We start from the raw sequence: 112,622 nt of genomic DNA on the forward strand, positions 1-112,622 counted from the left end.
GTGGCGTGGCGCGGAGGCAGAGCGGGACCGTCGGGGGGGCCCGGGGCCTCGGAGGGGGGCCCGCCGTGTTGTGCCGCCGGTGGGAACTCAGGACGGTGCTGCGGACAGGTGGAGGTGTGGAGCTGTCACAGCGGGGACGGATACGGAACGGGGACCAATGGGCGTTCGGGGAGCTGTTCGATCAGGCGGCAGACGACCTGTACCGGTACGCGGTGCGGGTCTCGGGGGACTGGGCGGTCGCGGAGGACATCGTCCAACTGACCTTCCTGGAGGCGTGGCGGCTGCGCCACAAGCTGCGCGAGAGCGACGAGCCGGTCCGCCCCTGGCTGTTCGGGGTCGCCGCCAACGTGCTGCGGAACACGACCCGGGCGGCCCGGCGGCACCGCGCCGCGATGGAGCGGCTGCCACCCAGGGACGTGGTGCCTGACTTCGCCGACGAACTCGTCGGGCGGCTGGACGACAGCGTCCAGCTGGCCGCCGCGCGGCGGGCGCTGGAGCGGCTGCGGAAGGCGGAGCGGGAGGTGTTCGGCCTCTGCGTCTGGGCCGGGCTCGACTACGCCAGTGCCGCCGAGGCGCTCGGGGTGCCGGTCGGAACGGTGCGTTCGCGGCTCTCGCGCGCCCGCACCAAGCTCCGGGCGCTGGCCGAGGAGGAATTGAGAAACGGGCGGGAACTCCGCACCGGGGTCGGACAGGTACGGGTTGGCCGCACCGATGCGGCCCGGTCGACACGGGAGACGAACCGATGAACGAGCACGAGCGTGCCGAGCTGGCCCGGCTGCTGCCGGCGCCGGCGCGGCCCGAACTCTCCTCAGACCGCCACCGGCTGTTGAGGGGACATCTGATGAGTGAGATCCGGGACACGAAGCCCGCGCGGGTCCGGCGGGGGAAGCTCGGGTGGGTGGCGATTCCGGCCCTGGCCGGCGGTCTGGCCCTGGCGATGGTCCTGCCGGGGGGCGGTGACGGCGCGGCCTCCAAGGCCCCGCTGGCCCAGCAGCAGAACGGGCAGCAGGTCCAGGGCGGGCAGTCGGCCGAGAGCGGCAGCACCACGCTGAACGTCGCCCCGGTCGCCGCCGTCCAGCTGCTGACCCAGGCCGCCGACACCGCGGCCGGCAAGCCCGACCCGAAGCCCGGCAAGAACCAGTTCGTCTACGTGGACAGCCTGGTGTCCTTCGTGGGCATGAGCGCGGACGGTGAGACGCACGTCGACAAGGCGCACCGCCGTCAGATCTGGCTGTCGGTGGACGGCAGCCAGTGGGGCGTCCTGAAGGAGGAGGGCAAGTTCGGCAAGGGCGAGGCCGCCGCGAAGGAAGGGGACAAGCGCCCCGCGCCGCGCACCGACGGCGGCATGTGGATCGACCCGACCAAGAAGCCGAGCATCGGCGCGCCCACCTACAACTACCTGGCCGGACTGCCGACCGACCCGGACGCGCTGCTGAAGAAGATCTACGCCGAGACCAAGGGCCAGGGCCGCACCCCTGACCAGGAGGCGTTCGCGACCATCGGGGACCTGCTGCGCGAGCAGATCGCCCCGCCGGCCGTCAGCGCCGCCCTCTACCGCGCCGCCGCCAAGATCCCCGGCGTCACCGCGGTCGAGGACTCGGCGGACGCCTCGGGCCGCCACGGTGTCGCCGTGGCGCACGTGGACAGCGGCGTCCGCACCGAGTGGATCTTCGAGCCGAAGACCCACGAATTCCTCGGCGAGCGCGAGGTCGTCGTCGCCGAGAGCGACTTCGGCAAGCCGGGCACGGTGATCGGCCACTCGGCGGTGCTGGGCCGCACCATCACCGACAAGCCGGGCGAGGAGTCCGCGCAGCAGAACGCCTGATCACAGCACGATGAAAGCCGTGGGGCCCGGTGCAAGCGGGCCCCACGGCCGTTTCGGGGCAGTGCTGCCGTCGCGGGGCCGATGAAGTCCGGCTCCGTCGCCCCCTCCTGCCGTTTTCACCCTCGCCGAGGGCAAATGGCCCGTCAAGGGGGCGCCGTGGCAGAGCTGTCCTCCTCGGTGGAGGGCGGCGCGGGCGAGGGCGGCGCCGGTGGCGGTGGAGTCGGCGGTGACCGGGGCTCTCGGGACGGTTTCTGAGCAGGAGCGGCAGGGCCCGGGGCGGCGGACCGGGTCGTGGCAGAGGGGGCACTCGGAGTACGTGGCAGGCGCGGCCCCGGCGCGCGGGGGCGGGAGTTTGCGCCGGAGCCGGTCGCGGAGAAGCGCGACGGGCGAGTGCAGCTGGGTGGGCAGGCCGGGCAGCAGGGCGTGGGCCAGGTCGGTAGCGGTACTGCCGTGTTCGAGCCACTGGCCGACGAGAGGTGCGAGCGCCTGCGCCTCGGCGAGCCCGAGGCGCAGGCGCGGTTCGGGTCGGAGGGCGCGGAACAGCGTGGCCACGGCTGCGCGGGTCTGCTCGTCGACCTCGGGGAGGGTGGGTACTTCTTCCAGGTCCTTTACGGGAGGGGTGACAGCGCGCCCGGACTCCCGTTCACCGGCGACCGGGTGGGGGACACCCGGTCGCTGGGGGAGGTCGTAGACGTGGGCCTCGGAGCGGATCGTCCCGTCCGGGCGCCGGACGCGGACGACCCGGTAGTACCCGGCATCGGTGAGTTCCTTGAGCGCCCGTCGGACGGCGCCGCGCCCCTGCGGGCTGGTGTCCGCCATGTGTCGGCCGTCCTCGCGCCACCCGTCGGGGCGCGAGAGGAGGTCGGCGAGGAGTCCGCGGGCGGTGTAGCTGAGCCGCCGGTCCTGCAACAGGCCGTTGGGAAGCACGGTGAATGAGCGCGCGTGGGCGCTACGATGAATCTGCATCTGGAGTTGTCGCTCCTGGTGCCGGACCCCGGGGTGTTCCACCACCGCCGGGGTCTTCTATGTTCTGTTGATAATGCGGAACGTAGCATATCCGCCACGGAGCGTGCGAAGTGTTCGGGATTGCGAAGGGTGGGGCCGAGGGTCCTTCCTCGGCCCCACCCTTGGGTATCGGGGTCATGTGGCAGCCCCGATCGGGTAGGGCCCGCACTCGCACCAGACGACCTTGCCCGGCCCCTCGGTGCGGGCGGAGTGTCCCCACTTGAGGGCGAGGGCCTCGACGAGGAGCAGGCCGCGCCCGCACCCGTCGGTCGCGGCCGGCTGGCGGGGGAGAGGTGGGTGTTCGCTCGCGTCGTGCACCTCGATGCGGAGGCGGGTGTCGTCGACGTCGAAGAAGACCCGGATCAGCCGCCCGGGCATCCCCGAGTGCAGCACGGCATTGCCGACCAGCTCCGAGGTGAGCAACTCGCCGACCTCCAGGAAGTCCTGGCCGCCCGGCACGGTGTCGAGCAGCTCGCGCAGCATCCGCCGCGCGAGCTGCGGCGATCTGCGGGAGCGGGGGAACCAGGCGTTGCGCGCGGAATTCGGGTCGGTGGGCCTGTCGGTTCCGGGCATGGGGGAGCCACCTCCGGTGGGTTGGGGGGTGTCCGGGCGAACTGGCAGCCCGGTGGAAGGTGATGGGCACAGGAATGCCCGAGCGGTCATCACTCAGCGTGGATGAGTGAGGCACATTGGGTAGCATGCGCCCGGAGTCGGAATTTTCGCAACTGTTCTTTGAAGAACAATTTCCGATCTTGGTAAATGGGTACTCTGGGGCCAGTCCACTTGTGGAGTCGGGGAGTTGATCACTTGTCCCAGTCCCGCCCGTCAGTTCGACGCCGTCGCGTGGCGAGCCTGCTCATCCGTCATCGGGAAGCGGCCGACAGAACGCCCGACGAGGCGGCGAAGCGGATCGACTGCCATCGTTCGAAGATCAGCCGTATGGAGAATGCCTGGCTGCCGATCTCCAGCAGCGAGTTGCGTGATCTGCTGATGTTCTACGGTGTGGACGACCCGGTGTACGTGGAGGAGGTCGTCGCGCTCAACCGGAAGAGTGCGGAGCGAGGTTGGGCGCAGCAGTTCGACATCTCCCCGCCCTCGTATGTCGACTACATCGACTACGAGGAGAGCGCCAGCCACATCCGCTCGTTCCAGCCGATGATGGTGGCGGGCCTGTTGCAGACGGCGGACTATGCGAGAGCGATCTACCAGGCCTCACCTTTCGACATCCCACCGCAGCGGATCGACGAGCTTGTGGCGGTGCGCCTGCAACGGCAGAGGTTTCTGGATCACGCTGAGTCGTCCAGGCTCAGCGTGATCCTGGGGGAGGCCGCACTTCGTGGGCAAGTGGGCGGAGTGGAGGTCATGCGCTCGCAGTTGAACCACCTGAGGCAGGTGAGTGACCGCCCGAACATCGAGTTGCAGGTGCTTCCGTTCAGCGCGGGTGCCCACGCGGGAATCATGGGCTCGTTCGTGCTCTTCAGCTTCCCGACTTCGGCCTTCTCCGATGTTGTGTGCCTGGAGCATCGGGCAGGCATGCTCTATCTGGAGGCGCAGGAGGAGACGTCTGCCTATACGCTCACGTTCGACTCGCTGCGGTCGAGTGCGTTGAGCGTCTCCGAGAGCCTCGACCTACTGGCCCGGGTCGAAGGAGAGTTGTAGCGCGGTATCAAGCGGAGGTGCTGAAGGTGTCTGTTCCCGATCTCAGTCGCGTGAACTGGAGGAAGAGCACGTTCAGTGGGGAGACCGGGGACTGCATCGAGGTGGCTGACGGGGTTCCCGGGGTGCTGCCCGTGCGTGACTCGAAGGATCCGTCGGGCCCCTCTCTTCTGTTCACCTCTGAGGCGTGGGCGGCCTTCGTCGCCGGTGTGCGCGCGGGGGAGTTCGGCATCGGCGGCTGAACATGCCTTTCGGCGGGCCCGCGTCCTCGGACGTGGGCCCGCCGAAGAGGAATGGGGTCCTGGGTAAAGGAGTTCGGATGGCCGCTGAGGACGTCATCGAGCCCGACGAGACGGAGTACCTGCTGAACTCGTCGGTGAACGCTCGGCGTCTGCTTGCGTCGCGGAGGGCCGCTGCTGAGGGCCGGTTCGAGGAGCGTGACCTGGTGGACGTTCCTGGTCGGCCCGTGTCCTAGGACGCGGGCCGACCTCCTTCGACTTCGTCCAGGGTCAGCGCGCCGCGGCCCGCTGCAGGGCGCTGGCGAGGAGGGCGAGGTCGGTGGGGCCGTTGCCCAGCTCGCGGACGGGCCGCCGGGCCGGTGGGGCGCCCAACTGGAGCGGGTCTATGGCGACCACGGTGGGCCGCAGGGTCGCCGTGCGCGGGATGCGGCCGCTGATGCGGGCGGTCTGGAACGCGGTGACGCCGCCGTCCGGCAGCCGCAGGTAGCCGCGGCCCGGAGTCGTATCCGGCAGGGCCGCGGCGTCGCCGAGGTGGATCAGCAGATCGGAGTCGGCCGGGTCGTCGGTCCGCAGCGCGATCCGCAGCAGGGCGGCGTCGTCGACCTCGGTGCCGGTGGTCTCCTCCGGGTGCCCGGTGGTCACCGCGAGGTGGATGCCGAGCGGTCCGCCGCGGCGGGCGACGGCGGCCAGGGCCCGGGCGAGCGGCCGCCCGGCCGGGGACGTCGGCGCGAGGAGGGCGTCGTAGTCGTCGACGACGACGACCAGCCGGGCCGGGCAGGGCCCGGTGGCCGCCGCAGGGCCGACGGCGGCCTCGGCGCTGCGCGGCCGGATAATGCGCGGGGTGCTCGCCGTCGCGGGGGCGCCGACGGTGGCGGGGACCGGGACGGCCTCCCCATCGAGGATGCGGGCCGCGTGCCAGGAGGCGAAGTCCAGGCCGTCGAACAGCCGCTCCCGCATCGCCAGTTCGTCCTCCAGCGCCTCGGCGGCGAGCAGCGCGGCGCGCGGGTCGGCGTCGGCGTTCACCAGGCCGGTGACGTGCGGGAGTTCGGTGCAGCCGGCGAGTCCGTCCTCGGTGGCCCGGCCCTCGACGACGGTGACGGCGAGGCGTTCGGGCCGCTCGGAGACGGCGAGCGAGGCGATCAGGGTGCGCAGCAGCTCGGTCTTGCCGGAGCCGCGCGCGCCGCCGATCAGCAGGTGCGGGCCGCCCGGGTCGGGGGAGGGGAGGGTGAGTTCGGGGTCCGCGAGGTCGAGGACGCACAGTTCGTCGCGGGTGGTGCCGAGCAGGGCGGTGGCGGCGCCGATACCGCCGGCGTGGGCGTCCCAACGGGCGGAGAGCTTGGCCGGGGTGACGGTGTCCAACTGGAGCAGGTCGAGCAGGCGCAGCGCGTCCGGCAACGGCCCCCGGTTGGCCGGGGTGGCCTCGCGCAGCGGGGCGAGGACCCGGGCGAGGCGCTCGGCCCAGGCGTCGGAGACGGCGTCCAGGGAGATCTCGTGCAGGGTCTCGCGACCGCGGGCGACCGGACCGGGGCGGTCGAGCGACAGCTGGGTGCCGACCTCGCCGGTGATCAGCGCGGTGGCGCCGAGGCCGCGGGGCAGCAGCTCGGGCTGCTCGGCGAGGCAGATCGGGAAGATGCCGACCGCCGGGCCCTGGCGCAGCAGCAGGTCGAGGGCCTGCCGGGCGGCCTCGGTGGCGGGGCGGCCGTCGACCACGACCACGGTGGCGGGGTGGCCGCCGAGGCCGACCGGGCCGCTGAGCCGGGTGGTGAGCTCGGTGAGCCGGGCGGTTGCCTGCTCGTCGTCGAGGCCGAGCAGCAGCCGGCAGTCCTGGCCCTCGGCGGGCCGCAGGTGGGGCAGCCACAGGGCCCAGGCCCAGGTGTCGACGCGGTCCTGCGGGGTGCGCGCCGGGTCGGCCTCGACCACCACCAGGCTGAGCCCGGTCGGCGGGTGCAGGGCGGCGAGCTGGGCGACGACGGCGCGGGTCAGCGCGTCCAGCCGCTCGCGCGGGCCGCTGAGGCCGAGGCTGCCGGCGGTCTGCAGGTCGAGGGTGACCGGGACGGCGGGGAGCACGGTGCCGGGCGAGGTGCCGGGGCCGCCGGGCCGGTCGGCGGTGCCGAGCCGCAGGGTGAGCGCGTCGGGGTGGCCGGGGCCGCGCTCCCAGAGCCGGGGGCCGCGGCCGAGCGCGTTGAGCAGGAGGGTGGCGAGGTCGGGCCAGCGCTCGCGCTGGGCGGCGGCCTGCCGGGTGCGGACGGCGGCGTGGTGGCGCTCGGCGCTCTCCTCGGGCGGTTCGGCGGCGGAGCGGCCGAGCCGGAGCGAGAGCAGGCCCCGGCCGCGCCCGGTGGGCGGTTCGGGTGCGCTGGGCGGCTCGGTGGCCGGCGGGGCGGGCCGGGCCGGGGCGGGGGCGGCGAGCTGGAGGTGGCCGTGGCCGTCGGGGAGCGCGGCGCGGGCCGCCGGCCCGGAGCCGTCCCGGGTGTCCGGGAGGGTGACCCGCAGGGTGGTCTCGCCGAGCCGCAGCAGGCCGGTGCCGTCGAGCGGGACGGCTTCCTCCGGCGGTCCCGGCGGGACGATCCGCCCGTCCACGGTGGTGCCGTTGGTGGAGCCGAGGTCGCGGACGGTGACCGTGCCGTCCTCGGCGAGGTGCAGGGCGAGGTGCAGCCGCGAGACGTCGGGGTCGTCGACCGGGACGTCGGCCTCGCCGGAGCGGCCGACCCGGATCTCCCGGCCGTGCAGCCGGTGCACGCCGCCGGCGTCGGGGCCGCCGACGACGCGGAGTTCGGCGGCGGCGGGGGCGTCGTCCGGGTCGTCGGCGGTCGGGTCCGGCTCGTTGAGGGAGAGGACGGCGCCGTCGAGCAGCGGGGGGTGGCCGAGCAGGGTGTGCTCGTCCACCCGGCGCGCCCCGGCGTAGAGGTGCACATGGGTGGCGGCCCGGGGTCCGCGCACGCCCACGGCGCCCGCGAGCGCCCCGGCGAGGGAGCCGAGCGCGGTGCCCACGGGTGCGGTGACCAGCACGTCCACGTAGGGGATGGCGGTGCCGGCGACTGCCGGGCCGCTGCGCGGTCGGAGGACGGTCAGCCGGATCTGCATCTCGCCCGCGATCCCTTCTGCTGGTGTGACGCCGTTGTGCCGCCGCCCGTTGCCGCCGCGGGGCGGCGGGGGTGGCCGCGACACCGGTTGGGCCACAGGAGTGGCGAGTGTCATCCTGCCATCCGTCACGGACAGTCCGCGCACGGTACCGGATTTGACGATCTTGCGATGATCGCCATGTTTGCTGGCGACGGAGAGTCAGGTCAACCGGTGCCCGGGAAGGCAGGCCCGGCGGCCCCGGTGGAACCGCCGGCGGGCCCTGCGGGTCTTCCCGTAGGGGATGTCCCCCAACCCGGGCGAACGCCCTGCCGGTCGCCCCGAAAACGTCAACGAGCCCCGTTAGAGTGGCCGGAAACACGGGCCCGGCAGGCTCACCGCACCGGCGGAGGAGCCGCCCGCGCGGGCGGCACGGCGAGGAGTGCGACAGGTGCGGCCAGTCGGGAGCAAGTATCTGCTGGAGGAGACCCTCGGACGAGGGGCCACCGGCACCGTCTGGCGCGGCCGGGTCCGCGCCGACGTCGAAGTCCCCGGCACCGCGCCCGGGCAGCAGGTGGCGATCAAGATCCTGCGCGAGGAGCTCGCGGCCGACCCCGACGTCGTGATGCGGTTCCTGCGCGAGCGCTCGGTACTGCTGCGGCTCACCCACCCGAACATCGTCAAGGTCCGCGACCTGGTCGTCGAGGGCGAGCTGCTGGCCCTGGTGATGGACCTCGTCGACGGCCCCGACCTGGCCCGCTACCTGCGCCAGAACGGTCCGTTCAGCCCGATCGCGGGCGCCCTGCTGATGGCCCAGGTCGCCGACGCGCTGGCCGCCAGCCACGTCGACGGCATCGTCCACCGCGACCTCAAGCCGGCCAATGTGCTGCTCGCCACCGCCGTCGTCGAGGGCACCGAGCAGATGCACCCGATGCTGACCGACTTCGGCATCGCCCGGCTCGCCGACTCCCCGGGCATCACCCGCAGCCACGAGTTCGTCGGCACCCCCGCCTATGTGGCGCCGGAGTCCGCCGAGGGCCGCCCGCAGACCTCCGCGGTGGACGTCTACGGCGCCGGGATCATGCTGTACGAGCTGGTCACCGGACGCCAGCCGTTCCAGGGCGACAACCCGCTGGCGATCCTCCAGGCGCACCTCGCCCAGGAGCCGCAGCGGCCGTCCACCATGCCCGAGCCGCTCTGGACGGTGATCGAGCGCTGCCTGCGCAAGGACCCGGCGCAGCGGCCCGGCGCGGTCTCGCTCTCCCGCGCGCTGCGGGTGGTCGCGGCGGGGGTCGGCGTGCACGCCTCCCCGGCGGCGGTGGACGCGGCGCTGGCCGTGGGCGCGCTGCTCGTGCCCGATCCGCAGCCGACCGCGGTGCCCGGCAGCGCGGACGCCGCGGGCCAGGGCCCGCTGGGCGGTCCGGGCGTGGCCGGGCTGTCGTTCGGCGCCGAGGACCGCACCCAGGTGCTCCCGGCCGGCCAGGCCGCCCCCGGTCAGCCGGGCCAGGGGTACGACCCGGCGGCGGCCACCCGGGTGATGGGTACCCAGCCGCCCCCGTACGACCCCGCGGCCGCCACCCGGGTGATGCCGCCCGCCGCGGTGCCGCCGCCCCCGCCCGGCCCGCCGCAGGCGGACGCGCCGCACCCGTGGCAGTCCCAGCTGCGGGCCGCCCGGGACCGCAACCAGCAGACCGAGATCGGCTACTTCGAGCCCGAGGACTTCGAGGCCCCGCCGGTCGCCCCGCCGCCGTTCCAGGCCGGGCAGGGGCGCCAGCAGCAGGGTCACCAGCAGCAGGGCCACCAGGGCTACCAGCAGCAGCCCGGCCACCCCCAGCAGCCGGGCCACCGCCCGCCGGAGGGCTACCAGCAGGGCTACCAGCAGCCGGGCCGGCCGCCCCAGGGCGGCGGGCAGCACCAGGCCCCGCCCGGCTACGCCCAGCGCCCGCCGGTCGCCCCGCCGCCGTACCGGACCGGCCCGGGCGGGCAGCCGCCCGGCGGTGGCCGTCCGCAGCCGCCCGCCGACTACGGCCGGCCGTCGCAGCAGGGCCGGCCGTACGGTCAGCATCCGCCGCCGGCCCCCGCGCCGTCGCCGCCGGCCCCGGGCCGGGCGGGCGCGGCTCCTGCCGCTCCGCCGCGCCGGGCCGAGCCGCCCGCGCCGCAGCACCGGGAGCCCCCGCAGCGCCGCACCGAGCCGCCGCGCGAGGCGCCCCGCGAGACGCCGCGCCGCGAGCCGCGCCCGCGCAGCCGCAACCGGATGTACATCCCGGGCCTGGGCTGTCTCAAGGGCTGTCTGATGGTGCTGCTGGTGCTGGCCGTGGCCGCGGTGGCGCTGTGGAACTTCACCCCGCTCCCCGAGTACTGGGCCGACGTCCAGGACTGGTTCACCAGTGCGAAGGACTGGGTGACCGACATCTTCGACTCGAAGAAATGACGGTGGCGCGGTGACGGCGGGGCGGCGCCGGGGCCCGCCACCGGCTCCGGCCGGTGGAATTGACGTTTTGTCGACAGTTCTCGGGAATTCTTGCGGTTTCCCGCCCGTCGAGCGGCCCCGGGCGGCCCGCGGAGGGCGTCCGGGCGCGTAGGTTGGTCGCTGTTGTCCCGCCCCACCGAGCGCACCGGACCCTCCCGGGGCGCTCCCGCCGCCCACGGAGCTGCATTGGCACGCAAGATCGGCAGCCGCTACACCGTCCACCAGGTGATCGGCCGGGGCTCGGCCGGGACGGTCTGGCTCGGCGAGGGCCCGGACGGCCCGGTCGCGGTCAAGCTGCTCCGCGAGGACCTGGCCGCCGACCAGGTGCTGGTCGGGCGCTTCGTCCAGGAACGAGCCGCGCTGACCAGCCTCGACCACCCCCGGGTGGTCGGCGTGCGCGACATGGTGGTGGACGGCAGCGACCTCGCCCTGGTGATGGAACTGGTCCAGGGCACCGACCTCCGCTCCCGGCTGGAGCGCGACGGCGCGGTGCCCCCGCAGGCCGCCGCCTCGATCATCACGGACGTCGCCGACGGTCTGGCCGCCGCCCACGCGGCCGGAATCGTGCACCGCGACGTCAAGCCGGAGAACGTCCTGCTCGACCTGGCCGCCGCCCCGGGGCCCGGCGGCGCCCCGCGCGCCAAGCTGACCGACTTCGGGGTGGCCCGGCTGGTCGACGCCCCCCGCCGGACCCGGGCGACCAGGATCATCGGCACCCCCGACTACCTCGCCCCCGAGATCATCGAGGGTCTGGAGCCGCGCGCCGCCGTCGACATCTACGCCCTCGCCACCGTGCTCTACGAACTGCTGGCCGGCTTCACCCCCTTCGGCGGCGGCCACACCGGGGCGGTGCTGCGCCGGCACGTCACCGAGCAGGTGCCGCCGATCCCCGGACTGCCCGACGGCCTGTGGCGGATCATCGCCGAGTGCCTGGCCAAGGCCCCGGCCTCGCGGCTGCGCGCCGCCGAGCTGGCGACCCGGCTGCGCGAGCAACTGCCCGCCCTGGCCGGACTGCCGGTGCTGGCCGTCCCGCAGCAGGGCCGGGCGCCGGCCGAGGAGCAGCTGACCCCGGGCGAGGCGGTCTACGCCGAGGTGGACGCCGCCCCCGGCACCCACAAGCGCCGCCGCGGTCCGGCCGTCCCGCTGGTGCCGGGCGCCGCCCCGGACTCCACCCGGGACACCCACACCAGCCTGCGCCGCCCCTCCGCGCACGAGCTGGCCTCCTACGCGGCCGAGTCGCGTGCCCAGCGCACGGCGCCGGCCACGGCCCACCGCCGCGACCGCCAGGCGCTGCTGCGCCGCCGCCGGATGCTGGCCGTGCTGCTGGCCACGATCCTGCTGCTGGCCGGGGCCGCGGCGGCCTGGACCGCGTTCGCCGCGACCGTCCCGGACACCGGTCCCGGCCCGCGCCCGGCCACCTCCGCGACGGCTCCGCGGGCTCCCTGACCGGCGCCGTCCGCGCCCCGGGCGGCTGTCCCGACGGCGCGTTCCGGGCCTCGAAGGCCCCCGGGGTCGTCACGTGCACCCCGGGAACCATTACCCTGGGGGCGTGGCAGCCGTCGATCCTTCCGAAGAGCTCAAGAACCTCGATACGACCATGGGGTCGATCGAGGCCGTCCTCGACCTGGACAAGATCCGGGCCGACATCGCGGTCCTGGAGGAGGAGGCAGCCGCCCCCACCCTGTGGGACGACGTCGCGAACGCACAGAAGGTGACCAGCAGGCTCTCCTTCCTCCAGGGCGAACTGCGCCGGGTCGAGGGGCTGCGCAGCCGCATCGGCGACCTGGGCGTGATGTTCGAGCTGGCCGAGTCCGAGGACGACGCGGACACCCGCACCGAGGCCGAGTCCGAGCTCGTCTCGCTCCAGAAGGCCGTCGAGGAGCTGGAGGTCCGCACCCTCCTCTCCGGCGAGTACGACGCCCGCGAGGCCCTGATCAACATCCGCGCCGAGGCCGGTGGCGTGGACGCCGCCGACTTCGCCGAGCAGCTGATGCGCATGTACCTGCGCTGGGCCGAGCGGCACGGGTACCCCACCGAGGTGTACGACACCTCGTACGCGGAGGAGGCCGGCATCAAGTCCGCGACCTTCAGCGTGAAGGTGCCGTACGCCTACGGCACCCTCTCGGTCGAGCAGGGCACCCACCGCCTGGTCCGCATCTCGCCGTTCGACAACCAGGGCCGTCGGCAGACCTCCTTCGCCGGCGTCGAGGTCCTGCCGGTCGTCGAGCAGTCCGACCACGTCGACATCGACGAGGGCGAGCTGCGCATCGACGTCTACCGCGCCTCCGGCCCCGGCGGCCAGGGCGTCAACACCACCGACTCGGCGGTGCGCATCACGCACCTCCCGACCGGCGTGGTGGTCTCCTGCCAGAACGAGCGCTCGCAGATCCAGAACAAGGCGTCCGCGATGAACGTCCTCCAGGCGAAGCTGCTGGAGCGGCGCCGCCAGGAGGAGCGCGCCGCGATGGACGCGCTCAAGGACAGCGGCAGCTCCTGGGGCAACCAGATGCGCTCCTACGTGCTGCACCCGTACCAGATGGTCAAGGACGTCCGTACCGCGTTCGAGGCCGGCAACCCGCAGGCCGTGCTGGACGGCGACATCGACGGCTTCATCGAGGCCGGCATCCGCTGGCGCAAGCAGCGCGAGACCGCCGCGCAGTAGTCGACACGGGAAGGGCCCGACCGGAACTCCGGTCGGGCCCTTCCCGTATGTACGTGTACCGCCGGTGCCTTCCTCAGGCCAGTGCCTGCCGCGCGAGCAGCACCACCGCGAGCAGCCCGGCCAGTACGGCCAGCAGCATCGCGGGGGAGAGCGCGGCGAACGGGCCCTGCTGCTCCTGCAGCCTGGCCCGGGTGGCCCGGCAGGCGGGGCAGCGGCCCTCGCTGACGCGGCCGTTGCAGTTGGCGCACACCAGATGGTCGCAGGTCATGCGATCTCCTCCTCGCTGCTACTGCCAACGCACCGGACCGGGCCTTGGTTCCTACTTGTGCCCTGTGCGGCGGAGCGGTCGGGCCCGACCGCAACCTCCACTCTGCCAGGTTCCGGCGGTTCCGGCCCCCGGGCTGTGAGATGGCTCCCAATATTCGGGGCATAACCGGGCATTCTCTCCCAGTTTTCTGCCGCTGTCACGCCCTGAACCTGCGAGCCGGGCGAGCCTTCGCGTATGGTCCCAAGCCGGGAGCGGCCGTTCCGCTCCCCTCGCCCGCCCCGGGCCGGGCATGCCGGGGGGCGGACCGACCGAGGACTGGCGCCGCCTAGGATGGCCTCCGTGATGCAGCCGTGATCAGATTCGACAACGTCTCCAAGACCTATCCCAAGCAGAATCGTCCCGCCCTGGACAACGTCTCGCTGGAGATCGAGAAGGGCGAGTTCGTCTTCCTGGTCGGCTCGTCCGGCTCGGGGAAGTCCACCTTCCTGCGGCTGTGCCTGCGCGAGGAGCGGCCCAGCACCGGCGAGGTGCACGTTCTGGGCAAGGACCTGGGCAAGCTGTCCAACTGGAAGGTGCCGCACATGCGCCGCCAGCTGGGCACCGTCTTCCAGGACTTCCGGCTGCTGCCGAACAAGACGGTCGCGCAGAACGTCGCGTTCGCGCTGGAGGTCATCGGGAAGCCGAAGAGCGCCATCGGCAAGGTGGTGCCCGAGGTGCTCGACCTGGTCGGCCTCGGCGGCAAGGAGGACCGGATGCCCGGCGAGCTGTCCGGTGGTGAGCAGCAGCGCGTCGCGATCGCCCGGGCGTTCGTGAACCGCCCGATGCTGCTGATCGCGGACGAGCCCACCGGCAACCTCGACCCGCAGAACTCGGTCGGCATCATGAAGCTGCTCGACCGCATCAACCGCACCGGCACCACGGTGCTGATGGCCACCCACGACCAGGCCATCGTCGACCAGATGCGCAAGCGCGTCATCGAGCTCGACAAGGGGCTGCTGGTCCGCGACCAGGCCCGCGGCGTCTACGGGTACCAGCACTGACCGTTCGGCGCTGAACCCGTGGGCCGTCCGCCCGCCTCCTCCGACCAGCAGTACCGACCCTGGAGTTGTTGAACGCATGCGCGCCCAGTTCGTCCTGTCGGAGATCGGTGTGGGTCTCCGCCGCAACCTGACGATGACCATCGCGGTCGTCGTCAGTGTCGCGCTCTCCCTCGCCCTCGCCGGTGCCTCCCTCCTGGTCCGCGACCAGGTCAACTCGATGAAGGGGTACTGGTACGACAAGGTCGAGGTGAGCATCTACTTCTGCACCAAGGCCGACGCCCGGAACTCGCCGCAGTGCGACAAGGGCGCGGCCACGGACCAGCAGGTCGCCGACATCAAGACCCAGCTGGACAAGATGGACTCGGTGGTCCAGACCTCGACCTTCGAGAACTCCACCGAGGCGTACAAGCACTGGAAGGAGATGAACCCGGACAACCCGCTCATCTCCGTCCTCGGCCCGGACGCCATCCCGCAGTCCTGGCGGGTCAAGCTGAAGGACCCGACCAAGTACGACGTCATCCAGAGCGCCTTCGCCGGCAAGCCCGGCGTCAAGTCGGTCGAGGACCAGCGGAAGATCCTGGAGAACCTCTTCGGCCTGCTGAACGGCCTCCAGACGGCGGCCTTCGTGATCATGGTGCTGATGCTCTTCGTCGCCCTGCTGCTGATCGTCAACACCGTCCGGGTGTCGGCGTTCAGCAGGCGGCGCGAGACCGGCATCATGCGCCTGGTCGGCGCCTCCAACTTCTATGTGCAGATGCCGTTCATCGCGGAGGCCGCGTTCTCCGCGCTGCTCGGCGCGGTGATGGCCTCGGGCCTGCTGCTCGGCGGGCACTTCTTCGTCCAGAACTGGCTGGCCGAGCGGGTGCAGTTCATCCACTTCATCGGCCTCTCCTCGGTGCTCGCGGTGATACCGCTGCTGGTCGTGGTGGGTATGGGCATGGCCGGCATCGCGGCCTTCTTCACCCTCCGCAAGTACCTGAAGGTCTGACCGGACAGCGCTCCGGACGACCGGGCGGCCCCGGACGGCACTGCGCCGTCCGGGGCCGTCGGCGTTCCGCCGCGGTCCGTTCCGCCCCTGCCGGTTCCGGGCTGCGCCTAGACTCCGGTGCCATGTCCGTCTCTCTCCGTGCGACCCGTCAGGCGGCCACCCTCAGCCTGGTGTTCGGCGCGGTCCTGCTGGCCGGGGCCGCCACCGGCGCCTGGGGCGAGCCGGGCGCGGCGGCCCGCCCGCCGTCGGCGGACACCGTCCGGGCCGTCGCCGCGCCCCTCGGGGCCGGCCAGGACCCGGCCGGCGCGGACCTCTCCGAGCAGCAGGCCGAGCATCTGATCGGCGCCGCGGGGGACCGCTGGGGCGCGTACTACAGCGCCCAGGAGTACGCCGAGTTCAGCCAGGGCCTGGACGGCCGGTACCTGGGTGTGGGCCTGTCGGTCGGCCGGGGCGAGGACGGCGTCACCACGGTCTCCCAGGTGCTGCCCGCCGGTCCGGCGGCCGCCGCCGGGATCGCGGTCGGCGACCGGCTGCTGCGGATCGGCGAGGACGAGGCCGACCGGCTGCCGGTCACCGAGGTGGTCGCCCGGCTGCGCGGACGCGAGGGCGCCGAGCGGCAGGCGGGTTCGGAGGTGGTGCTGGAGCTCCGGCGGGACGAGGGCGAGGGCGGGGGCGGGGTCCGGGAGGTCCGGTTGCGCCGGGCGCTGCTGGACAGCCAGCAGGTAACCGTCGAGCACCTGGCCGGCGGCGTGGTGCGGATCGCCGTCCGGGCCTTCACCTCCGGCGTGGCCGAGCAGGTGCGCGCCGCCGTGCGCGGCGCGCGCGCCGGGGTGGTGCTCGATCTGCGCGGCAACTCCGGCGGGCTGGTCGAGGAGGCCGTCGGCACCGCCGGGGTCTTCCTGGACGGCGGCCCGGTCGGCTCCTACCAGGACCGCGGCGGCACCCGCGAGCTCACCGCCCCGCCCGGCGGCGACCAGCGCACCCCGCTGGTGGTGCTGGTGGACGGCGGCACCATGAGCGCCGCCGAGCTGCTCACCGGCGCCCTCCAGGACCGGGGCCGGGCGGTGGTGGCCGGCAGCAGGACCTTCGGCAAGGGCACCGTGCAGCAGCCCAGCCGGCTCGCCGACGGCGCCGTGCTGGAACTCACCGTCGGCCGCTACTACACCCCGGCCGGCCGCTCCCCGGAGGGCGCCGGGCTGGCCCCGGACGTCCCGGCGGGCGCCGCGGAGGACGCGGACGCGCTCGCCCTGAGGGTGCTCGCCGGTCTCGGCAGCCGCGCGTAAAGGGGCTGCTGGATGACGGCCCGAGGTGCGAGAATGACGGCGCTATGGCAAAGGAAACCGGACACAAGCTGATCGCGCAGAACAAGAAGGCGCGACACGAGTACACCATCCTCGACACCTACGAGTGCGGCCTCGTGCTCACCGGGACCGAGGTCAAGTCGCTGCGGGAAGGGCGGGCCAACCTGGTCGACGGGTACGCCTACGTCCAGAACCACGAGATGTGGATCGACAACGTCTTCATCCCCGAGTACACCCAGGGGACGTGGACCAACCACGCCGCCCGGCGCAAGCGCAAGCTGCTGCTGCACCGGATGGAGATCCAGAAGATCGAGACGAAGGTCCGCGACGCCGGGCACACCCTCGTCCCGCTCTCGCTGTACTTCAAGGACGGCCGGGTGAAGCTCGAACTGGCCCTCGCGGTCGGCAAGAAGCTCTACGACAAGCGGCAGACCCTGCGTGAGAAGCAGGACACCCGCGAGACGGCGCGCGCCGTGGCGGCCGCCCGGCGGCGTCAGAGTTAATCGGCTGGACCCCCGCTGGTCGCCTCGCGTAGTATGGCGTCAGCACCAAGGACGGTCACCGTCCGAGTTGTTTCTCAAAAAAACATGGGGATGATCGGTTTCGACAGGGGATGTTGAAACAGGGGAAGCGAGCCGAGGAACGCGGCAATGATCTCGTTAACCACGTGTCGCAAAAAAATAATCGCCAACTCTAAGCGCGATTCCCAGCAGTTCGCTCTCGCTGCCTAATTAAGCACCGATAGCGCTTGGGTGTCAGACCGGGGAGTTCCCGACCCGGACCCTGGCATAATCTAGGGAACTCAACCGTCCACCCGGGCTGCGAGGGTGGATGGGAAATCAAACAGCAGCTGGGCCTGTTGGCGGCTTGTCCGTGTGACTGCCAGGGCCGAGAAAATCACAGCGGACTGCGCTCGGAGAAGCCCTGAATTAACTCCACTGGACCCGGGTTCGATTCCCGGCATCTCCACCACCCCATGTTGACAGTGAAGGCCGTCCACCGCGTTGCGGAGGGCGGCCTTCACGTTTCCCCCGGCCTGGGCGTAGGATCGTCCGTCCGCTCGTATCCCGGAGCGGGAATCCGCCGCAACCACCGAGGCCATGCAGAGCAACACGGAAACCACCGCCACCGAACAAGAGACCGTGCGCGCGCGCGAGGTCGCCGGTGAGCAACGCCACCTCGACAACGTCTACCACCGTCTGGAGGAGAAGCTCGCCGAGGCCGAGTACATCCTCGAGGACGCCGCCAAGCGGGTGCACGTCGGTACTCCGGGCGCGCTCGCCGAGCGCGATGCCCAGGTCTACCGGGCCGGCGCGCACCTTCAGCGGCTCAACAACGAGTTCGAGGACTTCCTGTTCGGCCGGGTCGACCTCCAGCAGGCCGACGCTCCGGAGGAGCACGGCATCCCCTCGAACACCCCGCTCGACCCCGGCGACCCGGCCGTCGCCGAGACCCTGCACATCGGCCGGCTCGGCGTCCTGGACGCCGAGTTCGGCCCGCTGGTGATCGACTGGCGGGCGCCCGCCGCCGCGCCGTTCTACCGGTCCACCCCGCTGGAACCCGGCCGGGTCCTGCGGCGCCGGGTGATCCGCTCCAAGGGCCGCAAGGTGATCGGGGTGGAGGACGACCTCCTCCGCCCCGACCTCACCCCCACCCTGGACGGCGAGGAACTGCCGGTGGTCGGCGACGGCGCACTGATGGCCTCGCTCGGCCGCGCCCGCAGCCACTCGATGCGCGACATCGTCTCCTCCATCCAGAAGGAGCAGGACGAGGTCATCCGCGCCGCCGCGGCCGGGGCCACCCTGGTCACCGGCGGCCCCGGCACCGGCAAGACCGCCGTCGCGCTGCACCGCGCCGCCTTCCTGCTCTACCAGGACCGCCGCCGGTACGCCGGGGGCATCCTGGTGGTCTCGCCGACCCCGCTGCTGGTCTCCTACACCGAGGGCGTGCTGCCCTCGCTGGGGGAAGAGGGCCAGGTCGCCATCCGCGCCGTCGGCTCGCTGGTCGACGGCATCGAGGCCGCCACCTACGACACCCCGCGGGCGGCCCGGATCAAGGGCTCGGCCCGGATGGTCCAGCTGCTGCGCAGGGCCGCCCGGGCGACCCTGGAGCTGCGCGCCCCGCAGGAGCTCAAGGTGGTCGCCCGTGGCGAGGTGCTGAGGCTGGACGCGGGCCGGCTCAGGACCGTGCGCGGCAACGTCATCGGCTCCGGCGGCACCCCGCTCAACCTGCTCCGCCCGCGGGCCCGCCGGCTGCTGCTGGACGCGCTCTGGCAGGAGGCCGTCCGCGACCTGCCCAGGCCGGCCGACCACTACGCCCGCGAGCGGCGCCAGGAGGAGAAGGAGGCCTTCGACGAGTACGTCTCGGACGAGGCGCCGTTCCTGGCCTTCCTGGACGCCTGGTGGCCCGCGGTCACCCCGCGCCGGGTGCTCGGCGCCCTGAAGCAGTCCCGGCACACCAACCGGATCGCCCGGGGCGCGGTGACCCCGGAGGAGTCGAAGGTGCTGGCCGCCTCCTGGCGGCACCTGTCCGAGCACGGCGAGGGCGACCTGTCGGCGCACGACGTGGCGCTGGTGGACGAGCTCCAACTGCTGCTCGGCGAGCCGGCCAGGCCGAAGTTCCGCGAGGTCGACGCGGCGGACCTGCTGACCGGCCTGGACGAGGTCACCACCTTCGCCGACCGCAACGCCCGGCAGCGGGAGAGGGTGCAGGCCGAGCGCACCGAGTACGCCCATGTGATCGTGGACGAGTCGCAGGACCTCACCCCGATGCAGTGGCGGATGATCGGCCGCCGGGCCCGGACGGCCACCTGGACCATCGTCGGCGACCCGGCGCAGTCCTCCTGGCCGTTCCCGCAGGAGGCCCAGGCCGCGCTGGACGAGGTGCTGTCCGGCAAGCCGCGCCGCCGCTACACGCTGACCGTGAACTACCGGAACCCGGCCGAGATCGCCGAGGTGGCGGCCAAGGTGCTGGCGCTGGCCGCGCCGGGCACCCCGTCGCCGAGCGCGGTGCGGCACGTGGGCGTCGAGCCGAGGTTCGCGGCCGTCACCGACCCCTCGCCGGAGGTCTTCGGCGCGGCGGCCCGGGCCGAGCTGGAGCTGCTGCTGGGCGAGGTGGACGGCACGGTGGCGCTGGTGGTGCCGATGGACCGGCGGGCCGAGGCGGCCCGCTGGACCGAGGGGCTGGGCGAGCGGGTGGTGACACTGGGCAGCCTGGAGGCCAAGGGCCTGGAGTACGACGCCACGGTGGTGGCCGATCCGACCGGGATCGCCGGCGAGTCGGAGGCGGGCCTGCGGGTGCTGTACGTGGCGCTCACCCGGGCCACCCAGCGGCTGACCGTGCTGTCCGGGCCGGACGACCTGCCCGACGCGGCCGGGACGCCCGCGCTGCTGCGCGGCTGAGCGCGCCGCCGTCCGGCCGACCGGGCGCCTGACGGAGTGTGACGGCCGGCCCGCCCGGACCGGCCGTCACCGGGCCGCCGGACCCTCGTGCCGGACCCTCGCGCCGGACCCCTTGTGCCGAGCACCACGGCGGAGCACGACGAAGGCCCCTCACCCGCCGGGTGAGGGGCCTTCAGAAGCTACGACACCGACCCGCCATGCTCGCCTCGCGGCAAGTGGTCCCTCGAAGGGACGAAGGTTGGGCCCGGGGGCTTGGATCGAGCCGGTGTCCCGTCCAATGTAACGCATCGGGCGCCGGAGGCAAGAAGTTGTCGGGTCCGCACACTCTATGAACGTTATTTCTGACTACGCCCTGGTAGGTGCGACGATCGAGGTCTAGCATGCGCAGGCGAGGGACTTCAACAAGTTGTTGAACTCGCGGACGGACGGACGGAAGAAGGAACGTCGATGGCGACGGTGCCCAGTGTCTCCAACTCGATCACGGTGCGGCTGGAGGTCCCGGCCACGGGCAACGCCGTCAGCGCGATCACCACGGCCGTGGAGTCCTCCGGCGGCTCGGTGACCGGCCTCGACGTCACGGCCTCGGGCCTGGAGGCGCTACGGATCGACGTGACCGTGGCCGCCGCCTCGGTGGTGCACGGCGAGGAGATCGTCGACAAGCTCCGGACCATCGACGGCGTCACGATCGGCAAGGTCTCGGACCGCACCTTCCTGATGCACCTCGGCGGCAAGATCGAGATGTCCTCGAAGCTGCCGATCCGCAACCGTGACGACCTCTCGATGATCTACACCCCGGGTGTCGCCCGGGTCTGCATGGCGATCGCCGAGAACCCCGAGGACGCCCGCCGCCTCACCATCAAGCGCAACAGCGTCGCCGTGGTCACCGACGGCTCCGCGGTGCTGGGCCTGGGCAACATCGGCCCGGCCGCCGCGCTGCCGGTCATGGAGGGCAAGGCGGCCCTGTTCAAGCGCTTCGCCGGGATCGACGCCTGGCCGCTCTGCCTGGACACCCAGGACACCGACGAGATCGTCGCCATCGTCAAGGCGATCGCCCCCGGCTTCGCCGGCATCAACCTGGAGGACATCTCCGCACCGCGCTGCTTCGAGATCGAGGCCCGGCTGCGCGAGGCCCTCGACATCCCGGTCTTCCACGACGACCAGCACGGCACCGCGATCGTGGTGCTGGCGGCGCTGATGAACGCGCTCAAGGTGGTCGGCAAGGAGATCTCCGAGATCCGGGTGGTGATGTCGGGCGCCGGCGCCGCCGGCACCGCGATCCTCAAGCTGCTGATGGCGGCGGGCGTCGAGCACGCCACCGTGGCGGACGTGCGGGGCGTGGTCCACCAGGGCCGTGACGACCTCAACGACAACCTGCGCTGGATCGCCGACCACACCAACCGCTCGGGCCGCACCGGCACCCTCAGGGAGGCCGTGGCGGACGCCGACGTCTTCATCGGCGTCTCGGCCCCGAACCTGCTGGACGGCGAGGACCTGGCCACCATGGCCGCGGACGCGATCGTCTTCGCGCTGGCGAACCCGGACCCGGAGGTCGATCCGGCGGTGGCCCGGCAGACCGCCGCGGTGGTCGCCACCGGCCGCAGCGACTTCCCGAACCAGATCAACAACGTGCTGGTCTTCCCCGGCGTCTTCCGCGGCCTGCTGGACGCGCAGAGCCGCACCGTCAACACCGAGATGATGATCGCCGCCGCCCGGGCGCTGGCCGCCACCGTCGGCGACGAGGAGCGCAACCCGAACTACATCATCCCCAGCGTGTTCCACAAGGACGTGGCCAAGACCGTGGCCGCCGCCGTCCGGGACGCGGCCCTGGCCGCCACCACGGAGGCCCCCGCGCCGTCCCGTCCGACCCCGGGCATCGTCGGCACGCTCGACACCGCGTCCTTCCCCGCCGTGCGGCTCTGACCTCGGAATCCGTCGACGGGCCCCTGCGCCGGGCCCGGCTTCCGGCCTCCGCGGCGGTGCCCGCACCGTGGCGCGGATCGATCAAATGACCGATTAACGGTCGTACCCGCCCATTCCCGCCCCGAACCCTTGCGACACAAGGGCGAGGGGCGTGTTTGGGCTTGTCGGACCTAGGGCGTACGGTAGCCCTGCACGGGGCAGGCGTGTCCGACAAGTACGGAACGTCCCCCTGGTCTTCCGGCGCGTCGTCCCGACCGCCGCCCGCGCCCGGTCCGCCGGAGCCGACGGAGCGTCACACCTCCGGCGGGCGGGCGTTGTTCGGGTCGTGCCGCCGGGGCCCGATTGGCTTTCTCGGGGCTGGTCGGGGCAGGATTCGTATCCGGGCAGGCAGGCGGGCCTTCGAAGGCACGGCGCGCGGCACTGGGTGCGGACCCGGCTCGCGACCACGCATTGCCTGCATGAGCACAGTGTGCGGACCCCGCGGCCCATCCGGGTGCCTCCCGGTGGGAGTACCAACGGGCCCCGGCACACCGCAAGCGAACAGACCACAGGAGTACACATGAACCGCAGTGAGCTGGTGGCCGCGCTGTCCGAGCGCGCCGAGGTGACCCGCAAGGACGCCGACGCCGTTCTGGCCGCCTTCGCCGAGATCGTCGGCGAGGTCGTCGCCAAGGGCGACGAGAAGGTCACCATCCCCGGTTTCCTGACCTTCGAGCGCACCCACCGCGCGGCCCGCACCGCCCGCAACCCGCAGACCGGCGAGCCGATCCAGATCCCCGAGGGCTACAGCGCCAAGGTCAGCGCCGGCTCCAAGCTGAAGGAAGCCGCCAAGGGCGTCTGAACGACCCCTTGAACGCCCGGAAGGCCGGGTCCCCCTCGTGGGGACCCGGCCTTCCGCCGTCGTCCGGCGGCCCCGGCGGGCCGCCGGACGTTCCGGTCAGGCGTCGACGAGCTCGCCGCTCGGCTCGCCGGCCGCCACCGCGGGCAGCTCGCCCGGCAGCTCGACGTGGGCGCCGAGGTCGCGCAGCTTGTCCATGAAGTTCTCGTAGCCGCGGTTGATCAGGTCGATGCCGTGCACGGTCGAGGTGCCCTCGGCCGCCAGCGCCGCGATCAGGTACGAGAAGCCGCCGCGCAGGTCCGGGATGACCAGCTCGGAGCCGATCAGCTTGGACGGGCCGGAGACCACCGCGGAGTGCTGGAAGTTCCGGGCGCCGAAGCGGCACGGGGTCGCGCCCAGGCACTCGCTGTAGAGCTGGATGTGCGCGCCCATCTGGTTCAGCGCACCGGTGAAGCCCAGCCGGGACTCGTACACCGTCTCGTGGACGATGGACAGGCCGGCCGCCTGGGTCAGCGCGACGACCAGCGGCTGCTGCCAGTCGGTCTGGAAGCCGGGGTGCACGTCGGTCTCCAGGGCGATCGCCTTGAGCTCGCCGCCCGAGTGCCAGAAGCGGATGCCCTCGTCGTCCACCTCGAAGGCGCCGCCGACCTTCCGGAAGGTGTTGAGGAAGGTCATCATCTCCAGCTGGCGCGCGCCGCGGACGTAGATGTCGCCCTTGGTGGCCAGCGCCGCGCACGCCCAGGAGGCGGCCTCCAGCCGGTCCGGCAGCGCCCGGTGGTTGTAGCCGCCCAGCTCGTCGACACCGGTGATGAGAATGGTGCGGTCGGTGCCCAGGGTGATGATCGCGCCCATCTTCTGCAGCACGCAGATCAGGTCGACGATCTCCGGCTCGATGGCCGCGTTGCGCAGCTCGGTGACGCCCTCGGCGAGGACGGCGGTGAGCAGCACCTGCTCGGTCGCGCCGACCGAGGGGTAGGGCAGCTCGATCCTGGTGCCGCGCAGCCGCTGCTGGGCGACCAGGTAGGTGCCCTGCGGGTGCTTCTCGATGGTGGCGCCGAACTGGCGCAGCACCTCGAAGTGGAAGTCGACCGGACGGCCGCCGATGTCGCAGCCGCCCAGGCCCGGGATGAAGGCGTGGCCGAGGCGGTGCAGCAGCGGGCCGCAGAAGAGGATCGGGATGCGCGAGGAGCCGGCGTGGGCGTCGATGTCGGCGACGTTGGCGCTCTCCACGTGCGAGGGGTCGAGGATCAGCTCGCCGTCCTCGTCGCCGACGCGCACGGTCACGCCGTGGAGCTGCAGCAGTCCGCGGACCACCTTGACGTCGCGGATGTCCGGGACGTTGCGCAGTCTGCTGGGGCCCTGGCCGAGCAGGGCCGCGACCATGGCCTTGGGGACCAGGTTCTTCGCACCGCGGACGCGGATCTCGCCTTCGAGCGGGTTTCCGCCGTGGACCAGCAGGACGTCGTCGGTCATCGTTCTCGCAATCCGGGGTGCCAGAGGAGTGGGGCGGGCTCGGCGACGAGCCGGGCGGTGGAGCGTTTCACGGGCGCGTCGGGCCCCCGGTGTGACCGAGTCGGCACCGTGGAGGGGCGTCCACCATCAGTAGATGGTAGTGGTCGTGCCGATGGTTCCTGTGTGCCTCTCCCGTGATGGTGCTCTCCCCGGGTCCGGGGACGCGCGCCGGTGCGTCCGTACGGGTGTTCGTGGCGGGCGGTGCCGGGCGGGACCGGGTGGGCCGGGTGGCCGGGGCGGTCGCCGTTTCGGGTGCCGTCGCCGGGGGTTCTGCGGGATCATGTGAGGCATGACGGCGGCCCATTCGCACGGAGGCCGGTCCCACACCGGCCGTCTGCTCGTCGCGACGCCCGTGCTCACCGACCCGAACTTCGCCCGGGCGGTGGTGCTCCTCCTCGACCACGACGCCGAGGGGGCGCTCGGTGTCGTGCTGAACCGGCCGACGCCGGTCGAGGTCGGCAGTGTGCTGGACGGCTGGGGGGTGCTGGTCGGCCTGCCCGCAGTGGTGTTCCAGGGCGGTCCGGTGGCGCTGGACTCGGCGCTCGGCCTGGCGGTGGCGCCGGGGGAGCCGGGCACCGGGGAGCCGCTCGGCTGGCGCCGGGTGCACGGCGCGATCGGCCTGGTGGACCTGGAGGCGCCGCCCGAGGTGCTGGCCGGGGAGCTCGGGGCGCTGCGGATCTTCGCCGGCTACGCGGGCTGGGCGCCCGGGCAGCTCGAGTCGGAGATCTCCACCGGCGCCTGGTACCTGGTGGACTGCGAGCCCGGGGACATCTCCAGCCCGGAGCCGGAGCGGCTGTGGCGTGCGGTGCTGCGCCGCCAGCGCGGGCCGCTGGCGCTGCTCGCGACCTATCCGGACGATCCGACCCTGAACTGAATCCGGCTCCGAATCGAAGGTGCGCCGTCGCGGCGGCGCCGCGACACTGGCCCGCTTCTCCGGGGCGCCCATAGACTTGGCACTCATGAGCACTCTTGAGCCCGAGCGCGGCCTCGGCACCGGCACCCTGGTCGAGCCCGTCCCGCAGGTGTCCCACGGGGACGGCGACCACGAGCGCTTCGCGCACTACGTCCAGAAGGACAAGATCATGGAGAGCGCACTCTCGGGATCCCCCGTGGTGGCGCTCTGCGGCAAGGTGTGGGTGCCCGGTCGCGACCCGAAGAAGTACCCGGTCTGTCCGATGTGCAAGGAGATCTACGACGGCATCGGCAAGCCGCAGGACGGGGACGGCGACAAGGGCAAGTAGCCCGCGTCCCGCGCGTTCCGCACACCACCGTTTTGCATGGTGCCGCGTTTCCCGAGTGGTCTATGCCACTGGTCGGGGCCGGGGCAGGATGGCGCAATGGACCTCATCCCTGCCCCCGTGAGTTCCGTCCGCCTCCCGGACCAGGACTTCCCGCTCGACCGGACGACCACCCTGACCGCGCCGCCCGAGCTGGCCGGGGCCGAACGGTGGCTGCGTTCCTCGCTGACCGCCGCCACCGGCCTGCCGCTCGCCCCGGGGCGGCCCGGCGAAGGCGTCGAACTGCTCCTCGACGCGGCGCTCGCGGACGAGGCGTACCGGCTCTCGGTGCGCCCCGGCCACGCGGTGATCACCGCCGGCGGTCCGTCCGGCGCGCTCTGGGGCGCCCAGACGCTGCGCCGGCTGCTCGGCCCGGACGCCTACCGGCGCGCGCCGCTGCGCCCGTCCGGCTGGGTGCTGCCCGGCGTCGACCTCACGGACGGGCCGAGGTTCGGCTGGCGCGGGGCGCTGCTGGACGTCGCCCGGCACTTCCTGCCCAAGTCGGACGTGCTGCGCTTCGTCGACCAGCTGTCCGCGCACAAGCTCAACGTGCTGCACCTGCACCTGACCGACGACCAGGGCTGGCGGGTGGAGATCAAGCGCTACCCCGGGCTCACCGAGCGGGCGTCCTGGCGCGAGCGCTCGATGGTCGGCTACCGGTCCGCCGGGCGCCGCGACGACCGCCCGCACGGCGGCTTCTACACCCAGGACGACCTGCGCGAGATCGTCGCCTACGCGGCCGAACGGGCCGTCACGGTGGTGCCCGAGATCGACCTGCCGGGCCACACCCAGGCCGCCGTGGCCGCCTATCCCGAGCTGGGCAACGCCGACGTGGTGGACACCGCGGCGCTCGGGGTGTGGACCGACTGGGGGGTCAGCCAGAACGTGCTCAACCCCTCCGAGGCCACCCTGCGGTTCTTCGAGGGCGTGCTGGAGGAGGTCCTGGAGATCTTCCCGTCCGAGTTCGTCCACCTCGGCGGCGACGAGTGCCCGAAGGAGCAGTGGAAGGACAGCGCGGCCGCGCAGGCGCGGATCCGCGAGCTGGGCCTGAGCAACGAGGACGAGCTGCAGAGCCACATCATCCGGCACTTCGACCGCTGGCTGGCCGAGCGCGGCCGCCGGCTGATCGGCTGGGACGAGATCCTGGAGGGCGGCCTGGCCGGGGGCGCCGCGGTGTCGTCCTGGCGCGGCTACGGCGGCGGGATCGCCGCCGCGCAGGCCGGGCACGACGTGGTGATGTGCCCCGAGCAGCACGTCTACCTGGACCACCGGCAGGCGCCGGGGGAGCGGGAGCCGATCCCGGTCGGCTTCGTCCGCACCCTGGAGGACGTCTACCGGTTCGAGCCGGTGCCGGCCGAGCTCCACGAGGAGGCGGCGCGCCGGGTGATCGGCACCCAGGCGAACCTGTGGAGCGAGTTCATGGACAGCGCCCGGGACATCGACTACCGGGCCTTCCCCCGGCTCGCGGCCTTCGCCGAGGTCGCCTGGTCCGCGCTGCCCGCCGATCCGGCCGCCCGCGACTTCGCCGGCTTCGAACAGCGGCTGGCCGGCCATCTCGAGGTGCTGGACGCGCTCGGCGTCGAGTACCGGCCGGCCGGCGGGCCGCACCCGTGGCAGACCCGGCCGGGCGTCCAGGGCCGGCCGATCGACGGGCCCCCGCCGGCGGCCTGATCCGGACGGTCCGCGGGAACTTCCGGGTGGGCGTCGGACGTCAAGAAGAGATGAACATCCGACCCGGTCCGAACCGGACCGGGTCGGATACCGCCCGGTATCGGTCTCAAACGGGCAGTACCGTTCGCCCGTCCCGAAATGATCATCGAGCATTGTGTGCCAGAGTTGCCCAACCCGGCCCGATCGCCCGTACCCTACGGGCCAGGCCGGACTGCCGGAGCGGACACCCCGGTCCAGGGGCCGCGGGCGGCAGGCGATCGATGAGCAAGTGGAGCACGGTGGGACCCAGGTGAACCGGACGATCATGCTGCCGGCCTCCCTCGACGAGGCCGTCGAAGCGCTGGCCGCTCACCCGGCCGCGGTGCCGGTGGCCGGCGCCACCGACCTGATGGAGGCCGTCAACGCCGGCCGCCTCCGCCCCGCCTCGCTGGTCGGCCTCGGCCGGATCACCGAACTCCGCGGCTGGCGCTACGAGGACGGCGGCACCGCGGTCCTCGGCGCCGGGCTGACCCACGCCCGGATGGACCGCCCGGACTTCGCCGCGCTGATCCCCGCGCTCGCCGACGCCGCCCGCACCGCCGGCCCCCCGCAGGTCCGCAACGTCGGCACCCTCGGCGGCAACATCGCCACCGCCGCCCCGGCCGGGGACACCCTGCCGGTGCTCGCGGCGCTGGAGGCCAGCGTCACCCTGGCCCGGGCCGGCGCCACCCGCGAGGTCCCGGTCAGCCACCTGCTGACCGGTCTCGACCCGCTGCGGCCCGGCGAACTGCTCACCTGGGTGCGGGTCCCGCTGCTGCACGCCCCGCAGGTCTTCCTCAAGGCCACCGGCCGCAGCGGCCCGGCCCGCGCCACCGCCTCCGTCGCCCTCGTCCTGGACCCCGCCCGACGCGCCGTCCGCTGCGCCGTCGGCGCCGTCGCCCCGGTGCCGCTGCGGCCCATGGAGGCCGAGGCCTGGGTGGCGGGCTGCATCGACTGGGACGGTTCGCGGGAGATCGACCCCGCCGCGACCGCGGCCTTCGGTGAGTACGTGGCCGCCGCCTGCGTCCCCGACGGATACGGCGCGGAGGGCGCCTGGGAGGCCGTCACCGAGGGGCCGAGCGCGGCCGCCGTCCGTCTGCGGCGTACCGTATCCGTGCTGGCCCGCCGGGCACTGGGAAGGGCGCTCAAGTGACCACAGACCACCCGATCGAGGCCCTGGACGCGGGGCTGCTCGACCACGCGCACGACCACGCGCCGCAGGTCAGCCGGGAGCTGCGGCCCACCACCTCGTACACCCTGCGGGTCAACGGCTTCGAACGGCCCGTCACGGACGCCTGGATCGGCGAGAGCCTGCTCTACGTGCTGCGCGAGCGGCTGGGCCTGGCCGGCGCCAAGGACGGCTGCGAGCAGGGCGAGTGCGGGGCCTGCTCGGTGCAGGTCGACGGCCAGCTGGTGGCCGGCTGCCTGGTGCCCGCCGCGCTCGCCCAGGACAGCGAGATCAACACCGTCGAGGGCCTGTCGGCCGGCGGCGGCGCCAGCGACGTCCAGCAGGCGCTGGCCGAGTCCGGCGCCGTGCAGTGCGGCTACTGCGTGCCCGGCCTGGCGATGGCCGTGCACGACCTGCTCCAGCGCAACCACCGGCCCACCGAGGTCGAGGCACGCCAGGCGCTGTGCGGCAACCTCTGCCGGTGCACCGGCTACCGGGGCGCGCTGGCCGCCGTGCAGACCGTCGCCGACGCGCGCGCGGCGGCGGCGACCGGGGCCGCGGAGACCACCGCCGAGGGGGCCGCGGCCGGCCCGGCGGACCGGGCCACCGCACCCGCCGCCTCCGGGCCGGTGCCCGCGACCGCCCCGGCCGGGCCGCCGACCGCCGACCTGCCGGTCTACACCGAGGACGCCTGGATCGAGCACGTCCCGCAGCCGCGCGCGGAGCAGGCCGGCAGCACGGACCCCACCGGCACCGGCACGGGGCACGGCGCCCCCGGCCGACACGGTGCTCCCGACGGCTCCGGCGCCCCCGACGGCCGGGGAGGCTACGAAGGGCAGGGCGGCTACGAAGGCCAGGGCGGCTACGACAGCGGGGTGTACGACACCGCCGTGCTGGCCCCGGTCCGGGACGTCCCGGCGCAGCAGGCCGACGGGTCCACCGGGTTCTACCCCGCCCAGGGCTACCCCGAGCAGCAGCAGCCGTACCCCGGCGCCACCCCGGCGCACGGCACCTACCTGCCCGGGACCGGCTACCCCGACCAGGGCGGCTACCCGCAGCAGCCCGGCTACGACAACGCCTCGGCGTACGACGGCCCGGTCTACGAGACCCCCGCCACCCCCGCGCACGGCACGCCGTACATCCCCGCACCGCACGGCGCCCCGGCCGAGGGCACCGCCCCGGCCGGCGTCCCGTACGGCGCCACCCCCGCCCACGGCATCCGGCTCCCCGAGGACGACCACGCATCATGACGTCGCCTACCGACATCGGCGCAGCACTCCAGCAGGACGGCGACGCGGGCGGCGCGACAGAGCCGTTCGGGCTGGGCAGCTCACCCCTGCGCAGCGACGCCCTGCCCAAGGCGCTCGGCATCTACCCCTACGCCGCCGACCTGTGGGCCGAGGGCCTGCTGTGGGGCGCGGTGCTGCGCTCGCCGCACCCGCACGCCCGGATCCTCGGCATCGACACCTCGGCCGCGCTGGCCCTTCCCGGTGTGCATGCGGTGGTCACGGCCACCGACCTGCCGGCGGGGCCGGACGGCAGCCCGGACGGCGCGCCGTCCGGACCGATCGTCGCCGACCGCCCGGTGCTGGCCGCCGGGGTGGTCCGCCACCACGGCGAGCCGGTCGCCGCGGTCGCCGCCGACCACCCCGACACCGCCCGGCTCGCGGTCGGCCTGATCGTCGTCGAGTACGAGCCGCTGGAGGCCGTCACCGACCCCGAGCAGGCCTTCACCGCCCCGCCGCTGCACCCGGACGGCAACCTCTTCCGCCATCTGCCGCTGCGCACCGGCGACCCGGAGGCGGCCGGCGAGATCATCGTCGAGGGCCTGTACCAGGTGGGCCGGCAGGATCCGGCCCCGCTCGGTGCCGAGGCCGGCCTGGCCGTGCCGCGCCCGGACGGCGGGGTCGAGCTGCACCTCTCCTCCACCGACCCGCACGGCGACCGGGAACGCACCGCCGCCTGCCTGGGACTGGAGCCGGACCGAGTCCGGCTGGTGGTCACCGGCGTGCCCGGGGCCACCTCCGACCGCGAGGACCTCTCCTTCCAGGTCACCATGGCGCTGCTGGCGCTGCGCACCGGCCGTCCGGTGAAGATGACGCTCACCCGCGAGGAGTCCTTCCACACTCACACCTCGCGGCACCCGGCGCTGCTGCGCTACCGCCACCACGCGGACGCCGACGGCACGCTGGTGAAGGTCGAGGCGCAGATCCTGCTGGACGGCGGCGCCTACGCGGACGTCTCGGCCGAGGCGCTGGCCGCCGCCACCGCCTTCTCGGTCGGCCCGTACAACTGCCCCAACGTCTTCGTGGACGCCTGGGCGGTGCGCACCAACAACCCGCCGGCCGGCCGGATGCGCGGCGAGGGCGCGCTGCAGGCGTGCTTCGCCTACGAGTCGCAGCTGGACCAGCTGGCCGCCCGGATCGGGGTGGACCCGGTGGAGGTCCGCCGGCGCAATGTGATGGCGACCGGGGACCCGCTGCCCACCGGACAGGCCGTCACCTGCCCGGCGCCGGTGGCCGCGCTGCTGGACGCCGTGGCCGCGGAGCCGCTGCCGGCGCTGCCGGTGGACGACCCGGACGCCGAGTGGCTGCTGCCGGGCGGGCCCGGCGGGGCGGGCGACCCGGCCGCGGTGCGGCGCGGGATCGGCTACGCGCTGGGCATGGTGCACATGCTGGGCGCCGAGGGCGAGGACGAGGTCGCCACCGCGACGGTGCGGGTCAGCGGCGACCATGCCACGGTGATCTGCGCCGCGGTCGACGCCGGCCAGGGCTTCGCCACGCTGGCCCGGCAGATCGTGCAGAGCGTGCTGGGCGTCAGCGAGGTGTACATCGCGCCCGCCGACAGTGACCAGGCGGTGGCCGGGCCGTCGGCCCGGGGCCGGCACACCTGGGTGTCCGGCGGTGCGGTCGAGCGGGCCGCGCTGATGGTCCGCCACCAGCTGCTCCAGCCGATCGCCACCGACTTCGGGATGTCGGTCGAGCTGCTGCAGATCGCCGAGGGCAAGATCACCTCCTACGACGGGGTGCTCGGCATGCCGGTGGCCGAGGCGCTGGAGGGCAAGGAGCTGTGGGCGACCGCGCAGTGCCGGCCGCACCCGACCGAGCCGCTGGACGAGGCCGGGCAGGGCGACGCCTTCGTCTCCATCGCGTTCTGCGCGATGCGCGCGGTGGTGGACGTGGACATCGAGCTGGGCGCGGTCCGGGTGGTCGAGGTGACGGTGGCCCAGGACGTCGGCCGGGCGCTGAACCCGCGACAGATCGAGGACCGGATCGAGGCGGGGGTCGCCCAGGGCGTCGGCCTGGCGCTGCTGGAGGACCTCCGCACCGAGGGCGGTCTGCTGGCCAACCCCTCGCTGACCGGCTACCGGCTGCCGACCGCGCTGGACACTCCGGAGATCCGGGTCGCCGCCCTGCTGGAGGAGCGTGACGTGGTGGCTCCGTTCGGGGCCAAGGCGGTCAGCGCGGTGCCGGCCGTGACCGCGCCGGCGGCGGTGGCCGCGGCGGTCCGGGCCGCCACCGGCCTGCCGGTGGGCCGGCTGCCGATCCGCCCGCAGGACGCCGTCACCGGCTGAGCCGCCGGCCCCGGCAATTCCGCATTCCGCGGAATTGCCCGGGGCCCGCGCTTTTCGTTCGGAAAGCACGACGAATTGCCGGGCGGCGCCTTTTCGGGCCGGACCGGCAATTCGTCTTCGTGGAGGCCATGACGGGAATCGAACCCGTGTGCACCGCTTTGCAGGCGGTTCCCTAAACCACTCGGGCACACGGCCGTGGGTGGGGCTGGTGGTGCGGCTGGAACTGCGGTGCGCTCAGGCGCGGCGGCAGCAGCGACAGGCGGGACAACACCGGGGAGCGGTGGTGCAGGTGCGGGGCGCGAGGGCCGCCGTCCTCCTGTCCATGTCCGACTCCTGTCGTCGTTCGCCGTGTTGGTGAATTCAGTCTGGCGGAATGCCGGGCGGAGCGTCAATATCCTTCTGTAAATTCTGTGTGGCGGGATTCCCGGCCGGGTGTGCTACGGTCGGGAACAGGTGGCCCTTCGCGGGCCGCCCCGGACGAGTGCGTCGTACCCGGTCACGACAAGACGGCGCAGTGACAGCGGCAACCAGGCCGCTGCCGACTGCGGAGGTACGACCGTCATGGCTTGGCTCGTTCTGATCATTTCCGGCGTCCTGGAGACGGTGTGGGCGGTGGCCCTGGAGAACTCCAGGGGTTTCTCCCGCCTGGTCCCGACCGTGGTGTTCGGTGTCGCGCTGGCCCTCTCGATGGGCGGACTGGCGTACGCGATGCGCTCGATCCCGATCGGCACCGGCTACGCGGTCTGGGTCGGCATCGGCGCGGTGGGTACGGCGCTGTACGGCATGACCGCGCTCGGTGACACGGCGTCCCTGGCCCGGATCGGCTGCCTGCTCCTGATCGTCTCCGGCGTGGTGGGCCTGAAGGTGCTGCACTGAGCCCGCACTGAGCCCCGCCCCGCACTGAGCCCCGCGCCACACTGAGCCTCGCCCCGCACTGAGCCCCGCGCCGCCGCTGATCCTTCGGTCCTAGGGCCGGAGGAGGAGTGGGACCGCGACCAAGGTCAGGGGCCATTGGGCCAGATGCGCCTTACGATCATACGTATGACCACAGCCTCCCCCGTGTCGGCCGACACCGCCTCCGTTCCGATACCGACCGACCCCGGCGGAGGGGTCATGGGCGACCGCTTCCGGGCGCTGACCCTGGGCATCGTCTCGGTGGTCCTGGTGATCGCCTTCGAGGCGACGGCCGTCAACACCGCGATGCCGGTCGCCGCCGGCGAACTCGACGGCTTCGGGCTGTACGCCTTCGCCTTCTCCGGCTACTTCACCACCACCCTGTTCGCCCTCGTGGTCTCCGGCCAGTGGTGCGACCGCAGCGGCCCGCTGCGGCCGCTGTTCACCGGCATCGCCGTGTTCGGCGCCGGTCTGCTGGTGGCCGGGGCGGCACCCGGGATGTGGATCTTCGTGGGCGGCCGGGCGCTCCAGGGCCTCGGCGGCGGCCTGGTGATCGTCGCCCTGTACGTGGTGGTCGGCCGGGCCTACCCCGAGCGGCTGCGGCCCTCGGTCTTCGCGGCCTTCTCCGCGGCCTGGGTACTGCCCTCGATCGTCGGCCCGCTGGTCTCCGGGGCGGTCACCCAGCACATCGGCTGGCGCTGGGTCTTCCTCGCCGTACCGGTGCTGATCCTGCTGCCGCTCGCGGTGATGGGCCCGGCGCTGCGTCGTTCGGAGCGGGAGCAGCCGTTGCTCAGGGGGGCCGCGTTCGACCGCCGCCGCACCGGGCTGGCCGCGATGGCCGCGGTCGGGGCCGGGCTGCTGCAGTACGCGGGCCAGCGGCTCGACCTGCCCGGTCTGCTGCCGGCCGCGGTGGGCGCGGCGCTGCTGCTCCCGGCGGTGCTGGGGCTGCTGCCGGCCGGGACGCTGCGGGCCGGGCGCGGGCTGCCGACGGTGATCCTGCTGCGCGGGGTCGCGGCCGGGGCGTTCTTCGCGGCCGAGGCGTTCATCCCGCTGATGATGAGGACCGAGCGCGGCCTCTCGCCGACGCTGGCCGGCCTCACCCTCACCAGCGGCGGCCTGTCCTGGGCGCTGGGCTCCTGGATCCAGGGCCGGCCGGGGGCGGAGCGCTACCGGGCGCTGATGATCCGCGGCGGTTTCGTGCTGACCGCCGTCGCCATCGCGGGTGCGGCGCTGGTGCTGGTCCCCGGGGTGCCCGCCTGGGTGGCGGCGGTGGCCTGGGGCGTCGGCGGGATCGGCATGGGCCTGGCGGTGGCGAGCATCAGCGTGCTGATGATGAAGCTGTCGACGCCGGAGGACGCCGGGGCCAACTCGGCCTCGCTCCAGGTGAGCGACGCACTGGGCAATGTGCTGCTGATGGGTCTGGCGGGGGTGCTGTTCGGGGCGCTGGGCGGGGGCTCGGTGGCCGCCGCCCACGACGGCGCCGCGGGCGCCGGTTCGACCGGCGCCTTCGCGGTGATCTTCGGGGTCATGGCCGGGGTGGCGCTGCTCGGCGCCCTGGCCTCCGGCCGGGTCCGCAAGGCCGCCTGACCGGGCGACACCCGCCCGCCGCGAGCCCCCTCCCGCAAACGGGCGACACCCGCCCCGAGCCGAAGGGGCGCGCCGGTGCCGAAAGGGAGAAGCGAGGAGGCCCCTGAGGAACGAAGGGGCATCGGAGCGCCGACCGTCGGCACCGGAGCAGAGCGCCCCGGAGGCGAGCGGGCGACAATCAGAAGGTCTCCCAGCCCCCGGCCGGTGCCTGGCCGGGGGCGAGGCCCTGCAGCTTGCGCAGCAGTGCCGGCTCCTGGGCGTCCAGCCAGTCGACCAGCTGGCGGAAGGACACCATCCGCACCTCGGGGCGGTCGGCGATCGCCTTGATCACCTCTTCGACGGCGTTCATGTAGATGCCGCCGTTCCACTCCTCGAAGTGGTTGCCGACGACGAACGGGGCGCGGTTGGTGGTGTAGGCGCGCTCGAAGCCCATCAGGTAGGCGTCCCGGGCCTGGGTCTGGAAGCCGGGGTGGAGCGCCGGGTCGGCCTTGGTGTTGCTGCCGCACTGGTTGTACATGATGTTGTAGTCCATCGAGAGCACCTGGAAGGTGTGCCCGGGGAAGGGGATGGACTGCAGCGGGAGGTCCCAGAGCGCGCCGCCCTGGATCTTCTGCGGCCACACCTGGGTCCCGTTGCCGCTGCTGTCGTAGCGCCAGCCGCGCCGGACGGCGGTGGGCAGCAGGTTGCGCTGGCCCTCCAGGCAGGGGGTGCGGCTGCCGATCAGCTCCTTGCGGTAGTCGAAGGGCAGCGCCGGCAGGTCGGTGAAGCCGGTGTTGGTCCGCCAGTTCGTGACGAAGCCCATCGCCTGCTCGATCTCGCTGTCCCACTCCTCGGCGGACCACTTGCCGACGCCGGTGGCGCCGCAGAAGTGCCCGTTGAAGTGGGTGCCGATCTCGTGCCCCTCCAGCCAGGCGGCGTGCAGGTTCTCCAGGGTGTCGTGGATGTGCTGGTTGCTGAGGTAGCCGATGTCGGAGGCGCCGGCCTTGTGCTGCGGCGGGCGGTAGAGGTCCTTCTTCGCCTCGGGCAGCAGGTAGAGGCCGCTGAGGAAGAAGGTCATGGACGCGTTGTGCTCCCGGGCGAGCCGGCGGAAGCGGGCGAACAGGCCGTTGTCGAGCTCGGCGGCGCCGTCCCAGGAGAAGACCACGAACTGGGGCGGGCGCTGGCCGGGCCGCAGCGGTTCGAGGGCGGGCTGGTTCGGCTGCGGGCCGGTGTCCGAGGTGGAGCCGTCGCCGATCAGGGTGACCGGGGGCTTGGCGGCCTCGGTCGGGGCCGTCGCGTGGTCCTCGGCCGGGGTGGCCGGGACCGGGGCCGGAGTGGTCGCCTGTCCGCCGTCGGGGTCGGTCCGGCTCGCGCAGCCCGCGGCGAGGCTCGCGGCGCCGGCGGCACCCGCGGCCAGCAGGGTGCGGCGGGAGAGGGCGTCCATGGTCACTCCGTTCGTGGGGCGTGCGCGGGGCAGGGCACGGCAGGCGCGCGCGACCGTCCGCCGGACCACGGTCCGGTGGGACAAGTGCGGTGATAAGCCTGTGAACGGGGCCAGCATGGCATGTGATCGGAAGCGGTCATTGATCCACCACGAACGGTCGGAACTCATCGCCCGAAGGATGCAACCGTGATGACGTTCCTGAGTGTCAGATGAGGAGATCGTCACTGCATCGGACAACCGCCAGGTGGCCGGAGGGTGGCGGCACGGTGACGAGTCACCCGCACGGACCATGTCGGGCCCCTGACCCCTGCCGAACGGGGGGAGCGAGTACGACCATCGTATGGATGTGGCATAAGGTCCGATCCGGTTGCATTGTTCTCAGACATCTCCCAGAAACCGGCAACCGTTCGACGTCAGCAGAGGGGAGCGCCGGTGGGCGCCCAGCAGAGCAGGAGCCCGTGGCCGGGTACCCTGGCGGTCGGCGCCGCGCTCGTGCTGGGTGCGTGGCTGCTCACCGACGGCGGTCACGCCGCGCTCCCCCCGGCCCCCGGCAGCGGGCAGGCCCTCACCGGCTTCGCCCCGGTCTCCGTGGTGCCGGCGCTCGGCCCCTCCCGGCCGACCAGGATCCGGATCCCGGCCGTGCGGCTCGACGCCCCGGTCACCGGCCTCGGCCTCGACCGGGACGGCCACCTCCAGACCCCTCCCGAGGAGGACCGCAACCTCGCCGGCTGGTACCGGGACGGCGCCACCCCCGGTCAGCGCGGCACGGCGATCATCGCCGGTCACGTCGACAACCACAGCGGGCCCGCCGTCTTCTACGACCTGGGCGCGCTGCACCGCGGGGACCGGATCGAGATCCTCCGAGAGGACGGCCGCACCGCCGTCTACCAGCTCTACGCCATCGAAGTGCACGACCGAAAGGACTTCCCGGACGACCGGGTGTACCGCCAGGCCGCCGACGCCCAGCTGCGGGTGATCACCTGCGGCGGGGGCTACAGCGAGGAACGGGGCTACGACGGCAACGTCGTCGCCTACGGCTTCCTGGCCGACACCAGGCGTTCGGGGACGAACGTATGACCACCGTCTCCCTCGCCCTGAGCTGGAACCCGATCGACTGGCCGCTGACCCGCGGCCCGATCCCGCGCGCCGTCCTGCTGGCCGGCTGGGGTTCACTGCTGTTCCTCGCCTGCTACGCCCGCACCCGCGGGTGGTGGCGCCGCCGACTGCCCGCGGCCCTGGTCACGGCGGCGGCGCTCAGCCTGCTGCTCGACACCGCCGTCGACGACTGGTGGCACCCCTTCCCCGAAGGGACCCCGCACTACGTCACCTGGTGGATCGCCGTCGGCCTGCTCGGGCTCTCGCTGGTCGCCTTCCGGATGCGCGGCACCACACTGCGCCGCAAGCTGCTGGCCGTCGCCGCCGGGGCCCTGGTGCTGCTGATGGCCTCCTCCCAGGTGAACCGGGGCTTCGACCAGTACCCGACCGGCCGGGTGATGCTGGCGCCGTGGCTGGAGAAGACCCAGGAGCTGACCACGGGGAAGGCCGCCAACACCATCGGCCGGCCGCCCGGCAAGGTGCTGGAGGAGGTCTGGCAGGCGCCGGCGGACCTCCCGAAGAAGGGCACGGTCTCGTCCGTCGCCGTTCCGGGCGCCAAGTCCGGCTTCGAGTCCCGCGACGGGTACGTCTACCTGCCGCCGGCCTACCAGGCCACCCCCCGGCCGCTGCTCCCGGTGGTCGTGCTGCTGGCCGGCCAGCCGGGCACTCCGGGCGACTGGGTGTTCGGCGGCCAGATCGCCGACTCCCTCGACGCCTTCGCCGCCGAGCACCACGGGCTGGCCCCGATCGTGGTGATGGTCGACCAGCTGGGCTCGACCTGGAACAACACGCTCTGCCTCGATTCCAAGATCGCCAATGTTCAGACCTTCCTGGCCGAGGACGTGCCGGCCTGGGTGCACGCCAACCTCCAGACGGCCGAGGGCCGCAAGAACTGGGTGATCGCCGGTGCCTCGATGGGCGGCACCTGCGCGCTCCAGCTCGCCGTCAACGCACCCGAGGTCTACGGCTCGTTCCTCGACATGTCCGGTCAGGACGAGCCCACCCTCGGCACCCGGGAGGAGACGGTCCAGGCGGCCTACGACGGCGACGAGGCGAAGTTCGCCGCAGTCGACCCGCTCCAGGTGATGGCGCGGAAGAAGTTCCCGGACACCGCGGGGGCCATCGTGGTCGGCCGCGACGACGACGAGTTCCGGCCGCAGCAGGAGAAGGTGTACCGCGCGGTCGTGGAGGCGGGAATGCAGGCCAAGTTCGACCTCATGCCCGGCGGGCACGGCTGGATCATCTTCCGGCCCGGCATCGCCGACCAGTTGCCCTGGCTGGCACAGCAGACCGGGATGACCCGGTGACCCTGCTCGGCGCCGCCCCGGGAGTCGCCGCCGAGCAGGAGCAGAGCCGCGGCGGGGGACAGTCGCGCCTGCTGGTGCCCCGGCCCTTCCGCATCGGGTCCGGCTCCAACCGCGCCGACGCCGCGCCCGCCGACGCCGGCGCTCCGGGCCCCGGCGCGCCCGCGCCGCGGCCCCCGCGGCGGATCGCCCGCGCGGCCGCCGGGCTCGCCGCCCGGCTGGCCACCCGGCTCGGCCGGGCCCCGCTGACCCTGGTGCTGCTGGTCGGCCTGTGGGCCGTCGGCGCCGCCACCGGCAGCCTCACCCGGGGGCCGTCCGGCGCCCTGCTGGAGCAGGTGGGCATCGGGCGGCCGACCCTCCACGCGGGCCGCTGGTGGACGCCCCTCACCTCGCTGTTCTGGTGCTCCGGCATCGGCGCCTACGTCTTCACCAGCCTGCTGCTGCTCCTGGTCGGCCCCGCCGCCGAGCGCCGCCTCGGCCGGCTGCGCACCGTCGGGGTGCTGGTCGCCGGTCAGCTGGCCGGCGTCATGGCCGGGACCGTCGCGGTCGCCGTCGGCGCGCGGCTCGGCGAGCAGTGGACCCTCTCGATAGCCGGCCAGACCGCGGTCGGCCCCGGCGTCGGCCTGTTCGCGCTGGCCGGCGTGCTCGGCTACCGGCTCACCGTGCTCTGGCGCCGGCGGCTGCACCTGCTGGTACTGCTGATGCCGCTGGTGATGACGCTGTACGTGGGGCACCTGCAGAGCGTCCAGCGGTTCAGCGGGGCACTGGTCGGCCTGGCCGCCGGCGCGCTGCTGTTCCGCCGCCGCCCGCACCTGCGCTCGCACCGCTCCTCCCACACCGAGACCCGGGTGCTGGTCGCGCTCTGCCTGGTCGCCGCCGCGCTCGGCCCGATGATCGCCTCGTTGTACGACAACGCGGCCGGCCCGTTCAACACCTTCTCCGAGATCTACCTCTCGCACCGGCTCACCCCGGACGAGGTCGCCGACTTCTGCTCGGTCTCGGCCCACGACTGCGCCCGCGCGCACGCCGTGCAGCGGATCTTCGACACCCCGGCCCGGCTGATGGCCACGCTCTTCCCGGCCCTGCTGCTGGTGCTCGCCGAGGGCCTGCGCCGCGGCCTGCGGTTCGCCTGGCGGATCACCATCGCCACCGAGCTGCTCTGGACCGCGATGCTGGTCGTCCTGTTCGCGGAGACCAGCACCGGTTCGAGCGACGTCCTCCAGTACTTCGTCGAGGCGCTGCTGCTGCCGATGGTCACCGTCGGTCTGCTGCTGGCCACCCGCAAGCGCTTCACGCTGCGGCTGCCGCGCGCGGTGCTCGGCCGGCTGTTCGCGGTGGTCGGCGGGGCGCTGGCCGTCGCCTCCGCCGCCTACACCGGGCTGGGCGTGCTGGCCGCCGGGCAGTTCGAGCCGGGCGCGACCTTCCGCGGGCTGCTCCACGGGCTGCCGGCCCAGTTCCTGCCGCCCGCCTACAACGACCTGCTGCCGGACTACCCGATCGCGGTCGGGCGGTTCGCCCGCGCCCTGGAGACGTACTGCGGGCTCGGCTTCTGGGCGGTCGCGCTGGCCGCGCTGCTGCTGACCTTCCGCCGGCCGGTGGTCCAGGTCGCCGCCGAGGACGCCGCCAGGGCCCGGGCGCTGCTCACCGAGCACGGCGGCGGCACGCTGTCCTTCCTCACCACCTGGGACGGCAACCACTACTGGTTCGACGAGGACGGCCGGGCCGCCGTCGCCTACCGGGTGCTGAACACCGTGGCGCTGACCACCGGCGACCCCTTCGGCGACCCGGCCGCCCGGGACCGCGCGGTGGCCGGCTTCGCCCGGTACTGCGACGCCCGGGGCTGGACGCCGTGCTTCTACAGCGTCACCCCGCAGACCCGGGCCGCGGCCGGGGAGCTCGGCTGGCGCTCGCTCCAGGTCGCCGAGGACACCGTGGTCGCCCTGCCCGACCTCGCCTTCACCGGCCGCAAGTGGCAGGACATCAGGACCGCGCTCAACAAGGCCGGCAAGCAGGGCATCACCGCCGAGTGGTGGTCGTACCACGAGGCACCGCTGGCGCTGAAGGAGCAGATCCGGGCCATCTCCGAGGAGTGGGTCTCCGAGAAGGGCCTGCCCGAGATGGGGTTCACGCTCGGCGGCCTGGAGGAACTGGACGACCCGGCGGTGCGGCTGCTGCTCGCGATCGACGAGGACCGCGGCGTGCACGGCCTGACCAGCTGGATGCCGGTCTACGAGAACGGCGAGCCGGTCGGCTGGACGCTGGACTTCATGCGGCGGCGCTCGGACGGCTTCCGCGGCGTCACCGAGTTCCTGATCGCCTCGGCCGCGCTCGGCTTCAAGCAGGAGGGCGCGCGGTTCCTCTCGCTGTCCGGCGCGCCGCTGGCCCGCTCGGAGAAGGAGCCGCCCACCGGGCTGCAGAAGACCCTGGACTGGCTGGGCCGGGTGCTGGAGCCGGTGTACGGCTTCCGCTCGCTGCTCGCCTTCAAGGCGAAGTTCCAGCCCGAGTACCGGCCGATGTACATGGCGTACCCGGACCCGGCGGCGCTGCCCAGCATCACCCGGGCGATCGGCAAGGCGTACCTGCCGCACCTCACGCCGACGCAGGGTGTGCGGCTGATGCGCAAGCTGTCCTCCTAGCCCCGTCGTCCGGAACGCCGGCCGCCCGGGACTTCGGTCCCGGGCGGCCGGCGTTCGCGTGCGCGCGGCCGGGCCGGCTCAGCCGAGCAGCTGGGCGAGGGCGCGGTCGGCGTCCAGGTGCAGGTGCTCCTCGCCCTCGGGCACCAGCAGGCGGCTGCGCCACAGGAAGCGCCGCAGGTCGGTGGTGTCGAACCGGACCAGTGCGGTGCCCTCGGGAGCGCGCAGCTCGACCAGGGTGTTCCGGCCGGGCCCGGGCCGCACCTGCACGTCGCCGACGCCGGAGGGCAGCTCCAGGCCGCCCGCGAGCAGCCGGCGGGCGAAGACCCAGACGATGTCGCCGGCCTCCGGCTCCGCCAGGTCGGCGGGTCCGTCCAGCGAGTACTCGGCGGGGAAGGCCATCCGGACCGCGAGCGGGTCGTCCGTCCGGTAGGTCAGGGTGACCCGGAGCCGGGCGGCCCGGTGCGCGGACAGGATCAGTCGGGCCTGGACGGTCTCTTCGGCGGTGGCGTGCACGGCGCTTCCCTTCGCTGGTGAGACCGCGGCGGGCGGTGGAGGGTGGAGCGGCCTCACCCCGTAGAGAGGCGGTGGGAGGGGTTCCGCTTACGCGGGTTTCCCGGAATTCCACTGTGATCCACCTCACGTCGATTTCCGGCCGCACCTGCCCCGGGCAGGGCGGACGCCGGCCCGGCCCGGCCCCGCCGTGGCCGCCCGAACGGCGCCGGGACCGGTACGCTGGGTGGGTTGTCCGAACGCCGTCCGACCGTGGATCGGGGCCGCGAAACCGCCTCTGACCTGCGATGATCCCCCCTCGGAGACCGTGAGTACTGCCGCCGCCCCGATGCCGCTCTTCTCCGACGCGAACGAGTCGCACGCGCCCGTCCGGGCCGTCGGCCAGGCCGCGCCGACCTCCTCGCACCAGCTGTCCCCGGCCTTCCCCGGCCGTGCCCCCTGGGGTACCGCGGGCAAGCTCCGGGCCTGGCAGCAGGGCGCGCTGGACAAGTACATCGAGAAGCAGCCGCGCGACTTCCTCGCCGTCGCGACCCCGGGCGCCGGTAAGACCACGTTCGCGCTGACCCTGGCCTCGTACCTGCTCCACAACCACCTGGTGCAGCAGATCACCGTGGTCGCGCCGACCGAGCACCTGAAGAAGCAGTGGGCCGAGGCCGCCGCCCGGATAGGCATCAAGCTGGACCCGGGGTACTCCTCCGGGCCGCTCTCCCGGGAGTACCACGGCATCGTGGTCACCTACGCGGGCGTCGGCGTGAACCCGATGCTGCACCGCAACCGCACCGAGGCCCGCAAGACGCTGGTCATCATGGACGAGATCCACCACGCCGGTGACTCGAAGTCCTGGGGCGAGGCCTGCTTCGAAGCCTTCGAGCCGGCCTCCCGGCGCCTCGCGCTGACCGGGACGCCGTTCCGCTCGGACACCAACCCGATCCCGTTCGTCCAGTACGAGGCCGGGGGCGACGGCATCCGCAAGTCGGTCGCCGACTACACCTACGGCTACGGGCACGCGCTCGCCGACCACGTCGTCCGTCCGGTGATCTTCCTCTCCTACAGCGGCAACATGCGCTGGCGCACCAAGTCCGGCGACGAGCTGGAGGCCCGGCTCGGGGAGCCGATGACCAAGGACCTCATCGCCCAGGCCTGGCGCACCGCGCTCTCCCCGCAGGGCGAGTGGATCCCCTCCGTACTGCAGGCCGCCGACCGCCGGCTCACCGAGGTCCGCAAGGCCATCCCGGACGCCGGCGGCCTGGTGATCGCCACCGACCAGAACGTGGCCCGCGCCTACGCCAAGATGCTGCGCGAGATCAGCGGCGAGAAGGTCACCCTGGTGCTCTCCGACGAGACCGAGGCCTCGCAGCGGATCTCCGACTACGCGGCCGGGACCTCGCGCTGGATGGTCGCGGTCCGCATGGTGTCCGAGGGCGTCGACGTGCCCCGGCTGTGCGTCGGCGTCTACGCCACCTCGATCTCCACCCCGCTGTTCTTCGCCCAGGCCGTCGGCCGCTTCGTGCGCGCCCGCAAGCGCGGCGAGACCGCCTCCGTCTTCCTGCCGACCGTCCCGATGCTGCTGGGCTTCGCCAATGAGATGGAGCTCCAGCGGGACCATGTGCTGGACCGGCCGAAGAAGGAGGGCGAGGGCCTCTTCGACGAGGAGGACCGGCTGCTCGCCGAGGCCGAGCGGGCCAACGACGGCCCGGACGGCGCGGGCGGGGACGAGTTCTCCTACGAGGCGCTGGGCTCCGAGGCGGTCTTCGACCGGGTGCTCTACAACGCCATGGAGTTCGGGATGCAGGCGCACCCGGGCAGCGAGGAGGAGGAGGACTACCTCGGCATCCCGGGCCTGCTGGAGCCGGACCAGGTGCAGATGCTTCTGCAGAAGCGCCAGCACCGACAGATCCAGCGGAGCAAGGGCAAGCCGGCCGAGGAGGCCGACCTGCTGGAGCTGCCGGCCGAGCAGCGGCCGGTCGTGACCCACCAGGAGCTGCGGGAGCTGCGCAAGGAGCTGAACGCGCTGGTGGCCGCCTGGCACCACCGCACCAACCAGCCGCACGGCACGGTCCACAACGAGCTGCGCCGGCAGTGCGGCGGTCCGCTGACCGCGCAGGCCACCGCGAATCAGCTGCGGGCGCGGATCGCCAAGATCCGGGAGTGGGCGAAGTAACGATCCGCCGGGGCCGCTGGATTCGTTGGGGCTGACGGGGGCTGACGGGGGCTGACGGGGCTGACGGGGAGGTCGCCAGGTCGGCGTTCCGGGGTGCTCCGGGGGCCGTTCCGGGTCGCTCGTCCGCGCCCTCCGGTTCCGGGTATCTGTCCGGACTTCGGACTGTGCTCGAACTTGTGCCCGGTCAGGCCGGGCGGAATGCGGTTGTTCGTCCGCTTCTGTCCGGCCGGGCGGAATTGATCTTGACCGAATTTTGGACAAACACTTCCGCCGCCGCATTTCCTTCACTACCTTTCCCCCACGCTCTCTCCCGCCGGGCAACCCCCGTGGGACGGGCGCCGCAGGGCCCCAGGACGTCAAGGACGACACACCGCGGCCCTGGCGCGGCCACCCCCCTGCGCGCGACCACCGAGTCCCGGACCGGCCAGCCGATCCGCGACCGCCGCGGAAAGGAATTGCGCGTCGTGACTGCAGAGACCTCCCAGACCCTGGACCGTGGTGTCCGGGTCCTCAAACTCCTCGCCGACTCGGAACGCGGACTCACCGTGACCGAACTGGCGGCCCGCCTCGCCGTCAACCGGACCGTCGTCTACCGGCTGCTGGCCACCCTGGAACAGCACGGGCTGGTCCGCCGGGACATCGGCGGCCGGGCCCGGGTGGGCCTGGGCGTGCTCCGGCTCGCCCACCGGGTCCACCCGCTGCTGCGCGAGGCGGCGCTGCCCGCGCTGCGCAGCCTCGCCGAGGACCTGGGGGCCACCGCCCATCTGACCCTGGTGGACGGCAACGAGGCGCTCGCGGTGGCCGTCGTCGAACCCAGCTGGACCGACTTCCACGTCGCCTACCGGACCGGGCTGCGCCACCCGCTCGGGGAGAGCGCGGCGGGCCGGGCGATCCTGGAGGCCCGGACCTTCCCCAGCCAGCGCCGGCCGGAGCAGGGCTTCGTCATCACCCGGGCGGAGGAGCAGTCCGGCGCGTCCGGCGCCGCCGCGGCGCTGCTCGGACTGAGCGGCATCGAGGGCAGCGTCGGCGTCGTGATGCTGAACGGGCTGGTCCCGGAGCGGGTCGGCCCCCGGGTGGTGGAGGCGGCCACCGAGGTCGCCGACGCGTTGCGCTGACCGCCCCGGTCCGGGTGGGCCGTTCGGGTGGCCGTGTGCGTGCCCGTCGGACGGCCCCGGTGTGTTTGGATGCCTCTGTGTCCGACACCAAGCTGCCCACGGCCCTGACCTCCCCCCGGACCCGGGCCCTCGCGCTCTGCGGCGCGACGGTCGCCGCGCTGTTCGGGGTGGCCGCCTTCGTCCCGCTGCCCTACACGCTGACCTTCCCCGGCGTGACCGCGGACACCCTCGGCAGTTACCAGGGCCGCCCGGTGCTCACCGTCACCGGCGCGCCGGTCCGCGCCACCGAGGGGCAGCTGCGGATGGTGACCATCTCGGCGACCAACCCCGGGGTGCGGACCACGCTGTGGCGCTCGCTGCAGGCCTGGTTCGACGAGGACGAGGCCGTCCGGCCCAGCGAGACCGTCTACCCGCAGGGCGACCCGGCCAAGGCCAACGAGGTCACCGCGCAGCAGATGGCCGAGTCCCAGGACGCGGCCACCACGGCCGCGCTCGGCTACCTCCAGCTGTCGCCCGCGCAGGTGAAGGTCAAGGTCGACCTCGGTGACATCGGCGGTCCCAGTGCCGGGCAGATGCTCGCGCTCGGCATCGTCGACAAGCTCCGCGGCGACGGCAAGGGCGGCGACCTCACCGGCGGGCTGACCGTCGCCGGCACCGGGACCATCGACGACCAGGGCGTGGTCGGCCCGGTCGGCGGTGTGCCGCTCAAGACCCAGGCGGCGGCGCGGGACGGCGCGACCGTCTTCCTGGTGCCCAGGGACGAGTGCTCGGACGCCAAGGTCAACCTCCCGGCGGGGCTCCGGCTGGTGCCGGTCGGCACGCTCGGGGAGGCCGTCTCCGCGCTGGAGGCGCTGCGGACGGGTGGCGCCGTTCCGGGCTGCTGAGCCGCTGGGCTGCTGAGTCGCTGGGACTACTGGGCCGCCGGTGCTCGGGTCGTCGGGTTGCTCGGGCCGTCGGGCTACCGGGCCGCTGAGCGGACGGGTGGTCGGGGCGGCGGGCTACTCGGCTGCTGCCTGGTCGACCAGCGGCAGGATCCGGTAGGGCACCGGGTTCTCCAGCGCGATCGCGGTCGAGGAGCGGACGATCCCGTCGAAGCCCACCACCCGGTCGATCACCCGCTGCAGATCGGCGTTCGACCGGGCCACGATCCGCACCATCATGTCGCCGTGCCCGGTGATGGTGTGCAGCTCCAGCACCTCCGGCACCGCCGCCAGGTGCGCGCGGACGTCCGCGCCCTGCCCCTGGGAGATCTCCAGGGTCGCGAAGGCCGTCACCGGGTAGCCGAGCGCCGCCGGGTCCACCTCCGGGCCGAAGCCGCCGATCACCCCGCGCGCCTGGAGCCGGTCCAGCCGGGCCTGCACCGTGCCGCGCGCCACCTGGAGCCGTCGCGAGCACTCCAGGACGCCGATCCGGGGCTCCTCGGCGAGCAGGCGGATCAGCCGGCCGTCCAGGGTGTCGATGGCGTCGTTGGTGCTCCCCGCGACCGCCCCGGCGGCGACCCCGGCGCCGGTTCCGGCCGGGGCTCCGGTCGCGGTTCCGGTCGCGGCCCCCGAAGTGGCCGGGGCGGTGCCGGAATACCCTTGCCCGGTGGGCGAGTTGGGCGATCCGGGCGCGCCCGTCGGGCTGGGGGTGTGGGCGGGGGGCATCGCGGGCTCCGTCCTCGGGTGGTCATTGTGTACAGCGGTGCGGCCGATTCTCCCGCCCCGGAGCACAGCTTGACCAGGAGGAAACGGAACAGTTGCGCGGAGGTCGCCCCGGCGCCACCCTCCAGCCACAACCCCGTGTGCCGGCCCCCACCGGTCCGCGAGCGGAACCGTGGTCCCGTACCCCACCGGGAGGGCTGACATGACCGACACCGCCGCCGAATCCGCGCTGCTCACCGCCGAACCCGCGCTGCTCACCGCTGACCTCACCGCTGACCTCACCGCTGATCTCACCGCCGACCTCGGCGCCGACTTCGGCGCCGCCGGGCCGGACGAACCCGGACTCCTCCCGATGGGCCGCGCCGACGCGGTGGTCTTCGTGGTCGGCGACGCCGAGCGGGCGGCCCACCGGTACGCGGTCGCGCTCGGCCTGCGCTGTACCGCGTACGCCGGGCCCGAGACCGGAGAACCCGAGATCGTCTCCTATGTACTGCAGGCGCCCGGCACCCGCTTCGTGCTGACCTCGCTGGTCCAGGTGATCGGCCCGCGCGGCCGGGAGCTGGCCGGCCACCTGGCCCGGCAGGGTGACGGCGTGATCGACCTCTCGGTCGCGGTGCCGGACGTCTGCTACGCCTACGACTACGCCGTCGACCGGGGCGCGGCCTCGCTCGCCGAGCCGTACGAGGTGCGGGACGCGTACGGCACGGTGGTGCTCGCCGCGATCGGGGTGCCCGGCGGGACCAGGCACACCCTGGTCGACCGGTCCCGCTACCGGGGGCCCTACCTGCCGGGCTACGTGCCCTGCGAGCGGTGGTGACGGAGCGCCGGGAGCGCGGGCCGGACCGGCTCAGCGGGTGACGGTGTCGACCACCGGCGGGTGCCCGTTCCAGTAGACGAACACCGAGTTGGCCTGGTTGTCCCTGGTGAAGTCCACCCGGATCCACTGCGGGCCGTCCCAGACCTGCATCTGCCAGCCGGGGTCCGGGGCGGCCGTGACCAGTGAGGCCCGGTCGGGCCGGAGGTCCAGGGCGACCTTGCCGCCCGGGACGAGGTAGCTGCGGACGGAGGACGTCGTACTCGTGGCCGGCGCCGGGCGGTGCGACACGGCGGCGGCGGTCGACGGGGCCGCGGGTGGCGCGGCGGCGGCCGGCGAACCGGACCGCGGCGGGGCGGCCGACGCCGGGGCGGTGGACGGCGGCGCGGCCGGATCCGGCCGGCCGGCCGATTGCGTGGGTTCCGCCGACGGGGTCGGCACGGGTCTCGCGCCGCCGGCCGACGCCGGTGAGGGCAGCGGCAGCGCGGTGGGCCGTTCGAACGCGGCACCGGTCAGCACGGTGTGCACGCCGAACCAGGACAGCGCCACCGCCGCCCCGGTGGCCGCCGCCCAGGCGCCGAGCTGTACCAGTCCGTTCCGCATAGTGCGCACATCCTGCCCCATCACCGCTCCCAGCAGGTCGGCACCCCCGGACTTCCACAGGGGACTTGCACAAACCCCGGACGCCCCGGGCAGCGCTTCCCGAAGGTTCACGAAGCGCTGCCCGGGGCGACCCCGAGGTACAGACCATTCGAGGCGGATGCCGTACCGTGCAGCCCCATGGCAACAGTGCTCGTGGTCGAGGACGACCCCTTCGTACGATCCGCCCTCATCCGCCACCTGTCCGACACCGGCCACGCGGTCCGCAGCGTGGGCACGGCACTGGAGGCGCTGCGCGAGGTCGCCCAGGTCGGCTGCGACCTGGTGATCCTGGACCTCGGACTGCCGGATCTGGACGGCAGCGAGGCGCTCAAGATGATCCGCGGTCTGACCAACGTCCCGGTCATCATCTCCACCGCCCGCGACGACGAGGCCGAGATCGTCCGGCTGCTCAACGACGGCGCCGACGACTACCTGGTGAAACCTTTCTCCGGGGAGCACCTCAGCGCCCGGATGGCCGCCGTGCTGCGCCGGCTCGGCGGCGGCGCGGTCCCGGTCAGCCAGGTGCTCCGGGTCGGCGGGCTGGCGATCGACCTCCAGCGCCGGGAGGCCGCGCTGGACGGGCGGGCACTGGACCTGACCCGGCGTGAGTTCGACCTGCTGGCCTTCCTCGCCGCCCGCCCGGGCGTGGTGGTGTCCCGCAAGGAGATCCTGGCCGAGGTCTGGCGGCAGACCTACGGCGGTGACCAGACGATCGACGTGCACCTCTCCTGGTTGCGCCGCAAGCTCGGGGAGACGGCGTCCAGCCCGCGCTATCTGCACACCGTGCGCGGGGTCGGGGTCCGGTTGGAGGAGTCCGGGCCCCCCGCCGGGCCCGGCCCCGCCCCGGTGGAGCGCCGGACATGAGGCGGTTGCGGCACTCGCTGCGCTGGGCCCTGATCAAGGCCGCCGTGGCCGGTACCACGATGGTCGCGCTGGCCTTCCTCATCCCGCTCGGCCTGATGGTCCAGCAGACCGCCAGGGACCGGGCGTTCACGGCCGCGGAGCGGCAGGCGGCGGCGCTCGGCCCGGCCCTGGCCATCACCACCGACCAGGACGCCATCGCCCGGGCGGTGGCCTCGACGGACGCCGGTGCGCAGGGGCGGATGGCGGTGCACCTGCCGCCGGCCGAGGCCGCTGGGGCCGGTGCGGGCGCGCTGTCGGGACCGGGCGGTGCGGCGGGCGGGGTGGCGGCCTCGGCGCCCGGTGGGACGGCCCCCGGTGGGGCGGCCCCGGCGGGGAAGGTCTCGGACGGGACGGAGGCGGCCGCCGCCGCGGGGTCGGGACCGGCCGCCGGCACGACCATCGGCGAAGTCCGGGCGCTGGCCGCCGATGTGGCCAGCGCCGGGGGCCAGGGACGCTCGTTCACCGTCGAGGTCCCGGGCGGCTACGCGCTGCTCCAGCCGGTCGCGGTGGACACCGTCCGGACCGCCGTGGTCGAGGTGTTCGTGGCCGACGGCGACCTCACCCGGGGCGTCGCCACCGCCTGGCAGGTGCTCTCCGGGGTCGCGCTCGGCCTGGTCGCCGTCTCGGTGCTGGTCGCCGACCGGATGGGCGCCCGGATCGTCGGCTCGGCCCGCCGGCTCGCCGCCGCGGCCCGTTCGCTCGGCGCGGGCGACCTCGCCGTCCGGGTGCCGGTGGAAGGCAAGCAGGCCGCCGGCAGTCCGGAGGAGCTGCGGGAGGCCGCCCACGCGTTCAACGCCATGGCCGACCGGGTCGTCCAGCTGCTGGCCGCCGAGCGGGAGTTGGCCGCCGACCTGTCGCACCGGCTGCGCACCCCGCTGACCGTGCTGCGGCTCAACGCGGCCTCGCTGGGCGAGGGCGACGCGGCCGACGCCACCCGGCACGCGGTGGCGCAGCTGGAGCGCGAGGTCGACCAGATCATCCGCTCGGCCCGCCGGGCACCCGAGGACGCGCCCGCCGTCACGGTCGGCTGCGACGCGGCCGAGGTGATCCGTGAGCGGGTCGGCTTCTGGTCGGCGCTCGCCGAGGACGAGGGCCGCCGCTGGCAGCTGGCCGGCGCGGACCGCGAGACGCCGGTCCCGGTCCAGCGCGGGGACCTGGCCGCCGCCGTGGACGTGCTGCTCGGCAACGTCTTCCGGCACACCGGGGTCGGCACCGCCTTCTCGGTGGACGTGCTGGCCACCGGGAGTTCGGTGATCGTGCTGGTCGGGGACGCGGGCCCGGGCTTCACCGATCCGGAGGCCGCCCTGAAGCGGGGCGAGGGCCACGGCGGCGAGGGCTCGACCGGGCTCGGGCTGGACATCGTCCGCAAGCTCGCCGAGGCCACCGGCGGGGACCTCGCGCTCGGCCGGTCGGCGGTGCTGGGCGGCGCCGAGATCCGGCTGCGGCTGCGGTCCAGGCCGGACGGCGCCGCACCGACCCGGGCAGGTCGGCGCCGTGGCCGGGGATCGCTGTTCGCGCGCCGATGAGGGGCAGCACCGTGGAGCGGTTGAAGAAAGGTTTCGGCGCCGGTCCGGGCCGCGGGCGGGCCGGCGGACCTCGCTCCCGGGGCGTTTCGTGAGCGCGTTTCTTAAGCGAGCCGTAAGGGAGGTCTACCCCTGGCTCAGCAGGCGGATTCCGGCCATTCGGCCCCGCTAGCGTCGGCCGCGCCGGTCACCCCCCGACCGCGCGTCCGCCCGCCCCGGAGGTACGCCCCATGACGACCCAGCAGCCCCACCGCCGCCCCGGAGGCCGCCGTCGGCGCAGCCGCAGGGGCGCGGTGATCGGCGCCTCGGCGGTCGCCGCCGCCCTGGTCGCCGGCGGTGTCGTCGTCCTCGCCTCCTCGGCCAGTGCCGCCCCGCTCGGCGCCGTCTACACCCGCACCAGCGGCTGGGACTCCGGCTACACCGGCCAGTACCTGGTCACCAACCCGGCGGACCACGCGATCGAGGACTGGACGCTCACCTTCGACCTGCCCGCCGGCGCGAAGATCGACTCGCTCTGGAACGCCACCTTCACCGCCGAGGGCGGGCACATCACCGTCCGGCCCGAGTCGTGGAGCAAGCGGCTGGAGCCCGGGCGGAGCGTCCTGGTCGGCTACGTCGCCCAGGGCGCCGGCGCGGCCCAGGCCGAGCCGGGCAACTGCCTGATCAACAAGACCTCCTGCAAGGCCGGGGACGGCACCGCGCCCACCCCGTCCGGCCGCCCGACCGGTACCGCGACGGCCTCGCCGTCCGCCTCCGTCCCGGTGACCGCGACCGCGACGGCCTCCGCCCCGGCCACCGCCACCGGGACCGCCCGGCCCACCAGCGGGGCGCCGAGCCCGACCGGCACCGGAACCGTCCGGCCGACCACTCCGTCCACGCCGACGACTCCGTCCCCGACGGCCACCACGACCGCCACCGCCGCGCCCACCACCCCGGTGCCCACGAGCCCGGCGCCCACCGCCACCGCGACCGGCGCCCCCGCCGGCGGCGGCCGCTTCGCGCCCTACGTCGACACCTCGCTCTACCCGCCGTACGACCTGGTCGCCACCGCCAAGGCCACCGGGGTCAAGGACTTCACCCTGGCCTTCGTCGTCTCCGGCGGCGGCTGCACCCCGAAGTGGGGCGGCGTGACCGACCTCGCCGACGACGCGGTGGCCGCCCGGATCGGCGCCCTGCGGGCGATCGGCGGGGATGTCCGGGTCTCCTTCGGCGGCGCCAACGGCAGCGAGCTCGCCCTCGCCTGCTCCTCCGTCGCCGACCTGACCGCCGTCTACCAGCGGACCGTCGACGCCTTCGGCCTCACCCGGCTCGACTTCGACGTCGAGGGCGGCGCGATCGCCGACACCGCGGCCAACGCCCGTCGCGCCCAGGCCGTCGCCCAGCTGCAGAAGAACGCCGCCGCCAAGGGCAAGGCCCTGGACGTCTCCTTCACCCTCCCCGCGCTCCCCTCCGGACTGACCCAGGAGGGCGTCAACCTGGTCGCCGACGCCAAGAACAACGGTGTGACGATCGGGGCGGTCAACATCATGGCGATGGACTACGGCGACGGGCTCGCCCCCGACCCGCAGGGCCGGATGGGCACCTACGCCATCGCCGCGGCCACCGCCACCCAGGCGCAGGTGAAGAGCGTGCTCGGCCTGGACGACGCCGCCGCCTGGCGCCGGGTCGCGGTCACCCCGATGATCGGCGTCAACGACGTGGCCAGCGAGGTCTTCACCGTCGCCGACGCCAAGCAGCTCGCCGAGTTCGCCAGGAGCAAGCACCTGGCCTGGCTGGCGATGTGGTCCGGCACCCGGGACAAGGCCTGCGAGGGCGGCGCCAAGGCGTACGCGGACGCGAGCTGCAGCTCGATCGTCCAGCAGCCGCTGGACTTCACCCGGGCCCTGGGCGCCTACACCGGCTGACCGGCCCGCCGGGCCGGTGACGGCCACCGGCTGACCCGGCCGCCAGTGCCTGCCGGGGCCTGACAGGGTCCGCCGAGTTCGGGCGGCACCCGGCGGATCCGTCCGCCGCACCGACTCCGGCCGTCCGTGCCCCGACCGCAACGGGGCACGGCCGGCCGGTTCCAATCCCCCGATCGTCACTCTCCGTGATAATGATGGATCCGGCCCGTCCGCCGGGCATCCGGTATCGTCGCTGGTTGGCCGATCGGCGGACGGAGCGAGAAGTGACAGCGGTGCAAGACGAGCGCGGCGCGGTGGACACCCCACCCGACCTGACGCCCGCCCCCCTGTCGGACCGGCTGCGCACAGCCCTCGGCGCGCCCGTCCGCGCCCTGCGCGAGGCCCCGCGCCGTCCGCTGCTGATCGTCTCCGTGCTCGCGCTGGTCTCCCTGCTCGGCTACGCGGTGGTGCGGCACTTTGCGCACACTTCGATGGTCGACATGATCGTCTACCGGGCCGAGGGCGCCGCCGTCGTCAACGGCGGGGACCTCTACGGTCTGCGCGTCACCCAGTGGGACCTGCCGGCCACCTACCCGCCGTTCGCCGCGATGCTGTTCGTGCCGACGACCTGGTTCCCGGTGCCGTTCCTGCGGGTCGCGGTCACGCTCTGCAACCTCGGCTTGCTCGCGCTGTTCGCCCACCTGTCGTTCAAGCTGGTCGGCTGGCCGCGCCGGGACCTCCGCGCGATCGGCGTGATCCTGGTCACCGGCGCCGGCGTCTGGCTGGAACCCGTCTACACCACGCTGCGCTACGGCCAGATCAACCTCGCCCTGGCCTGCCTCATCCTCTGGGACCTCACCCGGCCCGACGGGAAGCGCAGCAAGGGCGTCGCGATCGGCATCGCCGCCGGCATCAAGCTCACCCCCGGCCTGTTCGCGGTCTACCTGCTGCTCACCGGCCGGGTCCGGGCCGCGTTCGTGGCCGGCGCGACCTTCCTCGGCACCTTCCTGCTCGGCGCGCTGGTCCTGCCCGACGCCACCTGGGGCTTCTGGACCAAGTACCTCTACGACTCCTCCCGGGTCGGCAAGACCGAGATCGTCGACAACCAGGCGCTCAGCGGCGCCGTCGCCCGGCTGCTGCACACCTCCACCCCGGGCTTCGCCGGGACCCTGGCGGCCGTCGCCGTCGCGGTGGCCGGCCTCGGCGTCGCCACCTGGGCGGCCCGCAGCTCGCGCCGGCTGGCGCGCTCCGAGGCGTGGGGCGTCTGCTGCGCCGCCGTCACCGCCGTCCTGATCTCGCCGATCAGCTGGACCCACCACTGGGTCTGGTGCGTGCCCGTGCTGGTGCTGCTCGCCTGCGAGGCAGCGGTCGAACGGGCCCGCCCGGCCGCCGTCCGCAAGCTGCGCTGGCGGCTCGCCTTCGGGGCCACGCTGATCGCCTTCCTGTCGTTCGCGATGTGGCTCGCCAAGCCGAAGGGCGCGCTGGTGCTGGAGCTGTCCCCGCTCCACCAGATCCCGACCTCGGTCTACCCGCTCGTCGGGATCTGCTTCCTGCTGGCCGCCGCGCTACGCGTACGGGCCCGGCGACTCGCGGCCGGCGTGGCGCCGACCGCGCTGCCCGGTCAGCGCGACGGCGGTTCGTCGGAGACCGCGCGCGAGCGTCAGCAGGCCCCCGCGGCCCGCTGACTCGGCCCGGTCGCGGGGGAGGGCCGGACGGCCGGCGGTGAGCGTCGGACGGCTGCCGGGGAGGATCGGACGGGTGCCGGGGAGGACCGGACGGCTGCCGGCGCGGTCCCGCCGGTCCGGCCGATTCGCTCGGCGGACCGGGACGCGACGCCTCACGCGAGCAGCTCGGCCAGCGAGCCGTCCATGTCCAGGGCGGCCATCTCGCTGCCCGGCGGCACCAGCCGGTGCGCCCGCTCCAGCCAGGCGGCCACCACCGGCAGCGGCGCCTCCAGCAGCGCGTCCCCGGCCGGGGAGCTGAGCGCCAGGCAGAGCACGCTGCGCCGCCCCGACCTGGTCGGCCAGATCCGCACATCGCCCTGGCCGCAGGGCCGGAAGGTGCCCTCCACCAGCAGCTCGCGGGCGAACACCCAGGTGACCGGCGAGCCGGTGTCCAGGTGGAAGGTCATGTGCACGGCGTACGGGTCGTGGCTGCCGTAGGACAGCCGGGCGGGGACGGGGACGCTGTGCTCGGGGGAGAGCACCAGGTTGAGCTCCAGCTCGTGCTCGACCACGCTCGTCGGGCGCTCCATGATCGGGTTCCTCTCTGCCTGCGGTTCGTGCCCGGTGTCGGGCCCTGTCACCTGGGAGAGCGCGGCCCGGGAGCGCTCTTACACGGGTTTCCGAAATTTCTTCGGCCCGGGGACTCCCCGGCGGGCGCCTGGGCGGCTGCCTGGGCGGACATCGGGGCAGGTGTGTGGGCGGATGTCGGTTACGGACTCCTCGGGGGCCCATGACGGATCCGTTGCCGAGGGGTGTACGGAGTGGTGAACGGGAGAAGGTGGGCGCACGGTCGGGCATGTGCGCCGTCTTCCTTACCGTGGGCGGCCCCGGACTGTCCCCCGAATGGGTAACTTCGCACCGCGCCCCCGCCGAGGTACTACGCTTTGTGACTGCCCGGCGACTGTCCGCCTCCTCGGCGGCACCCCCCTCGCGCGCGCCGACGGCGGAGCCATCCGGGTCGCCCGTGCCACCGTCGCGCACATCCCGCTCGCCGGGCGAGCCGCATCGGCCTGCCAGGAAAGAGACCCCCATGACGGACCGGCCCCACGCCGGCGGCAGTACGGAGACGGCCGTCGGCCCCGAGCCGGGCTACTACCCCGACCCGTCCGTTCCCGGTTTCGTCCGCTACTGGGGCGGCTCGGCCTGGGTGCCCGGCACCAGCAGGGCCGCCCCGGCCGAGGGCCAGGTGCTGGAACCGCCCCGGTACGCGACCCGCCGACCCGCCGCCGCCGCGGGCGCCGGTGCCGGGGCCCGGTACGTGCCGCCGCCCGTGGCCGCCGAGCCGGTGGCGGTGCCGGTGTCGCTGCCGGTGTACCTGGACCGGACGGCGGGCGGGGCTTCGTTCACCTTCGCGGCCCCGGGCAACGGCCCGGTGTTCCGCCGGGGCGGGGAGCCGGCGCCGGTCGACGGGGCCGCGGGACCGGCGCCCGACCCCGAACCGGAGGCGCCGGCCCACCCGGCACCGGAGTCGGCGGGCTGGCAGGCGGACCCCCGGGCGCAGCGCGGTCTGATGGAGACGGGGAGCGCGCCGCGGTGGGTGTCCTGGGGAGTGCTCCCCGGGGCGGAGGAGCCGTCCGGCGAGGCGCCCGGCGCCGTGTCCGCCGAGGCGCCCGCACCGCTCGTCACACCGCTCGCCGGGTCGGCTTCGCCCGCTGCCCCCGGCCCGGACGAGCCGCGTTCCGTCCCGGTACCGAGGGTCTCGGCCCCGGCGCCGTCCGCCGTCGTGGAGCCCCCGCCGCGACCGGAACCGGAAGCGGAGCCGGAGGCAGTGGTGGACGTGGTGGAGGCCGTCGAGCCGCCTCCGGCCGCCACCGTTCCCGCCCGCCGTCCCGCCCCCGCGGCCACCGCCGCTGCCACGGCGTCAGCCCGGGCGTCGTCCACCGCCCGCCGCCGTCGCACCGGTGCGGCACCGGACCCCCGCCCTGCCGGCCTCGGCCGACGGCTCGTCGCCAGGCTGGTCGACACCGCCGTCCTGGCCGTGGTCGCCGTCGCCGCCGGGGTCCCGCTCGGCCGCTCCGTCGAGGCCCACCTCCAGCGCAAGCTCGACCAGGCCCGGATGGCCAGCAGGCTCACCCGCCGTCAGGTGGACGTCTGGCTGGTGGACGGCACGGTGCTCGGCAAGGTCGCCGTCCTGCTCGGCATCCTGCTCTTCGTCGGCCTGCTCTACGAGGCCCTGCCGACCGCCCGCACCGGCCAGACCTTCGGCAAACGGCTCGCCCGGATCCGGGTGGTCGCCACGGCCCGGGCGGGCTCGGCCGCCGCCCCGGGCCGTCCCAGGCTCGGGCGTTCTGTGGTCCGCTGGCTGGTCGGGCAGGTGACGGCGCTGCTGGTGGTCGGCCTGCTCTGGCCGCTGTTCGACCGCCCGGCCCGGCGCGGCTGGCACGACCGGGCGGCCCGCACCCGGGTCGTCCGGCTCTGATCCCTGCCCTGTCGCGCGCCGCCCCGTTGCCCCGGGCTGTCCCGCCCCGCCCTGTCGCGCCCCGCCCCGCCCTGTCCCGCCGTCCGCCCTGCCCGCCCGTCCTCCGCTCCGGGGCCTCGGCCGACAAAACGGACTGAATATCCCGAACTCACATAATGCGCGATGTTCTACTCGGGGAATGAGCACCCACGACCCCTCAGGCCCCGAGCCGGAGGGGGGCGGCAAGCCCTCCTTCGGCAAGCAGCCCCCGCAGCAGGGCGGCAGCACTCCGGAAGGTGCGCCGTCGGACCCGTACGGCACCCCGCCACCCCCCGGTGGCCCCGGAGCGGGCGGCCCCGGCGCGTACGGCGGCACCTACGGCGGAACCCCCGGCGGCCAGGGCCCCTACGGCCAGTCGCCCTACGACCGGCCGCCGCCCGGCCAGGGCCCCGCCGGATACGGCACGCCCGGCGGCGGCCCCGTCCCCGGGATGCCCCCGCTCGGCACCTGGCCCAACCGGATCGTCGCCCGACTGATCGACTACGTGCTGGTCCAGGCCGTCGCCGTGCTCCTGGTCCTGCCCTTCGCCAGCCTCACCGACCGCTCCGGCTCGGCCGGCTCGTTCTGGCTCGCCTGCGGGCTCTACCTCGTCTACGACGGAGTGATGCTCGGCCGGGACGGTCAGACCCTCGGCAAGAAGGCCATGAAGGTCCGGGTCGCCATGCTGGTCGACGGCAACACCCCGACCCAGTCGGCCGCCTGGACCAGGGCGGCGGTCTTCATCCTGCCCGCCGTGCTCTGCTGCGCCGTCCTCTGGTGGCTGATCGACGGCCTGTTCGGCGTGTTCGACAAGCCGTACCGGCAGTGCATCCACGACAAGGCCGCGCGGACCGTGGTGGTCTCCACCGCCTGAGCCTGCCCGAGTGGCCCGAGCCCGCCTGAGTGACCAGGGCCTGCCCGAGTGACCAGGGCCTGCCCGAGTGGTCCGGACCGGCCGGAGCGGCCTCCTACTCGTGCCCGCCGACCGGTGTGCGGTGCTCCGCGCGCCGGTCGGCCGCGTGCGGGGCCGGCGCCGCGAGCAGCGTCACCAAGGTGCCCAGCGCGAGCGCGAAGAGCACCACCGCGGCGACCCCCAGGACACCCGAGACACCGGTGGCGGCCAGCAGGGCGACCGTGGCGGCGACCACGGTGAAGACACCGAGAGCGAACTGCGCGGTGGTCGGGCGGTGCGACATGGCGGAGTCCTTCGCGCGTCGGGGGGAACGAGCGGGCCGCTGCCGGGCCGGATGCCGGGCGCCCCCGGCGGTCGTCCGCGGCATTCCGTCCAGGCTAGCCCGGCGCGCCCGAAGCACGGGGGGCGCACGGGCTCACGGAACCGCCCCCGAGCCCGTCCGCCCCGCTCGGTACCGTGGGTCCGACCGCACCGCCGCACCACGCACCAGGGGGAACCGCCGTGCCCATCCCCGCCGACTGGCCCAGTACCGAGGCCGAGGCGCTCGCCGAACAGGAACGCCTGCGCCCGCTCGTCGAACCGACCGGGGAGATCGGCACCGTCGCGGCCTCCTCCGTTCCGGCCGGCGACGACCGGCTGATCGCCGGCGTCGACGTCGCCTACGACGACGAACGGGACCTCGTCGTCGCGGCCGCCGTGGTGCTCGACCGCGCCACCCTCGCCGTCGTCGAAGAAGCCACCGCCACCGGACGCATCGCCTTCCCCTACATCCCCGGCCTGCTCGCCTTCCGCGAGATCCCCGCCGTCCTCGACGCCCTCGACGCCCTCACCCACCGCCCCGGCACCGTGGTCTGCGACGGCTACGGCCTCGCCCACCCCCGCCGCCTCGGCCTCGCCAGCCACCTCGGCGTCCTCACGGGCCTGCGCACCCTCGGCGTCGCCAAGACCCCGTTCACCTTCGACCACCTGCCCCCCGGCCCCGAGCGCGGCGACCGGACCCCGCTCACCGATCCGGTCACCGGAGAGGAGGTCGGCAGCGCCGTCCGCACCCGGGCCGGCGTCAAACCCGTCTTCGTCTCCGTCGGACACCGCATCGGCCTCACCGAGGCGGTCGAGACCACCCTCGCCCTCACCCCCCACTACCGCCTCCCCGAAACCACCCGGCACGCCGACTCGCTCTGCCGCCGCGCCCTCACCGCCCTCACCGCCATCACTGTCAACGGTTCTGCCTCGGACGTGAACTGACGGCACGCCAGGGGCCCGGGTCTTGTGTTAGACATGACCGGATCACCAGAACCGTGAACGACACACCGGCCGGACGCACGGGGGAGGCGCCGCAGTGGCAACGGGGAACGGAACGGGGAACGGAACAGGATCGACCGGCGGGGCCGGACGCGGCTACCGCGTCGAGGTCGAACAACTGCGGGCCTTCGCCGCCCAGGTGCGGCTGCTCCTCGCCGAATTCCAGCACCACGCGGACGGCACCGCGACCCACGGCCGCAGCGGCATCGGCCCCAAGGCCCTCGGCACCTTCGCCGAGGCCACCGACCTGCACGGCCGCTACCAGACCATGCGCGACGGCCTGCGCGACGTCCTCGACCAGCTCCAGGAAGCCGTCGACGAGGCCCAGAAGAAGGCCGAACTCACCGCCACCAACTACGAGGAACAGGAACACCGCACCAAGACCAAGCTGAAACTCGGCGACGACGGCTGGTCCGTCGCCAACCCCTCCGCCACCAGCGCCGCCGCCTACGCCCGGACCACCGCCCCGGCCCAGCACGACGACGGGAAGGGCGTCCGATGAAGTACACCGACTTCCGGCAGTTCAGCCACGCCGAACTCCGCGCCATGGTCCAGGCCCTCAACCCCGGCGAGGTGATGGCCGCCGCCGACCCCTGGCGCCGCGCCGCCGACACCCTCAAGGCCATCCGCACGACCCTCACCCGCGCCAGCACCGAGGCCGCCACCAGCTGGGAAGGCACCACCAGCGACGCCTTCCACACCCGCATGCTCCACCTCGCCACCACCATCAACACCGCCGCCTCCTACGCCAACGACGCGGCCATCACCCTCAAGGCGGTCTCCGAGGCCATCGCCGAGGCCAAACGCAACATGCCCGAGGAACCCAGCGGCTGGGCCCAGTTCAAGGACGGCGTCGGCGACACCTTCTCCTCCCTCTTCGGCGCCGACGACGAGGACGCCCGCACCGACCTCGCAAACCAGAAGAAGGCCGAAGCCGCCACCGTCCTCCAGACCCTCGCCATGCACTACCGCACGGCGGCCCCGATGCTGAAGCCGCCTCCACCCCCGGGGGCGTCGAAGGGCTGGAATGACGGCGAATACACGGAGAACCCGGCCGGCGACGCCGGAGCGACTGGTTACGCGGCCGTTGGCGGCTTTCTCGGCGGTGCCAGTGCAGGAAACGTCGGCACAGGAACCGGGTCCGTTGCTCGAGCACAGCAGCCGTCAGTTCAAGCCCCCCGCACCGGAGCTGCCGGCCGCTCGGATTCGTCGGTGGCCAGCACGTCGTTCTCGAAGTCCTCGCCGGTCCCCGCTGACCCCGGTGTCAAGGGCGGAGTCGCCGCACCGCCGTCCAAGCCCGGGCCGGTCGGCTACGGTGCCGGAGCCGTCATGGACGGTACGGCGCCCGAGCTCGGCCACATGTCCAGTGGACAGAGCTCATCGGGTACGGGCGGTACGTCGATTCTCGGCACATCTGGGAACGGTGGAAGCCAGGCGATGACCACGGGTCCCACGGTGCAATCCTCGGGCCTGCAGGGAGGTGGTGGAGGTACACACCACCCGAGTGCGGTCCCGCATCCGTTCACCTCTGCTGGTTCGCAAGGGCCGGGGGAAGTGACCGGGCGGGGTCGGCAAGCCGGACCGGATTCCGCGAGGGCCGGTCGGGATGCGGTGCAGGGCCGGACCGCAGGTGCCCGCAGTGGTGCGAGCTTCGGCGCCGAGGGCATTCCTGGAACAGTCGGTGGCGGTGCCGCTCGGCGGAAGGCGACCTCCGAGGGCGCGGCCGGCCACGCGAGTGGCACGGTCGTCGGTGTCGGTGATCGAGCAGGCAGGAGCGGTGCCGGAAAGCAGGCTTTCACCGAGGGCGGTTCGGGGCTCGGCGCGCGCGGACGGATCCGGCCGGAGACCGGGGTGGGCAACTCGCCGACGCAGGCGCCTCTGGTGCCGCTGGGAAGTGCCGGTCAAGGCCGGAAGGATGACGAGAAGCGACGGAGGCGCCCCGACTATCTCGTCGAGGACGAGGAGACGTGGGAATCCGACGAACCCGTCAATCCGAACGTGGTGGAATAACGCCCGGCCTTCGGGGCCGGGCGAATCGATCGGTTGCCCTGCGGCTGCCCGTGCCGTGGGACGACCTCTGCGCTGAGTGGGGTGGCAGGGCTTGAGTTGCTGGCGTCTGAGCCGTGGAACAGCTGCGTTGGTGGCAGGAGGGCTGTTCGTGACTGTCGGCGCGGCCTCCGCCCGTGCCGACAGCGTGCACGATTCGCAGTGGCCGCTCGCCGTCTACCAGGTCGAGTCCGCGGTCTGGCCGGTCTCGCAGGGGGACGGTGTCACGGTTGCCGTCATCGACAGCGGAGTGCTGAAGGACCACCAGGACCTGACGGGACAGGTGCTGGCGGGGGCGGACTTCACCGGAGAGAAGTCCGACGGCACGGTGGACAACAACGGTCACGGTACTGGCATGGCCAGCCTCATTGCGGGACATGGGCACGGGGATGGTGCTGGCATTGTCGGCCTGGCACCAAAAGCCAAGATTCTCCCGATCCGGATCACACTGGACGAGGAATCGCTCTCCTCCCGGTCGTCGACCGCACTGGCGATCCGCTATGCCGTTGACCACGGCGCCAAGGTCGTCAACCTCTCGGTCGGTGGTCCGTCCGGAAGCGATCCCGACGAGCGCACAGCGGTCAAGTACGCGGTGGACAGAGACGTGGTCGTGGTTGCGAGTGCGGGCAACAGCGGTGACAAGGGCGGCTCGGTGGAATACCCGGCGGCCTTCCCCGGGGTCGTTGCCGTAGGTGCAGTGGACCGGGGCGGGATGCTGTGGAGTCGGTCCAGCTCGGGTCCCGAGACGACCTTGGTGGCGCCAGGTGCCGAGGTTCCCCGGGCGAGCGCTTCGTCGACGAGTGGACACGGCATCGGCAACGGCACATCGCCCGCCACCGCCTACGTCTCCGCCACCGCCGCTCTGATCCGCGCGAAATACCCGTCGCTCTCCGCCGGGCAGGTCATCAACCGGATGATCAAGTCCGCCTCACCGCCCGTGGACGGGTCGGCGGTGCCCAGCGACCGGTACGGGTACGGGGTGTTGGCGCCGGGGAAGGCGTTGGAGCCGAATCCGGCGGTGGACGGGGGGTCGCGGGAGAATCCGTTGGTGGGGCGGGCGGAGTCGAAGGGGAGTGTGCCGCCGCCCTCGGAGGAGGCGTGGGAGTCGCCGGCGGCCGTGGTGCCCGTGGCGGACGGGGGGAACCGCGGGGTGCGGTGGGTGCTGGTGGGGGCGGTGGGGATCGCCGGTGCGGTGCTGGTGGGGGGTGTGGCGGCGGTGCTGGTGGCGCGGGGGCGGCGTCGGCGGGCCGCGGCGGCGTACCAGGGGTATCCGCCGCCGCGGCAGGGGTGAGGGGTTATTCGGCGACGGCGATCTGCTCGCGGTGGCGGGCGGCCGGGCCGGTGAGCTGGTCGGTGACGGCGGCGGCGAGGTCGGCCTGGGCGATCCGGTCGCCGAGGACCTGAGGGCCGCCCACGCGGTAGTGGCCGGTTCCGGGGGCGGTGCGGTCGAGGTCGAGGGGCGGGGTGACGACGACCCAGTCGAGGGTGGCGGGGGAGTCGCGGAGCAGGTCGAGGGCGGCGGCGTGGCCGAGGGAGAAGGCGCGGTGGGCCTCGGGGAAGGCGGGGTCGTCGTGGACGGCGACACCGGGGGCGGTCTCCAGGGTGGTGGCGATGCCGACGTGGACGAGGCGGTGGACGCCCGCGGTGGCGAGGCCGGAGATCAGGGCGCGGGTGGCGGCGGGGTAGAAGTCGCCGGCGGGGACGTCGGGCGTGTGGACGGTGCTGACGGCGGCGGCGTGGCCCCGGGCGGTGGTGGCGACGGCGGCGGGGTCGGTGACGTCGCAGCGGGCCAGGGTGATCCCGGGGCCGGCCAGGTCGGGGTGCCGTTCGGGGGCGCGGACGGCGGCGGTGACGGTCAGTCCGCGGCGTCGGGCCTCGGCGATGACGGCGCGGCCGACCTGGCCGCCGGCGCCGAAGACGACGAGGTCGGTGGTGGTAGCGGGGGTGGCGGGGGTGCGGTCCATGGCGGTCTCCGTCGGTGGGTCGGGGCGGGGGCCAGGGGGGCCGTCCGCCGTCGCGGTGACGGTAGACCGGGGGGTGCCGGTTACTTCAACGGTACCGGTGGGGAACGCTGTTCGGTTACGGTCGGGGGATGACTCGGACCGTGCCCGCGCCGCTGCCGCCGGACTTCTTCGACTCGGACTGCCCCGTGCCGACGGTTCCGGTGCTGGGCGGGAAGAAGTGGGCGTGGCGGATCCTGCGCTGCCTGGAGGGCGGCCCCCGCCGGTTCTCGGAGCTCAGGGTGCCGCTGGTGGGGATCACGGCGAAGGTGCTCACCGAGTCACTGCGGTCGATGGAGCAGGACGGCGTGCTGGAGCGGACGGAGTTCGCGGAGAACCCGCCGCGGGTCGAGTACGCGCTGACGCCGCTCGGGCGGACGCTGCTGGGGCCGATGGACGCGGTGTGCGACTGGAGCCGCGCGAATCTGGCGGAGCTGCTCGCGGCACGGGCGGCTTTCGAGCACGCGCAGCGCTAGGGGCTGGCAGGATTTCGGTGACCGCTGGCGCTGACGCCGCTGGTGGGAGGCGGTGGGGCACGGCCATCCTGGGCGTATGACCACTTCCGAGCACACCTCGCCCGAGCCCGCCGCCGCCGTCACCACGGACGCGGCTGCCGAGGTCACCGCTGCTGCTGCCGCCGACGCGATCGTCCCCGACACCAAGGACTGGACCTGGGTGCTGGAGCAGCCCTGCGCCGACTGCGGGCTGGACGCCGGCGCCGTGGTGCGGGAGGACGTGGCCGGGATGGTCCGGGCGAACGCGGCCGGCTGGGCGGCGGTGCTGGGCGGCGATCCGGAGGCGCTGCGCCGCCGTCCGCGTCCGGAGATCTGGTCGGACCTCGAATACGCGTGCCACGTCCGCGATGTGTTCCGGCTGTTCCGCGTCCGGCTGGACCTGATGCTGGACCAGGACGACCCGCTGTTCGCGAACTGGGACCAGGACGCGACGGCGGTCGCCGAGCGCTACGGCGAGCAGCGGCCGGCCGTGGTGGCGGTGGAGCTGGCGGAGGCCGCGGAGGCGCTGGCGGCGGCGTTCGAGGGGGTGGCGGGCGCGCGGTGGGCGCGGACCGGCAACCGCTCCGACGGGGCGCGGTTCACGGTGGAGTCGTTCGCCCGCTACCTGATCCACGACCCGGTCCACCACCTGTACGACGTGACGGGCGAACGGGTCTGAGCGCCGGTCCTGTCGGCCGGTCCTGTGGGCGGCCTGTGCGGGCCTGTGCGGGCCGGGCCGGGCCCGGGCGGCGGCTCACCAGCCGGAGGCCTCGCGCAGCATGGTGCGGCGGAGCCGGCCGGCCACGCTGGCGGTGTCGGTGCCGATGACGTCGGCGATCTCGGGCGCGGCGAGACCGACGACGTAGTGCAGGATCGCGAGATCGTCGTCGGCGGCGTGGCCGGGACGGTCCTGGGTGGTGGGGCGGCCGACGGGCAGGCCGCTCTGCCGGGTGTGCTCGTCGACGGTGGCGCGCAGGATCTGCCAGGCGTGCGCGGTGGGATTCGAGCTCCCCAGTAATTCGCGCCACTCGACGGCGATTTCGGCGAAGGCCTGCTGGACGGCGCCGGTGGCCCGGTCCTGGTCGGGCAGCCAGACCCGGGCGTAGCTGAGATACCGCGGCCGGTGCAGTTCGCAGAATGCCGCGAACTCCAGTGGTACGGCGGGCGGTTCGTCGAGCCCCGGGGGTGGCTCGGCGGTGCTGTCGTGGCGTTGGGTCATCTCGGCTTCTCGGCAAGTGAGATGGGCATCTGACGGTCGATCATCTGTGCTCACTCTACGGTAGGCGCTCGGTGCGCTGGGTTACCAATCGGATGGAATGCCCGGAAGGAGTCGCCGTGCGGCCGGTTCCGGCGGTGGCCGGGCGTGGGCCGGCGTGCGGTGCGGCGGTGGCGGAGGGGCGTGGAGTGCTGCGCAGTGGTGTCAGAGGCGAGGGTACGACGCTTCGTGGCCGGTCAGCGGGGTGGCACGGCCGAAGTGGCGGATCGGTCGGTGTGCACCGCGGGGGGTGTGATGTGCCACCGTAAGCGGTTCGGCGGTTCCCGTCCACGCCTGCGGCGCGAAGCCGCGCCCGCACCACCGGGCGCACCACCGCTCGCGCGCTGGGTGGGCCGGGCCGGGCTGCGGCGATGACGCGGGCAGCGGCCTGGCGGCGCGGTTCCGGAGGGGGTGGAGCGGTGGGCCGGCCCCGTCGCACGCATCCCGCGTGCCCGGCCCTTCGTCGGCGGATAGCCGTGTACGAGCAGAGAGTTGACGAACTGTCAGTTAGTGTTGCGGGTCTTCGTCGGAACGGTCAGGTCGTCCGGTGCGGTGCCCCGGGCGAGTTGGGCGGGGAAGGCTTCCGCGGCCCGGCGGCGGGATCGCCGCGCGGCCGCCGCAGCCGCGGCCCCTGCGGTGCGGGCCACTTCCTCGGCCACGGTCGGCCGTTCCCGCTCGTGCTCCCGGCCCCGGAGGTCCGGCGTTGTACGGTCCGGAGCCGCGCGGTCCCGGGTGGCGAACCCCGGGGCGGCATGCTCCGCGGCTTCGCGTCCAGGGTCTTCCCGGAGCTCGCGCAGCTCGCGTGCGGTGTCCTCGGCAGCCGCGTGCGCGGCCCTGGTGGCCGTTCGCAGGGCGGCCGCTCCGGAGGTCCCCCGGATCCGCCCGGGGGCGGTGCGCGCCGCTTGCTCCTCGGCTGCCTGTCTGGCCGCCAGATACGCCTGGACGGCTGCCATTCCGTAGACGGGCTGAATCAGTTGGTGGCCTTTGAAGAAGGGGCGGGCGGGCGCGAATCCGGCCGCGACCACGAGGTCGCGGATTTCGGCTATCTCCGCTTCGCTGCGCGCGGTGAAGCGGACCTCCCAGCCCTTCTTGTAAGTATGGCCCTGTGCGCCGCTGCGGCGGGCCGGGTCCGGCCGGCGGACGTATCCGGGCAGGCGTCCGAGGCGGAGCTGGGCCGCGCGGAGGCCGGCGGTCTCGTCACGTGACATGTACTAAGGGTAGGCAATCCGGCGGGCTGGAGTGACGCCCGGAGGTGACTTGGCCGTATGTGCTTGCTCACGCACGGTCAGACGACCTGGTGGTCGATCGAGAGTGATCGAGTATGACAAGACGATGATCACCCATTCCTTCGAATGGGTGAGGGTATGAGGACTTTAGTGCGGGCTGGTCCCGGTTTCGCGACGGTTGGGTAACAGTGCGTCAGGCGCCCGGGAGAGGGTCCGGGGCGTTGGGGATGGTGTCGGCATGAACTACCGGATTCCCACGCCGCCGCCCTCGCTGGAGGAACTGGCGCGACGTCAGCAGAACGTCCTCACCGCCGGCCAGCTGCGCGCCAGGGGCGTGCCGTCCCGGGTCGTCAGCGAGCACTGCCGCCGCGGCGGGCCCTGGCAGCGGCTGCTCCCCAGGGTCTATCTGATGCAGTCCGGCGAGCCCTCGCCGGAGCAGCGGATGTGGGCCGCGCTGCTGTACGCCGCGCAGAACGGTCGCGAGGAGGGGAGCCGGGAGGGGGCGGTGATCACCGGCCCGGCCGCGCTCGCGCTGTACGGCTTCGCCGCGGTGCCCCGGCTGCCGGCGGTCACCGGGGTGGACGTGCTGGTGCCGCGCCAGCGCCGCTTGAAGGACGCCGGAGAGGTGCGGATCCGGCGCACCGAGCGGGAGTTGGTGGCGCGCTCGGTGCACGGCCTGGCCTGTGCGCCGGTCGCCAGGGCGGTGGCCGACGCGCTGCGCGAGTGGACCTCCGCCGAGTGGGCGGCCGGAGCCGGTGCCGGGGTGTTCGCACCCGCGCCGGTCCGGGAAGTGCTCTCCGAGGCCGTCGGCCGGCCCGAGCTCCACTGCCCGGTGGGGGAGTTGGCCGCCGAGCTGGCCGAGACCGGGCTGACCGCCGACCCCCGGGTGCGGGCCGTGCTGGACGGCCTGCTGGCCGCCGAGCGGGACCGGGTGCTGGACCGGGTCGGTGAGCTGGTGGACGAGTGGCTGCTGCCGGTGCCGCTGACCTCCCCGGAGCTGCGGATGCGCGGCGGCACCTACGTCGCCGTGCCGGACCTCTACTGGCCGCAGGCGGGTGTCGCGGTCGAGGTCGACTCGGAGCTGCGCTGCGTCAGCGAGGGCGAGGCGGCCTGGATGCGCGGGGGGCAGCACCGGATGGAGTACCTCGGGGTCCGGGTGGTGTACGTCTCCGGCGCGCGGCTGGCCGAGGACGCGGACGCGGTCGGCGCCGAACTCCGGGAGGTCTTCAGGCTGGGCGGCACCGACGTGGTGGAACTGCTGGTCACCGAGCGGTGAGCGCCCGGAAGCCGCTCCCGCGGACGGGCCGGGGCCCGGCTCAGCCCCCGACGATCGGGCTGCCGACCAGCTCCACCCCGGCCGCCCGCAGCTCGTCCAGCGCGGCGGCGGTGGTCGGCGCGGCCACCCCGGCGGTGAGGTCGAGGAGCACCCGGGTGCTGAACCCGGCCCGCGCCGCGTCCAGGGCGGTGGCCCTGACGCAGTGGTCGGTGGCGATGCCGACCACGTCCACCTCGGTGACCTGCCGCTCGCGCAGCCACTCGGCGAGCCCCCGGTCGTTCTCGTCCACGCCCTCGAAGCCGCTGTAGGCCGCGGCGTAGGCGCCCTTGTCGAAGACCGCCTCGATCGCGCCGGAGGTGACGGAGGGCGCGAAGTTCGGGTGGAACCCGACCCCCTCGGTGCCCGCGACGCAGTGCACGGGCCAGCTGTGCACGTAGTCCGGGTCGGCGGAGAAGTGGTCGCCCGGGTCGACGTGGCTGTCCCGGGTGGCGAGGATGTGCCGGTAGCCGGGGGCGGACTCGGCGATGAGGTCGGTGATCGCGGCGGCCACCTCGGCCCCGCCCGCGACGGCCAGGCTGCCGCCCTCGCAGAAGTCGTTCTGCACGTCGACGACGATCAGTGCCCGGTGCATGGCTGGTATTCCTCGGTCCGGTGGGGGTCCTGCGGAGGACGTGGGGAGTGGGCGTGAGGGGACCTCAGGCCCGTGTGCGGGGAACTCTACGGTCGACTGTAGGCAGTGGCATCCGGGGGCGGAAGGCCCGGGGAGGCCCCGGCCCCTCGGCCCGTCCACGAACCGTCGCGGGGACCCGCGCCGCCGATCCGTCGGGCGGACCCGCCCGCTCCGCCCCGCCTTGCCCGGCCCGCCCCGTCGGGCCCGGCGTCACACGTGCAGCTCGGTCGCCAGCACCGGATCGCCCTTGGAGAGCTGGGTCGCCGACAGCGGCAGCGCCGCCCGGGCCCGGACGTGCCGCTCGCGCGCGGCCTCCAGCGGTTCCCGGCCGACCACCTCGCCGGCCTTGACCAGCGGCACCTGCACCAGGTGCGGGGCCAGTTCGGCCGGGACCGTTCCGGTGCCGACCACCTCGGCGTCGGCGACGCCGTCCGCGTCCGGCCGCCGGGCGGCCCACTTGCGCCCGCCGACGCTGGTCTTGCCGCCGGCCGAGCGCTTGGCGACCGGGACCAGCGGACCGTCCGGGGCGGCCGCCCGGGCGACCAGCTTGTAGACCATCGCGCAGGTCGGGTGCCCGCTGCCGGTGACCAGGCTGGTGCCGACGCCGTAGCCGTCCACCGGGGCGGCGGCGAGCGCGGCGATCGCGTACTCGTCGAGGTCGGAGGTGACGATGATCCGGGTGCCGGTGGCGCCGAGCTCGTCGAGCTGGCGGCGGACCCGGTGGGCGAGCAGGGTGAGGTCGCCGGAGTCGATCCGCACGGCGCCCAGCTCGGGGCCGGCCACCTCGACGGCGGTGCGCACGGCCTCCCGCAGGTCGTAGGTGTCGACCAGCAGGGTGGTGCCCCGGCCCATCGAGTCGATCTGCGCCCGGAAGGCGTCCCGCTCGCTGTCGTGGACGAGGGTGAAGGCGTGCGCCGCGGTCCCGGTGGTCGGGATGCCGTAGGTGAAGCCGGCCTCCAGGTCGGAGGTGGCGGTGAAGCCGGCCACGTAGGCGGCGCGGGCGGCGGCGACGGCGGCCTGCTCGTGCGCGCGCCGGGCGCCCATCTCGATCACCGGGCGCCCGCCGGCCGAGGAGGTCATCCGGGAGGCGGCGGCGGCGATCGCCGAATCGTGGTTGAGGATCGAGAGGATCACCGTCTCCAGGATCACCGCCTCGGCGAAGCTGCCCTCGACGGTGAGCAGCGGCGAGCCGGGGAAGTAGACCTCGCCCTCGGGGTAGCCGTGGATGTCGCCGGTGAACCGGTAGTCGGCGAGGAAGCGCAGGGTCTCCTCGTCGACGATCCGCTCGCCGGCGAGCCAGTCGAGCTGGGCGGAGGTGAAGCGGAAGCTCTCCACGGCGTCCAGGACCCGGCCGGTGCCGGCGACCACGCCGTAGCGCCGGCCCTCGGGCAGCCTGCGGGTGAACACCTCGAAGACGGAGCGGCGGTGCGCCGCCCCGCTGCGCAGGGCGGCCTGGAGCATGGTGAGCTCGTAGCGGTCGGTGAGCAGCGCGGTCGAGCCGGCCGCGGGCACGGAAGTGGCGTCCATGAGGATGATGCTACTACCCCTTAGCGTCAGAGTGACGATTTCTCCGGGCGGATCGTCGACGGGCGCGTCGCGGGCCCACTCGCGAGCAGGTCGCGAGCGGGCCTCGGGCCGGCCGGGGGCGGGCCGACGGCGGGCCGCGGGGCCGGGGGCGGAATCGCCCCGAGGTGCCCCGGATGGCAGCATGGGGCTGAAGGGGCACGTGGAAACATGTGACGGCCAGGTGGGAGCCATCTGGAGAGCCAGGCGACAGGAGGGACCCCGCGGTGAGTGTCGCGCCCGTGGAGATCGAGCGCCCGGAGGTCGAGGGCGTACCGGTGGCGGAACCGGACACCCCCTGGGTCACCATCGTGCACAACGACCCGGTCAACCTGATGAGCTACGTCCAGTACGTCTTCCAGGCCTACTTCGGCTATCCGAAGGACAAGGCCAGGAAGCTCATGATGGAGGTGCACACCAAGGGCCGGTCCGTGGTCTCCAGCGGCTCGCGCGAGGAGATGGAGCGCGACGTGCAGGCGATGCACGGTTACGGTCTCTGGGCCACCCTGCAGCACGACTGAGGCCGCGGTGCCGGTGGCGGCGCCAGTGATGACAGCAGTGATGACAGCAGTGGCGATGGCAGTGACGATCGCGGCGACGATGACGGCGACGAAGACGAAGACGGGCTGACCGATACCGATGGCTGGGTTGTTCGAGAGTGCCGGTGGCGGGGGCGCGGTGCTCGCGCTGGACGAGCTGGAGGCCTCCATCCTGCGCTCGCTGGAAGTGCAGATGCTGGAGCTGATCGGCCCGGGCCCGGGCGGGGACGGCGGTGACCCGCTGGCGGCGCTGTTCGCGGAGGGGCCGACCGAGGCGCCCGCGGACCCGGCGCTGGCACGGCTCTTCCCCGACGCCTACGGGGACCCCGCCGGACCGGCCGACCCGCAGGCCCGGGAGGCGGCGGGGGAGTTCCGCCGCTTCACCGAGCCGGATCTGCGCACCCGCAAGCGGGAGGACGCGCTGTACACCGTGCGCACCCTGGACGGCCTGGGCGGCGAGGACGGGACGCTCGAGCTCGACGCCGCCGGGTGCCGGCACTGGCTGGGCGCGCTCAACGACCTGCGGCTGACCCTCGGGGTGCGCCTGGACGTCACCGACGAGGACGAGCAGGGCCTCTACGAGCTGCCGGACAGCGACGACCGCAAGCCGCTGGTGATGGCCTACCTGTGGCTCGGCGCGCTGCAGGAGTCGCTGCTGGAGGCGATGGCCGACTGAGCCGCCGGGGCGCCCCAGGAGCGGGCGCCCCGGTTCGGAACAGGCCCCGGCCGCCCGTCCGCATGCTGGACGGGCGGCCGGGGCCTTTCCGGTCAAAACGGGCGAAACCCTATCGGGACATGCTCAAATATCGCTCAGATGGACACCGCTACCCGGATCGGGCGTGGTACGACTGCTCCCCACCCCCACGAGTCCCACCACGAGATCCCATCCAGGACGGTGCACCATGGCCGAACGGCTCTACGACGAGGTCGTCGACGCGAAACCGGACGATGAGGGCTACGAGCGGGGGCTCGGCAGCCGCCAGATCCAGATGATCGCGATCGGCGGCGCGATCGGCACCGGGCTCTTCCTCGGCGCCGGCACCGCGATCTCCAAGTCCGGCCCCAGCCTGATCCTCTCCTACGCGGTCGCCGGCGTGGTGATCTTCGCGATCATGCGGGCACTCGGCGAACTCCTCACCTACCGCCCGGTCTCCGGCAGCTTCGCCGAGTACGCGCGGGAGTTCCTCGGGCCCTTCGCCGGCTATGTGACCGGCTGGACGTACTGGCTGTTCTGGGTGGTCACCGGCATGGCGGAGACCACCGCCGCGGCCGTCTACGTCCGCTTCTGGGCACCCGGCATCCCGCAGTGGCTCAGCGCGCTGGTCTTCCTGGTGATCCTCTACGGGGCCAACCTGATCTCGGTGAAGCTCTTCGGCGAGATCGAGTTCTGGTTCTCCATGGTCAAGGTCACCGCCATCATCGGCATGATCCTGATCGGCATCGGCGTCCTCACCCTGGGCTTCAGCGACGCCGGCGACACCGCCTCGATCACCCACCTGTGGGACAACGGCGGCTTCTTCCCCAAGGGCATCGGCGCCACCGTGATGACCCTGCAGATCGTCATGTTCGCCTACCTGGGCGTCGAACTCGTCGGCGTCACCGCCGGGGAGAGCGAGAACCCGCAGAAGACCCTGCCGCGCGCCATCAACACCCTGCCCTGGCGCATCGCGCTGTTCTACATCGGCGCCCTGGTGATCATCCTCTCGCTGGTGCCGTGGACCGAGTTCCAGCCCGGCGTCAGCCCGTTCGTCGCCGCCTTCGGCAAGATCGGCATCCCCGCCGCGGCCGGCATCATCAACTTCGTGGTGCTCACCGCCGCGCTCTCCTCCTGCAACTCCGGCATGTACTCCACCGGCCGGATGCTGCGCGACCTCGCGCTGCGCGGCCAGGCCCCCGGACGGCTGACCAAGCTCAACTCCCGCCGCACGCCGTCCGTCGCGATCACCCTCTCCTGCCTGCTGATGGGCGTCGGCGTGGCGCTCAACGCGCTCGTCCCGGCCCGCGCGTTCGAGTACATCACCTCGGTCGCCACCGTCTGCGGCCTGTGGACCTGGGCGATGATCCTCATCTGCCAGATCCGCTACCGGAAGGCATGGAAGGGCGGCCACCTGCCGCCGCCCAGCTTCAAGGCCCCCGGCGGCGTCTGGAGCAGCTGGGCCTCGCTCGCCTTCCTCGTCCTCGTGGTCGTACTGATCGCCCTGGACGAGGACAACCGGATCTCGCTGTACGTCTTCCCGGTCTGGGCGGTCCTGCTCGTCGCCGGCTACCAGGTGCTCAAGCGCCGCCGCCCCGAGGCCGTGCACGCGCTCGCGCACGACCACCTGCACGCGGCCGGCGACGGCGCCGACACCCACTGAGACGGCACCCCCGGCCGTCGTGGACGCCCCGGCGGTGACCCGCCGGGGCGTGGCTATCCTGACGCCATGCTGACCATCACCCGAGAACTGCGCGACGCGATCGTCGCCCACGCCCGCGCCGACCACCCGGACGAGGCCTGCGGTGTGGTCGCGGGTCCGGAAGGCAGCGGCCGCCCCGAGCGGTTCGTCCCGATGCTCAACGCCGCCCGCTCGCCCACGTTCTACGAGTTCGACTCGGGCGACCTGCTGAAGCTCTACCGTGAGATGGACGACCGGGACGAGGAGCCCGTGATCGTCTACCACTCCCACACCGCCACCGAGGCCTACCCCTCGCGCACCGACGTGAGCTACGCCTCCGAGCCGAACGCCCACTACGTCCTGGTCTCCACCGCCGAGGGCAACGGCGCCGAAGACCCGTACGAGTTCCGCTCGTTCCGCATCGTGGACGGTGTGATCACGGAGGAAGACGTCCAGGTCGTCGAGGCCCACCAGGCCTGACCCGCACCCACCTGGGCGAGGCCCGCCGACCTCCGCGAGTGGTCGGCGGGCCACTGCTGTTCCCGGGGGCATCTCGGCATGGGGGACGAAACCATCCGGATACCGGGACGGGCATGGAGGAGCGGGCCCGGGAATCTATACGATGAGCCCATGCGTTCCGTCGATGTGAGCAACCAGGCCCCGGGCACCCGCCTCGTGGCGCGCCTGCACATCGACCTGTGCCGGCACGCCGGCGCGATCTGTCCCGGTAAGCCGGCGCGCTCGCGCTGAGCCGCCCGTCCCGGCCCGCCCGCGGATTCCACCGCCCCGGGCCGTCACGCCCTGCCGCGCCCGCTGCGGCCCACCCACCTCACGACTCGCACAGGAGCGCACCCATGGCCATCGAGGTCCGCATCCCGACCATCCTCCGCACCTACACCGACGGCGCCAAGGCCGTCGAGGGCAACGGCAGTAACCTCGGGGACCTCTTCCAGGACCTCGACGCCCGGCACCCGGGCATCGCCGCCCGCCTGCTGGACGGCGGCGAACTGCGCCGCTTCGTCAACGTGTACCTCAACGACGAGGACGTGCGCTTCCTGGAGGGCATCTCCACCGCCCTCGCCGACGGCGACAGCGTCACCATCCTGCCCGCCGTCGCCGGCGGCGCGCGCTGACCCCCGCCCGACCGGACCCGACCGCCCGGACCCGCCCGACCGCCGCCGGAGGACCCCTTGCGTTACGACAGCCCGCTCGAAGCCGTCGGCAACACCCCGCTGGTCCGCCTGCCCCGGCTGTCCGCCGCGGTGCCCGGCAACACCGACGGCCTGGTCACCCTGTGGGCGAAGCTGGAGGACCGCAACCCCACCGGCTCCATCAAGGACCGCCCGGCCCTGCACATGATCGAGCGTGCCGAGGCCGACGGCCGGCTCACCCCCGGCTGCACGATCCTCGAACCCACCAGCGGCAACACCGGCATCTCGCTCGCCATGGCGGCCAAGCTCAAGGGCTACCGGATGGTCTGCGTCATGCCCGAGAACACCAGCGAGGAACGGCGCGAACTGCTCCGCATGTGGGGCGCCGAGATCATCCCCTCGCCCGCCGCCGGCGGCTCCAACACCGCCGTCCGGATCGCCAAGGAGATCGCCGCCGAGCACCCCGACTGGGTCATGCTCTACCAGTACGGCAACCCCGACAACGCCGGCGCCCACTACGCCACCACCGGCCCCGAGATCCTCGCCGACCTGCCCACCGTCACCCACTTCGTGGCCGGACTCGGCACCACCGGCACCCTCATGGGCGTCGGCCGCCACCTGCGCGAGAAGGTCCCCGGCGTGCGGATCGTCGCCGCCGAACCGCGCTACGACGACCTCGTCTACGGGCTGCGCAACCTCGACGAGGGCTTCGTCCCCGAGCTGTACGACGCCGAGGTGCTGACCACCCGCTTCTCGGTCGGCTCCGCCGACGCCGTCCGCCGCACCCGCGAACTCCTCCAGGAGGAGGGCATCTTCGCCGGCGTGTCCACCGGCGCGATCCTGCACGCGGCGATCGGCGTCGGCCGCAAGGCCGCCCAGGCCGGCGAGCGCGCCGACATCGTCTTCGTGGTCGCGGACGGTGGCTGGAAGTACCTCTCCACCGGCATCTACACGGCGGAGTCCACCGAGGCCGCCGTCGAGGCGCTGCAGGGCCAGCTCTGGGCCTGAGACCTCCGCCGCCCCGGTCGTGACGATCGGGGATTTGTCCGTACCGTGCTGCCGGTTCGTCACGGTACGACCACGGTGGCCGTTCCGGTGCGGGGCGGCCGCCCGGCGCGGAAAGGCTGGCCACGAACGTCTCCCCACGCACCAGCGGAGGTGGCCCGTGAGTCGCAGCACCGACCTGTGGTCGTACGCCGAGATCGCCCGTCACATCAACGTCCAGCCGGAGACCGTCCGCAACTACCGGCGGCACGGCCTGCTCCCCGAACCCGACGTGGTCGACGGCGGCGGCCACCCGCGCTGGTACCCCGAGACCGTGCGCGCCTGGGCCCGGCGCCGCCCCGGCCACCGCTGAGCCGTCCACCGCCGGGCCGGCCACCGAACGGGCCGCCCCGGCCGGCGCCCCGGCACCACCGGCGCACCCCCGTCCCCCGTCCCCCCGGCGTTCTGGTGATTCCAGCCACAGCACGGCACGGAGACGGGGGCAAAGTGCCGCTCCGCCCTTACTCTCGACAACACGCGCAGGGCAGCGCCTCCGGCCGGTACTCCCGGCCCGCTGTCATGACCAGCGGCAGCCAGGACGTGTCGGGGCGGAGGGGCTCGGATGAAACTGACCGTGGTGGGGTGCTCGGGGAGCTTCCCGTCGGCCGACTCGCCGTGCTCCAGCTACCTCGTGGAGGCCGACGGCTACCGGGTCGTGCTCGATCTCGGCAACGGCGCGCTCGGCGCCCTCCAGAAGTACGCCTCGATCTACGAGGTCGACGCGATCCTGCTCAGCCACCTGCACGCGGACCACTGCATCGACCTGTGCGCCTACTGGGTCGCCCGCAACTACCGGGCCGAGGGCTGCCCCGCGCCGATGCCCGTCTACGGCCCGGCCGGCACCGCCGAACGGATGGCCCGCGCCTACGACATGCCGGAGAACCCGGGGATGAAGGAGGTGTTCGAGTTCCGCACCCTCACCCCGGGCCGCTTCGACCTCGGGCCCTTCCGGATCGACGTCGCCCAGGTCAACCACCCCGTCGACGCCTTCGCCTTCCGGCTCGAACACGGCGGCCGCAGCCTGGTCTACTCCGGCGACACCGGGGAGAGCGCCGAACTCGTCGAGCTCGCCCGGGACACCGACCTCTTCCTCTGCGAGGCCGCCTACCTGGACGGCCGGGACACCTACCGGGCCGTGCACCTCAACGGCCGCGAGGCGGGCGAGCACGCCACCGCGGCCGGTGCCCGCCGGCTCGTGCTCACCCACATCCCGCCGTGGACGGACGCCGAGCTCAACCGGCGGGACGCGGCCGCCGTCTATCCCGGGCCGGTCGAGATCGCCCGGGCCGGGGCGGTCTACGAGATCTGAGCCCGGTCCGGTCCGGTCCAGTCCGGGCCGCCGCCGGGGTCGGCGGCCCCGGCGGTGGTCTCAGCGGCGGCCGGGGACCGGCAGGCCGAGATGGTCGCGCAGGGTCGTCCCGGTGTACTCGGTACGGAACACCCCGCGCTCCTGGAGCAGCGGCACCACCCGGTCCACGAACTCGTCCAGCCCGCCCGGGGTGAGGTGCGGGACGAGGATGAAGCCGTCCGCGGCGTCGCTCTGCACATGGCGGTCGATCTGCTCGGCCACGCTCCGCGGGGTGCCGACGAAGGACTGCCGGCCGGTCACCTCGATCACCAGCTCGCGGCTGCTGAGCCCCTTCGCGGCGGCCACCGCCCGCCACTCGGCGGCGATCTCCAGCGGATCCCCGAGCGAGGTCCGCCCCTGGACCAGCCCGGAGCCGCGCACCGGGTCGGTCTCCGGCAGCGGGCCGTCCACGTCGTGGCCGGACAGGTCGACGTTCCAGACCTGTTCCAGGTAGGCGATGGCGGTGGCCGGGCTCACCTGGGCGCGGCGGATCGCGGCGGCCCGTTCGACGGCCTCCTCCTCGGTGTCGCCCAGCACCCAGGTCACCCCGGGCATGATCTTCAGCTCGTCGGGCTTGCGCCCGTAGGCGGCCAGCCGCCGCTTGACGTCGGCGTGGAAGGCCTGCCCGGCGGCCAGGGTGGAGTGCCGGCTGAAGACCACGTCGGCGGTGGCGGCGGCGAACTCGCGGCCCTCGTCGGAGTCCCCGGCCTGGATCACCACCGGGTGGCCCTGCGGCGGCCGGGGCACCGAGAGGGTTCCCTCGACGTCGAACTGCGGACCCCGGTGGCGGACCGTGCCGGTGCCCGCCGCGTCCCAGAACTCCCGGGCCAGCTGCACGAATTCGGCGGCCCGGGTGTAGCGGTCGGCGCGGTCGAGGTAGCCGCCGCGGCGGAAGTTCCCACCGGTGAAGGCGTCCGAGGAGGTGACCACGTTCCAGGCGGCGCGACCGCCGGAGAGGTGGTCCAGCGAGGCGAAGCGGCGGGCCAGTTCGTACGGTTCGTTGAAGGTGGCGTTGACGGTCGCGGCCAGCCCCAGGTGCGTGGTGACGGCGGCGAGCGCGCCCAGGACGGTGATCGACTCGGGGCGGCCCAGTACGTCCAGGTCGTGGATCCGGCCCTTGACCTCGCGCAGCCGCAGGCCCTCGGCGAGGAAGAGGAAGTCGAACCGGCCGCGCTCGGCGGTGGCGGCGAGGTGGCGGAAGGAGTCGAAGGCGATCTGGCTGCCGGCGGCCGGATCGGTCCACACCGTGGTGTTGTTGACGCCGGGGAAGTGCGCGGCGAGGTGGATCTGCTTGAGCGGACGGTCCGTCATCGGGGCACCTCGGCGGTCGCGGCGGATACGGCGGTGGTGGCGGATATGGCGGCGGCAGGTGTGACGGCGGCGGACGCGTAGCGGCTGGCGGGCCGGGCCAGGCCGAGCCGGTCGCGCAGGGTGCGGCCGGTGTAGGCGGCGCGGAACAGGCCGCGTTCGCGCAGGGCCGGCACCACGTGGTCGGCGAGCACCGCCAGGTCGCGGGCCGGGTCGGCGGGCACCAGGTGGAAGCCGTCGACCCCGCCGCCGCCCTCGGTGGCCTCGGTGAGCAGGGCGGCGGTCGCGGCGGCGGTGGTGAGCGCGACCGGGATCCGGGCCAGGATCCGCAGTGCCTCTCCGCCGCGCAGCCGCAGCTCGGTGGCGGCGGTCAGCCGGGTGGCCCGGTCGGGGGCGTCGAGCAGGACGACGTCCGCGTGGCGGACGGCGGTGGTGACCCGGGCGCGAGCGCCGGGGCCGGCGTCCGGCGCGAGGTCGGCGGCGGCGACGGTGACCGCGATCACCGGGCGGCCCTGCGGCGGGCGCGGGGTGATGGACGGCCCCCGGACCGAGAAGTACGGGCCCTCGAAGTCGATGTGGTGCAGCTTGGCACGGTCGACGAAGCGGCCGGTGGCGGCGTCGCGGATCTCCGCGTCGTCCTCCCAGCTGTCCCAGAGCCGGGAGGCGGCCTCGGCGGCGTCGGCGGCCTCGGCCCAGAGCGCCTCGGCCGGGGCGGTGCCCCGGCGGCCGAAGGCCCGGGCCTCGGCCTCGGTGTCGGAGACACCGACCAGCCAGCCGGCCCGGCCCTCGCTGACCCAGTCCAGGGTGTTGACCGCGATCGAGGTGTGGAAGGGCTCGGTGTGGGTGGTGGTGACGGTCGGGACCAGTCCGAGGCCGTGGGTGACCGGGGCGAGCCGGGCGAAGGTCGCCAGCGCGTCGAGCCGGCGGGGTTCGGGGGTGTAGGAGTCGTCGAGGGTGACGAAGTCGAGGGTGGCCCGTTCGGCGAGCCGGGCGAGGGCGGTGAAGTGGGCGGCGTCGAACCGGCCGGGGCTGTCGAGGGCGGCGGAAAGGTGCAGTTGGCGGGGCATGGGTGGCCTTGACTTTCCTCGTACGGAAGCGGTGCGTGCGGCGGTCGCGGACCGGTCCGTGACCTGTGGCCCGCGGCCGGCGGCCCGGAAGCGGTGGGGCGGCCGGGGCGGTGCGGGTACGGGTACGGGGCGGTGCGGGCGGGCACGGGGCCGCGCGCCCGGGGCACGGGCGGGCGCGGGGGAGGGGAGGAACGGCCGGGCGCGGCGGGAGGTCAGCCGGGCGACGGCGCGGGGAGCGCTCGGGTCAGCCGCGACACGCCGCGGACCACACGCGACCGAAGTCGATGTGGCTGCGGGTCACCAGCGGGTGGGAGGCGTTCACCGCCCCAGTTGACCAGCGTCCTCGCCGGTTCGTCAACCGCCGTCCCAGCGGGTGGCCGCCCGGGTGGACAGCTCGGCGGACGCCAGGCGCGGCGGTGCCGGGCCTGTGGCGAGCCGGGCGGGCGCCGGCGGGGAAGGCGGCTCCGGGGGGACGCGGAACGGCCCCGCCCCGCCACCCGGGGGAGGGTGGCGGGGCGGGGCCGTGAGCGGCGTGCGGGTGGTTCCGGGCGTCGGGCCTCAGGCCTTGGTGACGTCCTCGATCTCGTCCTCGTCCTCGCGGCCGGGGGTCTTGAGGTCGAACTTCAGGATCGCGAAGCGGAAGAGGAAGTAGTACAGCGCGGCGAACGCCAGGCCGAGCGGGATGATCATCCACGGGTCGGTGGCCTTGCTCCAGGCGAGCGCGTAGTCGATCAGACCGCCGGAGAAGGTGAAGCCGTCGTGCACGCCGAGCGCCCAGGTGACGGCCATCGAGACGGCGGTGAGCAGGGCGTGGATGACGTACAGCACCGGGGCGATGAAGACGAAGGAGAACTCGATCGGCTCGGTGACACCGGTCACGAAGGAGGTCAGGGCCAGCGACAGCATCATGCCGGTGACGGCCTTGCGGCGGTGCGGCTTGGCGGTGTGGGCGATCGCGAAGGCGGCGGCCGGCAGGGCGAACATCATGATCGGGAAGAAGCCCGACATGAACTGTCCGGCGGTCGGGTCGCCGGCGAAGAAGCGGGTCAGGTCGCCGTGCACGACGGTGCCGTCGGGCTTGGTGAAGTCACCGGTCTGGAACCAGGCGTAGGAGTTGACGAACTGGTGCATGCCGACCGGCAGCAGACCGCGGTTGACCAGGCCGAACGCACCGGCGCCGACGGCGCCCGCACCGATGAGGGTGTCGTTCAGGCTCTTGATCGCGTCGCCGATGGGGCCCCAGGTGAGGGCGAAGAACACACCGACGGCGGTGCCGACGAAGGCCATCAGGATCGGGACCAGACGGCGGCCGTTGAAGAAGCCGAGCCAGTCGACCAGCTTGGTGCGGTGGTACTTCTGCCACAGCACGGCGCTGAGCAGGCCGATCACGATACCGCCGAGCACGCCGGGGTTCTGGTAGGTGGCGGGGACCCACTTGCCGTCGGCGATGTGGCCCTCGGCGATCGGGAACGCGGTGAGCACGTTCTTGTAGACCAGGAAGCCGACCAGGGCGGCCAGCGCGGTCGAGCCGTCGGCCTTCTTGGCGAAGCCGATGGCGATGCCGACCGCGAAGAGCAGCGGCAGGTTGTCGAAGACGCCGTTGCCCGCGGCGGCGAAGACCGCGGCGACCTTGTCCCAGCCGAGGCCGTCCTTGCCGAAGACGTCGTCCTGGCCCAGACGCATCAGCAGACCGGCGGCGGGGAGAACGGCGATGGGCAGCTGGAGGCTGCGGCCGATCTTCTGCAGGCCCTGCAGCAGGTTCTGGCCGAACTTCTTGGCGGGACTGGGTGCGGCCGGAGCCGTGGCGGGCGCCGGTGCCTGCGCTGACTGACTCATGGGGGTGGATTCCTAACGGCAAGGGCGGGTCGGTCGGGGGGAGGGCACAGGGGGCCGAACCGCGAACTGGTCTACACCACACGTGGTGTAGACCAGTTTTGTAGCACGGGTGGAGGGGGCGCGGAACCCTCGAAAGCGGTGCTGATGGGAAGCGCTATGAAATCGAAACCTACTTGCGGTTCAACGATCTTGATTACCCGCCGTGATTGGTATTTTGGCTAATTGCGCAACAAAAAGCCGATGGCCCCCGGCGCCGCCCGGCAGGTCACCCATGGCTCGTCACCAGTGACGGTCCGGCGTTCCGCACCGGGACCATCGGCCCGGGCCGGATATGCCGAAGGCCCCCGGACCAAGGGTCCGGGGGCCTTTTCGGATTGACTGTGGTGACGCTCGGTTTATGCCTTGGTCACGTCCTCGACCTCGCTCTCGTCCTCCCGCCCCGGGGTTTTCAGGTCGAATTTCACGATGATGAAGCGGAAGAGCACGTAGTACACGGCGGCGAAGCAGAGCCCGATGACGATGATCAGCCAGGGCTTGGTGGCCAGGCTCCAGTTGATCGCGTAGTCGATCAGACCGGCCGAGAAGCTGAAGCCGTCGTGCACCCCCAGCGCCCAGGTGATCGCCATCGAGGCACCGGTCAGCAGGGCGTGCACCCCGTACAGCACCGGGGCGATGTAGGCGAAGGAGTACTCGATCGGTTCGGTGACGCCGGTCACGAAGGAGGTCAGGCCCAGCGACACCATCAGGCCGTAGATCTCCTTGCGCCGGTGCGGCTTGGCCGCGTGCGCGATGGCCAGCGCGCAGGCCGGCAGCGCGAACATCATGATCGGGAAGAAGCCGGACTGGAACTGCCCGGCCGTCGGGTCCCCGCCCAGGAAGCGCGGGATGTCGCCGTGCACGATCGTGCCGTCCGGCTTGGTGAACTCGCCGAACTGGAACCAGACGAAGGTGTTCAGCAGCTGGTGCATGCCGATCAGCAGCAGGGCCCGGTTGGCCACGCCGAAGATGCCCGCGCCGACCGACCCCAGGTCGGCGAGGGTCTGGCTGAAGTCGTTCAGGCCCCGGCCGATCGGCGGCCAGACCCACAGCGCCACACAGGCCGTGACCATCCCGACCAGGGCGGTGATCATCGGCACCAGGCGGCGGCCGTTGAAGAAGCCCAGCCAGTCGACCAGCCGGGTCCGGTGGAAGCGCACCCAGAGCCAGGCCGACATCAGGCCGATCAGGATGCCGCCCAGCACCCCGGGGTTCTGGTACGTCGCGGCGGCCGCCTTCGCCGAGGTGTAGTCCACGCACTGGTCGCTGATCAGCACCGTCGGCGGCTTGCAGTGCTCGGGGAAGGCGTGCAGCACCCGGTAGAAGACGAGGAAGCCGACCACCGCGGCGAGCGCGGTCGAGCCGTCGGCCTTCTTCGCCATGCCGATCGCGACACCGACGCAGAACAGCATCGGCAGACCGAGCGAGGAGTCCAGCAGCGCACCGCCCGCCGCGGCGAAGACCCTGGCGACGTTGTCCCAGCCCAGGCCGTCCTTGCCGAAGACGTCGGGCTGCCCGAGCCGGTTGAGGATGCCGGCGGCCGGGAGTACCGCCACCGGCAGCTGGAGCGAGCGGCCCATCTTCTGGAGTCCGCCGTAGAAGGTGTGCCACCACGTGGCCTGCGACGCCGCGGCGCTTGCCGAGCTCATCCTTCGCCCTCCGAGTGCGGTTGCCGTCCGGTGGTCCCCGGCGGGACCTCGGGCGGGGACCGGGAACACCCGGGGCCCTTCCTGCGTTCATCGAGGTACACATATATTGGTGTAGACCACTTTGGGACGCAGTCCGCGCACCGGGAGACCGGCCCCGCTGCTCGTCATCCTCGGGTGCCGACCAGGGGTATGCGCGTCGAAGTGGGCCAAAAGTGGACTAACGTGACATATCGGTCCGGATCGCGTCATGCTGGTCGCGCTGCTCCGACAGCACGCCACGGCACGACCGACCACTGACCACGCGTCACCCGCGACCGAGGTCACCGCGCAGGACGGCACCCGGCAGAGCAGCCGACGAGCCGAGACAGAGGGAGAAAGCAATGGCCAGCAAGGCTGAGAAGATCGTCGCCGGTCTCGGCGGCATCGACAACATCGAAGAGGTCGAGGGCTGCATCACCCGCCTTCGCACCGAGGTCAAGGACGCCTCCCTCGTCGACGAGGCCGCGCTCAAGGCCGCCGGCGCCCACGGCGTCGTCAAGATGGGCACCGCGATCCAGGTCGTCATCGGCACCGACGCCGACCCGATTGCCGCCGACATCGAGGACATGATGTGAGCTGAGCCCACCGGCTCGCTCCACCGGCCCGCTCCACCGGCCTCCGCGCCACCCCGGCCCCGGCCTCCGCGCCCGCGCCACCCCGGCCCGCCGACCCCTCCGGTCGGCGGGCCGCGGCACGCCGGGACGCCCCTCGCAACCGACTACGCTCGGTTTCTATGTCACGCATCGACGGCCGCACCCCCGACCAGCTCCGCCCCGTCACCATCGAACGGGGCTGGAGCAAGCACGCCGAAGGCTCCGTCCTCATCTCCTACGGCGACACCAAGGTGCTGTGCACCGCCAGCGTCACCGAGGGCGTCCCCCGCTGGCGCAAGGGCAGCGGCGAAGGCTGGGTCACCGCCGAGTACTCCATGCTCCCGCGCGCCACCAACACCCGCGGCGACCGCGAATCCGTCAAGGGCCGCCTCGGCGGCCGCACCCACGAGATCAGCCGCCTCATCGGCCGCTCGCTGCGCGCCGTCGTCGACCACCGCGCCCTCGCCGAGAACACCATCGTCCTCGACTGCGACGTCCTCCAGGCCGACGGCGGCACCCGCACCGCCGCCATCACCGGCGCCTACGTCGCCCTCGTCGACGCCGTCGGCTGGGCCCGCGAGCGCAAGCTCCTCCGCGCCAAGGGCAAGCCGATCACCGGCGGGGTCAGCGCCGTCAGCGTCGGCATCATCGACGGCACCCCCATGCTCGACCTCCGCTACGAGGAGGACGTCCGCGCCGAGACCGACATGAACATCGTCTGCACCTCCGACGGCCGCTTCGTCGAGGTCCAGGGCACCGCCGAGGGCGCCCCCTTCGACCGTGCCCTGCTCGACCAGCTGCTGGACCTCGGCACCCTCGGCTGCGCCGAGCTCGACGAGGTCCAGCGCAAGGTCCTCGGCGAGCTGGAGAGCTGACGCCGGCACCCCCCGCATACCGGTTCCGTCTCGGTTCCGCGAAATCCCCCGGGCTCCGGACCAGGTCGCTGTACACGCCGGGTCCGGAGCCCGTACGGTTCCCGCAGTACCCCGTCGCGGGAACCGCGCACCCCTCGGCGCGCGTCGTTCCCTTCCGGATACCCGCGCACCCAGGAGGACCGGATGCCCCAGAGCATTGCCCGCCCCACCATGCTCGCCGTGGCCGGCCTGATCGCCATCCTCCCCCTCAGCGCGGTCAGTTGCTCCGCCGCCCAGAAGGCTCTCGACTGCGGCAACACCGCCGTCAAGATCACCGGGGACATCAACGAGGTCAGCAACGCCTACAGCAACGCGAGCAACGACTCCGCCGCGGCCGGACAGGCGCTGCAGAAGCTCAAGAACGACCTCGACCAGCTCGGCAAGAACTCCAAGGACACCGACGTCGTCCAGGCCATCAACGACCTCAACACCCAGGTCGACAAGGTCCAGCAGGCCGTCAACAACAAGCAGGTCCCGGACTTCAAGCCGCTCGGCAACGCGGCCTCCAACCTCACCAAGGTCTGCACCGGCTGACGAGGGCTCACGGCCGCTGTCCGTTTAGGGTGGATCCATGACCACCCGACTCATCCTCGCCACCCGCAACCAGCACAAGGTCGCCGAACTCCGCGACATCCTCGGCGACGCCGGCCTGGACGTCGAACTGGTCGGCGCCGACGCCTACCCGGAGATCCCCGACGTCCCCGAGACGGGCATCACCTTCGCCGAGAACGCCCTGCTCAAGGCGCACGCCCTGGCCCGCGCCACCGGACTGCCCGCCGTCGCCGACGACTCCGGCCTCTGCGTCGACGTCCTGGGCGGCGCCCCCGGCATCCTCTCCGCCCGCTGGTCCGGCAAGCACGGCGACGACCGCGCCAACCTCGACCTGCTGCTCGCCCAGCTCTCCGACATCGCTCCCGAGCACCGCGGCGCCCACTTCTTCTGCGCCGCCGCCCTCGCCCTGCCGGACGGCACCGAGCGCGTCGTCGAGGGCCGCCTGCTCGGCACCCTGCGCACCGCCCCGGCGGGCGACGGCGGCTTCGGCTACGACCCGATCCTCCAGCCCCTCGGCGAGACCCGCACCTGCGCCGAACTCACCCCGGCGGAGAAGAACGCCATCAGCCACCGCGGCCAGGCCTTCCGCGCCCTCGCCCCGGTCGTGAAGGACCTGATCGGCTGATCCGGAACCCCGTGAACGACGAAGGCCCGCCCCGAAGATCGATTCGGGGCGGGCCTTCGATTTGAAGCCGATACCTGGTGCGGCCGAAGGGATTCGAACCCTCAAGCCCTCGCGGGCCAACGGACCTAAACCGTCTGCGTCGCCTCTGCGCCACGGCCGCCTGTCCTGCTGGCCATCATGGTACTGGGCTCGCGGAACCGTCGGCACCTTCCGATCGGCCTGTTACGGCCGGGGGCTCTTCCGTCGGCAGTACGTGGCGGTGATGGCGTGGCAGTTCGGGCAGAGCAGCCGGAGGTTGTCCGGCCGGTTGTCGGACCAGTCCCCGTTGATGTGATCGACCTCCAGGGGGTGCCGCCGGCGGGTCGGGGCGGGTGGGTGCGGCGGTCGGGGCGGGTGGGGTCGGGGTGGCGGGCGGAGGGTGGCCGTCCGGGTGCCCCGGGTTGGGGATTTGATTACCAATTGGTACAGACCTATTGACCTATGTGGTTCAGACCACATAGCTTCGGCGCCAATCTGCTTTCCCCCACGTGCGTGCTCCCCCACAGGCACGCGCCGACACTCTGCCCGGAGGACCGAGTGTTGATCCGATCCACGGCGGAGCGGCGTCCCACCGCTGCCCGTCGGTCCAAGAGCCCGGCGGCCCGCGCCGGCCTGGCCTCGCTGGCTGCGGCCACCATGGCCGGCCTGCTGATGGCCACGCTGGGCGCGGCGCCCTCGCAGGCGTCCGCCACCGTCGACAACGCCGCCTGTCGTCCCGACGGCCTCTACGCCACACCCGGGGTCGACGTCCCGTACTGCAACGTCTACGACACCAACGGCCGCGAGAAGATGGGCGCCGACCACCAGCGCCGCATCATCGGCTACTTCACCGGCTGGCGCACCGGCAAGGACGGCACGCCGCCGTACCTGGTCAGCGACATCCCGTGGGACAAGGTCACCCACCTCAACTACGCCTTCGGCCACGTCGGTCCGGACAACAAGCTGTCCGTCGGCACCGACAACGACAAGAACGAGGCCACCGGCATCTCGTTCCCCGGCGTGCCCGGCGCCGAGCTCGACCCGTCGCTGCCCTACAAGGGGCACTTCAACCTGCTGACCAAGTACAAGAAGCAGTACCCGAACGTCAAGACCCTCATCTCGGTGGGCGGTTGGACGGAGACGGGCGGCTACTTCGGTGACGACGGCAAGCGCGTCAACACCGGCGGCTTCTACTCGATGACCGTCAACCCGGACGGCAGCGTCAACCAGGCGGGCATCGACACCTTCGCCGCCTCGTCCGTCGACTTCATCAAGAAGTACGGCTTCAACGGCGTCGACGTCGACTACGAGTACCCGACCTCGATGAAGGACGCGGGCAACCCGCTGGACTGGCAGCTCGCCAACAGCAAGCGCGGCTCGCTGGCCAAGGGCTACGCCGCCCTGATGAAGACGCTGCGGGAGAAGCTGGACCGGGCGGGTGCCGCCGACGGCAAGCACTACCTGCTCTCGGTCGCGGCCCCGTCGTCCGGCTACCTGCTGCGCGGCATGGAGACCTTCCAGGTGGCGCAGTACCTGGACTACGTCAACATCATGTCGTACGACCTGCACGGCGCCTGGAACAAGTACGTCGGCCCGAACGCCTCGCTGTTCGACGACGGCAAGGACGGCGAGCTGGCGGCGGCCAACGTCTACGGCACCGGCCAGTACGGCGGGATCGGGTACCTCAACGCGGACTGGTCGTACCACTACTTCCGCGGTTCGATGCCGGGCGGCCGGGTCAATGTCGGCCTGCCGTACTACACCCGCGGCTTCAAGAACGTCCAGGGCGGCACCAACGGCCTCTGGGGCACCGCCGCGGCGACGACCTGTCCGGTCGGCGCGGGCCTGACCTCCTGCGGTGACGGCGCGGTCGGTATCGACAACATCTGGAACGACAAGGACGACGCGGGCAAGGAGTCCCCGGCCGGGTCGAACCCGATGTGGCACGCGAAGAACCTGGAGAAGGGCGTCCTGCCCGACTACCTGTCCAAGTACGGGGTCAAGGACACCGCGCTGCAGGGCAGTTACGTGCGCAACTACAGCTCCTCGCTGGTCGCGCCGTGGCTGTGGAACGACGCCAAGAAGGTCTTCCTGTCGACCGAGGACGAGCAGTCGGTCGGTGCCAAGGCCGACTACATCGTCAACCAGGGCGCCGGCGGCGCGATGATCTGGGAGCTCGCGGGCGACTACAAGTGGGACGCGGCCGCGAACGGCGGCAAGGGCCAGTACGTGCCCGGCAGCACGCTGACCTCGCTGATGTACGACAAGTTCAAGGCGGCCTCGCCGTACGGGGCGATCCGTTCGACGACGGCGCTGCCGCAGCAGACGCTGCCGGTCGACGTGTCGTTCACCAACTTCGCGCTGGGCGACTCGAACTACCCGATCAACCCGAAGATCCACATCGTCAACAACTCGACGCTGACCCTGCCGGGCGGCACCGAGTTCCAGTTCGACTACGGCAACTCGGCCCCGGGCAACGCCAAGGACCAGTCGGGCTTCGGCCTGACGGTGATCAAGCAGGACCACACCGGCCCGAACGTGGGCGGCCTCAAGGGCACCTACAACCGGGTGTCGGTCAAGCTGCCGGGCTGGCAGTCGCTCGCCCCGGGTGCCTCGGTCGACCTGGACTTCGTCTACTACCTGCCGGTGTCCACGCCGTCCAACTGGACGGTCAACGTGGCCGGCACGCTGTACGGGCTCAAGGGCGACCTGACCCGCGGCGCGGTGGACGGCGGTACGACCCCGCCGACCACGCCGCCGACCACTCCGCCCACGACCCCGCCGACGACGCCTCCCACGACGCCGCCGACCACCCCGCCCACGACCCCGCCCACGACCCCGCCGACGACGCCTCCCACCACGCCGCCGACCGGCTGCGCGGGTGCGCCGAGCTGGGACGCGGGCACCACCTACGCCGCCACCACCAAGGTCTCCTGGAAGGGCCACTACTACCAGAACAAGTGGTGGACCAAGGGCGACGACCCGAGCGCCAGCGGCGCCTGGGGTGTCTGGAGCGACCTCGGCGCCTGCTGATGACAGCGGTCGCCTGAGGTGAGAGACGGCGGTGGCGGTGCACCCGGTCGGGGGGTGCGCCGCCACCGCTGCGTCGTCCGGGCTGCCGCCCTACGGGGAGGCCCGGGTCAGACCGCCTCGACCTCGAGGTCGCGCAGCAGCTTGGCCACGTGGCCGGTCGCCTTCACGTTGTACAGCGCGTGCTCGACCTTGCCCTGCTCGTCCACGATCACGGTCGACCGGATCACGCCCGTGACGGTCTTGCCGTAGAGCTTCTTCTCGCCGAACGCGCCGTAGGCCTCCAGCACCTTCTTCTCCGGGTCGGAGAGCAGGGTGACCTTGAGGTCCTCGGCCTCGCGGAACTTGCCGAGCTTCTCCGGCTTGTCCGGCGAGATGCCGATGACGTCGTAGCCGGCGCCGGCGAAGACCTCGAGGTTGTCGGTGAAGTCGCAGGCCTGCTTGGTGCAGCCGGGGGTGAGCGCGGCCGGGTAGAAGTAGACGATCACCTTGCGGCCGAGGTGGCCGGCCAGGGACACGTCGTTGCCGTCGGCGTCGGGCAGGGTGAAGGCGGGCGCGGTGTCACCGGGCTGGAGACGCTCACTCACGGGGTTTCTCCTGGTGCTGGGCGGGCAGTCGTACCACGGCCAACTTACCCCTGATGGTGGGTGGGGCCGCGCGGGCCCGCGTGGCAGCTGACACACTGGGTCAGTCGCACAGGACAACATCAGTGAATGGGGTGGCCCGAGTGGGCGAGGCGAGCACTACGGACAAGTCGGCGCGGACGACCGCCCAGATCGAGGCGGACATCACCCGTACCCGCACCCAGCTGGCGGCGACCCTGGACGAGCTCGCCGTGCGGGTGCATCCGACCACCATCTCCGCCCAGGTCAAGGCGAAGGCCGTGGCCACGGTCGAGGAGAAGGCCGGCCGGGCGTACGTGGCCGCGAGCGGGCTGGTCGAGCAGGCCCGGGCGCAGTTCGTGGACGAGAAGGGGCAGCCGCGCAAGGAGCGGATCGTCCCGGCCGCGCTGGTCGGGGTCGGCCTGCTGCTGCTGGTCGCCTCCGCGCGCAAGCGCCGCAAGGGCTGACCCGCGGCGGCACGACGTCCTGGGGCCGGGCAGCTGGTGCCCGGCCCGGCGTCGTCCGGGGCCCGGCCGTCAGGGGCGGAACCGGGCTGGCGTCACGGGCCGCGCCCGGGGGCGGTACCTTCGGGGTCGTGAGCACGAACGACGAACCCACCCAGCAGTCCCTCTCCGTCGAGTCCGACGAGCGGCGCCACGACCGGTTGGGCGAGAAGCTGCCGATCAAGATGCTGCACGACCGTGTGCTGGTGCGGACCGAGACCGGGGAGGGCGAGCGCCGCTCCACCGGCGGCATCCTCATCCCGGCCACGGCCGAGATCTCCAAGCGCTGCGCCTGGGCCGAGGCGGTCGCCGTCGGCCAGAGCGTGCGCTCCGTCGAGCCCGGCGACCGGGTGCTCTACGACCCCGAGGACAAGCTGGAGGTCGAGGTCCGCGGCGCCACGTATGTGCTGCTGCGCGAGCGTGATCTGCACGCCGTGGCCGCGATGCGCTTCGGTGACAACGAGGGGTCGACCGGGCTGTACCTGTGAGCCGCTGAGCGCGACTCTCCGGCGGGCCGCCGCGCCGTGGGCGCGGTGGCCCGCCGTCGTTCCCCGGGGCCCCGGGGGCCGGTGTGGCGCGGTGGTAGCGTCGCCGAGGGGGACGGCGTACACGTCGCGGCGTACACGGAGCAAGGGGGACGGGTATGGGCGGGAAAGGCTCTTCGGTCGACTTCGGTGGGGCGGCTTCGCCGGTGGGCGGGCTGGACGGGGTGCGGTGGATCCACGGCTCGGAGTCGGCGAAGCACAACACGGATCCGGACATCCAGGTCCACCGGTACGACGAGCACACCGTGATCCTGCGGCAGAACATGGCGGTCAATTACGAGGCGCCGTTCCTGTTCCTGCTGTTCGGCAACGAGCGGGCGGTGCTGATCGACACCGGGGCGACCGCGTCGGCGGAGTTCTTCCCGCTGCGGGAGACCGTCGACGGGCTGGTCGGCGAGTGGCTGGAGCGCAACCCGCGGGACGGGTACGAGCTGCTGGTGGTGCACACCCACGGGCACGGCGACCATGTCGCGGGGGACGGGCAGTTCGCGGACCGGCCGGGGACGAGGCTGGTGCGGGGGGACAGGGCGAGCGCGTGGGCGTTCTTCGGGTTCGACGCGGACCCGGACGCGGTGGCGCGGCTGGACCTCGGGGGCCGGGTGCTGGAGTGCCTGGCGACGCCGGGGCACCACGAGGCGGCGGTGACGTTCTTCGACCCGTGGACCGGGTTCCTGCTCACCGGTGACACGGTCTACCCCGGGCGGCTCTACATCCAGGACTGGGCGGCGTTCGGGCGGTCGATCGGACGGCTGGTGGAGTTCTGCGAGGGGCGGGCGGTCGGCCATGTGCTGGGCTGCCACATCGAGATGAGCGTGAAGCCGGGGGTGGACTACCCGGTCCGGTACACCTACCAGCCGTACGAGGCCCCGCTGCAGTTGACGGTCGACCACCTGCGGGAGATCCGGGCGGCGATGGCGGAGATCGGCGAGGTGCCGGAGCGCCGGGTGTTCCCGCTCTTCATCCTGTCGCCCGACGGCTGAGCCCGTTCGAGGACTGAGCCCGTTCGAGGACTGAGCCCTCGGACACTTGTCGGTGGCGGATCGTAGGATCCGCCCATGGTGAGCACTGGGGCGGTTCCGGTCGGGGACGGGCAGCGGCGGGCGCGGCTGGGGCTGCGGCAGTTGCTGGCGCCGGCCGCGCGGGCGGCGCGGGTGGAGGAGACCGCGGACGCGGTGGTCGGGCTGCACGCTTCCGATCCGGCGACGGTGTACCTGTCGGCGTGCGCGCGGCTGCGGGAGCCGTCGGCGGTGGAGGTGGAGCGGGCGCTGTACGAGGACGTCTCGCTGGTGAAGCTGCTGTCGATGCGGCGGACGCTCTTCGCGGTGACCGAGGAGTTCGCGCCGTACGTGAGCGCGGCGGCGGCCCGGCCGATCGCGGTGAAGGAGCGGGCGACGCTGCTGAAACACCTCGGTGAGTTCGCCGAGGGGTGGAGCGAGGTGCGGTTGGCGGAGACCGAGCGGGCGGTGCTGGCGGCGCTCGCGGCGCGCGGGGAGGCGACCACGGCCGAGCTGGGCGCGGAGGTGCCGGCGCTGCGCGAGACCATGCTGATGGCGGTGGGCAAGCCGTACGAGGCTAAGCAGAGTGTGGGGAGCCGGCTGCTGCGGCTGCTGGCCTCGGACGGGCATGTGCGGCGGTCGCGCCCGCGCGGGTCGTGGCTGAGCAGCAGCTATCCGTGGGCGCCGGTGGAGCAGTGGCCGGAGGTGCCGGCGCGGGAGGCGAAGGCGGAGGTGGTGCGGCGCTGGCTGGCGCGGTACGGGCCGGGGACGGTCGAGGACGTGAAGTGGTGGACGGGCTGGACGCTGGGGGACGTCCGCCGGGCGCTGGCCGACGTGGGCGCGGTGGAGGTGGCGCTGACGGGTGGTGCGGCGGGCGGTGCGGCGGCCGGGCTGGTGCTGCCGGGGGACGAGGAGCCGGTGGCCGAGCCGGAGCCGTGGGCGGCGCTGCTGCCGGGGCTGGATCCGGCGGTGATGGGCTGGCGGGGGCGGGACTGGTATCTGCGGCCGCAGGACGTGCCGGCCCTGTTCGACCGGGCGGGGAACGCCGGGCCGACGGTGTGGTGGTGCGGCCGGGTGGTCGGCGGCTGGGCGCAGCGGGCGGACGGCGAGGTGGTGTGGCGGCTGTTCGAGGATGTGGGGGCGGAGGCGGTGGCGGCCGTCGGGGTGGAGGCGGAGCGGTTGGTGGGCTGGCTGGGGGCGGTGCGGGTGACGCCGAGGTTCCGGACGCCGTTGGAGCGCGAGCTGGTGGCCTGAGCCGCCGCGGCGTCGGGTGGGTCGGGCCAGGTAGGTCGGGCGGGTCGGCTCAGGCAGGTGGCGGGGTGGCGGGGTCGGCCGTGGCCGGGGGTCGGCTGGTGCTCGGGGGCTTGGTGGCGCCGCCGGTGGGCGGCGGGGCGGGCGAGTGGGTCGGTTCCGGGGTCCTGGTGGGGGAGGTGGTGCCCGGTTCGGTGGTGGGCCGGGTGGTGCTGGGCCGGGCGGTGGGGGAGGGCTGCGACTGGGTGGGCCCGGGCGGGGTGGGCGGCACCAGGGTGGGCGGTTCGGGCGTGATGACGGTCAGGACGGGGTCCGGCGCGGTGGTGCCGGAGCCGGTGCTCGCGGTGGGCCGGCGGGGGGCGGACGGGGCCGGGGCGGCGGGGATCGGCGCGCCGCCGGTGCCGCCCGTTCCGCCGGTGCCGCCGGTGCCGCCCGCCGGGGGTGACGGGGCGGAGGCGGCGGACGGGGAGGCCGAGGCCGGCGCGGTGGTGGTCGGGGTGGTGCTCGGGCCGGTGGTGCCGGGCCGGTTGTCGCCCTCGGTGGGCTGGAGGTCGAAGGACCGGACGACGGTGCCGTCCAGTACGTCGCCCATGTAGCTGGTCCAGATCCGGGTGGGGAAGGCGCCGCCGTTGATCCGGGCGTAGCCGGCGGTGCCGGCCAGCGGTTCCTTGGCGTGGGTCTTCGGATTCTCCCGGAAGAGTCCGACGGTGGTGGCGAGTTCGGGGGTGTAGCCGGCGAACCAGGCGGAGAGGTTGGCGTCGGTGGTGCCGGTCTTGCCGGCGGCGGGGCGCCCGAGGTCGAGGGCGGCGGCGCCGGTGCCGCGCGGGCCGACGGCGTCGCGCAGGACGTCGGTGACGGCGTCGGCGGTGCCGCGGTCGAGGGCGGTGGAGCCGGGCCGGTCGGGCAGGTCCGGTACGTCGGGCTGTCCCGGGCCGGGGCTGACCCGCTCCAGTCCGGCGACCGACCAGGGCCGGTGCGCCTCGCCGTGGTTGGCCAGGGCGGCGTAGACGCCGGCCAGGTCGAGGGCGCTGGGGGTGGCCGTGCCGAGGGTCATCGAGGTGTTGGCCGGGTCCATGCCGGGCACGTCGGCCGGGATGCCGAGTCGGACGGCGGTCTCCCGGACGTGGGCGAGGCCGGCGTCCACGCCCTCCTGCGCGTACACCGAGTTGACGGACTTCACCATGGCCTGGCGCAGGGAGATGGTGCCGTAGTCGATGTCGTCCTCGTTGGGCGGTGCGTACGGGGTGGGGCCGTCGGTGACGGGGCGTTCGCTGGTGCCGTCGTAGCGGGTCTCGGTGCTGATCGGGAGGCCGTCCGAGCTGCTGCCGCGGTGGGAGCTGAGGCCGGCGGCGAGGTCGATCGGTTTGAAGGTGGAGCCGATCTGGTTGTCCTGGCGCAGCGCGTCGTTGTAGGGCTGTTTGGCGTAGTCGGGGCCGCCGTAGACGGCGACGACGCGGCCGGTGGCGGGTTCGACGGAGGCGCCGGCGACCCGGACGTCGGTGTCGGTGGCGGGCCGGGCGACGGGGTCGAGTTCGTCGGTGAGTTCCTCGTGGACGGCGCGTGCGAAGGCGTCCTGCTTGTCCTGGTCGAAGGTGGTGGTGATGCGCCAGCCGCCGGCCTTGAGGGTGGCGGAGTCGAGGATGCGGTTGGTGACGAGGTAGTCGTCGGCGACGCCGACCAGGTAGCCGGCCTGGCCGCCGAGGCCGGTGGCGGGCTGCGGGTCGACCGGGTCGGGGAAGGCGGTGTCGGCGCGTTCGGTGGCGCTGATGAAGCCGAGCTGGACCATGCCGTCGAGGGTGTACTGCCAGCGGGCGAGGGCGCGTTCGCGGTTGGCGGGGGTCGCGGTCTTCACGTCGTAGGCGCTGGGGGCCTGGAGCAGGGCGGCGAGGTAGGCGCTCTGCGGGAGGGTGAGTTCGGAGACGTCGATGCCGTAGTAGGCGCGGGCGGCGCTCTGGATGCCGTAGGCGCCGCGGCCGAAGTAGCTGGTGTTGAGGTAGCCGGCGAGGATCTCGTTCTTGTCGCGCTGCTGGTCGACCTTGAGGGCGATCAGGAGTTCGCGGCCCTTGCGTTCGATGGTCCGGCTCTGGGTGAGGTAGTAGTTCTTGACGTACTGCTGGGTGATGGTGGAGCCGCCCTGCATGCCCTGGCCGGTCAGGGTGTTCCAGCCGGCCCGGACCATGCCCTTCAGGTCGATGCCGCGGTTCTGGTAGAAGGTGCGGTCCTCGGCGGAGACGACGGCCTGCCGGGTGCTGACGGGGATCCGCTCGATGTCGACGTCGGTGCGGTTGACGGTCCCGGTGCGGGCGATCTCGGTGACGCCGTCGGCGTAGAGGTAGATGTTGCTCTGGGCGACGGCCTGGGCGTTGGGGTCGGGCAGCGGGACGATGACGTAGAGCACGGCGAAGGCGCCGACGGCGATCAGCAGGATGGCGAACACGGTTCCGACGCAGATCCGCCAGGTGGGCAGCAGCCGCCGCCGGAGCGGCAGGGCGCGGCGCGCCTCGCGGCGGGCGGCCCGTCTGGCGCGGCGGCCGGTGCTCAAGGTCATGCCGAGATTATGTGCTATTTGACTGCGGATCAGGCGGCGGGGCGGCGCCGGGCGGTCGGGGGAAAACCGGGTGCGCGCCGGGTTGCCCGGCGCTACGGTGAAAGGTGCAAACGACATAGCGCGGCCGTTTCGGGCTCCGGCCCGCCGCAGCTCCGCCCGCCAGGCCGGGTACCCCCCGGGTGCGGTGGTCGGGGCCGGTCCGGCATGCGCTCCCGCGGCCAGGGGTCTCCCTGCGCCGCTCTTTGTCGACAAGGAGACAATATGCAGAATGCTGGGCTCCATCCTCCTGATCCCGTCGGCGACACCCCGGCGCCCCCGCGCCCGTCGCGTCCGGCCACCACTCGGGCCACCGCCCCGGCCACCACTCCGGCCGCTGCCCCGGGCGGCGTCGCCCCGGAGTTCTACGCGGCCCTGCGCCTCTACACGGCCGTCGCCCGGGGCGCGTTCCGGCGCTTCTCCACCTACCGGGCCGCCAGCCTCGCCGGGGCCTTCACCAACACCGTCTTCGGCTTCATCCTCGCCTCCACCTTCCTCGCCCTCTGGCACGCCCGCCCCGGCCTCGGCGGCTACGACGAGGTCACCGCCGTCACCTACATCTGGGTCAGCCAGGGGCTGTTGGTCACCGTCGCCGTCATGGGCGGCGGCTTCCAGGACGACGTCCAGGAGCGCTTCCGCAGCGGTGACATCGCCATCGACCTCTACCGCCCGGTGGACTTCCAGGGCTGGTGGCTGGCCACCGACCTCGGCCGGGCCGCCTTCCACCTGCTCGCCCGCGGCGTGCCGCCGATGCTGGTCGGCTCGCTGGCCTTCCGAGTCCGGCTGCCCGAGAACCCGCTGACCTGGGTGTTCTTCCTGCTCGCCACCCTGCTCGCGGTGGTGGTCAGCTTCGGGGTGCGCTTCCTCGTCTCGCTCACCGGCTTCTGGCTGCAGGACTCCGACGGCGTGCGCTCGGTGACCCTGGTGGTGTCGATGTTCTTCTCCGGGATGCTGCTGCCGCTCGCGCTCTTCCCCGGCCTGCTCGGCGACCTCGCGCCGCTGCTGCCCTGGGCGGCGCTGGTGAAGGTGCCCACCGACGTCTTCCTGGAGCGTGTCACCGGCCCCGGCCTGCTCGGCGCGCTCGGCTTCCAGCTCGGCTGGGCCGTCGTCCTGCTCGCGGCCGGCCGGCTGCTCCAGCTGCTGGCGACCCGCAAGGTGGTGGTCCAGGGTGGCTGACCAGGCCGTCGTGACCCGGGCGCCCCGCCCCGCCGTCACCCGCGAGTCCCCGGCCGCCCGGGTGGCGTGGGCGGTGCGCTCCTGGTGGCTCGCCGCCGCCATGTGGACCAGGGCGATCATGTCCTACCGGGCGTCGTTCGTGATGATGCTCTGCGCCAACGTCGTGGTGACCTTCCTCGACTTCGCCGTGATCGTCCTGATGTTCCGCCACACCGACACGCTCGGCGGCTGGACCCTGCCCGAACTCGGCTTCCTCTACGGCACCTCGGCGCTGGCCCTCGGCCTCGCGAACCTCTTCGTCGGCTCCATCGACGCCCTGGGCGAGCGGATCCGCACCGGCACGCTGGACATCATGCTGGTCCGGCCCGCGCCCGCGCTCGCCCAGCTGTGCGCCGAACGGTTCTCGCTGCGCCGGCTGGGCCGCCCCGCCCAGGCGGTGGCCGTGCTGGTCTGGTCGCTGACGGCGCTGGACGTCCACTGGACCTGGGACCGGATGCTGCTGCTGCCGGTGCTGGTGGTCTGCGGCACGCTGATCTTCGCCGCGGTCTTCATCGGCTTCGCCAGCCTGCAGTTCTGGTGGGGCGAGGCCAAGGAGCTCCAGAACTCCTTCACCTACGGCGGCGCCACCGTGCTGCAGTACCCGCCGACCGTCTTCGCCAAGGAACTCGTCGCCGGCACCGTGTTCGGCGTGCCGCTGGCCTTCGTCAACTGGCTGCCGGCGCTGCGGATCCTCGACCGGCCCGACCCCCTGGGCCTGCCCACGGCCTTCCAGTACGCCTCGCCGCTCGCGGCGGCGTTCGCCCTGACCGCCGCCGGCCTGGCCTGGCGCGCCGGGCTGCGCGCCTACCGCGGCGCCGGCGGCTGACCCCCTCCCCGACACCCTGAGGAAGCACCATGGCACTGATCGAACTCGACGACGTCCGCCGCACCTTCACCGTCCGCGCCAAGACCGGCCGGCTGCGGCGGGAGAAGCGCGAGGTGCGCGCCGTCGACGGGCTGACCTTCACCGTCGAGGCCGGCGAGTGCGTCGGCTACATCGGCCCGAACGGCGCCGGCAAGTCCACCACCATCAAGATGCTGACCGGCATCCTCGTCCCCACCGCCGGACGGCTGCGCGTCGCCGGCGTCGACCCGGCCCGCGAACGGGTCGCCCTGGCCCGCCGGATCGGCGTCGTCTTCGGACAGCGCACCACGCTCTGGTGGGACCTCCCGCTGCGCGACTCCTACGAACTCGCCCGCCGGCTCTACCGGATCCCCGACCACCGATATCGCGCCAACCTGGACCGCTGCGTCGAGCTGCTCGACCTCGGCGCGCTGCTCGACACACCCGTCCGCCAGCTCTCGCTCGGCCAGCGGATGCGCGGCGACCTCGCCGCCGCCCTGCTGCACGACCCGCGGGTGCTGTACCTCGACGAGCCGACCATCGGCCTGGACGTGGTCAGCAAGGCCAAGGTGCGGGACTTCCTGCGCGAGGTCAACCGCGACCTCGGCACCACGGTGCTGCTCACCACCCACGACCTCACCGACATCGAGCAGTTGTGCGACCGCGTCATGGTGATCGACCACGGCCGGGTGGTCCACGACGGCGGTCTCGAGGCCCTGCACGCGGCGGGCGACAGCGAGCGGACCCTGGTCGTCGACCTGGCCGGGAGCCACCCGCCGATCGAGGTGCCCGGTGCCCGGGTGGTCCGGGTGGAGGGCCCGCGCCAGTGGCTGGCCTTCCCGGCGCAGGAGAGCGCGGCCCCGGTGGTGGCGGCCGTCGCCGCCCGGTACCCGCTGGTCGACCTGTCGGTGCGGGAGCCGGCGATCGAGGACGTGATCGCCCGGATGTACGCCGAGGTCGCGATCGGCTGAGCGTTCGCCGGGCGGGCGCCTTGCCGCTCGAAGTGGTCGGACCGTTCGGAGGGGCCGGGCCCTTGGGAGGGGCCGGGCCGTCGTCCGGCCGGGTGTGCACCGCCCGGACGGGCGTTCGGTCCGCCTCGCTCGTGCGGGTGGTGGACGTGACCCCGCGGCGTGCCGCCGAGTTGACCTCGTATCGCCCGGCGACCCGCGCACCGGAGGGCAGCGCCCGATGACCGTACCCGACGTGACCGTGGTGATCGCGGTCTACAACACCATGCCGTACCTGACGGCCTGCCTGGACTCGCTGGTCCGGCAGACCATCGGACACGCGCGCATGGAGGTGGTCGCGGTCGACGACGGCTCCACGGACGGCGGCGGCGAACTGCTCGACACCTACGCGGCCCGGCACCCCGGGCTGTTCCAGGTCGTCCACCAGGCCAACTCCGGCGGCCCGGCCGCACCGACCAACCGGGGGCTGGCGCTCGCCCGAGGCCGCTACGTGCTCTTCCTCGGCGCCGACGACTGGCTCGGCGACGAGGCCCTGGCGCGGATGGTCGCCTCCGCCGACGACTGGGGGTCGGACGTCCTGATCCCCAAGCAGGTCGGGGTGAACGGGCGGCTGGTGCCGCAGGGCATCTTCGACACCACCGCCGCCTCGGTCGGCTTCGAGGACTCCGCGCTGGCCTGGGCGCTCGCCGACACCAAACTGTTCCGGCTCGACCTGGTCCGGCGGCACAACCTGGCGCGCAAGGAGGAGCTGAAGGTCTACTCCGACCAGCCCTTCACCCTCGCCGCCTGCCTGCGGGCCCGCCGGATCTCCGTCCTCGCGGACTACGACCACTACTTCCTGGTGCTGCGCGAGGACCGTGGCAACGTCACCCAGCGGGCCGGCGCGCTGGACCGGATCCGGGGGGTCGCGGCCGTGCAGTGGGTGGCCGCCGAACTGGCCGCGCCCGGCGGCCAACTGGACGCCATCAGGGCGCGGCACTTCGGCTGGGAGGTGCCGCAGCTGCTCCAGGAGGGCCTGCTGGCCCTCGAACCCGGGCTGCGGGACCAGGTCTGCGACGGGGTCCGCGAGCTCGTCCGGCAGTTCGGCGCCCGCGAGGTGTACCACCGGCTCGCGGTGCCCGACCGGGTCCGGCTGGAGCTGGCCGCCACCGGGCGGTACCAGCAGCTGCGCGAGCTGATCGGGTACGAGGCGGAGCACGGCGCACCGCCGGTGGTGTCGGAGACCGGGGCGGACGGGGTCCGGCGGCGGTACGCGGCCTACCCCGCGTTCCGGGACGGCGCGGTGGGACTGGCGGACGAGCTGTTCCTGCTCGGGGAGGAGCGGCCGGAGGCGCCGGTGGACCCGGAGGCGGGGCCGCCGCCCACCCTGGTGCAGCAGCTCTGGCGCGGCGCGGTGCCCGCCCAGCTGCGCCGCCGGCTGCGCGGCCACCCGGTATGGCGCCGGCTCGCCGACGCGGTGGCCGCCGACGGCCGGAACGGGGGACGGCGATGAACCCGCTCGACATCTGCGTGGTGGGCCTGGGCAAGCTCGGTCTGCCGCTCGCCGTCCAGTTCGCCGCCAAGGGCCATCGGGTGACCGGCGCCGACGTCGCCCCGCCGGTGGTCGAGGCGGTCAACCAGGGCCGGCCGCCGTTCCCCCGGGAGGCCGGACTGGACGAGGCGCTCAAACGGGTGGTCGCCGAGGGCCGGCTGCGCGCCACCACCGACACCTCGGCCGCCGTCGCCCGGGCCGAGGCGGTCGTCCTGGTCGTCCCCCTGGTCACCGCCGCCGACGGCACGCCCGACTTCACCCTGCTCGACTCCGCCACCGACGCGGTCGCGGCCGGGCTGCGCCGGGGCACCCTGGTCAGCTACGAGACCACCCTGCCGGTGGGCGTCACCCGGGGGCGGTGGGCGCCGCGCCTGGCGGCCGGCTCCGGGCTGACCCCGGGCCGGGACTTCGCGCTGGTCTTCAGCCCGGAGCGGGTCCGCACCGGCCGGGTCTTCGCCGACCTGCGCCGCTACCCCAAGCTGGTGGGCGGGACCGACCCGGCCGCCACCCGGCGCGGCGCCGAGTTCTACCGGGCGGTGCTGGACTTCGACCCGCGCCCCGAGCTGGCGGCACTGGGCCGGCCGAACGGGGTGTGGGAGCTGGAGTCCGCCGAGGCGGCGGAGTTCGCCAAGCTCGCCGAGACCACCTACCGGGACGTCAACATCGCGCTGGCCAACCAGTTCGCCCGGTACGCGGACCGGATCGGGGTGGACTTCGCCGCCGTCGCCGACGCCTGCAACTCCCAGCCGTTCAGCCATCTGCACCGGCCGGGCATCGCGGTCGGCGGGCACTGCATCCCGGTCTATCCGCGGCTCTACCTGTGGAACGACCCCTCGGCGACGGTGGTCCGCGCGGCACGGGCGGCCAACCTGGAGATGCCGGCCTACGCGGTCGGGGTGCTGGACGGCGCGCTGGAGGGCGGGATCGCCGGGCAGGGCGTGCTGGTGCTCGGCGCCGCGTACCGGGGCGGGGCCAAGGAGACCGCCTACTCGGGGGTGTTCCCGCTGGTGGAGGCCCTGCGGGCGGCGGGCGCCCGGCCGTACGTGGCCGACCCGCTGTACCCGGCGCGGGAACTGACGGCGCTGGGCCTGCCCGCGCACGGGGGCGAGCCGGTGGCGGCGGCGGTGCTGCAGGCGGACCATCCGGAGTACCGGGAGCTGGCCCCGGCCGACCTGCCGGGCGTCAGGGTGCTGCTGGACGGCCGGCGGTGCACCGATCCCGACCGCTGGGCGGGCGTGGCGGGGGTGCGCCGGATCGTGCTCGGGGGCGCCTGAGGCCGGGCGCCCGCCCCGCGCCCCGCCTCGCGCCCGTCCGCCCCGTGCCCGCCTCGCGCCCGCCTTGCGCCCGCTCCGCAGGGCCCGCGCGGGGCGGGCGCGGTGGTCGACCGGCGCACGGCCACCGGACGCGCCGTCCGTTCGCGCCGGGCAACGGGCAGACTGGCGGGGTGAGCGACGAAGTCTTGAATGGGACCGGCCCCGGGATGCGGTTCACCGCGGCCGACGAGGAGAAGAGACGCGGCGTCCGCCGGATGAAGACCATCGCGACCGGCCTACTGGCCTTCGCGACCCTGGTGTTCGTCCTGGCCACCTGGGCGAAGGCGGCCGGCGCCGGCGCCTGGGCCGGCTATCTGGCGGCCGCCGCCGAGGCCGGCATGGTCGGTGCGCTGGCCGACTGGTTCGCGGTGACCGCGCTGTTCCGGCGCCCCTTCGGCCTGCCCATCCCGCACACCGCGATCATCCCGACCAAGAAGGACTCCTTCGGCAGGTCGCTGGGCGACTTCGTCGGGGAGAACTTCCTCTCCGGCCAGGTGGTGCGCGAGCGGCTCGCCGCGCTCGGCATCGGCCGCCGGCTGGGCGAGTGGCTGGCCGCGCCCGGCAGCGCCGAACGGGTCACCAAGGAGGCCTCGGCGGCGCTGCGCGGCGTGCTGGCGGTGCTCCGCGACGACGACGTGCAGGCGGTCGTCGCCGAGGCGGTGACCCGGCGGGCCGCCGCCACCTCGGTCGCCGAGCCGGCCGGCCGGATGCTCGGCAAGGTGGTCGCGGACGGCGGCCACCACGGCGTGGTCGACCTGGTCGCCGTCCGGGCGCACGACTGGCTGGCCGAGAACCACGCCGAGGTGGTCCAGCGGGTCACCCAGAAGACCCCCGGCTGGACCCCGAAGTTCCTCGACCACCAGGTCGGCGAGCGGGTCTACAAGGAGCTGATGCGGTTCGTCACCGACATCAGGGACGACCAGGACCACCCGGCGCGCGGCGCGATCGACAACTTCCTCGCCGACTTCGCCACCGAGCTGCAGACCGACCCGGAGACCATCGCCCGGGTCGAGCGGGCCAAGGGCGAGCTGCTCGCCAGGCCCGAGGTGCAGGAACTCATCGCCTCCACCTGGGCGGCCGTCCGCTCGCTGGTGCTGAACGCCGCCGAGGACGAGGACAGCGAGCTGCGCCGGCGCATCCGCGAGGGCGTACGGACCTTTGGCGCGCGCCTGGCCACCGACCCCAAGCTCCAGGCCAAGGCGGACGGCTGGCTGCAGGACGCCGCCCAGTACCTGGTCGGCACCTACCGCGCCGAGATCACCTCGCTGATCTCCGAGACGGTGGCGGGCTGGGACGCCGACGACGCCTCGCGCAAGATCGAGGCCAACGTCGGCCGGGACCTCCAGTTCATCCGGATCAACGGCACGGTGGTCGGCGCGCTGGCCGGGCTGCTGATCCACTCGGTGGCGGTCGCGTTCGGCGGCTGAGACAGCGGAGGTGTCTCCAACCGAAGCTTGAGACACCTCCGGTACGAGGGCTCTGACCTGCGGAATTGTCCCAGGCGGCGGCCGGGGACCCGGTGGGACGGCCGAAAACGGTCCGGCGGCCCCGGCGGCGTGCGCCACAGTGGTCCCAGAGGGTTCCGCGGCACGGTGATCGACCGGGCCGCGGATCCGCCCGCAGCACCATGACGCGGTGGCGGGCGGGGCGGCGGGGACAGCGGGCGGCACGGGGGTGTGCCCGCCGTCCCCACCGCGCCGCCCGCCTCTATCCTTGCCAGCACCACCTCGTACGCGCGTAGAAGCAGGCGCGGCGCGGCGGCTCGTCGAGGCAGAGGAAGAAAGGGCACCACCGTGGTCCAGCCGGACGGAAGTCGGATCGGAACCCCCAGCAGCAACCCCGCGGAGTCCGCGGACCGCTCCATCGAGGCGTTCATCGCCGCGATGCCGAAGGCGGAACTGCACGTCCACCACGTCGGATCGGCCTCGCCCCGGGTGGTCGCCGAACTGGCCGCCCGGCACGAGGGCCGGACCAAGGTGCCCCTCGATCCGGCGGCCCTCGCCGAGTACTTCACCTTCACCGACTTCGCGCACTTCATCGAGGTCTACCTGAGCGTCGTGGACCTGGTCCGGGACGCCGAGGACGTCCGCGCCCTCACCTTCGGCGTGGCCGAGGACATGGCCCGGCAGAACATCCGCTACGCCGAACTGACCGTCACCCCGTACTCCTCGGTCAGCCGGGGCATCCCCGACGTCGCCTTCATGGAGGCCATCGAGGACGCCCGCCACCGCGCCGAGAAGGAACTCGGGGTGGTGCTCCGCTGGTGCTTCGACATCCCCGGCGAGGCCGGTCTCGCGGCCGCGGAGGAGACCGCCAGGCTCGCCGTCGACCTGGCGCCCGAGGGCCTGGTCAGCTTCGGCCTCGGCGGCCCGGAGATCGGCGTCCCGCGCCCGCAGTTCAAGCCCTACTTCGACCGGGCGCGGGCGGTCGGCCTGCGCAGCGTCCCGCACGCGGGGGAGACCACCGGGCCGGAGACGGTCTGGGACGCGCTGCGGGTGCTCGGCGCCGAGCGGATCGGCCACGGCACCCAGGCGGTGCGGGACCGGGCGCTGCTCGACCACCTGGGCGAGCACCGGATCCCGCTGGAGGTCTGCCCGACCTCCAACATCGCCACCCGGGCGGTGGAGCGGATCGAGGACCACCCGATCAAGCGGATGGTCGAGGCCGGTCTGCTGGTGACCGTCAACAGCGACGACCCGCCGATGTTCGGCACCGACCTCAACACCGAGTACGCGGTGGCGGCGCGACTGCTCGGCCTGGACGAGGCCGGGGTGGCCGGGCTGGCGAAGAACGCGGTGGAGGCGTCCTTCCTCGATGCCCCCGGCAAGGCCCGGCTGGCCGGCGAGATCGACGCCCACCTGACCCGGTGGCGCCAGGTCTGAGCGGCGGTCTCCCGCGGCTCACGGGCCCCGTCGGCGGCTGCCGGCGGGGCTCTCGGCGTTCCCGGGCCGGGCGCTTGCCGTTCCAGGAGGCTTTTCGGCGCCCCCGGCGGAGCGGCTCGCCGACAGTGGCGCCATTCACTCGTTCGAGTGGCGCCAAAAAGTGGCGCCATATCGCTCGACATGGCGCCATGCGTGTGCCATTCTTCTGGACATGGACCTCACGCCGTACGTCGACAATCTCCGGCACGAGCTCGCGGTGGCCGCGGGGGCGGGCGGGGACGAAGCGCGCGCTCTGGCCGAGCGGCTGACCCTGCCGCTGGAGTCGGCCGCCCGGCTCACGCTGCTGAACGCGCTCTCCGCCGCGATGGGGGAGGTGACCAGGGAGCTGGCCCCCGGATCGGTGGACGTCCGGCTCCGCGGGCTCGATCCGGAGTTCGTGGTCACCGTGCCGCCGGGTGCCGACTCGTTCCACGGACCGGCGCCGTTCCACGAGGCGGGCCCGGTCGGGCCGGGGCCGGCGGCGTCGCCGATGGCGCCACCGGTGGCACCGTCCGGTGCGGCCGGGGAGGGCGAGGACGGCGCCACCGCCCGGATCAACTTCCGGCTGCCCGGACACCTCAAGGCCCGGGTCGAGGAGGCCGCCGGACAGGAGGGCCTCTCGGTCAACGCCTGGCTGGTCCGGGCCGTCGCCGCCGCACTGGAGCCGGCCGCACCGGCCAGGCCCGGGCCGAGGACCGGCCGCGGGGTCGGCCAGGGCTTCACGGGCTGGGTCCGCTAGCCCCGGCCCCGGCTCCCCTTTCGCTCATCCGTCAGTCCCCCTTTCACCTGCGGAAACGCAGCACAGAGCCACTAGGACGGAACAGCCATGCCTTCTTTCGACACCCCGGGCGCGGTCCGCGCCAACCTGCGGTTCGACATCGGCTCGGTCCGGATCACGGCCGCCAAGCGCACCGACACCCTGGTCGAGGTCCGCCCGACCAACCCCGCCGCCGCGCTGGACGTCCGGCTCGCCGAGCAGGCCACGGTGTCCTGCGCCGACGGCGCCCTGGTCGTCAAGGTCCCGAAGAAGCGCGGGATCTTCGGGAAGACGGGATCGGTCGACATCACCCTCGAGGTCCCGGTCGGATCCTCGGTGGACGCCGACGCGCCGATGGGCGACTTCCTGCTCGAGGGCGTGTTCGGCGACTGCCGGATCAAGACCTCGGTCGGCCGGATCCGGATCGACGAGGCGGCGGCCGTCGACCTGAGGAACGAACTCGGGGACGTCCGGCTGGGCCGGGCCGACGGGGACGCCGAGGTGGCGTCCTCGGGCCGGATAGAGATCGGCACCGTCGGCGGCGCGCTGAAGGTCAAGAACCTCAACGGCGAGACCGTCGTCGGGGAGGTCGGCGGCGAGCTGCGGGCCGAGGCGGCCAACGGCGCCGTCACCGTCGGCACCGCGCTGGCCGGGGTCGACCTCCGGTCCGCCAACGGCAGCCTGCGGATCGGCGAACTCGTCCGGGGCCGCGCCGCACTGGAGACCGCCATCGGCACCGTCGAGGTCGGTATCGCCGAGGGCACCGCCGCCTGGCTCGACGTGCACACCCAGGTCGGCTCGGTCCGGAACGCGCTGGACGCCTCGGACGCACCCGCCGGGAGCGGGGAGTCCGTCCAGCTCACGGCCCGCACCCAGCTCGGTGACATCGTGATCCGGCGCGCCTAAGGCGCCCCGGGCGGCGGGCGGCGGGCGGGGACAGCGGGCGACACGGGGGTGTGCCCGCCGTCCCCACCCCACCGCACCGCCCGCCTGTCCGGCGCCGCCCAGGACGCCCGGGCGGCGTCCATCAGACCGCCCGCGGCCGCCCGGACGGGGGGCGGCCGCGGGCTCCGGGAAGTAGGAGGCCTGGCGCCGGTCGGTGCCGGCAGTTGGTGGGGGTCAGCGCGGCAGGCGAAGCGCCAGGCCGTCGAGGATGACCTCCAGGCCGTATTCGAACTTCTGGTCGCGCAGGGCCGCGGGATTCACCACGGCCTCGGCCGCGGCGTCGGCGAAGGCGTCGGCGAGGAATTCGTGCCCGGCCACCGCCTCCGCCGCGGCGGGCATCAGACGGGCGATGAACTCGGCCTCGGTCTCGCCGCTCCTGGCCACCGTGGTGAGGAAGGCGGCCTCGGTGGTGCTCATCCCCAGGACGTAGGAGAGCACGGTGTCGATGGCCCGCGACGGCTCGGGGAAGCCGGCGGCCGAGAAGAGCGCGGCCATCCGCTCGGACACCCTCACCAGGTTGGGGCCCAGGTAGACCAGGCCCGCCTGGCCGATGACCGACCCCAGCCAGCGGTGGCGCAGCGTGGTGGCCCGGAAGGACTCGCAGGTCCGGGTGACATTGGAGCGCCAGTCGGCGGCACCCGGGTCCGGGACGGGGATCTCGCCGAACACCTCGTCCACCGCGAGCTCGATCAGCTCGTCCTTGGTGGCGACGTGCCGGTAGAGCGAGGTCGCGCCGGCGCTGAGCCGGGCGCCGAGCTTGCGCATGGAGAGCGCCTCGACCCCGTCGGCGTCGAGCATCGCGATCGCCTCGCGGACGATCGTGTCCCGGCTGAGCACGGGCTGTTCGGGCTCCCGCTGCGGCCGGGCCCACACGGACGGGATCGGGTTCGTCGCCTTGGCGGCCATCGGCTGGTCCTCCTTGGAATCGGTAGCGGAAAATCCCTGCGTACACCGTTCGCACCAGCGTACAGGAATCAGGGTTGCGCACACTGTTCCGCACTGCGTACAGTGTTCGCATCGACGGTACATCGTACGCCCCGGGCGTACTTCGGAGGGGAAAAGACATGGAAGGCCGTAACCCACGGCGCTGGTGGATCCTGCTCGTGCTGTGCCTCAGCACGCTCGTCCTGGTGGTCGACAGCATGGCGCTCACCGTGGCGGTGCCGTCGATGACCGAGGACCTCAAGGCCACCGCCCAGGACACGCAGTGGATCCTCGACTCGTACATCCTGGTCTTCGCCGGCCTGCTGCTGACCTCGGGGAGCCTCGGCGACCGGTTCGGCCGCCGCAAGGTGATGATCGCCGGTCTGCTGCTCTTCGGCGCGGCCTCCCTGGCGGCGACGCTCTGCAGCAACCCCGGTGAGGTCATCGCGAGCCGGGTGGCGATGGGCGTGGGCGGCGCGCTGATCATGCCCTCGACGCTGTCGATCCTCATCACCGTCTTCGACGAGGACGAACGGGGCAAGGCCATGGCGGCCTGGGGCTCGGTCTCGATGCTCGGCCTGGTCGGCAGCCCGGTGCTGGGCGGCGTGCTGATCGACCACTTCTCCTGGCACTCGATCTTCTTCATCAACGTGCCGGTGGTGGTCGTGGCGATCACGGCCGCGCTGCTCCTGATGCCCGAGTCCAAGGGGCCCTGGCAGAAGCCGGACCCGCTGGGCGCGGTCCTCTCGGCGGTCGGCATGACGGCGCTGATCTGGTGGATCATCGAGATCCCGAAGCACGGGGCGTTCGGCGGTGCCTCGCTGGTCTCCCTGCTGGTCGCGGTCGGGGCCCTCGGCGGCTTCGTGGTCTGGGAGAGCAGGGTCGCGGAGCCGATGGTGCCGCTGGCGCTCTTCAAGAAGCGCAACTTCAGCGGCGGTTCGCTCTCGCTGACCCTGGTGCAGATCGGCAACGGCGGCCTGCTGCTGGTCCTCACCCAGTACCTGCAGTTCGTGCTGGACTACTCGCCGGTCAAGGCGGGCACGGCCTTCGTGCCGATGGCGGTCGCCGCGCTGATCGGCAACGGCGCCGGTGCCGGGCTGAGCGCGAAGACCGGCCACCGGCCGCTGGTCCTGGTCGGCATGGGCCTGATGGCCGGCTCGTTCGTCCTGCTCAGCACGGTCGACGCGGACACCGGCTTCACCGTCCCGGCGGTGGCGCTGGGCCTGCTCGGCCTGGGCGCGGGCCTCGCGATGCCGGCCGCGGTCGGCGCGCTGATGAGCGAGATCCCGGCCGAGAAGGCCGGCGTCGGCTCCGCGCTCAACGACACCATCCAGCAGGCGGGCACCGCGCTCGGCATCGCGATCCTCGGATCCCTGCTGGCCAGCGGCTATGCCGACAGCATGCCGGCCGGCTCCTCCGAGCAGGCCAAGCAGTCGATCGTCGGCGCGCTGGCCGAGGCCAAGGGCGACCCCGCCGCGGTGCACGCCGCCCGGGAGGCGTTCACCTCCGCGATGTCGACCACCCTGATGGTGAGCGCGGCGGGCGTGCTGGCGGCGGCCCTGGTGGCGGCGCTGGTGCTGCGGAACCGGAAGCCGGGCGCTCCCGCCGAGGCTCCCGGGGCGGCCACGGAGGACATGGCCGAGCTGGCGGTCTGACGGACACGAGGGACGCGAAAGGCCGGCACCCCCGCACGGGGGGCCGGCCTTCGGCGTACCTCGGCACGCTCGGAGCACGGGTCAGCGCACGACGTCAGGACACGACGTCAGAGCACGACGTCAGAGCACGATGTAGTCGGTCTTGTCGTTCCAGCTGCCGCCGTAGGGGTAGCTGAGACCGGTGAGGTTGTAGCAGTTGCCGTTCCACAGGTAGACCGACGGGTCCGGCTGCAGGGTGCGGTCGTCGTAGAGCGTCAGGTCCCCGCCGTTGCGGAACACGCAGGCGGAGCTGGCCCGGTCGCGGAACGACCAGTCGGAGAGGTACTTGGTGCCGGGCTCCGACCAGCGCAGCAGCAGACCGGAGAAGTTGACGTCCTCCCAGAGGCAGGCCCAGCCGGACGGGCAGTCCGCGGTGGACTGCGCCACCTGGCCGCCGGTGGCGGGGGCCGAGGCGCCCGCGGCCTTGGCTGCCTTGACGGCGAGGGCCGCCGCCGGGTCGAGGGTGTTGAGCGCCTGGTCGGCCTCGGCGACGCTGTCGTGGCAGTACACCGCACCGCCCTTCACCTCGGTGCAGACGCTGGCGCCGGCCCAGCCGTTGGCCAGGTCGATCTTCTTGCCCCGGTAGGTGGCGATCACCGGCGCGGACGGCGTTGCCTTCGCCGGGCCGGCGGACTGCGGGGCGTCGGCGGACGGGGCCGTCGGAACGGACGGCGCGGGCGCCGCCAGGGCCGCCGGGGCCGCGAGCGCGAGCGCGCCGGCGGCAGCGGTGACGACGGCGAGCGTGCGGAAGGAACGCACGGGTCAACTTCTCCCTAGGTGAGTCGTGGCAGGACGGTGCTGCCACGACCCAACGCCGGATCGGCCGTTCGCACAATAGTTCCGACGAGGACCGGACAATGGCTGACCGAATTCGGTCATTGGCTTGATTCTGCGGTCCCGATGGCGACCCCCTCACCCGGAGCGCCCACGATGCCCTGCGCGACCAGCGCGACCGAGTTCACCTCGTCCCCGGCCCGCCCCCACGGACCGTCCTTCACGAGCACCGCGCGCTTGCCCAGCAGCCGCATCGTCCGCTGGTCGAAGATCCACTCGAACCGGGTGCCGTCGTGCACCCGGGCGACGGCCACCCCGTGGCGTCCGACCGCGTCGACCGCGTCGTCGACGGTCGTCACACCCGGGATCCGGCTCGCCGCCCGGTACAGGGCGGCGGAGACGGCGGGCGGCGCGACCGCGTTGCACAGCAGGTCGCCGATGGTGACGAAGGCCTCCTGGTCGGAACCGGTGGTCGAAGCGGATCCGGCGCCGTGGTTGTACCCGGCATCGGCGTAGACGAGCCTGCTCAGGGCCTCGGGGTCGCTCGGCAGACCGGCCAGCATCCGGTAGCTGGGCGCGTTCAGGGAGACCGGGTCCGGCGCGGGAAGCTGCTGGTCACCGCCGTTCCGGCGCTGGAGGCCGGGGCGGGCGCCGTTCACCGCCGTCCACCGCTCGGTGCTGGTCGTGGTGGTGCTGCGCTGCATCGAACCGTCGGCGGACTCCGCCAGTGCGGTGGTGTGGTCGACGGTCCTGATGTAGGTGTACTGGCTGTCCTGGGCGGAGGGCTGCGGCTGGGTGTACGCGACCCTGGCGATCCGGTCGAGGAGTTCCACGGAGGCGGCGGTGGCAGGCGGTGCGTTCTCCGTGGAGGAGGTGTCCGGGGCGAGGGTCATCGCCGTGATGGCCGCGGCGGTGGCGACGGCGGCCACCAGGACCACGCCGCGCCACCGGGTGGAGAGAGCGGACAACGGCCGGGGCCGGGCGAACTCGGTGAGCAGGAAGTCACGGCGGTCGGCCAGTTGGGAGAGCGAGGGTTCCAAGTGGGGCGGCGGGGGGAGCAGCCGGGCGAGTTCACGGCGTTCGCAGTGCTCGTCCCACTCGGTGTGGTCGGTGCGTGGGTTGGTCATGGCCGCCTTTCCTGGTGGTGGCCCACGGACTGATGACTGATGGCGAGACCGGCGGGCGCCGACGAGGCTGAGGGGACCCGTGGAGCAGGGGGGTCCTCGGCGTCGACGATCCGGCGGAGCTTGTCCCGGACCCGGGAGAGCCGGGAGCGGACGGTGCCGACGGGTATGCCCAGCGCCTCGGCGGCCTCCGCGTAGCCGAGACCCGACCAGACGACGAGCGTGAACACCTCACGCTCGGGACCGCCGAGCTGGTCGAGCGCGCGGACGGCGGCCGCGGCCGTACTGGCGTCGGTGATCCGGCCGACCACCTCGTCGGCGAAGTCGGGGATCGGGTCGCGGCGGGGGAGACGGGACATCGCGTCACGGTGCCGGCGCGCCGTCCGGGCGGTGTTGCGGAGCACATTGGTGGCGATGGCCAGCAGCCACGCCCGGGGGTGGAGCACCTCGTCACGGAGCTTCTTCCGGAGCCGCCAGGCCTCCAGGAAGGTCAGGGAGACGATGTCGTCCGCGAGGTCGCGGTCCCCGGTCGATCTGTACGCGTGCGCGAAGACCGTGCGAGCGTGCTGATCGTAGAGCTCGGCGAAGACCTGGCGCTCGCCGGCCTGCGTCTGCTTACTGGACAAGGAGGACTCCACGCAGATCTGGTGTCCGCAGGGCGGAGAGGGTTCCAGGGAATCTTGAGGAAATTGAGGAGGCCGGCGCCCCGGGGGGCCCGGGGTGCCGGCCGGGAGGCGACGGTTCAGACGTCGAACTCGCCGTTGCGGACCCCGGCGAGGAGGTCGCGCCACTCGGGGAGGGTCAGTCGGGCGGTGGAGGAGGGGAGGAGGCTGCTCCGGATGTGGACGGCGTCGGCGGTGACGGCTACCTCCGGGCAGTTGCTGGAGCCGGCGCAGCGGCTCGGCCTCTGCCACTGGATTTCTTCCACTGGTTCCTCACAGGTGCTCAGGATGCCCGCACCCCGGGACGGGGCACTGGCGACTCAGATGTCGAACTCCCCGTTGCGGATCCCGGAGAGGAGGTCGCGCCACTCCGTAGGGGTCAACTGGGTCACCTCGGTGGGCCGGAGGCTGCTTCGAACATAAACGGAGTCGCCGGTGATGGCCACCTCCGGGCAGTTGTTGCCGTCACCGCAGAGGCTCGGCCTCTGCCACAGGAGTTCTTCCATTGGTTCCTCACAGACCCTTCAGGAGGCCGGAGATGAAATCACACGACTCGGTCGGGCCGAGAGCGCGGTCTCGCATCGTACTGATGATATTTCGGTAGTTCTCGAGTTGCTTCACCTCGGTCAGAAACGTCGGCGGTCCTACGGAGTCCAACTCGCGGACCTCGCCGAGTCCGGTCGGGGTCTCCAGCTCGTCCAGGGCCTCACCCACCGCTGGGGCGCCGAACCCCAGAAGCGGGGCAAGCTGGTCTGGTTCGAGCTCGACCAGGCCGCGTGACCGTGCTGGGGCTGCTGATCCTCATCATCGCCGCGGCCGTCGTCGGCGCCGTCTGCCGGCTCCGGTCGGACTTCCTTCACGACCGTCGCCACGAGGACGACCCCGGCATACCCGAGTAGCCCCGCGCGCCCGGCCTGACCGGCTGCCCGGTCGGCCAGGTCGGGGCGCACCTCATCGTCCCCGCAGCCAGGAGCCCCGTCCATCTGCCGATCGGCGGGGCGCATCTCCTCCTCCGAGCGCACCCGGACGACGGTGAACTGCGCTGCTACGGTCCCGCCATGACGAGGTCGACGAAGTACGCCGCCCCGGCGGTCGCGCTCGCGTTCCTGCTCGTGCCGCTCGGCCTGGTCGCCCTCCGGGCCGTCCTCGTCGAATCGGCGCCGCCCAGCCCGGTCGGCCGGTGGTCCGGGCTGGGGGCGGACGGAACGCGGCTGGAGCTGGTGGAGGGCGGACGCCCTGCTGGAGGTAACGGACGGGTCCCCTTCGACGCGCCCAGGCGGTGCAGCCTCACGCTGACCAGCAGCGTCACGGACGGCGAAGGGCATCAGCTCGCCGTGAGCCTGCGTACGGACCACCGCACCTGGTGGACCCTGGCCCAGCCCTGATCCGAGCTCAGGACTCGGCGAGGATCTCCCGAATCACATGCCGCGCGTTCTCCGCCATCGCCGCGTTGGTCTCCCGGTAGTACGGCAGCGCGTTCAGCGCCAGCGCCAGGGCCCGTCCCCGTCCGCGCCGCCAGGTGGCATCGTCGACGTCGAGCGCCGCGCGGTAGACCGCGCGGGCGTCGGCCGGCAGCAGGTTCCAGGCCGGCATCAGGTCGCAGGACGGATCGCCCGCGCCCGCGCAGCCGAAGTCGATCACCGCGGTCAGCCGTCCGCCGCCGTCCACCAGCAGATTGCCCGGCATCAGGTCGGAGTGCAGCCACACCGTCCGCCCGTCCCAGGCCGGCGCGCCCAGCGCGTCCTCCCAGACGGCGGTCACGGCCGCGCAGTCGACGCCCTCCTCGGGCAGCGCCCGCAGTTCCCCGATCGCCGTCCTGGTCTCCTCGTCGAGCAGCCCGATCGGCCCGCCCCGGTAGGCGGGCGGGGCGTCCGGCAGGGTGAGCGACCGGATCGCGGTCACGAAGCCGGCGAGGTCCTCGGCCAGCCGCACCGGCTCGCGCAGCGCTCCCGGCCGGGGATGGGCGCCCTCCTGCCAGCGGTACACCGACCACGACCACGGGTACCCCTCGGCGGGCCCGCCCGCGCCGAGCACCTCCGGGACGGCGACGGGCAGGAGCGGCGCCAGCCTCGGCAGCCACTCCCGCTCCATCGCCGCGTCGGGCGCCCCCCAGTCCACCAGCGGCAGCCGGACCACCATCTCCTCGCCCAGCCGGTACATGGCGTTGACGGTGCCGCCGGAGGGGAACCTCGTCACCGGCAGCCCGGCCCACTGCGGGAACCGGTCGGCGACCAGGCGCCGGACGAGGTCCTCGTCGATCGGGTGCTGGCCGGGGTGCAGATCCACGGTGTCGCTGTTCATGGGGCACTATCCGACCGTCGTGCCGCCCGGTGGGGCAAGTGTTTTTCGACTACCGGCCGCCGCGCCTCAGCGGCCGGCGCCCCGCAGGGCCGACAGGGCGTCCGCCGCCGCACCCGCCGGTGTCGTGCCACAGAGCGTCTTCACCGCGAGGGTGACGACCGCCGCGTTCAGCCCGGACTGGTCGGTGCCCTCGTACGGGTTGTACGACAGCGCCACCTGCCGCTTCCCGTCCGCCGTGCCGAACATCAGCGTCCCCCAGCCGGGCAGGCCCCCGTCGTGGCCCCACAGCGGCCCGCAGCCGAGGTCCGCCTCGGCCACGCCGAGCCCGTAGGCGCTGTGGCCCGACCCGGTCGGCACCGTCGTGGTGAGCGCGGCCTGCTCGGCCGGGCGCAGCAGCTTGCCGCCGAACAGGGCGGCGTGGAAGCGGTCGAGGTCGGTGGTGGTGGAGATGCCGTTGCCGGCCGCGCCGCCGACGGTCGGATTGAGCCTGGTGATGTCCGCCGGCCCCTCCGGCAGCTTGGCGTAGGCGTGGGCGTGCGGGCCGCGCAGTCCGGTCTCCGAGCCGGGGAACACGGTGTCGTCCAGGTGCAGCGGCCGGACGATCCGCCGCGTCACCTCGCTCTGCCAGCTGTGGCCGGTGAGCTTGTCGATTAGCAGGCCGGCCAGGATGTAGTTGGTGTTCGAGTACTTCCAGCCCTGGCCCGGGGCGAAGTACGGCGGGTGCGCGACACCGATCGCGACCAGCTGCTCCGGCCGGTAGTCCTGCCAGCGGCGGTCCCCGAGCGCGTAGTCGCGCAGGCCCGCATCGTCCTGGTAGAAGAACCGCGGGTCCTCGAGGTAGTCGTACAGGCCGCTGGTGTGGTTGAGCAGCTGGCGGACGCTGATCGCGCCGCCGTTGGGGACGACGCCCGGCAGGTGGCGCTCGACCGGGTCGTCCAGTCGCAGCCGGCCCTCCCCGACCAGCTGCAGCACGACCGTCGACACGAACGCCTTGGTGACACTGCCGATCCGGAACCGGCCGTCCGGCCTGGCCGGCTGCCCGGTGGCCAGGTCGGACGTGCCCGCCGCGTCGCGCCAGATCCGTCGGCCGTCCTCCCGGACCTCGGCGAACGCGGC

104 protein-coding genes, 2 tRNA genes, 1 other RNA gene, 1 pseudogene and 1 riboswitch (1 of these 109 running past the window's edge) are annotated in these 112,622 nt (G+C 73.3%); of the genes and pseudogenes, 75 read left to right on the plus strand and 33 right to left on the minus strand.

Going from position 1 to position 112,622, the window contains the following annotated elements; genetic code table 11:
- Positions 1-116: 116 nt before the first annotated feature.
- Positions 117-746: an RNA polymerase sigma factor gene (locus SM793_RS02125; RefSeq protein WP_320436248.1), complete on the plus strand. Its 630-nt coding sequence runs from the start codon at positions 117-119 to the stop codon at positions 744-746.
- Positions 743-1,825 (plus strand): CU044_5270 family protein, encoded by a 1,083-nt coding sequence (locus SM793_RS02130; RefSeq protein WP_320436249.1) that lies wholly within the window; start codon positions 743-745, stop codon positions 1,823-1,825. The genes SM793_RS02125 and SM793_RS02130 overlap by 4 nt, the downstream gene beginning before the upstream one ends.
- On the opposite strand, the gene SM793_RS02135 is transcribed toward SM793_RS02130, so the two are convergent.
- Positions 1,826-2,791, minus strand: a complete 966-nt coding sequence (locus SM793_RS02135; RefSeq protein ID WP_320436250.1) for a hypothetical protein — start codon at positions 2,789-2,791, stop codon at positions 1,826-1,828.
- Between the two features lie 174 nt (positions 2,792-2,965).
- The gene (locus tag SM793_RS02140; protein WP_320436251.1) at positions 2,966-3,403 is read right to left on the minus strand and encodes an ATP-binding protein; all 438 of its coding nucleotides are present in this window, start codon (positions 3,401-3,403) and stop codon (positions 2,966-2,968) included.
- A gap of 270 nt (positions 3,404-3,673) precedes the next feature.
- Between SM793_RS02140 and SM793_RS02145 the strand changes: the two genes are divergently transcribed.
- The 3 genes from SM793_RS02145 (at position 3,674) to SM793_RS02155 (ending at position 4,961) form a co-directional block, all read left to right on the plus strand.
- Positions 3,674-4,489, plus strand: a complete 816-nt coding sequence (locus SM793_RS02145; RefSeq protein WP_320436252.1) for a helix-turn-helix transcriptional regulator — start codon at positions 3,674-3,676, stop codon at positions 4,487-4,489.
- Between the two features lie 17 nt (positions 4,490-4,506).
- Entirely contained in the window at positions 4,507-4,728 is a 222-nt protein-coding gene (locus tag SM793_RS02150; protein WP_320436253.1) for a DUF397 domain-containing protein, read from the plus strand.
- Between the two features lie 77 nt (positions 4,729-4,805).
- Positions 4,806-4,961 carry a hypothetical protein gene (locus SM793_RS02155; protein ID WP_320436254.1) on the plus strand — a complete coding sequence of 52 codons (156 nt, stop codon included), beginning with the start codon at positions 4,806-4,808 and terminating at the stop codon, positions 4,959-4,961.
- Between the two features lie 34 nt (positions 4,962-4,995).
- On the opposite strand, the gene SM793_RS02160 is transcribed toward SM793_RS02155, so the two are convergent.
- On the minus strand, positions 4,996-7,806 hold the full coding sequence (locus SM793_RS02160; RefSeq protein WP_320436255.1) for an FtsK/SpoIIIE domain-containing protein: 2,811 nt from the start codon (positions 7,804-7,806) through the stop codon (positions 4,996-4,998).
- A 427-nt stretch (positions 7,807-8,233) separates the two neighbouring features.
- On the opposite strand from SM793_RS02160, the gene SM793_RS02165 reads away from it, so the two are divergent.
- From SM793_RS02165 to prfB, 3 genes are all read left to right on the plus strand, one after another.
- Positions 8,234-10,213 (plus strand): serine/threonine-protein kinase, encoded by a 1,980-nt coding sequence (locus SM793_RS02165; protein ID WP_320436256.1) that lies wholly within the window; start codon positions 8,234-8,236, stop codon positions 10,211-10,213.
- Between the two features lie 225 nt (positions 10,214-10,438).
- Positions 10,439-11,698, plus strand: coding sequence for a serine/threonine-protein kinase (locus tag SM793_RS02170; protein ID WP_320436257.1), 1,260 nt, complete (start codon positions 10,439-10,441; stop codon positions 11,696-11,698).
- A gap of 103 nt (positions 11,699-11,801) precedes the next feature.
- The gene (gene prfB, locus SM793_RS02175; RefSeq protein ID WP_320436258.1) at positions 11,802-12,914 is read left to right on the plus strand and encodes a peptide chain release factor 2; all 1,113 of its coding nucleotides are present in this window, start codon (positions 11,802-11,804) and stop codon (positions 12,912-12,914) included.
- A 73-nt stretch (positions 12,915-12,987) separates the two neighbouring features.
- Here the strand turns inward: prfB and SM793_RS02180 are convergent, their stop codons facing one another.
- Positions 12,988-13,182 carry a hypothetical protein gene (locus tag SM793_RS02180; protein ID WP_045938705.1) on the minus strand — a complete coding sequence of 65 codons (195 nt, stop codon included), beginning with the start codon at positions 13,180-13,182 and terminating at the stop codon, positions 12,988-12,990.
- 350 nt (positions 13,183-13,532) lie between these two features.
- On the opposite strand from SM793_RS02180, the gene ftsE reads away from it, so the two are divergent.
- The 8 genes from ftsE (at position 13,533) to SM793_RS02220 (ending at position 22,673) form a co-directional block, all read left to right on the plus strand.
- On the plus strand, positions 13,533-14,222 hold the full coding sequence (gene ftsE, locus SM793_RS02185) for a cell division ATP-binding protein FtsE (protein WP_030394280.1): 690 nt from the start codon (positions 13,533-13,535) through the stop codon (positions 14,220-14,222).
- A gap of 76 nt (positions 14,223-14,298) precedes the next feature.
- Positions 14,299-15,210, plus strand: coding sequence for a permease-like cell division protein FtsX (gene ftsX, locus SM793_RS02190; RefSeq protein ID WP_320436259.1), 912 nt, complete (start codon positions 14,299-14,301; stop codon positions 15,208-15,210).
- 122 nt (positions 15,211-15,332) lie between these two features.
- Positions 15,333-16,493: a S41 family peptidase gene (locus SM793_RS02195; protein ID WP_320436260.1), complete on the plus strand. Its 1,161-nt coding sequence runs from the start codon at positions 15,333-15,335 to the stop codon at positions 16,491-16,493.
- Positions 16,494-16,537: 44 nt separating this feature from the next.
- On the plus strand, positions 16,538-17,014 hold the full coding sequence (smpB, locus tag SM793_RS02200; RefSeq protein WP_320436262.1) for an SsrA-binding protein SmpB: 477 nt from the start codon (positions 16,538-16,540) through the stop codon (positions 17,012-17,014).
- An 86-nt stretch (positions 17,015-17,100) separates the two neighbouring features.
- Positions 17,101-17,483: a transfer-messenger RNA gene (ssrA, locus tag SM793_RS02205) on the plus strand.
- 128 nt (positions 17,484-17,611) lie between these two features.
- A complete protein-coding gene (locus SM793_RS02210) occupies positions 17,612-19,912 on the plus strand; it encodes a HelD family protein (RefSeq protein WP_320436263.1) in 2,301 nt (766 codons plus the stop codon).
- 447 nt (positions 19,913-20,359) lie between these two features.
- Complete coding sequence (locus tag SM793_RS02215) at positions 20,360-21,832, plus strand: NAD-dependent malic enzyme (protein ID WP_320436264.1); 1,473 nt, start codon at positions 20,360-20,362, stop codon at positions 21,830-21,832.
- A gap of 559 nt (positions 21,833-22,391) precedes the next feature.
- Positions 22,392-22,673 (plus strand): HU family DNA-binding protein, encoded by a 282-nt coding sequence (locus tag SM793_RS02220; RefSeq protein ID WP_045938702.1) that lies wholly within the window; start codon positions 22,392-22,394, stop codon positions 22,671-22,673.
- 96 nt (positions 22,674-22,769) lie between these two features.
- On the opposite strand, the gene murA is transcribed toward SM793_RS02220, so the two are convergent.
- A complete protein-coding gene (gene murA / locus SM793_RS02225) occupies positions 22,770-24,143 on the minus strand; it encodes a UDP-N-acetylglucosamine 1-carboxyvinyltransferase (protein ID WP_320436265.1) in 1,374 nt (457 codons plus the stop codon).
- A 328-nt stretch (positions 24,144-24,471) separates the two neighbouring features.
- Between murA and SM793_RS02230 the strand changes: the two genes are divergently transcribed.
- From SM793_RS02230 to SM793_RS02255, 6 genes are all read left to right on the plus strand, one after another.
- The gene (locus SM793_RS02230; RefSeq protein WP_030394273.1) at positions 24,472-25,056 is read left to right on the plus strand and encodes a YqgE/AlgH family protein; all 585 of its coding nucleotides are present in this window, start codon (positions 24,472-24,474) and stop codon (positions 25,054-25,056) included.
- A gap of 85 nt (positions 25,057-25,141) precedes the next feature.
- Positions 25,142-25,423, plus strand: coding sequence for a DUF3039 domain-containing protein (locus SM793_RS02235; RefSeq protein WP_030394272.1), 282 nt, complete (start codon positions 25,142-25,144; stop codon positions 25,421-25,423).
- A 96-nt stretch (positions 25,424-25,519) separates the two neighbouring features.
- A complete protein-coding gene (locus SM793_RS02240; RefSeq protein WP_320436266.1) occupies positions 25,520-27,130 on the plus strand; it encodes a beta-N-acetylhexosaminidase in 1,611 nt (536 codons plus the stop codon).
- Between the two features lie 304 nt (positions 27,131-27,434).
- Positions 27,435-28,301: an FAD binding domain-containing protein gene (locus SM793_RS02245; RefSeq protein ID WP_320436397.1), complete on the plus strand. Its 867-nt coding sequence runs from the start codon at positions 27,435-27,437 to the stop codon at positions 28,299-28,301.
- A complete protein-coding gene (locus tag SM793_RS36320; RefSeq protein ID WP_413815857.1) occupies positions 28,298-29,566 on the plus strand; it encodes a 2Fe-2S iron-sulfur cluster-binding protein in 1,269 nt (422 codons plus the stop codon). The genes SM793_RS02245 and SM793_RS36320 overlap by 4 nt, the downstream gene beginning before the upstream one ends.
- Positions 29,563-31,890, plus strand: coding sequence for a xanthine dehydrogenase family protein molybdopterin-binding subunit (locus SM793_RS02255; protein ID WP_320436267.1), 2,328 nt, complete (start codon positions 29,563-29,565; stop codon positions 31,888-31,890). The genes SM793_RS36320 and SM793_RS02255 overlap by 4 nt, the downstream gene beginning before the upstream one ends.
- Before the next feature lie 120 nt (positions 31,891-32,010).
- On the opposite strand, the gene SM793_RS02260 is transcribed toward SM793_RS02255, so the two are convergent.
- Positions 32,011-32,085, minus strand: a tRNA-Cys gene (locus SM793_RS02260).
- 255 nt (positions 32,086-32,340) lie between these two features.
- Positions 32,341-32,406, plus strand: a riboswitch (guanidine-III (ykkC-III) riboswitch).
- A gap of 45 nt (positions 32,407-32,451) precedes the next feature.
- Between SM793_RS02260 and SM793_RS02265 the strand changes: the two genes are divergently transcribed.
- Both SM793_RS02265 and SM793_RS02270 read left to right on the plus strand, forming a co-directional pair.
- Entirely contained in the window at positions 32,452-32,766 is a 315-nt protein-coding gene (locus SM793_RS02265) for a DMT family transporter (RefSeq protein WP_320436268.1), read from the plus strand.
- A gap of 165 nt (positions 32,767-32,931) precedes the next feature.
- Positions 32,932-34,371 (plus strand): MFS transporter, encoded by a 1,440-nt coding sequence (locus tag SM793_RS02270; protein WP_320436269.1) that lies wholly within the window; start codon positions 32,932-32,934, stop codon positions 34,369-34,371.
- Positions 34,372-34,549: 178 nt separating this feature from the next.
- Here the strand turns inward: SM793_RS02270 and SM793_RS02275 are convergent, their stop codons facing one another.
- Positions 34,550-35,794 carry a hypothetical protein gene (locus SM793_RS02275; RefSeq protein ID WP_320436270.1) on the minus strand — a complete coding sequence of 415 codons (1,245 nt, stop codon included), beginning with the start codon at positions 35,792-35,794 and terminating at the stop codon, positions 34,550-34,552.
- Between the two features lie 432 nt (positions 35,795-36,226).
- On the opposite strand from SM793_RS02275, the gene SM793_RS02280 reads away from it, so the two are divergent.
- From SM793_RS02280 to SM793_RS02290, 3 genes are read left to right on the plus strand one after another with little or no spacing between them, the layout of a single operon-like run.
- A complete protein-coding gene (locus SM793_RS02280; protein ID WP_320436271.1) occupies positions 36,227-36,871 on the plus strand; it encodes a class F sortase in 645 nt (214 codons plus the stop codon).
- Entirely contained in the window at positions 36,868-38,196 is a 1,329-nt protein-coding gene (locus tag SM793_RS02285; protein WP_320436272.1) for an alpha/beta hydrolase, read from the plus strand. The genes SM793_RS02280 and SM793_RS02285 overlap by 4 nt, the downstream gene beginning before the upstream one ends.
- Positions 38,193-40,829 carry a rhomboid family intramembrane serine protease gene (locus SM793_RS02290; RefSeq protein WP_320436273.1) on the plus strand — a complete coding sequence of 879 codons (2,637 nt, stop codon included), beginning with the start codon at positions 38,193-38,195 and terminating at the stop codon, positions 40,827-40,829. Before SM793_RS02285 ends, SM793_RS02290 begins: the two co-directional genes overlap by 4 nt.
- Positions 40,830-40,907: 78 nt before the next feature.
- Here SM793_RS02290 and SM793_RS02295 read toward each other — a convergent pair whose 3' ends face one another.
- Entirely contained in the window at positions 40,908-41,342 is a 435-nt protein-coding gene (locus SM793_RS02295; RefSeq protein WP_320436274.1) for an SsgA family sporulation/cell division regulator, read from the minus strand.
- Between the two features lie 325 nt (positions 41,343-41,667).
- On the opposite strand from SM793_RS02295, the gene SM793_RS02300 reads away from it, so the two are divergent.
- The 3 genes from SM793_RS02300 (at position 41,668) to SM793_RS02310 (ending at position 45,499) form a co-directional block, all read left to right on the plus strand.
- Positions 41,668-43,500 (plus strand): DEAD/DEAH box helicase, encoded by a 1,833-nt coding sequence (locus SM793_RS02300; protein WP_320436398.1) that lies wholly within the window; start codon positions 41,668-41,670, stop codon positions 43,498-43,500.
- A 464-nt stretch (positions 43,501-43,964) separates the two neighbouring features.
- A complete protein-coding gene (locus tag SM793_RS02305; protein ID WP_030308168.1) occupies positions 43,965-44,615 on the plus strand; it encodes an IclR family transcriptional regulator in 651 nt (216 codons plus the stop codon).
- 77 nt (positions 44,616-44,692) lie between these two features.
- The gene (locus SM793_RS02310) at positions 44,693-45,499 is read left to right on the plus strand and encodes a S16 family serine protease (RefSeq protein ID WP_320436275.1); all 807 of its coding nucleotides are present in this window, start codon (positions 44,693-44,695) and stop codon (positions 45,497-45,499) included.
- 114 nt (positions 45,500-45,613) lie between these two features.
- Here SM793_RS02310 and SM793_RS02315 read toward each other — a convergent pair whose 3' ends face one another.
- Entirely contained in the window at positions 45,614-46,075 is a 462-nt protein-coding gene (locus tag SM793_RS02315; RefSeq protein ID WP_266271707.1) for an Lrp/AsnC family transcriptional regulator, read from the minus strand.
- A 385-nt stretch (positions 46,076-46,460) separates the two neighbouring features.
- Here SM793_RS02315 and SM793_RS02320 point away from each other — a divergent pair, with 385 nt between their 5' ends.
- Positions 46,461-47,075, plus strand: coding sequence for a VOC family protein (locus SM793_RS02320; protein ID WP_320436276.1), 615 nt, complete (start codon positions 46,461-46,463; stop codon positions 47,073-47,075).
- A gap of 30 nt (positions 47,076-47,105) precedes the next feature.
- On the opposite strand, the gene SM793_RS02325 is transcribed toward SM793_RS02320, so the two are convergent.
- Positions 47,106-47,675, minus strand: a complete 570-nt coding sequence (locus tag SM793_RS02325; protein ID WP_320436277.1) for a hypothetical protein — start codon at positions 47,673-47,675, stop codon at positions 47,106-47,108.
- A gap of 177 nt (positions 47,676-47,852) precedes the next feature.
- Here SM793_RS02325 and SM793_RS02330 point away from each other — a divergent pair, with 177 nt between their 5' ends.
- From SM793_RS02330 to SM793_RS02345, 4 genes are all read left to right on the plus strand, one after another.
- Positions 47,853-48,578, plus strand: coding sequence for a response regulator transcription factor (locus SM793_RS02330; RefSeq protein ID WP_320436278.1), 726 nt, complete (start codon positions 47,853-47,855; stop codon positions 48,576-48,578).
- Positions 48,575-50,143, plus strand: coding sequence for a HAMP domain-containing sensor histidine kinase (locus SM793_RS02335; RefSeq protein WP_320436279.1), 1,569 nt, complete (start codon positions 48,575-48,577; stop codon positions 50,141-50,143). The genes SM793_RS02330 and SM793_RS02335 overlap by 4 nt, the downstream gene beginning before the upstream one ends.
- Before the next feature lie 227 nt (positions 50,144-50,370).
- Positions 50,371-52,044, plus strand: a complete 1,674-nt coding sequence (locus SM793_RS02340) for a cellulose binding domain-containing protein (RefSeq protein ID WP_320436280.1) — start codon at positions 50,371-50,373, stop codon at positions 52,042-52,044.
- 263 nt (positions 52,045-52,307) lie between these two features.
- The gene (locus SM793_RS02345) at positions 52,308-53,708 is read left to right on the plus strand and encodes a glycosyltransferase 87 family protein (protein ID WP_320436281.1); all 1,401 of its coding nucleotides are present in this window, start codon (positions 52,308-52,310) and stop codon (positions 53,706-53,708) included.
- A 152-nt stretch (positions 53,709-53,860) separates the two neighbouring features.
- On the opposite strand, the gene SM793_RS02350 is transcribed toward SM793_RS02345, so the two are convergent.
- Positions 53,861-54,277 carry an SsgA family sporulation/cell division regulator gene (locus SM793_RS02350; RefSeq protein ID WP_320436282.1) on the minus strand — a complete coding sequence of 139 codons (417 nt, stop codon included), beginning with the start codon at positions 54,275-54,277 and terminating at the stop codon, positions 53,861-53,863.
- A 500-nt stretch (positions 54,278-54,777) separates the two neighbouring features.
- Here SM793_RS02350 and SM793_RS02355 point away from each other — a divergent pair, with 500 nt between their 5' ends.
- The gene (locus tag SM793_RS02355) at positions 54,778-56,166 is read left to right on the plus strand and encodes an RDD family protein (protein WP_320436283.1); all 1,389 of its coding nucleotides are present in this window, start codon (positions 54,778-54,780) and stop codon (positions 56,164-56,166) included.
- Positions 56,167-56,344: 178 nt separating this feature from the next.
- Positions 56,345-57,058 carry an RDD family protein gene (locus tag SM793_RS02360; RefSeq protein WP_320436284.1) on the plus strand — a complete coding sequence of 238 codons (714 nt, stop codon included), beginning with the start codon at positions 56,345-56,347 and terminating at the stop codon, positions 57,056-57,058.
- 94 nt (positions 57,059-57,152) lie between these two features.
- Here the strand turns inward: SM793_RS02360 and SM793_RS02365 are convergent, their stop codons facing one another.
- Complete coding sequence (locus tag SM793_RS02365) at positions 57,153-57,380, minus strand: hypothetical protein (RefSeq protein ID WP_320436285.1); 228 nt, start codon at positions 57,378-57,380, stop codon at positions 57,153-57,155.
- A gap of 218 nt (positions 57,381-57,598) precedes the next feature.
- On the opposite strand from SM793_RS02365, the gene SM793_RS02370 reads away from it, so the two are divergent.
- The 4 genes from SM793_RS02370 to mycP all read left to right on the plus strand — a co-directional run bounded on the left by SM793_RS02370 (position 57,599) and on the right by mycP (position 61,736).
- The gene (locus SM793_RS02370; RefSeq protein ID WP_320436286.1) at positions 57,599-58,342 is read left to right on the plus strand and encodes an endonuclease V; all 744 of its coding nucleotides are present in this window, start codon (positions 57,599-57,601) and stop codon (positions 58,340-58,342) included.
- Positions 58,343-58,436: 94 nt separating this feature from the next.
- Entirely contained in the window at positions 58,437-58,901 is a 465-nt protein-coding gene (locus SM793_RS02375) for a hypothetical protein (protein WP_320436287.1), read from the plus strand.
- Positions 58,898-60,409 (plus strand): hypothetical protein, encoded by a 1,512-nt coding sequence (locus tag SM793_RS02380; protein WP_320436288.1) that lies wholly within the window; start codon positions 58,898-58,900, stop codon positions 60,407-60,409. Before SM793_RS02375 ends, SM793_RS02380 begins: the two co-directional genes overlap by 4 nt.
- Before the next feature lie 148 nt (positions 60,410-60,557).
- Positions 60,558-61,736, plus strand: coding sequence for a type VII secretion-associated serine protease mycosin (gene mycP, locus SM793_RS02385; protein ID WP_320436289.1), 1,179 nt, complete (start codon positions 60,558-60,560; stop codon positions 61,734-61,736).
- A 4-nt stretch (positions 61,737-61,740) separates the two neighbouring features.
- On the opposite strand, the gene SM793_RS02390 is transcribed toward mycP, so the two are convergent.
- Complete coding sequence (locus SM793_RS02390) at positions 61,741-62,409, minus strand: NAD(P)-dependent oxidoreductase (protein WP_320436290.1); 669 nt, start codon at positions 62,407-62,409, stop codon at positions 61,741-61,743.
- A gap of 128 nt (positions 62,410-62,537) precedes the next feature.
- Here SM793_RS02390 and SM793_RS02395 point away from each other — a divergent pair, with 128 nt between their 5' ends.
- On the plus strand, positions 62,538-62,921 hold the full coding sequence (locus SM793_RS02395; RefSeq protein WP_320436291.1) for a helix-turn-helix domain-containing protein: 384 nt from the start codon (positions 62,538-62,540) through the stop codon (positions 62,919-62,921).
- Between the two features lie 76 nt (positions 62,922-62,997).
- A complete protein-coding gene (locus SM793_RS02400) occupies positions 62,998-63,618 on the plus strand; it encodes a DinB family protein (RefSeq protein WP_320436292.1) in 621 nt (206 codons plus the stop codon).
- Positions 63,619-63,693: 75 nt separating this feature from the next.
- Here SM793_RS02400 and SM793_RS02405 read toward each other — a convergent pair whose 3' ends face one another.
- Positions 63,694-64,158, minus strand: a complete 465-nt coding sequence (locus SM793_RS02405; protein WP_320436293.1) for a hypothetical protein — start codon at positions 64,156-64,158, stop codon at positions 63,694-63,696.
- A 539-nt stretch (positions 64,159-64,697) separates the two neighbouring features.
- Positions 64,698-65,402 carry a hypothetical protein gene (locus SM793_RS02410; RefSeq protein ID WP_320436294.1) on the minus strand — a complete coding sequence of 235 codons (705 nt, stop codon included), beginning with the start codon at positions 65,400-65,402 and terminating at the stop codon, positions 64,698-64,700.
- A gap of 256 nt (positions 65,403-65,658) precedes the next feature.
- Between SM793_RS02410 and SM793_RS02415 the strand changes: the two genes are divergently transcribed.
- The gene (locus SM793_RS02415; RefSeq protein WP_320436295.1) at positions 65,659-66,696 is read left to right on the plus strand and encodes a hypothetical protein; all 1,038 of its coding nucleotides are present in this window, start codon (positions 65,659-65,661) and stop codon (positions 66,694-66,696) included.
- A gap of 40 nt (positions 66,697-66,736) precedes the next feature.
- Here SM793_RS02415 and SM793_RS02420 read toward each other — a convergent pair whose 3' ends face one another.
- Both SM793_RS02420 and SM793_RS02425 read right to left on the minus strand, forming a co-directional pair.
- Positions 66,737-67,327, minus strand: a complete 591-nt coding sequence (locus tag SM793_RS02420; RefSeq protein ID WP_320436296.1) for an isochorismatase family protein — start codon at positions 67,325-67,327, stop codon at positions 66,737-66,739.
- A 249-nt stretch (positions 67,328-67,576) separates the two neighbouring features.
- A complete protein-coding gene (locus tag SM793_RS02425; RefSeq protein ID WP_320436297.1) occupies positions 67,577-68,893 on the minus strand; it encodes a nicotinate phosphoribosyltransferase in 1,317 nt (438 codons plus the stop codon).
- A 263-nt stretch (positions 68,894-69,156) separates the two neighbouring features.
- On the opposite strand from SM793_RS02425, the gene clpS reads away from it, so the two are divergent.
- The 9 genes from clpS (at position 69,157) to SM793_RS02470 (ending at position 75,347) form a co-directional block, all read left to right on the plus strand.
- The gene (gene clpS / locus SM793_RS02430) at positions 69,157-69,450 is read left to right on the plus strand and encodes an ATP-dependent Clp protease adapter ClpS (protein ID WP_030394235.1); all 294 of its coding nucleotides are present in this window, start codon (positions 69,157-69,159) and stop codon (positions 69,448-69,450) included.
- Between the two features lie 118 nt (positions 69,451-69,568).
- Entirely contained in the window at positions 69,569-70,144 is a 576-nt protein-coding gene (locus SM793_RS02435) for a DUF2017 domain-containing protein (RefSeq protein ID WP_320436298.1), read from the plus strand.
- A gap of 226 nt (positions 70,145-70,370) precedes the next feature.
- On the plus strand, positions 70,371-71,825 hold the full coding sequence (locus SM793_RS02440; RefSeq protein WP_320436299.1) for an amino acid permease: 1,455 nt from the start codon (positions 70,371-70,373) through the stop codon (positions 71,823-71,825).
- Positions 71,826-71,891: 66 nt separating this feature from the next.
- Positions 71,892-72,323: a Mov34/MPN/PAD-1 family protein gene (locus SM793_RS02445; protein ID WP_030394232.1), complete on the plus strand. Its 432-nt coding sequence runs from the start codon at positions 71,892-71,894 to the stop codon at positions 72,321-72,323.
- A gap of 150 nt (positions 72,324-72,473) precedes the next feature.
- Positions 72,474-72,593 (plus strand): putative leader peptide, encoded by a 120-nt coding sequence (locus SM793_RS02450; protein ID WP_320436300.1) that lies wholly within the window; start codon positions 72,474-72,476, stop codon positions 72,591-72,593.
- Positions 72,594-72,697: 104 nt separating this feature from the next.
- Positions 72,698-72,976 carry a MoaD/ThiS family protein gene (locus tag SM793_RS02455; protein WP_320436301.1) on the plus strand — a complete coding sequence of 93 codons (279 nt, stop codon included), beginning with the start codon at positions 72,698-72,700 and terminating at the stop codon, positions 72,974-72,976.
- 57 nt (positions 72,977-73,033) lie between these two features.
- Complete coding sequence (locus SM793_RS02460) at positions 73,034-74,002, plus strand: cysteine synthase (RefSeq protein WP_320436302.1); 969 nt, start codon at positions 73,034-73,036, stop codon at positions 74,000-74,002.
- A 157-nt stretch (positions 74,003-74,159) separates the two neighbouring features.
- Complete coding sequence (locus tag SM793_RS02465) at positions 74,160-74,351, plus strand: MerR family transcriptional regulator (RefSeq protein WP_320436303.1); 192 nt, start codon at positions 74,160-74,162, stop codon at positions 74,349-74,351.
- Between the two features lie 249 nt (positions 74,352-74,600).
- Positions 74,601-75,347: an MBL fold metallo-hydrolase gene (locus tag SM793_RS02470; protein WP_320436304.1), complete on the plus strand. Its 747-nt coding sequence runs from the start codon at positions 74,601-74,603 to the stop codon at positions 75,345-75,347.
- Between the two features lie 60 nt (positions 75,348-75,407).
- On the opposite strand, the gene SM793_RS02475 is transcribed toward SM793_RS02470, so the two are convergent.
- The 4 genes from SM793_RS02475 to SM793_RS02490 all read right to left on the minus strand — a co-directional run bounded on the left by SM793_RS02475 (position 75,408) and on the right by SM793_RS02490 (position 81,282).
- Positions 75,408-76,697, minus strand: coding sequence for an NtaA/DmoA family FMN-dependent monooxygenase (locus SM793_RS02475; protein WP_320436305.1), 1,290 nt, complete (start codon positions 76,695-76,697; stop codon positions 75,408-75,410).
- Complete coding sequence (locus tag SM793_RS02480) at positions 76,694-77,761, minus strand: LLM class flavin-dependent oxidoreductase (protein WP_320436306.1); 1,068 nt, start codon at positions 77,759-77,761, stop codon at positions 76,694-76,696. Before SM793_RS02480 ends, SM793_RS02475 begins: the two co-directional genes overlap by 4 nt.
- A 558-nt stretch (positions 77,762-78,319) precedes the next feature.
- Positions 78,320-79,597: a PTS transporter subunit EIIC gene (locus SM793_RS02485; protein ID WP_320436307.1), complete on the minus strand. Its 1,278-nt coding sequence runs from the start codon at positions 79,595-79,597 to the stop codon at positions 78,320-78,322.
- 395 nt (positions 79,598-79,992) lie between these two features.
- Entirely contained in the window at positions 79,993-81,282 is a 1,290-nt protein-coding gene (locus SM793_RS02490; RefSeq protein WP_320436308.1) for a PTS transporter subunit EIIC, read from the minus strand.
- Positions 81,283-81,662: 380 nt separating this feature from the next.
- On the opposite strand from SM793_RS02490, the gene SM793_RS02495 reads away from it, so the two are divergent.
- The 4 genes from SM793_RS02495 to rdgB all read left to right on the plus strand — a co-directional run bounded on the left by SM793_RS02495 (position 81,663) and on the right by rdgB (position 84,005).
- On the plus strand, positions 81,663-81,896 hold the full coding sequence (locus tag SM793_RS02495) for a glucose PTS transporter subunit EIIB (protein ID WP_030060521.1): 234 nt from the start codon (positions 81,663-81,665) through the stop codon (positions 81,894-81,896).
- Positions 81,897-82,054: 158 nt separating this feature from the next.
- Entirely contained in the window at positions 82,055-82,789 is a 735-nt protein-coding gene (gene rph / locus SM793_RS02500) for a ribonuclease PH (protein ID WP_030394224.1), read from the plus strand.
- A gap of 183 nt (positions 82,790-82,972) precedes the next feature.
- Positions 82,973-83,362 carry a hypothetical protein gene (locus SM793_RS02505; protein ID WP_149030570.1) on the plus strand — a complete coding sequence of 130 codons (390 nt, stop codon included), beginning with the start codon at positions 82,973-82,975 and terminating at the stop codon, positions 83,360-83,362.
- 37 nt (positions 83,363-83,399) lie between these two features.
- Positions 83,400-84,005, plus strand: coding sequence for an RdgB/HAM1 family non-canonical purine NTP pyrophosphatase (gene rdgB / locus SM793_RS02510; RefSeq protein WP_045938651.1), 606 nt, complete (start codon positions 83,400-83,402; stop codon positions 84,003-84,005).
- A gap of 75 nt (positions 84,006-84,080) precedes the next feature.
- Here rdgB and SM793_RS02515 read toward each other — a convergent pair.
- A tRNA-Leu gene (locus tag SM793_RS02515) sits at positions 84,081-84,165 on the minus strand.
- A 62-nt stretch (positions 84,166-84,227) separates the two neighbouring features.
- Positions 84,228-84,350, minus strand: a pseudogene (locus tag SM793_RS02520) (HNH endonuclease); the annotation flags it as partial.
- Between the two features lie 330 nt (positions 84,351-84,680).
- On the opposite strand from SM793_RS02520, the gene SM793_RS02525 reads away from it, so the two are divergent.
- A complete protein-coding gene (locus SM793_RS02525; RefSeq protein WP_320436399.1) occupies positions 84,681-87,056 on the plus strand; it encodes a chitinase C-terminal domain-containing protein in 2,376 nt (791 codons plus the stop codon).
- A 107-nt stretch (positions 87,057-87,163) separates the two neighbouring features.
- On the opposite strand, the gene bcp is transcribed toward SM793_RS02525, so the two are convergent.
- A complete protein-coding gene (gene bcp, locus SM793_RS02530) occupies positions 87,164-87,640 on the minus strand; it encodes a thioredoxin-dependent thiol peroxidase (RefSeq protein WP_320436309.1) in 477 nt (158 codons plus the stop codon).
- 140 nt (positions 87,641-87,780) lie between these two features.
- On the opposite strand from bcp, the gene SM793_RS02535 reads away from it, so the two are divergent.
- From SM793_RS02535 to SM793_RS02550, 4 genes are all read left to right on the plus strand, one after another.
- Entirely contained in the window at positions 87,781-88,122 is a 342-nt protein-coding gene (locus SM793_RS02535; RefSeq protein WP_320436310.1) for a DUF3618 domain-containing protein, read from the plus strand.
- 221 nt (positions 88,123-88,343) lie between these two features.
- Positions 88,344-88,646, plus strand: a complete 303-nt coding sequence (locus tag SM793_RS02540) for a co-chaperone GroES (RefSeq protein ID WP_320436400.1) — start codon at positions 88,344-88,346, stop codon at positions 88,644-88,646.
- Between the two features lie 155 nt (positions 88,647-88,801).
- On the plus strand, positions 88,802-89,683 hold the full coding sequence (locus tag SM793_RS02545; protein ID WP_320436311.1) for an MBL fold metallo-hydrolase: 882 nt from the start codon (positions 88,802-88,804) through the stop codon (positions 89,681-89,683).
- Between the two features lie 75 nt (positions 89,684-89,758).
- Positions 89,759-90,952, plus strand: coding sequence for a winged helix DNA-binding domain-containing protein (locus SM793_RS02550; RefSeq protein WP_320436312.1), 1,194 nt, complete (start codon positions 89,759-89,761; stop codon positions 90,950-90,952).
- Positions 90,953-91,001: 49 nt separating this feature from the next.
- Here the strand turns inward: SM793_RS02550 and SM793_RS02555 are convergent, their stop codons facing one another.
- Positions 91,002-93,497 carry a transglycosylase domain-containing protein gene (locus SM793_RS02555; RefSeq protein WP_320436313.1) on the minus strand — a complete coding sequence of 832 codons (2,496 nt, stop codon included), beginning with the start codon at positions 93,495-93,497 and terminating at the stop codon, positions 91,002-91,004.
- A 411-nt stretch (positions 93,498-93,908) separates the two neighbouring features.
- Between SM793_RS02555 and SM793_RS02560 the strand changes: the two genes are divergently transcribed.
- The 9 genes from SM793_RS02560 (at position 93,909) to SM793_RS02600 (ending at position 103,988) form a co-directional block, all read left to right on the plus strand.
- A complete protein-coding gene (locus SM793_RS02560) occupies positions 93,909-94,709 on the plus strand; it encodes an ABC transporter permease (RefSeq protein WP_320436401.1) in 801 nt (266 codons plus the stop codon).
- Positions 94,710-94,809: 100 nt separating this feature from the next.
- Positions 94,810-95,574 (plus strand): ABC transporter permease, encoded by a 765-nt coding sequence (locus SM793_RS02565; protein WP_320436402.1) that lies wholly within the window; start codon positions 94,810-94,812, stop codon positions 95,572-95,574.
- A 29-nt stretch (positions 95,575-95,603) separates the two neighbouring features.
- Positions 95,604-96,563 (plus strand): ATP-binding cassette domain-containing protein, encoded by a 960-nt coding sequence (locus tag SM793_RS02570; RefSeq protein ID WP_045940602.1) that lies wholly within the window; start codon positions 95,604-95,606, stop codon positions 96,561-96,563.
- Between the two features lie 217 nt (positions 96,564-96,780).
- Entirely contained in the window at positions 96,781-98,052 is a 1,272-nt protein-coding gene (locus SM793_RS02575) for a glycosyltransferase family 2 protein (RefSeq protein ID WP_320436314.1), read from the plus strand.
- Positions 98,049-99,365, plus strand: coding sequence for a nucleotide sugar dehydrogenase (locus SM793_RS02580; RefSeq protein ID WP_320436315.1), 1,317 nt, complete (start codon positions 98,049-98,051; stop codon positions 99,363-99,365). The genes SM793_RS02575 and SM793_RS02580 overlap by 4 nt, the downstream gene beginning before the upstream one ends.
- A 206-nt stretch (positions 99,366-99,571) precedes the next feature.
- Positions 99,572-100,831 carry a DUF445 domain-containing protein gene (locus SM793_RS02585; protein WP_320436403.1) on the plus strand — a complete coding sequence of 420 codons (1,260 nt, stop codon included), beginning with the start codon at positions 99,572-99,574 and terminating at the stop codon, positions 100,829-100,831.
- Between the two features lie 456 nt (positions 100,832-101,287).
- Positions 101,288-102,286 (plus strand): adenosine deaminase, encoded by a 999-nt coding sequence (locus tag SM793_RS02590; RefSeq protein WP_413815861.1) that lies wholly within the window; start codon positions 101,288-101,290, stop codon positions 102,284-102,286.
- A gap of 211 nt (positions 102,287-102,497) precedes the next feature.
- Positions 102,498-103,064, plus strand: a complete 567-nt coding sequence (locus SM793_RS02595) for a toxin-antitoxin system HicB family antitoxin (RefSeq protein WP_320436316.1) — start codon at positions 102,498-102,500, stop codon at positions 103,062-103,064.
- A gap of 87 nt (positions 103,065-103,151) precedes the next feature.
- Positions 103,152-103,988, plus strand: a complete 837-nt coding sequence (locus tag SM793_RS02600; protein WP_320436317.1) for a hypothetical protein — start codon at positions 103,152-103,154, stop codon at positions 103,986-103,988.
- Positions 103,989-104,201: 213 nt separating this feature from the next.
- On the opposite strand, the gene SM793_RS02605 is transcribed toward SM793_RS02600, so the two are convergent.
- On the minus strand, positions 104,202-104,933 hold the full coding sequence (locus tag SM793_RS02605; RefSeq protein WP_320436318.1) for a TetR/AcrR family transcriptional regulator: 732 nt from the start codon (positions 104,931-104,933) through the stop codon (positions 104,202-104,204).
- Between the two features lie 158 nt (positions 104,934-105,091).
- Between SM793_RS02605 and SM793_RS02610 the strand changes: the two genes are divergently transcribed.
- Positions 105,092-106,606: an MFS transporter gene (locus SM793_RS02610; RefSeq protein WP_320436319.1), complete on the plus strand. Its 1,515-nt coding sequence runs from the start codon at positions 105,092-105,094 to the stop codon at positions 106,604-106,606.
- A 120-nt stretch (positions 106,607-106,726) separates the two neighbouring features.
- Here the strand turns inward: SM793_RS02610 and SM793_RS02615 are convergent, their stop codons facing one another.
- The 5 genes from SM793_RS02615 to SM793_RS02635 all read right to left on the minus strand — a co-directional run bounded on the left by SM793_RS02615 (position 106,727) and on the right by SM793_RS02635 (position 109,711).
- Positions 106,727-107,404 (minus strand): peptidase inhibitor family I36 protein, encoded by a 678-nt coding sequence (locus SM793_RS02615; protein WP_320436320.1) that lies wholly within the window; start codon positions 107,402-107,404, stop codon positions 106,727-106,729.
- 116 nt (positions 107,405-107,520) lie between these two features.
- Positions 107,521-108,546 (minus strand): CU044_5270 family protein, encoded by a 1,026-nt coding sequence (locus SM793_RS02620; protein WP_320436321.1) that lies wholly within the window; start codon positions 108,544-108,546, stop codon positions 107,521-107,523.
- Positions 108,543-109,169, minus strand: coding sequence for an RNA polymerase sigma factor (locus tag SM793_RS02625; RefSeq protein ID WP_320436322.1), 627 nt, complete (start codon positions 109,167-109,169; stop codon positions 108,543-108,545). Before SM793_RS02625 ends, SM793_RS02620 begins: the two co-directional genes overlap by 4 nt.
- Before the next feature lie 116 nt (positions 109,170-109,285).
- Positions 109,286-109,471, minus strand: coding sequence for a DUF397 domain-containing protein (locus SM793_RS02630; RefSeq protein ID WP_320436323.1), 186 nt, complete (start codon positions 109,469-109,471; stop codon positions 109,286-109,288).
- A 54-nt stretch (positions 109,472-109,525) separates the two neighbouring features.
- Positions 109,526-109,711: a DUF397 domain-containing protein gene (locus SM793_RS02635; RefSeq protein WP_320436324.1), complete on the minus strand. Its 186-nt coding sequence runs from the start codon at positions 109,709-109,711 to the stop codon at positions 109,526-109,528.
- 106 nt (positions 109,712-109,817) lie between these two features.
- Here SM793_RS02635 and SM793_RS02640 point away from each other — a divergent pair, with 106 nt between their 5' ends.
- From SM793_RS02640 to SM793_RS02650, 3 genes are all read left to right on the plus strand, one after another.
- Positions 109,818-109,985 (plus strand): ATP-binding protein, encoded by a 168-nt coding sequence (locus tag SM793_RS02640; protein ID WP_320436325.1) that lies wholly within the window; start codon positions 109,818-109,820, stop codon positions 109,983-109,985.
- Entirely contained in the window at positions 109,982-110,104 is a 123-nt protein-coding gene (locus tag SM793_RS02645; RefSeq protein WP_320436326.1) for a hypothetical protein, read from the plus strand. The genes SM793_RS02640 and SM793_RS02645 overlap by 4 nt, the downstream gene beginning before the upstream one ends.
- A gap of 159 nt (positions 110,105-110,263) precedes the next feature.
- A complete protein-coding gene (locus SM793_RS02650) occupies positions 110,264-110,590 on the plus strand; it encodes a hypothetical protein (protein ID WP_320436327.1) in 327 nt (108 codons plus the stop codon).
- A gap of 7 nt (positions 110,591-110,597) precedes the next feature.
- On the opposite strand, the gene SM793_RS02655 is transcribed toward SM793_RS02650, so the two are convergent.
- Together SM793_RS02655 and SM793_RS02660 are read right to left on the minus strand one after the other, a co-directional pair.
- The gene (locus SM793_RS02655; protein WP_320436328.1) at positions 110,598-111,506 is read right to left on the minus strand and encodes an aminoglycoside phosphotransferase family protein; all 909 of its coding nucleotides are present in this window, start codon (positions 111,504-111,506) and stop codon (positions 110,598-110,600) included.
- 66 nt (positions 111,507-111,572) lie between these two features.
- Positions 111,573-112,622, minus strand: the 3' portion of a protein-coding gene (locus SM793_RS02660; protein ID WP_320436329.1) for a serine hydrolase domain-containing protein. Its footprint extends 216 nt past the window's final position; only the last 1,050 of its 1,266 coding nucleotides appear in the window; its start codon lies off the right edge, out of view — the gene reads right to left on this strand; the stop codon is at positions 111,573-111,575.

The organism is Kitasatospora purpeofusca (assembly GCF_034043715.1).
GTDB classification, from domain to species: Bacteria; Actinomycetota; Actinomycetes; order Streptomycetales; family Streptomycetaceae; genus Kitasatospora; species Kitasatospora purpeofusca_A.

Coding starts and splice junctions, on each gene's coding strand:
- SM793_RS02130 (WP_320436249.1), top strand. CDS start 743: ATGAACGAGCACGAGCGTGCCGAGCTGGCCCGGCTGCTGCCGGCGCCG.
- SM793_RS02135 (WP_320436250.1), bottom strand. CDS start 2,791: ATGCAGATTCATCGTAGCGCCCACGCGCGCTCATTCACCGTGCTTCCC.
- SM793_RS02140 (WP_320436251.1), bottom strand. CDS start 3,403: ATGCCCGGAACCGACAGGCCCACCGACCCGAATTCCGCGCGCAACGCC.
- SM793_RS02155 (WP_320436254.1), top strand. CDS start 4,806: ATGGCCGCTGAGGACGTCATCGAGCCCGACGAGACGGAGTACCTGCTG.
- SM793_RS02160 (WP_320436255.1), bottom strand. CDS start 7,806: ATGCAGATCCGGCTGACCGTCCTCCGACCGCGCAGCGGCCCGGCAGTC.
- SM793_RS02180 (WP_045938705.1), bottom strand. CDS start 13,182: ATGACCTGCGACCATCTGGTGTGCGCCAACTGCAACGGCCGCGTCAGC.
- ftsX (WP_320436259.1), top strand. CDS start 14,299: ATGCGCGCCCAGTTCGTCCTGTCGGAGATCGGTGTGGGTCTCCGCCGC.
- SM793_RS02195 (WP_320436260.1), top strand. CDS start 15,333: ATGTCCGTCTCTCTCCGTGCGACCCGTCAGGCGGCCACCCTCAGCCTG.
- smpB (WP_320436262.1), top strand. CDS start 16,538: ATGGCAAAGGAAACCGGACACAAGCTGATCGCGCAGAACAAGAAGGCG.
- SM793_RS02210 (WP_320436263.1), top strand. CDS start 17,612: ATGCAGAGCAACACGGAAACCACCGCCACCGAACAAGAGACCGTGCGC.
- SM793_RS02215 (WP_320436264.1), top strand. CDS start 20,360: ATGGCGACGGTGCCCAGTGTCTCCAACTCGATCACGGTGCGGCTGGAG.
- SM793_RS02220 (WP_045938702.1), top strand. CDS start 22,392: ATGAACCGCAGTGAGCTGGTGGCCGCGCTGTCCGAGCGCGCCGAGGTG.
- murA (WP_320436265.1), bottom strand. CDS start 24,143: ATGACCGACGACGTCCTGCTGGTCCACGGCGGAAACCCGCTCGAAGGC.
- SM793_RS02230 (WP_030394273.1), top strand. CDS start 24,472: ATGACGGCGGCCCATTCGCACGGAGGCCGGTCCCACACCGGCCGTCTG.
- SM793_RS02235 (WP_030394272.1), top strand. CDS start 25,142: ATGAGCACTCTTGAGCCCGAGCGCGGCCTCGGCACCGGCACCCTGGTC.
- SM793_RS02240 (WP_320436266.1), top strand. CDS start 25,520: ATGGACCTCATCCCTGCCCCCGTGAGTTCCGTCCGCCTCCCGGACCAG.
- SM793_RS02245 (WP_320436397.1), top strand. CDS start 27,435: ATGCTGCCGGCCTCCCTCGACGAGGCCGTCGAAGCGCTGGCCGCTCAC.
- SM793_RS02255 (WP_320436267.1), top strand. CDS start 29,563: ATGACGTCGCCTACCGACATCGGCGCAGCACTCCAGCAGGACGGCGAC.
- SM793_RS02265 (WP_320436268.1), top strand. CDS start 32,452: ATGGCTTGGCTCGTTCTGATCATTTCCGGCGTCCTGGAGACGGTGTGG.
- SM793_RS02270 (WP_320436269.1), top strand. CDS start 32,932: ATGACCACAGCCTCCCCCGTGTCGGCCGACACCGCCTCCGTTCCGATA.
- SM793_RS02275 (WP_320436270.1), bottom strand. CDS start 35,794: ATGGACGCCCTCTCCCGCCGCACCCTGCTGGCCGCGGGTGCCGCCGGC.
- SM793_RS02285 (WP_320436272.1), top strand. CDS start 36,868: ATGACCACCGTCTCCCTCGCCCTGAGCTGGAACCCGATCGACTGGCCG.
- SM793_RS02300 (WP_320436398.1), top strand. CDS start 41,668: ATGCCGCTCTTCTCCGACGCGAACGAGTCGCACGCGCCCGTCCGGGCC.
- SM793_RS02320 (WP_320436276.1), top strand. CDS start 46,461: ATGACCGACACCGCCGCCGAATCCGCGCTGCTCACCGCCGAACCCGCG.
- SM793_RS02325 (WP_320436277.1), bottom strand. CDS start 47,675: ATGCGGAACGGACTGGTACAGCTCGGCGCCTGGGCGGCGGCCACCGGG.
- SM793_RS02330 (WP_320436278.1), top strand. CDS start 47,853: ATGGCAACAGTGCTCGTGGTCGAGGACGACCCCTTCGTACGATCCGCC.
- SM793_RS02335 (WP_320436279.1), top strand. CDS start 48,575: ATGAGGCGGTTGCGGCACTCGCTGCGCTGGGCCCTGATCAAGGCCGCC.
- SM793_RS02340 (WP_320436280.1), top strand. CDS start 50,371: ATGACGACCCAGCAGCCCCACCGCCGCCCCGGAGGCCGCCGTCGGCGC.
- SM793_RS02350 (WP_320436282.1), bottom strand. CDS start 54,277: ATGGAGCGCCCGACGAGCGTGGTCGAGCACGAGCTGGAGCTCAACCTG.
- SM793_RS02355 (WP_320436283.1), top strand. CDS start 54,778: ATGACGGACCGGCCCCACGCCGGCGGCAGTACGGAGACGGCCGTCGGC.
- SM793_RS02360 (WP_320436284.1), top strand. CDS start 56,345: ATGAGCACCCACGACCCCTCAGGCCCCGAGCCGGAGGGGGGCGGCAAG.
- SM793_RS02365 (WP_320436285.1), bottom strand. CDS start 57,380: ATGTCGCACCGCCCGACCACCGCGCAGTTCGCTCTCGGTGTCTTCACC.
- SM793_RS02380 (WP_320436288.1), top strand. CDS start 58,898: ATGAAGTACACCGACTTCCGGCAGTTCAGCCACGCCGAACTCCGCGCC.
- SM793_RS02390 (WP_320436290.1), bottom strand. CDS start 62,409: ATGGACCGCACCCCCGCCACCCCCGCTACCACCACCGACCTCGTCGTC.
- SM793_RS02395 (WP_320436291.1), top strand. CDS start 62,538: ATGACTCGGACCGTGCCCGCGCCGCTGCCGCCGGACTTCTTCGACTCG.
- SM793_RS02400 (WP_320436292.1), top strand. CDS start 62,998: ATGACCACTTCCGAGCACACCTCGCCCGAGCCCGCCGCCGCCGTCACC.
- SM793_RS02405 (WP_320436293.1), bottom strand. CDS start 64,158: ATGACCCAACGCCACGACAGCACCGCCGAGCCACCCCCGGGGCTCGAC.
- SM793_RS02410 (WP_320436294.1), bottom strand. CDS start 65,402: ATGTCACGTGACGAGACCGCCGGCCTCCGCGCGGCCCAGCTCCGCCTC.
- SM793_RS02415 (WP_320436295.1), top strand. CDS start 65,659: ATGAACTACCGGATTCCCACGCCGCCGCCCTCGCTGGAGGAACTGGCG.
- SM793_RS02420 (WP_320436296.1), bottom strand. CDS start 67,327: ATGCACCGGGCACTGATCGTCGTCGACGTGCAGAACGACTTCTGCGAG.
- SM793_RS02425 (WP_320436297.1), bottom strand. CDS start 68,893: ATGGACGCCACTTCCGTGCCCGCGGCCGGCTCGACCGCGCTGCTCACC.
- SM793_RS02435 (WP_320436298.1), top strand. CDS start 69,569: ATGGCTGGGTTGTTCGAGAGTGCCGGTGGCGGGGGCGCGGTGCTCGCG.
- SM793_RS02440 (WP_320436299.1), top strand. CDS start 70,371: ATGGCCGAACGGCTCTACGACGAGGTCGTCGACGCGAAACCGGACGAT.
- SM793_RS02445 (WP_030394232.1), top strand. CDS start 71,892: ATGCTGACCATCACCCGAGAACTGCGCGACGCGATCGTCGCCCACGCC.
- SM793_RS02450 (WP_320436300.1), top strand. CDS start 72,474: ATGCGTTCCGTCGATGTGAGCAACCAGGCCCCGGGCACCCGCCTCGTG.
- SM793_RS02455 (WP_320436301.1), top strand. CDS start 72,698: ATGGCCATCGAGGTCCGCATCCCGACCATCCTCCGCACCTACACCGAC.
- SM793_RS02470 (WP_320436304.1), top strand. CDS start 74,601: ATGAAACTGACCGTGGTGGGGTGCTCGGGGAGCTTCCCGTCGGCCGAC.
- SM793_RS02475 (WP_320436305.1), bottom strand. CDS start 76,697: ATGACGGACCGTCCGCTCAAGCAGATCCACCTCGCCGCGCACTTCCCC.
- SM793_RS02480 (WP_320436306.1), bottom strand. CDS start 77,761: ATGCCCCGCCAACTGCACCTTTCCGCCGCCCTCGACAGCCCCGGCCGG.
- SM793_RS02485 (WP_320436307.1), bottom strand. CDS start 79,597: ATGAGTCAGTCAGCGCAGGCACCGGCGCCCGCCACGGCTCCGGCCGCA.
- SM793_RS02490 (WP_320436308.1), bottom strand. CDS start 81,282: ATGAGCTCGGCAAGCGCCGCGGCGTCGCAGGCCACGTGGTGGCACACC.
- SM793_RS02495 (WP_030060521.1), top strand. CDS start 81,663: ATGGCCAGCAAGGCTGAGAAGATCGTCGCCGGTCTCGGCGGCATCGAC.
- rph (WP_030394224.1), top strand. CDS start 82,055: ATGTCACGCATCGACGGCCGCACCCCCGACCAGCTCCGCCCCGTCACC.
- SM793_RS02505 (WP_149030570.1), top strand. CDS start 82,973: ATGCCCCAGAGCATTGCCCGCCCCACCATGCTCGCCGTGGCCGGCCTG.
- rdgB (WP_045938651.1), top strand. CDS start 83,400: ATGACCACCCGACTCATCCTCGCCACCCGCAACCAGCACAAGGTCGCC.
- SM793_RS02525 (WP_320436399.1), top strand. CDS start 84,681: ATGGCCGGCCTGCTGATGGCCACGCTGGGCGCGGCGCCCTCGCAGGCG.
- SM793_RS02540 (WP_320436400.1), top strand. CDS start 88,344: ATGCTGCACGACCGTGTGCTGGTGCGGACCGAGACCGGGGAGGGCGAG.
- SM793_RS02545 (WP_320436311.1), top strand. CDS start 88,802: ATGGGCGGGAAAGGCTCTTCGGTCGACTTCGGTGGGGCGGCTTCGCCG.
- SM793_RS02550 (WP_320436312.1), top strand. CDS start 89,759: ATGGTGAGCACTGGGGCGGTTCCGGTCGGGGACGGGCAGCGGCGGGCG.
- SM793_RS02555 (WP_320436313.1), bottom strand. CDS start 93,497: ATGACCTTGAGCACCGGCCGCCGCGCCAGACGGGCCGCCCGCCGCGAG.
- SM793_RS02565 (WP_320436402.1), top strand. CDS start 94,810: ATGTGGACCAGGGCGATCATGTCCTACCGGGCGTCGTTCGTGATGATG.
- SM793_RS02570 (WP_045940602.1), top strand. CDS start 95,604: ATGGCACTGATCGAACTCGACGACGTCCGCCGCACCTTCACCGTCCGC.
- SM793_RS02575 (WP_320436314.1), top strand. CDS start 96,781: ATGACCGTACCCGACGTGACCGTGGTGATCGCGGTCTACAACACCATG.
- SM793_RS02580 (WP_320436315.1), top strand. CDS start 98,049: ATGAACCCGCTCGACATCTGCGTGGTGGGCCTGGGCAAGCTCGGTCTG.
- SM793_RS02585 (WP_320436403.1), top strand. CDS start 99,572: ATGCGGTTCACCGCGGCCGACGAGGAGAAGAGACGCGGCGTCCGCCGG.
- SM793_RS02590 (WP_413815861.1), top strand. CDS start 101,288: ATGCCGAAGGCGGAACTGCACGTCCACCACGTCGGATCGGCCTCGCCC.
- SM793_RS02595 (WP_320436316.1), top strand. CDS start 102,498: ATGGACCTCACGCCGTACGTCGACAATCTCCGGCACGAGCTCGCGGTG.
- SM793_RS02600 (WP_320436317.1), top strand. CDS start 103,152: ATGCCTTCTTTCGACACCCCGGGCGCGGTCCGCGCCAACCTGCGGTTC.
- SM793_RS02605 (WP_320436318.1), bottom strand. CDS start 104,933: ATGGCCGCCAAGGCGACGAACCCGATCCCGTCCGTGTGGGCCCGGCCG.
- SM793_RS02610 (WP_320436319.1), top strand. CDS start 105,092: ATGGAAGGCCGTAACCCACGGCGCTGGTGGATCCTGCTCGTGCTGTGC.
- SM793_RS02620 (WP_320436321.1), bottom strand. CDS start 108,546: ATGACCAACCCACGCACCGACCACACCGAGTGGGACGAGCACTGCGAA.
- SM793_RS02635 (WP_320436324.1), bottom strand. CDS start 109,711: ATGGAAGAACTCCTGTGGCAGAGGCCGAGCCTCTGCGGTGACGGCAAC.
- SM793_RS02650 (WP_320436327.1), top strand. CDS start 110,264: ATGACGAGGTCGACGAAGTACGCCGCCCCGGCGGTCGCGCTCGCGTTC.
- SM793_RS02655 (WP_320436328.1), bottom strand. CDS start 111,506: ATGAACAGCGACACCGTGGATCTGCACCCCGGCCAGCACCCGATCGAC.